This window comes from Aquimarina sp. MMG015 (assembly GCF_018100855.1).
Lineage (GTDB): Bacteria > Bacteroidota > Bacteroidia > Flavobacteriales > Flavobacteriaceae > Aquimarina > Aquimarina latercula.
In genome coordinates this window covers 1-99491 of sequence record NZ_JAGJEB010000016.1, presented here as the reverse complement: position 1 = coordinate 99491, position 99491 = coordinate 1, and the positions used below count along the sequence as shown (strand labels likewise).

Annotated in this window: 78 protein-coding genes; 37 read left to right on the top strand and 41 right to left on the bottom strand. The window is 32.4% G+C overall.

Annotated elements, in window-relative coordinates:
* The coding region (locus J8L88_RS21885; RefSeq protein WP_211061842.1) for an Ig-like domain-containing protein at window positions 1-1627 on the top strand (1627 nt) is incomplete at its 5' end.
* A gap of 354 nt (window positions 1628-1981) precedes the next feature.
* Here J8L88_RS21885 and J8L88_RS21880 read toward each other — a convergent pair.
* Window positions 1982-3235, bottom strand: a complete 1254-nt coding sequence (locus J8L88_RS21880; protein WP_118388918.1) for an ABC transporter permease — start codon at window positions 3233-3235, stop codon at window positions 1982-1984.
* 139 nt (window positions 3236-3374) lie between these two features.
* Between J8L88_RS21880 and purH the strand changes: the two genes are divergently transcribed.
* The 6 genes from purH to rodA all read left to right on the top strand — a co-directional run bounded on the left by purH (window position 3375) and on the right by rodA (window position 10560).
* The gene (purH, locus tag J8L88_RS21875; protein ID WP_027393893.1) at window positions 3375-4907 is read left to right on the top strand and encodes a bifunctional phosphoribosylaminoimidazolecarboxamide formyltransferase/IMP cyclohydrolase; all 1533 of its coding nucleotides are present in this window, start codon (window positions 3375-3377) and stop codon (window positions 4905-4907) included.
* A 43-nt stretch (window positions 4908-4950) separates the two neighbouring features.
* Entirely contained in the window at window positions 4951-5979 is a 1029-nt protein-coding gene (locus J8L88_RS21870) for a rod shape-determining protein (RefSeq protein ID WP_027393894.1), read from the top strand.
* Between the two features lie 136 nt (window positions 5980-6115).
* Window positions 6116-6943: a rod shape-determining protein MreC gene (gene mreC / locus J8L88_RS21865; RefSeq protein ID WP_211061841.1), complete on the top strand. Its 828-nt coding sequence runs from the start codon at window positions 6116-6118 to the stop codon at window positions 6941-6943.
* Window positions 6936-7442, top strand: coding sequence for a hypothetical protein (locus tag J8L88_RS21860; RefSeq protein WP_027393896.1), 507 nt, complete (start codon window positions 6936-6938; stop codon window positions 7440-7442). The genes mreC and J8L88_RS21860 overlap by 8 nt, the downstream gene beginning before the upstream one ends.
* The gene (gene mrdA, locus J8L88_RS21855; RefSeq protein ID WP_118388915.1) at window positions 7439-9307 is read left to right on the top strand and encodes a penicillin-binding protein 2; all 1869 of its coding nucleotides are present in this window, start codon (window positions 7439-7441) and stop codon (window positions 9305-9307) included. The genes J8L88_RS21860 and mrdA overlap by 4 nt, the downstream gene beginning before the upstream one ends.
* Complete coding sequence (gene rodA / locus J8L88_RS21850; RefSeq protein ID WP_027393898.1) at window positions 9307-10560, top strand: rod shape-determining protein RodA; 1254 nt, start codon at window positions 9307-9309, stop codon at window positions 10558-10560. Before mrdA ends, rodA begins: the two co-directional genes overlap by 1 nt.
* 33 nt (window positions 10561-10593) lie before the next feature.
* On the opposite strand, the gene J8L88_RS21845 is transcribed toward rodA, so the two are convergent.
* Window positions 10594-11394 carry a DNA/RNA non-specific endonuclease gene (locus J8L88_RS21845; protein ID WP_247666530.1) on the bottom strand — a complete coding sequence of 267 codons (801 nt, stop codon included), beginning with the start codon at window positions 11392-11394 and terminating at the stop codon, window positions 10594-10596.
* 457 nt (window positions 11395-11851) lie between these two features.
* On the opposite strand from J8L88_RS21845, the gene J8L88_RS21840 reads away from it, so the two are divergent.
* Together J8L88_RS21840 and J8L88_RS21835 are read left to right on the top strand one after the other, a co-directional pair.
* Window positions 11852-13447: a vitamin K epoxide reductase family protein gene (locus J8L88_RS21840; protein ID WP_211061840.1), complete on the top strand. Its 1596-nt coding sequence runs from the start codon at window positions 11852-11854 to the stop codon at window positions 13445-13447.
* A gap of 178 nt (window positions 13448-13625) precedes the next feature.
* Window positions 13626-13805, top strand: coding sequence for a hypothetical protein (locus J8L88_RS21835; RefSeq protein WP_027393901.1), 180 nt, complete (start codon window positions 13626-13628; stop codon window positions 13803-13805).
* 122 nt (window positions 13806-13927) lie between these two features.
* On the opposite strand, the gene J8L88_RS21830 is transcribed toward J8L88_RS21835, so the two are convergent.
* Window positions 13928-15040 carry an ABC transporter permease gene (locus tag J8L88_RS21830; protein ID WP_118388911.1) on the bottom strand — a complete coding sequence of 371 codons (1113 nt, stop codon included), beginning with the start codon at window positions 15038-15040 and terminating at the stop codon, window positions 13928-13930.
* A 9-nt stretch (window positions 15041-15049) separates the two neighbouring features.
* A complete protein-coding gene (locus J8L88_RS21825; protein ID WP_027393904.1) occupies window positions 15050-17185 on the bottom strand; it encodes a carboxy terminal-processing peptidase in 2136 nt (711 codons plus the stop codon).
* A gap of 170 nt (window positions 17186-17355) precedes the next feature.
* On the opposite strand from J8L88_RS21825, the gene surE reads away from it, so the two are divergent.
* From surE to J8L88_RS21795, 6 genes are all read left to right on the top strand, one after another.
* The gene (surE, locus tag J8L88_RS21820) at window positions 17356-18138 is read left to right on the top strand and encodes a 5'/3'-nucleotidase SurE (RefSeq protein WP_027393905.1); all 783 of its coding nucleotides are present in this window, start codon (window positions 17356-17358) and stop codon (window positions 18136-18138) included.
* Complete coding sequence (locus tag J8L88_RS21815) at window positions 18131-18412, top strand: hypothetical protein (RefSeq protein WP_118388910.1); 282 nt, start codon at window positions 18131-18133, stop codon at window positions 18410-18412. Before surE ends, J8L88_RS21815 begins: the two co-directional genes overlap by 8 nt.
* 22 nt (window positions 18413-18434) lie before the next feature.
* Window positions 18435-19544 carry a lipid-A-disaccharide synthase gene (gene lpxB / locus J8L88_RS21810; RefSeq protein ID WP_211061839.1) on the top strand — a complete coding sequence of 370 codons (1110 nt, stop codon included), beginning with the start codon at window positions 18435-18437 and terminating at the stop codon, window positions 19542-19544.
* An 11-nt stretch (window positions 19545-19555) separates the two neighbouring features.
* Entirely contained in the window at window positions 19556-20071 is a 516-nt protein-coding gene (locus tag J8L88_RS21805) for a C40 family peptidase (protein WP_027393908.1), read from the top strand.
* A gap of 92 nt (window positions 20072-20163) precedes the next feature.
* On the top strand, window positions 20164-20721 hold the full coding sequence (locus J8L88_RS21800; RefSeq protein ID WP_027393909.1) for a hypothetical protein: 558 nt from the start codon (window positions 20164-20166) through the stop codon (window positions 20719-20721).
* A 170-nt stretch (window positions 20722-20891) separates the two neighbouring features.
* A complete protein-coding gene (locus tag J8L88_RS21795; protein ID WP_118388909.1) occupies window positions 20892-22934 on the top strand; it encodes a ComEC/Rec2 family competence protein in 2043 nt (680 codons plus the stop codon).
* A 16-nt stretch (window positions 22935-22950) separates the two neighbouring features.
* Here the strand turns inward: J8L88_RS21795 and J8L88_RS21790 are convergent, their stop codons facing one another.
* From J8L88_RS21790 to J8L88_RS21760, 7 genes are all read right to left on the bottom strand, one after another.
* Entirely contained in the window at window positions 22951-24234 is a 1284-nt protein-coding gene (locus J8L88_RS21790) for a serine hydrolase (protein ID WP_118388908.1), read from the bottom strand.
* A 233-nt stretch (window positions 24235-24467) separates the two neighbouring features.
* On the bottom strand, window positions 24468-24806 hold the full coding sequence (locus J8L88_RS21785) for a hypothetical protein (protein WP_027393912.1): 339 nt from the start codon (window positions 24804-24806) through the stop codon (window positions 24468-24470).
* Window positions 24807-25077: 271 nt separating this feature from the next.
* Window positions 25078-25734 carry a hypothetical protein gene (locus tag J8L88_RS21780; protein WP_035085780.1) on the bottom strand — a complete coding sequence of 219 codons (657 nt, stop codon included), beginning with the start codon at window positions 25732-25734 and terminating at the stop codon, window positions 25078-25080.
* Between the two features lie 174 nt (window positions 25735-25908).
* Window positions 25909-26448 carry a thioredoxin family protein gene (locus J8L88_RS21775; RefSeq protein WP_027393914.1) on the bottom strand — a complete coding sequence of 180 codons (540 nt, stop codon included), beginning with the start codon at window positions 26446-26448 and terminating at the stop codon, window positions 25909-25911.
* A 98-nt stretch (window positions 26449-26546) separates the two neighbouring features.
* Window positions 26547-28295, bottom strand: coding sequence for a peptide MFS transporter (locus J8L88_RS21770; RefSeq protein ID WP_211061838.1), 1749 nt, complete (start codon window positions 28293-28295; stop codon window positions 26547-26549).
* 15 nt (window positions 28296-28310) lie between these two features.
* Window positions 28311-29699 (bottom strand): peptide MFS transporter, encoded by a 1389-nt coding sequence (locus J8L88_RS21765; RefSeq protein WP_211061837.1) that lies wholly within the window; start codon window positions 29697-29699, stop codon window positions 28311-28313.
* 34 nt (window positions 29700-29733) lie between these two features.
* On the bottom strand, window positions 29734-31905 hold the full coding sequence (locus J8L88_RS21760; protein WP_118388907.1) for a S9 family peptidase: 2172 nt from the start codon (window positions 31903-31905) through the stop codon (window positions 29734-29736).
* Window positions 31906-32157: 252 nt separating this feature from the next.
* Here J8L88_RS21760 and J8L88_RS21755 point away from each other — a divergent pair, with 252 nt between their 5' ends.
* The 4 genes from J8L88_RS21755 (at window position 32158) to J8L88_RS21740 (ending at window position 38662) form a co-directional block, all read left to right on the top strand.
* Window positions 32158-33474, top strand: a complete 1317-nt coding sequence (locus tag J8L88_RS21755) for a hydroxymethylglutaryl-CoA reductase, degradative (protein WP_118388906.1) — start codon at window positions 32158-32160, stop codon at window positions 33472-33474.
* A gap of 456 nt (window positions 33475-33930) precedes the next feature.
* Window positions 33931-34584: an ATP-binding cassette domain-containing protein gene (locus J8L88_RS21750; protein WP_211061836.1), complete on the top strand. Its 654-nt coding sequence runs from the start codon at window positions 33931-33933 to the stop codon at window positions 34582-34584.
* A gap of 121 nt (window positions 34585-34705) precedes the next feature.
* Window positions 34706-35650, top strand: a complete 945-nt coding sequence (locus J8L88_RS21745; RefSeq protein ID WP_211061835.1) for a GYDIA family GHMP kinase — start codon at window positions 34706-34708, stop codon at window positions 35648-35650.
* Between the two features lie 483 nt (window positions 35651-36133).
* Entirely contained in the window at window positions 36134-38662 is a 2529-nt protein-coding gene (locus J8L88_RS21740) for a glycoside hydrolase family 9 protein (RefSeq protein WP_211061834.1), read from the top strand.
* 95 nt (window positions 38663-38757) lie between these two features.
* On the opposite strand, the gene odhB is transcribed toward J8L88_RS21740, so the two are convergent.
* Window positions 38758-39984, bottom strand: coding sequence for a 2-oxoglutarate dehydrogenase complex dihydrolipoyllysine-residue succinyltransferase (odhB, locus tag J8L88_RS21735; RefSeq protein ID WP_211061833.1), 1227 nt, complete (start codon window positions 39982-39984; stop codon window positions 38758-38760).
* A 60-nt stretch (window positions 39985-40044) separates the two neighbouring features.
* Window positions 40045-42831 carry a 2-oxoglutarate dehydrogenase E1 component gene (locus tag J8L88_RS21730; RefSeq protein WP_211061832.1) on the bottom strand — a complete coding sequence of 929 codons (2787 nt, stop codon included), beginning with the start codon at window positions 42829-42831 and terminating at the stop codon, window positions 40045-40047.
* A gap of 114 nt (window positions 42832-42945) precedes the next feature.
* Between J8L88_RS21730 and J8L88_RS21725 the strand changes: the two genes are divergently transcribed.
* Window positions 42946-43467: a hypothetical protein gene (locus J8L88_RS21725; RefSeq protein WP_035085784.1), complete on the top strand. Its 522-nt coding sequence runs from the start codon at window positions 42946-42948 to the stop codon at window positions 43465-43467.
* Window positions 43468-43605: 138 nt separating this feature from the next.
* Window positions 43606-43977 carry a hypothetical protein gene (locus J8L88_RS21720; protein WP_027393924.1) on the top strand — a complete coding sequence of 124 codons (372 nt, stop codon included), beginning with the start codon at window positions 43606-43608 and terminating at the stop codon, window positions 43975-43977.
* Window positions 43978-43993: 16 nt separating this feature from the next.
* Here J8L88_RS21720 and J8L88_RS21715 read toward each other — a convergent pair whose 3' ends face one another.
* Complete coding sequence (locus J8L88_RS21715) at window positions 43994-44620, bottom strand: hypothetical protein (protein ID WP_211061831.1); 627 nt, start codon at window positions 44618-44620, stop codon at window positions 43994-43996.
* A 171-nt stretch (window positions 44621-44791) separates the two neighbouring features.
* On the opposite strand from J8L88_RS21715, the gene J8L88_RS21710 reads away from it, so the two are divergent.
* Window positions 44792-45136, top strand: a complete 345-nt coding sequence (locus tag J8L88_RS21710; RefSeq protein ID WP_211061830.1) for a hypothetical protein — start codon at window positions 44792-44794, stop codon at window positions 45134-45136.
* Between the two features lie 95 nt (window positions 45137-45231).
* Here the strand turns inward: J8L88_RS21710 and J8L88_RS21705 are convergent, their stop codons facing one another.
* Complete coding sequence (locus tag J8L88_RS21705; protein ID WP_211061829.1) at window positions 45232-46206, bottom strand: polyprenyl synthetase family protein; 975 nt, start codon at window positions 46204-46206, stop codon at window positions 45232-45234.
* Window positions 46207-46745: 539 nt separating this feature from the next.
* Between J8L88_RS21705 and J8L88_RS21700 the strand changes: the two genes are divergently transcribed.
* From J8L88_RS21700 to J8L88_RS21685, 4 genes are read left to right on the top strand one after another with little or no spacing between them, the layout of a single operon-like run.
* The gene (locus J8L88_RS21700; RefSeq protein WP_118388900.1) at window positions 46746-47345 is read left to right on the top strand and encodes a TetR/AcrR family transcriptional regulator; all 600 of its coding nucleotides are present in this window, start codon (window positions 46746-46748) and stop codon (window positions 47343-47345) included.
* A gap of 3 nt (window positions 47346-47348) precedes the next feature.
* Window positions 47349-48770: a TolC family protein gene (locus J8L88_RS21695; RefSeq protein ID WP_027393929.1), complete on the top strand. Its 1422-nt coding sequence runs from the start codon at window positions 47349-47351 to the stop codon at window positions 48768-48770.
* 8 nt (window positions 48771-48778) lie between these two features.
* Window positions 48779-49945: an efflux RND transporter periplasmic adaptor subunit gene (locus J8L88_RS21690; RefSeq protein WP_118388898.1), complete on the top strand. Its 1167-nt coding sequence runs from the start codon at window positions 48779-48781 to the stop codon at window positions 49943-49945.
* Between the two features lie 6 nt (window positions 49946-49951).
* Window positions 49952-53494, top strand: a complete 3543-nt coding sequence (locus tag J8L88_RS21685) for an efflux RND transporter permease subunit (RefSeq protein WP_211061828.1) — start codon at window positions 49952-49954, stop codon at window positions 53492-53494.
* Window positions 53495-53563: 69 nt separating this feature from the next.
* On the opposite strand, the gene J8L88_RS21680 is transcribed toward J8L88_RS21685, so the two are convergent.
* Together J8L88_RS21680 and J8L88_RS21675 are read right to left on the bottom strand one after the other, a co-directional pair.
* A complete protein-coding gene (locus J8L88_RS21680) occupies window positions 53564-54937 on the bottom strand; it encodes a RagB/SusD family nutrient uptake outer membrane protein (RefSeq protein WP_247666529.1) in 1374 nt (457 codons plus the stop codon).
* A gap of 29 nt (window positions 54938-54966) precedes the next feature.
* On the bottom strand, window positions 54967-57969 hold the full coding sequence (locus J8L88_RS21675; RefSeq protein ID WP_211061826.1) for a SusC/RagA family TonB-linked outer membrane protein: 3003 nt from the start codon (window positions 57967-57969) through the stop codon (window positions 54967-54969).
* 245 nt (window positions 57970-58214) lie between these two features.
* On the opposite strand from J8L88_RS21675, the gene aspS reads away from it, so the two are divergent.
* Together aspS and J8L88_RS21665 are read left to right on the top strand one after the other, a co-directional pair.
* Window positions 58215-59963, top strand: coding sequence for an aspartate--tRNA ligase (aspS, locus tag J8L88_RS21670; RefSeq protein WP_211061825.1), 1749 nt, complete (start codon window positions 58215-58217; stop codon window positions 59961-59963).
* A gap of 65 nt (window positions 59964-60028) precedes the next feature.
* Window positions 60029-61813 carry a chloride channel protein gene (locus tag J8L88_RS21665; RefSeq protein ID WP_027393934.1) on the top strand — a complete coding sequence of 595 codons (1785 nt, stop codon included), beginning with the start codon at window positions 60029-60031 and terminating at the stop codon, window positions 61811-61813.
* Between the two features lie 86 nt (window positions 61814-61899).
* Here J8L88_RS21665 and J8L88_RS21660 read toward each other — a convergent pair whose 3' ends face one another.
* Window positions 61900-63849 (bottom strand): alpha-amylase family glycosyl hydrolase, encoded by a 1950-nt coding sequence (locus J8L88_RS21660; protein WP_211061824.1) that lies wholly within the window; start codon window positions 63847-63849, stop codon window positions 61900-61902.
* Between the two features lie 193 nt (window positions 63850-64042).
* Here J8L88_RS21660 and J8L88_RS21655 point away from each other — a divergent pair, with 193 nt between their 5' ends.
* The gene (locus J8L88_RS21655) at window positions 64043-64300 is read left to right on the top strand and encodes a hypothetical protein (RefSeq protein WP_027393935.1); all 258 of its coding nucleotides are present in this window, start codon (window positions 64043-64045) and stop codon (window positions 64298-64300) included.
* Window positions 64301-64383: 83 nt separating this feature from the next.
* Window positions 64384-64581, top strand: a complete 198-nt coding sequence (locus J8L88_RS21650; RefSeq protein ID WP_027393936.1) for a cold-shock protein — start codon at window positions 64384-64386, stop codon at window positions 64579-64581.
* Window positions 64582-64627: 46 nt separating this feature from the next.
* On the opposite strand, the gene J8L88_RS21645 is transcribed toward J8L88_RS21650, so the two are convergent.
* The 5 genes from J8L88_RS21645 to J8L88_RS21625 all read right to left on the bottom strand — a co-directional run bounded on the left by J8L88_RS21645 (window position 64628) and on the right by J8L88_RS21625 (window position 69336).
* A complete protein-coding gene (locus J8L88_RS21645; protein WP_211061823.1) occupies window positions 64628-65407 on the bottom strand; it encodes a hypothetical protein in 780 nt (259 codons plus the stop codon).
* Between the two features lie 28 nt (window positions 65408-65435).
* The gene (locus tag J8L88_RS21640) at window positions 65436-66215 is read right to left on the bottom strand and encodes a hypothetical protein (protein WP_027393938.1); all 780 of its coding nucleotides are present in this window, start codon (window positions 66213-66215) and stop codon (window positions 65436-65438) included.
* Window positions 66216-66285: 70 nt separating this feature from the next.
* Window positions 66286-66948 carry a PolC-type DNA polymerase III gene (locus J8L88_RS21635; RefSeq protein WP_211061822.1) on the bottom strand — a complete coding sequence of 221 codons (663 nt, stop codon included), beginning with the start codon at window positions 66946-66948 and terminating at the stop codon, window positions 66286-66288.
* 2 nt (window positions 66949-66950) lie between these two features.
* Window positions 66951-68870: a DUF294 nucleotidyltransferase-like domain-containing protein gene (locus J8L88_RS21630; RefSeq protein WP_211061821.1), complete on the bottom strand. Its 1920-nt coding sequence runs from the start codon at window positions 68868-68870 to the stop codon at window positions 66951-66953.
* A 16-nt stretch (window positions 68871-68886) separates the two neighbouring features.
* A complete protein-coding gene (locus J8L88_RS21625) occupies window positions 68887-69336 on the bottom strand; it encodes a nucleoside deaminase (RefSeq protein ID WP_108803452.1) in 450 nt (149 codons plus the stop codon).
* Window positions 69337-69495: 159 nt separating this feature from the next.
* Here J8L88_RS21625 and J8L88_RS21620 point away from each other — a divergent pair, with 159 nt between their 5' ends.
* Complete coding sequence (locus J8L88_RS21620) at window positions 69496-71265, top strand: 1-deoxy-D-xylulose-5-phosphate synthase (RefSeq protein WP_211061820.1); 1770 nt, start codon at window positions 69496-69498, stop codon at window positions 71263-71265.
* Between the two features lies 1 nt (window position 71266).
* Here the strand turns inward: J8L88_RS21620 and J8L88_RS21615 are convergent, their stop codons facing one another.
* From J8L88_RS21615 to J8L88_RS21580, 8 genes are all read right to left on the bottom strand, one after another.
* Window positions 71267-73921: a T9SS-dependent M36 family metallopeptidase gene (locus J8L88_RS21615; RefSeq protein WP_211061819.1), complete on the bottom strand. Its 2655-nt coding sequence runs from the start codon at window positions 73919-73921 to the stop codon at window positions 71267-71269.
* An 86-nt stretch (window positions 73922-74007) separates the two neighbouring features.
* A complete protein-coding gene (dgt, locus tag J8L88_RS21610) occupies window positions 74008-75351 on the bottom strand; it encodes a dGTP triphosphohydrolase (protein ID WP_211061843.1) in 1344 nt (447 codons plus the stop codon).
* Window positions 75352-75358: 7 nt separating this feature from the next.
* Window positions 75359-76105: a CPBP family intramembrane glutamic endopeptidase gene (locus J8L88_RS21605; protein ID WP_211061818.1), complete on the bottom strand. Its 747-nt coding sequence runs from the start codon at window positions 76103-76105 to the stop codon at window positions 75359-75361.
* A gap of 10 nt (window positions 76106-76115) precedes the next feature.
* Complete coding sequence (locus J8L88_RS21600) at window positions 76116-76613, bottom strand: zinc ribbon domain-containing protein (protein WP_211061817.1); 498 nt, start codon at window positions 76611-76613, stop codon at window positions 76116-76118.
* Between the two features lie 205 nt (window positions 76614-76818).
* Window positions 76819-79290: a ribonucleoside-diphosphate reductase subunit alpha gene (locus J8L88_RS21595; RefSeq protein WP_211061816.1), complete on the bottom strand. Its 2472-nt coding sequence runs from the start codon at window positions 79288-79290 to the stop codon at window positions 76819-76821.
* Window positions 79291-79606: 316 nt separating this feature from the next.
* Window positions 79607-80584 carry a ribonucleotide-diphosphate reductase subunit beta gene (locus J8L88_RS21590; RefSeq protein ID WP_027393949.1) on the bottom strand — a complete coding sequence of 326 codons (978 nt, stop codon included), beginning with the start codon at window positions 80582-80584 and terminating at the stop codon, window positions 79607-79609.
* Window positions 80585-81021: 437 nt separating this feature from the next.
* The gene (locus J8L88_RS21585) at window positions 81022-81756 is read right to left on the bottom strand and encodes a hypothetical protein (RefSeq protein ID WP_027393950.1); all 735 of its coding nucleotides are present in this window, start codon (window positions 81754-81756) and stop codon (window positions 81022-81024) included.
* A gap of 91 nt (window positions 81757-81847) precedes the next feature.
* Window positions 81848-83206: an OmpA family protein gene (locus tag J8L88_RS21580; protein WP_118388878.1), complete on the bottom strand. Its 1359-nt coding sequence runs from the start codon at window positions 83204-83206 to the stop codon at window positions 81848-81850.
* A 107-nt stretch (window positions 83207-83313) separates the two neighbouring features.
* Here J8L88_RS21580 and J8L88_RS21575 point away from each other — a divergent pair, with 107 nt between their 5' ends.
* Window positions 83314-83856 (top strand): RNA polymerase sigma factor, encoded by a 543-nt coding sequence (locus tag J8L88_RS21575; RefSeq protein WP_035085789.1) that lies wholly within the window; start codon window positions 83314-83316, stop codon window positions 83854-83856.
* Window positions 83857-84591 (top strand): hypothetical protein, encoded by a 735-nt coding sequence (locus tag J8L88_RS21570; RefSeq protein ID WP_027393952.1) that lies wholly within the window; start codon window positions 83857-83859, stop codon window positions 84589-84591.
* Window positions 84592-84602: 11 nt separating this feature from the next.
* On the opposite strand, the gene J8L88_RS21565 is transcribed toward J8L88_RS21570, so the two are convergent.
* From J8L88_RS21565 to J8L88_RS21555, 3 genes are all read right to left on the bottom strand, one after another.
* The gene (locus J8L88_RS21565) at window positions 84603-87437 is read right to left on the bottom strand and encodes a CHAT domain-containing tetratricopeptide repeat protein (RefSeq protein ID WP_211061815.1); all 2835 of its coding nucleotides are present in this window, start codon (window positions 87435-87437) and stop codon (window positions 84603-84605) included.
* A 54-nt stretch (window positions 87438-87491) separates the two neighbouring features.
* Window positions 87492-88145 carry a hypothetical protein gene (locus tag J8L88_RS21560; protein WP_035085791.1) on the bottom strand — a complete coding sequence of 218 codons (654 nt, stop codon included), beginning with the start codon at window positions 88143-88145 and terminating at the stop codon, window positions 87492-87494.
* Between the two features lie 79 nt (window positions 88146-88224).
* Entirely contained in the window at window positions 88225-88794 is a 570-nt protein-coding gene (locus tag J8L88_RS21555) for a DUF3109 family protein (RefSeq protein WP_027393955.1), read from the bottom strand.
* A 114-nt stretch (window positions 88795-88908) separates the two neighbouring features.
* Between J8L88_RS21555 and J8L88_RS21550 the strand changes: the two genes are divergently transcribed.
* Both J8L88_RS21550 and J8L88_RS21545 read left to right on the top strand, forming a co-directional pair.
* Window positions 88909-89481, top strand: a complete 573-nt coding sequence (locus J8L88_RS21550) for a MarC family protein (RefSeq protein WP_027393956.1) — start codon at window positions 88909-88911, stop codon at window positions 89479-89481.
* The gene (locus J8L88_RS21545) at window positions 89482-89682 is read left to right on the top strand and encodes a hypothetical protein (RefSeq protein WP_027393957.1); all 201 of its coding nucleotides are present in this window, start codon (window positions 89482-89484) and stop codon (window positions 89680-89682) included.
* Window positions 89683-89685: 3 nt separating this feature from the next.
* On the opposite strand, the gene J8L88_RS21540 is transcribed toward J8L88_RS21545, so the two are convergent.
* The 5 genes from J8L88_RS21540 to J8L88_RS21520 form a co-directional block, all read right to left on the bottom strand.
* Window positions 89686-90000, bottom strand: a complete 315-nt coding sequence (locus J8L88_RS21540) for a hypothetical protein (protein WP_108803438.1) — start codon at window positions 89998-90000, stop codon at window positions 89686-89688.
* A 49-nt stretch (window positions 90001-90049) separates the two neighbouring features.
* On the bottom strand, window positions 90050-90337 hold the full coding sequence (locus J8L88_RS21535) for a hypothetical protein (RefSeq protein ID WP_211061814.1): 288 nt from the start codon (window positions 90335-90337) through the stop codon (window positions 90050-90052).
* 21 nt (window positions 90338-90358) lie between these two features.
* Window positions 90359-91936: a S41 family peptidase gene (locus J8L88_RS21530; protein WP_027393960.1), complete on the bottom strand. Its 1578-nt coding sequence runs from the start codon at window positions 91934-91936 to the stop codon at window positions 90359-90361.
* The gene (locus J8L88_RS21525; RefSeq protein WP_027393961.1) at window positions 91936-92367 is read right to left on the bottom strand and encodes a dCMP deaminase family protein; all 432 of its coding nucleotides are present in this window, start codon (window positions 92365-92367) and stop codon (window positions 91936-91938) included. Before J8L88_RS21525 ends, J8L88_RS21530 begins: the two co-directional genes overlap by 1 nt.
* A gap of 85 nt (window positions 92368-92452) precedes the next feature.
* Window positions 92453-93037, bottom strand: coding sequence for a HupE/UreJ family protein (locus tag J8L88_RS21520; RefSeq protein ID WP_211061813.1), 585 nt, complete (start codon window positions 93035-93037; stop codon window positions 92453-92455).
* A 216-nt stretch (window positions 93038-93253) separates the two neighbouring features.
* Here J8L88_RS21520 and J8L88_RS21515 point away from each other — a divergent pair, with 216 nt between their 5' ends.
* Both J8L88_RS21515 and uxaC read left to right on the top strand, forming a co-directional pair.
* Window positions 93254-94069, top strand: coding sequence for a mechanosensitive ion channel family protein (locus tag J8L88_RS21515; protein WP_211061812.1), 816 nt, complete (start codon window positions 93254-93256; stop codon window positions 94067-94069).
* A gap of 217 nt (window positions 94070-94286) precedes the next feature.
* Window positions 94287-95696 (top strand): glucuronate isomerase, encoded by a 1410-nt coding sequence (uxaC, locus tag J8L88_RS21510; RefSeq protein WP_118388866.1) that lies wholly within the window; start codon window positions 94287-94289, stop codon window positions 95694-95696.
* An 84-nt stretch (window positions 95697-95780) separates the two neighbouring features.
* Here uxaC and J8L88_RS21505 read toward each other — a convergent pair whose 3' ends face one another.
* The gene (locus tag J8L88_RS21505) at window positions 95781-98195 is read right to left on the bottom strand and encodes a glycoside hydrolase family 2 TIM barrel-domain containing protein (RefSeq protein WP_211061811.1); all 2415 of its coding nucleotides are present in this window, start codon (window positions 98193-98195) and stop codon (window positions 95781-95783) included.
* A 14-nt stretch (window positions 98196-98209) separates the two neighbouring features.
* Window positions 98210-99412 (bottom strand): glycoside hydrolase family 88 protein, encoded by a 1203-nt coding sequence (locus J8L88_RS21500; protein WP_211061810.1) that lies wholly within the window; start codon window positions 99410-99412, stop codon window positions 98210-98212.
* Window positions 99413-99491 lie beyond the last annotated feature (79 nt).

Sequence of the window (99491 nt, the reverse complement as noted above, 5' to 3'; positions counted from 1 at the left end):
AACTGCAGGAACGTGTCCGAACAGTTCTACAGCTAGTGTAACCATCAACGCACTGGATGATGCGTCTTTTAGTTATGCTGCAAGTTCTTATTGTGTAGATGCTTCGGATCCAACGCCAACCATTACAGGACTAACAGGAGGAACATTTTCCGCTATTCCTGCTGGATTAAGTATCGCTAGTAACGGAACTATTGATGTATCAGTATCTACTCCTAACACATACACTGTTACCTACTTAACTGCAGGAACGTGCCCGAACAGTTCTACAGCCAGTGTAACAATTAACGCGTTGGATGATGCGTCTTTTAGTTATGGTGCATCGGCTTATTGCGTAGACGCTTCGGATCCTTCACCAACTATTACAGGACTTACTGGTGGATCATTTTCTGCTATTCCTGCTGGATTAAGTATTGCTAGTAACGGAACTATTGACGTTTCAGCATCAGCTCCAAACACTTACACAGTAACGTATACAACAGCTGGAATTTGCCCGAATAGTTCTACAACTAATATAACAATCAATGCGTTGGATGATGCGTCGTTCTCGTATAGTTCGACTTCTTATTCGACATCTGATCCAGATCCAACACCGACAATCACTGGATTAACAGGAGGAACATTCTCTTCTACTTCAGGGCTGAGTATTGCTAGTAATGGAACCATTGATCTATCCACATCAACACCGAATACATACACAGTAACTTATACAACTGCAGGAACGTGCCCTAATTCCTCTAGTGTGCAGGTAGTTATATTAGAATCGGATACGACACCCCCAACGGTTGATATTACCAGCACCGAAAGTTCTCCAACCGCAGCTAACCCTATTCCTGTAACAATTACTTTTTCTGAACCTATAGATAATTTGGATATTGCTGATATTATAGTAGGAAATGGTACAGCAAGTGATTTATTTCCTCTAGTAAGTAATACCAGCTATAGCGTAAATATTAACCCAACTTCCTCAGGTATGGTGACAGTAGACATTAATGCTAATGTCTCTTTTGATGCTGCTGGCAACGGAAATACAGCAGCTACTCAATTTAATATCCAATCGGATATATCAAGGCCAAGTGTTGTTATTTCTTCAACAGAAAGTTCTCCAACCAATGCCAATCCAATTCCTATAACAATCACTTTTGATGAAGATATCATTGATTTTGATCTCAGTGATATATCTGTAACAAATGGAACCGCTGGCAATCTTTCCGGTTCAGGAGCTTCTTTTACCGCTGAGATAACTCCAGCAACAACAGGAAATAGTAATATTACTGTGATTATTGATGAAAATAGAGTAAGCGACCCAGTATTCAATGGAAATACTATTTCAAATATTTTTGTTATTGAATTTGACAGTACATTAAGCATAGACGATGAAATATTATCAAATGGTCTTACTGTTTACCCTATACCATCTAACAGTACCATTAACATAACTGGAGAAATTAGTTTAGCTATAAAGCGTGCTGATATTTTTGATATTCAAGGAAAATTAGTGCTTTCTCAGAAATTGAACACAAGCAGTGTTATCAATACGATTGATATTTCTTCAATTCGTTCAGGTTTCTACTTAATGACTATTCATTCTGAAACAGGATCTGCAACTAAAAGAATAATTAAGCAGTAAAGGTACTTTTAATTTAATATTTAAAAAGTCGAGGTTTCACCTCGACTTTTTTTATACTCAAGAATTTATAGAGCAAAAAAAACAGCTATCAAATGACTTATGAGTAATAACAAAAACATCAAGACTGGATCAAACAAGAATTCATTTTCATAAACGAGTATTTCTACCTATTTCCTTAAGCTCTGATTCATAGTATCTTTGAACTATGACAACAGTTATAATGGCCCCAAACAAAAAAAGAAATATTATGATGAAAGTAATTCCGATTGCCGTTTTGGTAATTATATTAATCGCCCTAGGGATGAATATTTACCTGTTGCTTCGATTCGTGTAGTATAAAAACATAATCACCTTCTACATTCCAGTTCTAATTGCTTCTACTGGATCTAATCTAGCAGCCATCCAAGCAGGAAAAATACCTGCGATCAAGCCTATTAAGGTTGACCAAAACATTCCCCAAAACATATTTGAAGTAGAAAGTATAAATTCGAAATCACCAGTCATACTAGAAGCTCCTTTTGAGATTAACCAAACCAAAATTAATCCGATTAATCCTCCAAAAACTGCAAGTATTACCGCTTCAAATAAAAACTGAAGTAAAATAAATTTTCTTTTAGCTCCCAATGCTTTTTGGATCCCTATAAGATTAGTTCGTTCTTTTACACTAACAAACATAATATTAGCAATACCAAAACCTCCTACTAACAGAGAAAACATACCTATAAAACCTCCTATTTGAGACATCGTCCCTGTTATATTATCTATAAAATCGGTAAAACCTTGTAATTGATTTACGAAAAAATCATCTATTTCATCTGGCTTTAAACCTCGGTAAGAACGAACCTTTTGAGTCAAAGAAGCTACAAACTCCGGCACGTCACTACCAGATTCTGGCTTTATTATAATCATTGGAAATGTAAACTTATTATTATCTCCATAAAGTCTTCTCACTATATTAACAGGTAATATTGCAGCAGTATCTTTAGAACCGCCAAAAAGACCACTCCCCTCTTTCTTTAAAACACCAATTACCGTAAATTTTCTACCATAAACACGAATCTTTTTACCAATTGGATCACTTGATCCAAAAAGACTATTGGCTATTTCATCACCAATTACAATTACTGGAGCTCCTCCTACCGATTCTTGTTCATTATAAAATCTTCCTTGGACTACTTGCAACTCTTCAATATCATAATAATCATTAGTAACGGGTACCATATCGACATTACTAATACTCTTATCATTATATTTTAGAGTCTCTTGTCCAACATTTAATAAAAAACTTGCTGCTTTTAAATCAGGCATAGTTCTTTTCACATGCTGATACTCTTCAAAAGTTACATCCGGAAACTGTTCTCTTTTCCAATCAGGAACTTGAGTAGGACCAAAAGAAATCCTAGTAAGATATATAGTACTATTATCTAAAGAACTTATACTTCCTTTTATTTCTTTCTCTAAAGAATCTACAGCGGCAAGAACCCCAATAATGGAGAATATACCAATAGTAACTCCTAACAAAGAAAGAAAGGTTCTTAATTTATTGTTTCTAAGAGCGTTAACCGCAAAATTAAAACTCTCTTTTAGTACTCTAAGATATATAAGCATGTGCTATTTTTTGGACAATATAAAGATAGGACGTTTTCCTTGCAATTTTGTTACAAAATATCTAAAACAATTACGCGCAATGGGTTGTCTAATTGATAACTAAATTGCTACTTTTGCGTTTTACTAACTAAAAATTGTCATGAGCAACACAAAAACCGCTAAATCTGCCTTAATTTCTGTATTCAGTAAAGACGGGTTAGCACCTATCGTTAAAAAATTAGATGAACTTGGTATTACTATTTATTCTACTGGTGGTACTGAAAAATTTATAAAAGATCAGGGAGTGGACGTTATTCCAGTAGAAGATGTTACTTCTTACCCTTCTATTCTTGGCGGAAGAGTTAAAACATTACATCCAAAAGTATTTGGTGGAATCCTAAATCGCCAGAATAACGATAGCGATGTTGCAGAACTTGAACAGTATGAAATTCCACAAATTGACATCGTGATTGTTGATTTATATCCATTTGAAAAAACAGTTGCATCAGGTGCGCCTGAACAAGATATTATTGAAAAAATTGATATCGGAGGAATTTCGTTAATTAGAGCTGCTGCTAAGAATTTTGCAGATGTAACTTGTGTAGCATCTGTAGAAGATTATGCTGAATTTTTGGAAATTATTTCAGAAGGCAATGGTAACATATCTTTAAAAGATCGTAAGCGTTTTGCTGCAAAAGCTTTTAATGTTTCTTCTCACTACGATAGTGCAATTTTTAATTATTTCAATACTGATCAAGAGATTGCGTCACTTAAGATTAGTGAAACCAAAGGAAAAGTATTACGCTATGGAGAAAATCCTCATCAAAAAGGGTTTTTCTTTGGAGATTTTGATGCTATGTTTGATAAATTACACGGTAAAGAATTATCATATAACAATCTTCTTGATGTAGATGCTGCGGTAAATTTAATGAGTGAATTTAAAAAAGAAGCTCCTACTTTTGCTATTCTTAAACATAATAATGCGTGTGGTTTAGCGCAACGTTCTACGGTTCATCAAGCATATGTAGACGCATTAGCTGGTGATCCTGTTTCTGCTTTTGGAGGCATATTAATCAGCAACTCTGAAATAGATGCTGCTACTGCAGAAGAAATTCATAAATTATTCTGTGAGGTAGTAATCGCTCCTTCATATAGTGATGAAGCATTAGAAATTTTAAAAGGGAAGAAAAATAGAATTATTTTAATTCAAAAAAATATAGCGTTACCAAAAACGCAAGTTCGTTCTTGTCTTAATGGTTCTTTAGTACAGGATAAGGATTTAAAAACGGATACTGAATCTGATTTAAATATTGCCACCAAAATTGGTCCAACAGAAGAACAGATTGAAGATCTACTATTTGCTTCAAAAATCTGTAAGCACACTAAATCTAATACCATAGTATTTACCAAAGGAAAACAATTGTTAGCTAGCGGGACTGGACAAACATCTAGAGTAGATGCTTTAAAGCAATCTGTAGAAAAAGCAAAGTCATTTAATTTTGATCTTAATGGAGCCGTTATGGCAAGTGATGCATTCTTCCCATTCCCTGATTGTGTGGAACTTGCGGACAACGCGGGTATCAAAGCAGTTATACAACCTGGAGGTTCTATAAAGGATCAATTAAGTATCGATTACTGTGATGCAAACGGAATTGCTATGGTAATGACCGGAACACGTCATTTTAAACATTAATTTTAGTACATTTACTCAATTCTAACCCTTTTTATCGTTTTATATGGGATTTTTCGACTTCTTTACTGAAGAAATTGCTATAGATTTAGGTACGGCAAATACCTTAGTTATTCATAATGACAAAGTGGTGGTGGACAGTCCATCCATTGTTGCCAGAGATATTATGTCTGGAAAAATAATTGCAGCTGGTAAAGAAGCTGCAATGATGCAAGGAAAAACACACGAAAATATAAAAACCATTAGACCATTAAAGGATGGAGTAATTGCAGATTTTGATGCTAGTGAAAAAATGATAAGCATGTTTATCAAAGATATTCCTGCTTTAAAGAAAAAAATATTTACTCCGGCGTTACGTATGGTTATTTGTATTCCTTCCGGGATCACAGAGGTAGAAATGCGTGCGGTAAAAGAAAGTGCAGAACGCGTTAACGGAAAAGAAGTATATCTTATTCACGAACCAATGGCCGCAGCTATTGGTATCGGAGTAGATATTATGCAACCTAAAGGAAATATGATAGTAGATATCGGTGGAGGTACCACAGAAATTGCTGTAATTGCCTTAGGAGGAATTGTATGTGACAAATCTGTAAAAATTGCGGGTGATGTTTTTACTAACGATATCATATATTATATGCGTACGCAGCATAACTTATATGTCGGTGAACGAACTGCAGAAAAAATAAAGATCCAGATTGGAGCTGCTACCGAAGATCTAGAGTTGCCACCAGAAGAAATGAATGTACAGGGACGTGATCTTCTTACCGGAAAACCTAAACAGGTTCAGATATCATTCCGAGAAATTGCAAAAGCTTTAGATAAATCTATTCTTAGAATTGAAGATGCTGTAATGGAAACATTGTCTCAAACACCACCAGAACTAGCAGCAGATATTTACAATACAGGTATTTACCTTGCTGGTGGAGGTTCTATGCTAAGAGGTCTTGACAAAAGACTTTCTCAAAAAACTGATTTACCAGTTTACATAGCGGAAGATCCTTTAAGAGCTGTTGTAAGAGGAACAGGAATTACTCTTAAAAATATTAATAGATACAAAAGTGTATTGATTAAATAATAGTTTTTCAGAAAAATTGTAAGTAGAATATACCTAAAATTAATTTTTAACGTTATTGTGCTTTAATTGTTTTTAAACAAGTGAAAAACACACTATAAAAACATAATATTATTAGAATTTAGTACCCCCATAAGACATGCAGCAGATTATTAATTTTTTAATACGGAACAAAAACTTCCTATTATTCTTGCTGCTTTTATTTTTCTCATTAATCCTTACCATTCAATCTCATAGCTATCACAAAAGCAAATTTATAAGTTCTACTAACTTTCTTTCCGGAGGTGTATACGGATGGAGATATTCCATAACTAATTATTTTGGCCTAAAAAACAAAAATGAACGTTTACTTGAAGAAAATGAATCACTTAGAAATCAACTTAGCTTATTAACTAAGGATACAATAGCAACAACATTTACCGACACTACTTCTTTTGGTAAACCCTATACCTTTATAAAAGGGAATGTTTACAAAAATGATTATAGCAAAGCTGATAATTATATTTTGATTAATAAAGGAGAGAAAGATGGTATTAAAGCTGATATGGGTATTATTACAGACAAGGGAATTGTTGGTATTGTAGAAAACACGTCTAAAAACTATAGCAGGGTGATTTCTATACTAAATACTAATTCTAGAATTAATGCAGGATTAAAAAAATCTAACCAATATGGATCCTTAGTTTGGAATGGAAAAGACCCGAATATAATACAACTTGAAACAGTTCCGAGGCAAGCCATCTTAAAAAAAGGAGACACTATTATCACTAATGGACGTTCTACTATATTTCCGCGTGGAATAGGAATTGGAACTATCCTAAATTATGAATTAGATCAAAATCAAAGTTATTTTTTAATTGATGTACAATTATTTAATGATATGACTGATATAGGTTTTGTTTATGCAATAAAAAGTAATGACGCCAAAGAAATTAAGTTATTAGAAAACCCTAAAATAGATGAATAACAATGTTCTTTTATACATAGGTAGATTCTTAAGTCTGATTTTGGTTCAGGTTTTTATTCTTAATCATATAAATTTTTTAGGATACCTAAACCCATATATATACATTATTTTCATTCTACTTGCTCCGATAAATATAAATAAAAGTTTATTTCTTTTTTTAAGTTTTGTTTTAGGGTTAACCCTAGATTTATTTGGTGATTCTGGCGGTATTCACGCTACAGCCTGTATATGTATTGCATATTTACGTCCTGTAATTTTAAGATCTGTTTTTGGGTTGAGTTATGAGTTCCAAACAGTAAAATTAAGTAAAGTAGGTTTTGGGCAACGTTTAGCATACGTAACTTTAATAGTTTTCATACATCATATTATACTTTTTTCATTAGAAATATTTAACTTTTCTCATACACTATTAATTGCTAAAAAAACGTTATTTTCTAGTCTATTTTCAATTGTAGTAATTATGATTGTTTTAGTATTGTTTAGAAGGAAAGATTCATGAGAAAATTATTACTATATCTTATTATCATAAGCACTGGTGTTGTATTTACAGCAAGACTCTTTTATCTACAAATTTACAATACATCCTTTGCCGCATTATCAGAAGATAATGCCATTAAAGTATTGTATGATTACCCGCAACGAGGAGCGATCTACGACCGAAATGGTAAACTTTTGGTTACTAACCAACCCTCTTATGATGTTATGGTAATACCAAGAGAACTAAAGCCATTTGATACTTTAGAGTTTTGTTCGATACTTAAAATAACGAAAGAAAAACTCGTAAAGCAATTAAAAAAAGCGAGAGTGTATTCTCCGCGTGTCCCTTCTGTAGTCATACCGCAATTAACTAAAGATGAATATGCATACCTACAGGAAAAAATGCGGAAATTTGATGGGTTTTACATACAAAAACGTTCTCTAAGAGATTATCATACGGTAAACGCATCGAATGTACTTGGATATATTGCCGAAGTAAATGACGGATTAATAAGGAAAGATCCATACTACCTTTCTGGTGATTTAATCGGAATGCAAGGAGTAGAAAAACAGTATGAAAATCAACTTCGCGGAATAAAAGGAATAAAAAGAATCCAGAAAGATAGGTTTAACCGTGATATTGGTCCGTATAAAAATGGTAAATATGATACACTTCCTGTTAATGGTAAAGATCTTACGATAACTATTGACGAAGAATTACAGGCATACGGTCAAAAGTTAATGGAAAATAAACGAGGAGGTATCGTGGCATTAGACCCAGCTACAGGAGAAATTCTAACTTTAATAACCGCCCCAAGTTATAAGCCAGAATTATTAGTCGGAAGAAAAAGATCTCCTAATTACACTAGATTACATTATGATTCTATTTCTAGACCCTTATTTGATCGTGGTGTAAAAGGTGAATATCCTCCTGGATCTCCTTTTAAAGCAATTACTGCCTTGATTGGATTGCAAGAAGGAGTTGTTGACACAAAAGAAAGTTTTTCTTGTAATCATGGATTTCGATATGGCAAAAAGGCTAAACTTGGTTGTCACTCCCATCGAAGTCCCTTGAGTATGATTCCTGGAATTGCTCAATCTTGCAACGCATATTTTGCCAACGTATACCTAAGAAGTATTAATAAGTATGACACTCCACAAGAAGGTATCGACAATTGGGAAAAACACGTAGAAAGTTTTGGACTAGGAAACTATCTAGGTAATGATTTGTCAAGCGGAAGTAAAGGTTTAATTCCAAATTCTAAATTCTACAACAGACAATATAATTACCCTAAATATAAGTGGTATCCAACCGCAACAATATCTAATGCTATTGGACAAGGAGAAGTGTTGGCTACGCCCATACAATTAGCTAATATGACCGCCGCTATAGCTAATAGAGGTTATTTCTATACACCTCATATTATCAAAGCTATTGACGGACAACCTATAGAGATTGAAAACTTTACCAAACCAAAATACACTACAATTGATAAGGAACATTTTGAGCCGGTAATCGAAGGAATGCACCAAGTATATGTACAAGGTACTGCAGCATCATTACAAGTAAAAGATATAGAAATTTGCGGTAAAACAGGTACTGCGGAGAACTACACTGTAATTGATGGAGAACGCATGCAATTAACTGACCATTCAGTTTTTGTCGCATTCGCTCCAAAAGATAATCCGAAAATTGCGCTAACTGTATTCATTGAAAATGGTTATTGGGGAGCTAGATATGCTGGTAAAATTGCTAGTTTAATGATAGAAAAATATATTAACCAATCTATCTCTAGAACCGATCTTGAAGATTGGGTGTTAACACACAGTCTTGAAGAAGAATATGCAAAACCATATAGTGGAGAACCTTTTAAAATCAATCAATAATGGCTAGATCGGCGGTAGGAGCAATAGATTGGCTAACTGTACTTTTATTTTTATTATTGATAGGTTTTGGTTGGGTTAATATATACTCTGCTTCTTATGGTGATGAAGTTTTCTCTATAACTGATTTTACCCAACCCTATATCAAACAATTGTATTGGATTGTACTAAGCATTGTTATCATAGTTATAACACAAGCAATAGAAACTAAATTTTATGAACGATTTGCTGGCTTGATCTATGTAATATCGTTAGTATCTTTATTAGGACTTTTTTTATTTGGAAAAAATGTAAATGGAGCCACTTCTTGGTACGCATTTGGCCCCGTAGGATTGCAGCCATCAGAATTTGCAAAAGCCGCAACTGCATTAGCACTTGCCAAATTCTTAAGTGATATGCAAACCAATATTAATTTAGTTAATCACCAACTAAGAGCATTTTTAATTATAACATTACCTGCATTAATAATCATACCTCAACCCGATCCTGGGAGCGCATTAGTTTATGCAGCTTTTTTCTTTCCTTTATACAGAGAAGGACTAGCAGCAACATATCTAATTATTGGAGCTTCTGCCGCAGCTTTGTTTATTCTGACTTTGTTGTTTACTCCTTTATGGGTTGTTCTCGGTATCGCAACTATAATGCTGCTAATTCTTATTAGAAATAGAAAACACAAACCAAAATACGCTAGATACCTATTAACAATTATTGTAATTACTGGATTTTGTTTCTCTGTAAACTATATTTTTAATAATGTTTTTGAACAAAGACATCGTGACCGTTTTAATATCGTTTTAGGAAAGGAAGTAGATGCTAAAGGTATTGGATATAATACCAATCAGAGTCAAATAGCTATAGGTAGTGGAGGCTGGACAGGAAAGGGCTGGAAAGAAGGAACCCAAACCAAAGGTGGTTTTGTGCCAGAACAACATACGGATTATATATTTACAACCGTTGGAGAAGAATGGGGTTTTCTTGGTGCCACTGCAGTAATTATACTTTTTATTGGACTTCTTATAAGACTTTTATATCTAGCAGAAAGACAGAAATCACAATTTAGCAGAGTTTATGGATATAGTGTTGCAGGGATATTATTCATCCATTTTGTTGTTAATGTAGGAATGGTAACAGGCTTACTGCCTACCGTTGGAATCCCATTACCGTTCTTTAGTTATGGTGGATCGGGATTATGGGGCTTTACGTTGTTACTTTTTATTTTCATTAAACTTGACTCTAACAGAGTAAATGAATGGTAAAACCAGCATAAATCAATAGTTCTAATTAAACCATTAAAACCTCCAACCATTTGTAGCAGAAGATGCCTCTAGCTTATTCTCCAAATCATCAGATAATTCTGGGAAAAAATCAATTCCCGACAATTTCTCAATACTATCGGTGGTAACAACAAAACTAGATAATCGCTTATTCGTATCTTTATTAGGAATTAAAAATGCAACCATTTTTGGTTTTTTAGAACTGTAATCCAAAATTACCTTGTAGAAATATTTCGGTACAGAAACTGCTTCATATCCAATTGTCTTAAGATCATCTGTCAAAATCCCTCCGGTTATTACATAAACCCCATTATATATTTTTGCCCAATACCTCGTTTTTTGTTCTAATTGGTTCCAAATCCCAGCATTAAACTCATGATTTTGAGGAGAAATGTTTGATGTTAGAAATGTTTCTTCAAATGCATCATAGGTAAATCTTCTATCCGCTGCAGGGCAAAGGTGACCTTTATCATATCCAGTATTTTTATAATTTCTCCAATCTGCAGATGAAGACCTAACCTTATCATCAACTTCAAAAAAAGGTCTTTTAAATTCATTTTTAGAGAGATGCTCTTTTTTTAACTCATAAGCCACCCACTCTGGTTGTTCGTGTTTTTCAGAATAGGACAATATATAATTATCGTGAGAGATTATTGCATTCGTTGTAGATGTTGGAAGATAGAAAAAACCCAATTCTTTATCTTCAATCTTTCCATTAGTATAATCACCTTTCGTTTCGTCTAGGTATTTTTCGGTATAATAGAAACTAACCGTAACAATCAAAACCATCAACGGATATATATACTTTCTTTTCAAATTTATCTTTTTTAATTATTCACAGATTGATTGCAAAAGTATCAAATTCGAATAACTATAAAATATCATATAGTACAAAGAACAGAAATTGATAAAAAATAGATCATTCATTGCTTCGAACCCGCTATTTAATATGACAAATTAAACTTTAACATAAATTAATGAACACCTCTTTTGAATACCCCAAAAACACCTAAACCATTAAAAATTAATACTTTAAATCTTTAAATTAACATAAATAAATTATAAAATTACGGTTATTCCACTTCTATTTTATGTAATATCCTCGTCCGGAAAATGTTTTAAAATATCTAATTTAGGAAGCTTTTAATTCTGAATTGAAATTTCATTTTTTTTATTATTAATGAAAAATTATAGATTTAAGTAGATATAGGGGAATCAACTTATATTATCTTTATCAGAAGAAAGCACGCAAAACAAACATCTTAAAGGATTCATGAAAAATAGTATTGAAAAAATAGTTGAAACAGTTCTAATCCAAAACAGGATTAGTAATTATGATAAAAAAGATTTAGAACTACAATTACAAATACATCCCAACTATCCAAGTTTTCAATCAATTACTGATACTCTAGATTATTTTGATATAGATAACATAGCAGTAGAAGTTCCAATTGACGCTTTAGATCAATTACCAAAAAGCTTTGTTTCTCTAGTAAAAAAAGAAAATTCTGAAGAAATTGTTTCGATAATTAATAAGAATGGGAATATTGAACTTAAACACACGGATCTCGACACTAAGAAGTTTACGCATGAAGAATTTAAAAAAATATGGGTTCCTAAAGTAATCGCAGTAGAACATAATACCGGAAACAGTGCTCTTTTTTCAAAAGAAACACTTGTACAAAATATTCTTTTTGGAGGTCTTCTAATAGGTGCTTTGACAACTCTTGTTTTTAGACCTTTTGATCTTTACCAAATCCTATTTTTGTTATTATCTATTTCGGGTATAATTTTCAGCTTATTTGCAGTTAGAGAAAGTCTTGGTATTCAATCCAACACAATGCATCAATTTTGCACTACTGTTGGAAATTCCAACTGTGGTGATGTAATAAATAACAACACTGGTAAATTATTTAAAGATTTCTCCTTAGCAGATGCTAGTATTGCTTTTTTTGGGATTCTTATAATATATCAGCTATTTTACGGATATAATAGCACGCTATTGCTACCGACACTTATAGGAATTCCTTTTATTATTTACTCTATCTATTCACAAGCTTTTGTAATCAAAAAATGGTGTGCTATATGCATTGCTATAAGCGCTATATCCTCTGGTTTAATCGCTATAGCCTTATACAGTTTGCCTTTTAGCTTTTCCCTAGTATCCATAGCCTCTTTTATTATGATTTCTGCTCTAGGAACACTTGCTTATATGCACGTAAAACAAAGCATGGTAGAAAATAAAGATTATAAAAATGAAAACATAAAACTCAATCAATTTAAAAGAGATCGACAAATATTTGAACATTTATTAAGCTTATCAGAAAAAGTAACTGACAATAGTACAATTACCAATGAAATTATATTAGGTAATCCGAATTCAAAATTTAAAATCATCAGCTTAACCAATCCTATGTGTGGTTATTGCAAAGGTGCTTTTGAAGCGTATGCAAGAGTATTAAGAACAATGAGTGATCAACTTCAGATAATCATACGATTAAAAGTTTCCTTAGACGATCTTAATAATCAAGCTACACAGATTAGTTTGCGCTTAATGGAAATATACCATACCGATGGATCGAGTAAGTTTATAGAAGCTTACAGCGAATGGTTTAATGATAGAACACACAGTAATTGGATAAAAAAATATGGCGCACCGAAAAACAATATGCAACATGTAGAAACCTTAAAAACACAATCTAAATGGGCGGAAAGCAATAATTTGTTTTATACTCCTGCTTCCTTAATGAACACATCTATTTACCCTAAAAAGTATAGCTATGATGAGTTCTTCCATTTCACTAGTATGATGATTGAAAACCAGCAAGAACCTGATTATAACGTGGAACAAAAACCAGTTGAGGCTTAATCAATCACATAAAGATTCTTTTAAAATAGAATCAAGACAACCTTTTCTAAATAGAAAAGTTATTTAATAGTAAAAAGACGTATTAAAAACTCTTTTTCTTCACACACTCACTCAGACATTCCCCGAATGTCTTTAAACTTTCGGGGAATATTTTTTTAACTCTTAAAACCTAAATATTATGAAACAAATTAAAAAATTAAAAGGAGCAAAAACTCTTTCTAAAAAACAACAACAAGATGTTAATGGAGGTATTTATGTATTAACTAACCAAAGTAACAGAAGAAGACGTTGTGATCCGGCACTAAGTTGCTGTTATCACAATGGATATACTTGGGTACAAGGACCTCCTTGTTTCTAAAAAAAATAGAGTATTTTTAAACTTTTATAAAAGGATTAAATCAATGATTTGGTCCTTTTTTATTGGCAATTAAATAAGGTACATCCTAAATATATACAAAAAAACAGATTTAGAATACTACTCTATCCTTTCACATCTAAGGCATCTCGCAATGCATTACCAATTAACATAAATGCCATTACAAGGCTCATTATTCCCAAGCCAGGAATAATAGCCAAATATGCTTTGCCTAAAATAATATATGAATAATGATCTTTAATCATTGCTCCCCAACTAGCCATTGGAGGTTGTGCTCCAATCCCTAAAAAGCTTAACCCACTTTCTATTAAAATTGCTGCAGCAAAGTTAGCCGCAGAAATCACTATTACTGGCGCTAAGCTATTTGGTAAAACATGTTTTGTAATTATTCTAAAATCATTAAAACCTAAAGCCTTTGCCGCAGTAACATATTGCATTTGTTTTATACTTAAAACTTGCCCTCTAACGACTCTTGCTACCTCTACCCACATTGTAAGACCAACAGCAATAAAAACCTGCCAAAAACCTTTCCCTAAGGCTAATGTGATAGCAATAACAAGAAGTAAAGTTGGTATCGACCAGGTTACATTAATCAACCACATAATGAGCACATCAACTTTCCCACCAAAATACCCAGCAATAGCTCCTAAAGATATTCCTAATATTAAAGATATAAGCACAGCAACAAAACCTATTGAAAAAGAAATACGAATACCAATTAGCATCCTACTAAGCATATCTCTACCATATTTATCAGTACCTAAAATAAAAGTGCGATCACTAATAAAATTTTGCTCTATTTCTTTATTGTTATGCTCCTCAGGAAAGCTTTTAAGTTCAATACTTTTAGAAATTCCGATAAGTTCTCCTTCTGTGTAAGGAATAACTTTAATAATATCTTTATCAAAACTAAAAGATTCTATAGGAATCTCTGTATCCATATTTTTTGTACCAAAAAACATCTCACTAAAATAAGATTGATCAGATACACTGCCAGACGGTATGGTTAACATTTTTACAGAAAAACCTGGGCCTTTTGAATGAATGGATAAATGCATTTGATTTGCATTCTTAGAACTATCAGGCGCTAGCACATACGCTAAAATTGCGATAAGTGCACAAATCAAAATAAACCAAAAACTCAAAACGCCCCAAAAATTTTTCTTAAATCTTTGGAGCGCTAACTTTGTCAGTGAATTTGATGTAGTCTGTTGCATTAAAGCAAATTAGTTCTTCAACGTAAGTGGATTTTTAGATCTACGAATATTATTAATTTTCATATCCTCTAAAACACTCAACGCTTCTTCTACATATACATCTTTACTTAAGCTTTTGTGCCATCTGTTTCTTTTTTCTTCAAGAATTGAATCTTTCTTCATTAAGTCCTTTTCGTATGGTAAAGATTCAAAAGTCAAGTTCGTCTTATAATCATTAAGACGATCAAAACGTTCTGCTTGTTTTTCGTTCAATTCTATATTCGCTTTGTACTTACTATAATTTAAAGAGTACTCATTTACATCTCTCTTCTCACGCACCCATTTTGCATTTTCTTCTATCAATTTTAATTGATCATTAGTTGCCATACGAGCTTTACTCTTATTGATAGTTTGATCAAAATCTATATATCCATCCCATAAAGTATAATCAGCTGCTGGAATCTTATCCCAAGGCAATGGGTTTTCTTGATCTTTTTCTCCTATATCAATATAGCTGTAACGATCTGGAACAACAACATCACTTTTTACACCTTCTAATTGAGTAGATCCACCATTTACTCTATAGAATTTTTGTGTAGTTAGTTTTAACGCACCTAAATCTCCAAAGTCATTACTTCTCATCCATCGATTTAGATCCATCACATTCTGTACAGTTCCTTTTCCATAGGTTTGTTTACTCCCGATAATAATTGCCCTTTTATAATCCTGCATAGCAGCTGCTAAAATCTCGGACGCAGAAGCAGAAAGTTCGTTTACTAAAATAACCAATGGACCATCCCATAAAACATTTCTGTCTTTATCACTTAAAACTTCAGGAGATTCCCCTTTTGTTCTTACCTGAACAATTGGTCCTTTATCAATAAATAATCCAGCAATATCAACCACAGTCTGCAAAGATCCTCCTCCATTATCTCTTAAATCAATTACAAGACCTTCCATCTCTTCTTGTTTAAGACGTATAATTTCTTGTTTTACATCTTTTGCAGCATTACGTTGATTATAGTCCTGCATATTAAAATAGAATTTCGGTAAATTTATTATTCCAAAATTCTTTCCGTTTTTCTTAACCACAGAAGATTTAGCATAGGTTTCTTCTAATTCAACAACATCTCTAACGATTTCAACATTTTCTATAGTTCCATCTACTTTCTTTACGGTAAGAACTACCTTAGTTCCTTTAGGTCCTTTAATAAGACTTACCGCATCATCTAACCTCATTCCTACGATACTAACAGGCTCAACTTCGTCTTCTTGTTTTACCTTCATAATGAAATCTCCAACTTCTACTTTATTTCCTCTCCAAGCTGGACCTCCAGAAATAATTTCAATGATTTTTACATTATCATTTTTCTTTTGTAGTCTTGCTCCTATTCCTTCTAACTTACCAGACATAGCAATATCAAAACGATCTTTATCTTGAGGAGCAAAATAGTATGTATGAGGATCAAATTCTTCTACAATTGAGTTTATATAAATAGAAAACCAATCTTTTCTTTCTAAGTCATCAGCAAATTCGAAATATTCTTTTAATGATGTTGTAGTTATATCACGAGATTCCTCTTCTAAAACAACCGCAGACTTTCTCTTAAACTCTTTGTTTTTTGTAATGGAATCTATTTGCTCATCTACTTTATCATAGTAACTAGATAAAGCATTAAACTTAAGTTGTAGCCTCCAACGATCTCTCATTTCATCTTTATCACGAGCATAAGAAAGTTTTTCATAATCCGTATTAATCGACTCTTCTTTTTCAAAGTTAAAAGGATGTTCTAAGATTTCTTTATACAAAGATCTTGCTTCAGTCATTCTATGCTGCAATCTTTCGTACGTTAAATTGAAAAAATCAATCTCCTTATCTCTGATCTGATCGTCGATTAAGGTTTCAAATTTTCTAAATTCTTCAATATCGCTCTCATAAAAATATCGCTTCAATGGATCTAAAGCATCAATATAATCAACAAAAACATTCTTTGAGAAATCATCATTAATATCCTTTGCATCGTAATGCCCCTTACTTAGCACATAACTAATAAGGTCGATTAGTATTCGATCCTTATCAGGGTCATTATCAATTTTTGTTGTAAAGCTACAAGACGCAGCTGATACAATTACGGTAAGCATCAATACCAAAAAACTCTTTTTCATACGCTCATTTTTAATTTAGGGGTGTTCAGGCAAAATACATTAAAAATCGTGCCAATAATAGGTAATATTACTAAATTTTTCTTAAAAGAACTAATAATGTACACTACTGATTACTAATAATATATTTAGAATAAAAAAAATGTATTTTTACCAGTGAAAAAAATAATCCTATGCCGCAAAGAAAACCCTTGATTTTAGTCACCAATGATGATGGCATAACAGCTCCTGGAATTCGGACTTTAATTAGCATAATGAATGAAATTGGCGATGTATTTGTTGTTGCTCCTGATAGCCCTCAGAGTGCTATGGGTCATGCTATTACAATAAACAACACCTTGTATTGCGATCCTATTACCATTGACAAAGATGGACCGCAGAGGGAATATAGTTGTTCTGGAACACCTGTAGACTGTGTCAAAATGGCAACAAGACAAATTCTAGATAGAAAACCGGACTTATGTGTAAGTGGAATTAATCACGGTTCTAACTCTGCTATCAATGTTATCTATTCTGGTACAATGAGTGCTGCCGTAGAAGCTGGAATTGAAGGAATTCCTGCTATTGGATTTTCATTACTTGATTATAGTATGAATGCTAATTTCGAACCTTCTAAAAAATTTATAAAAAATATTGTAAATAATGTGCTTAAGAATGGATTGCCAAAAGGTATTGTCCTCAACGTTAATATCCCAAAATTAGAAGAAGAAAACATTAAAGGCATTAAAATATGTCGGCAAGCTAATGCGCATTGGGTAGAAGAGTTTGACAAAAGAACAAATCCTATGGGTAGAGACTACTATTGGCTTTCTGGGAAATTTATTAATGAAGATAAAGGAGAAGATACTGATGAGTGGGCTCTGCACAATGGTTACATCTCTATTGTTCCCACAAAATTTGATCTTACCGCACATCATTTTATACAAGAATTAAACAACTGGTCGTTACATGATTAAAAAAGAAATTCTATTCGGTTTTGTTACTGGAATACTTGCCAATGCAATTGGAATAATTTTATACATATTGTTATTTTCTGAATTAAGTATTAAAGAAACTTTAAAAGCAGCCCAGCAAAATAATTTTTTAGGAAGTTTGATTGCTTTAGGAGCCATTCTAAATCTTATTATTTTCTTCCTATTTTTAAAACAAAACAAACCATATAGAGCGCGTGGCGTACTTCTTGCTACTTTAATTGCTGCAGTAAGTATTGCGATTAGTAAGTTTAGTTAACACACGACGAAAGTATATAGAGATGAAATATTATCTTATTGTAGGAGAAGCATCTGGTGATTTACACGGTGCAAACCTTATGAAATCTATTCTTAAAGAAGATCCCGAAGCAGAATTTAGGTTTTGGGGAGGAGATTTAATGCAATCAGTGGGAGGTACCATGGTTCTGCATTATAAAGAAAGAGCCTTTATGGGATTTTTTGAAGTTATTCTAAATCTATTTAAGATTTTAGGTTTTATAAAAAAATGTAAAAAAGACATTGAGCAATATAATCCAGATGCATTAATTCTAATCGACAATTCAGGTTTTAATCTTCGTATTGCCGAATGGGCAAAACCAAAAGGCTATCTAACACATTATTACATAAGCCCCCAAGTATGGGCATCAAGAGCTGGAAGAGTCAAGACCATTAAAGCCAATGTTGATCATATGTATGTAATATTACCTTTTGTCTCAGATTTTTATAAAAAATATGATTATGAGGTTAATTTTGTTGGACACCCACTTATCGATGCTATTGCGGATCATACTCAAGTAATGCCAGATAATTTCAAAAAACAATATCATTTAGATGAGCGCCCGATAATTGCAATATTACCAGGAAGTAGAAAGCAAGAAATCAGAAAAATGCTTGAAGTAATGCTCAGTGTGGTGGATGATTTTCCTTCTTACCAATTTGTTATTGCTGGAGCTCCTAGTCAAGACGAAAAATTTTATGAGCCATTTATAAAAAAGGAAGGGGTACATTTAATTATGAATCGTACCTATGATGTTTTAAGTTTGAGCAATGCTGCTTTAGTAACTTCTGGAACAGCAACATTAGAAACAGCTTTATTTAAAGTTCCACAGGTGGTATGCTATAAAGGAAATACAATATCATACCATATTGCCAAAAGAATTATCAATCTAGAATATATTTCTTTGGTAAACTTAATAATGGACAAACCTGTGGTTAAAGAGTTAATTCAAGGTGATTTTAATAAAAAACAATTAAAAGAAGAGCTTACGAAAATATTAGATGATTATAAGAGAGCCGTAATGTTCTTAGAATACTATGATTTAGAAAAGAAACTTGGTGGTAAAGGAGCTAGTGATAAAACTGCCAATTTAATTGTAGAAACTATAAAATAAAAAGCCCCAAAATGAATAATAAGTTATTTTATTTTTTACTTGTAGCATCTATTACGCTCACCTCTTGTGGAGGTGCTAAAAAGAGAAGTACTGTTTCAAGAAAAACCGAAAACACATCTAAAACTAAAAGAGTAACACCCAAAAACAAAAAGATCAATAGTATTATTGATTATGCCAAGACATTTGAGGGTACTCGATATAAATATGGTGGCACTACCAAAAAAGGAATGGATTGCTCTGGGTTAATTTACACATCTTTTAAAAAGGAAGAGGTTGTCTTACCGAGAACCTCTAGAGCTATGTCTGTTCAAGGAAAAAAAATATCTCTAAAAAATGTTACTGTTGGAGATCTTTTGTTTTTTAGAACAAACAAAAATAAAAACGCAATAAATCATGTTGGCCTAGTAGTAAAAACTGGAAAACGAATAGAGTTTATTCATGCCTCTACATCTAAGGGAGTTACTATATCAAGTTTAGATGAAAGATATTGGAACAATTGTTTTGCCGGAATTAGGAGAATCTTATAAAATTATTTTCTGCTTTCTTACTTTTTTACTTTATTGACCTTAAATTCCCCATAATTATTTTAAATTAGTGTATTAAAAATCATTCATTTATCATGGAATACTCATTAGATCCCTTAGAAGTAAAAAAAGTTATTGATGCTAAAGTAAATGGGCAAGAATTTGATGAGAATCAGTTCATCTATTATCATCTTAATAGAAATCTTTTTAATGTAAAAAAAGAGGTTACTACATTAACTCATTATATGGGTAATAAGTTTCGAGATAATAAAGGATATATATGGGAAGAAGCTCCTAGGTTTAAGAACTGGTATCACACACCTAAATCTAATTATTTTGGAAGCTTAGTCGGTATGAAACCATATAGTCGAAAATTTTTGCGCCCAGATAAAGAGACTGGTATTGGAGGTGAATTTGAAATGATTATTCGTCATGACGGAAAACGAATAGATGCACTAACACACGAAGGATATCAGGAAACATATAATTTTGGACCTACAAATAATTCAAAATTACATATTCTCCTTGATGTAGATCCACATGGACCACATCCCGATTACACAGTAAAAATAGACACTGGTAAAGTCACTATAAAAGACAAGAAGAGAGAACTTTCCGGAGCCATTAGAAGAAGAAACCGAATAAGAAAATAATTCTTTTCAATTTTACCTTTAGCAATTTCTTTACAAAACCTATCAATTCTTAAGGGAATCATGTTTTAGGTTAGCTTAAAATACCAAGAAAACAAAAATCTACAGGTAACATATTTAGTTTATACGACACGATTAGTTATAGGTCCTAAAAGCCTATTAATTATCAATAGGTGTATAAATTACGTAACATTCCATTTTTATTCTTAACCCTTTCCTTGATTACAGGAATTATTATCGGTCAATACACTACTATTGGATTGAGATTTATTCTTATATGTCAAATAATTGCAATACTAGGACTACTAAGTTCCTGGTGGTATGCAAAAAAAATATTCAGAAGCTCTATTAGTTTCAGTTTTTTGGTAGTTATTACTTTTACAATGTTTGGGATTACTATGGTTAAAATTAATAATCCAAAAAATAACTCTGAACATTACACCCATCTAATTGAACAAGACAACAATCCGACGGTATTAAATTTTCACATAAAGGAAAGACTAAAACCAAGTACATATTATGAAAAATATATTGTAAGTCTTTCATCAATAAATAAAGAGAACGTTAATGGAGAATTTCTATTACAAATAGTAAAAGATAGTGTAAATCATAAATTGATAACAGGTGACTCCTATATTACATTTAACACTTTGGAGTCAATACCTACTGCTTTAAATCCGAATCAATTTGATTATGCTAACTATTTAAAGCAACAATATATTTTTCATAAAATAAGTTTAGAGCACAAAGAATTAATCCCCACAAACTCTCCTGTATTTTCAATTTACCGAATTGCACATATCATTAGAACGGATATATATCAAAAACTCGCATTGTATAATTTTAGTAATAAACAATTATCTATTCTTAACGCACTCCTTTTAGGTCAAAGACAAGATATAGATTCTGCCACTTTTAAAGATTATCGTGATGCCGGAGCCATTCATATATTAGCTATTTCTGGATTACATATTGGAATCTTATTAATTATTCTAAGTTCGATACTAAAACCTCTTGATTACTTTACTAAAAATGGTAAAGTGGTTAAAACCATATTCATTATTTTACTTTTATGGTGTTTTGCTATTATCGCAGGTTTATCTCCCTCAGTACTTAGAGCAGTAACCATGTTCTCTTTTGTAGCTATAGGAATGCATATTAGATCAAAAACAAGCATTTACAATTCTTTAATTGTTTCCATGTTTATTCTATTATGCTTACGTCCGTTATTATTATTCTCAATTGGATTTCAATTAAGTTATTTAGCAGTATTTTCAATAGTTTGGATACAACCATCATTGGTTAAATTATATACTCCTAGATTCTTTATTGATAAAAAACTATGGGAAACTCTTACAGTTACAATAGCAGCACAACTTGGTTTATTACCGCTATTATTATTCTATTTTCATCAATTTCCTTTACTATTTTTTATTTCTAACCTTATAATCATCCCTTTTTTAGGAATTATTCTCGGATTAGGAATAATAGTAATATTCTTAGCAGAAATGCAATTGTTAACAGATTGGATAGCCCTTACATTTGGAAACTTTATTAACCTAATGAATTTTATTGTTCATAAAGTTTCTGAACAAGAAAAGTTTATAATAACAAATATTTATTTTTCATCCAAAATGCTGATTACAGCATATGGTTGTATTATTTCTTTAATATTCTTACTCAAGAAAAGATATACCATAAGAGTTTTGACTGTATTAATAAGTAGTCTTCTTTTTTTATCAACTGTAATTTATGAAAGACATCTAAATCTAGGTAAAGAAGAACTCATTATCTTCCATAATTATCGGAACTCTACATTAGGCGTTTTACAAAATCAATATCTAAGATTATTCTCTAAAGATTCTATTTCCATTAGCACTAAAACGTACTTACTAAAAAACTATCTAATTGAAAATGATTCCAAACTTCTCAGTACCGAAAAGCTAAATAACATCTATTATTATAAGACTAAAATAATATTAGTAATTGATAACTCTGGAATCTATAAACTCGAAAAATTACACCCTGATATAATTGTTCTAACTAATTCTCCAAAACTTCATATTGAGAGAATGATTCAAACCTTACAACCAACACTAATCGTTGCAGATGGTAGTAATTATAAAAGTTATCTCGATCAGTGGGAAAAGAGTTGTTTAAAACAAAACATCCCTTTTCATCGCACAGACAAAAAGGGAGCTTTTATATTGAACTAAAATTTTATAAATTATTCTAGAAATCGGATACCTCTGCAAGTAATTCTTCTACTGGAATATCCATTACTTCTTTTACAATTTTATGGATATCTGGGACAACAGTCCTTGCTAATTTTGTTGGACTATTAAAAAGAATAGTTATTCCGAGATCCTCTTGTGGAAAAATAGCTATTTCACTTCTAAAACTATTTACATGACCACCGTGATGAATCATTCTGCTTGATTCCCCTGTTTTTCTATTTTTAAAATCATGAATACGCCATCCATGTGCATATTGAGATTCTTTATGACCCGCCCATTTCTGGTAATATTTACTTTTTCCTGGTAGATTAATTATTGGATTAAAAACTTTATTTAATCCATCCGAATTCATTACACTAGGATTATGTCCTAATAAAAATCGCATCCATTTCGCCATATCAGTTACACTGGCATTTACGCCTCCAGCCGGAATTGCGTTGTAGTATTTTTGATTAAGTTTTAGAGATTTCCAGCGTCTACCATATTTTCTATGTGGCATTGCTACATTAGAAGCGGTTTTTAAAGAATTATGATCTGTAGATGCATTATACATGTTTAGTGGTTCAAAAATCTTTTCTGCAATCGCTTCTCCATAGGACTTCCCACTCACCTGCTCTATCATTGCTCCACTCAGAGCAAATACTGCATTTTGATAACTATAAATATTGCCTGGTTTAGCTATAGTTCTGATACTTTTAAACTGACCCGCTATGGTATTTAAATCAATCCCATCTTCTACCAAATTTGTAAAACTATGATATGGTAAGCCAGAAGAATGTGATAAAATATGTGATAAGGTTACACTGTCTGTCCATTTCTTATTAGCCAACTCAAAATTAGAAACATAATCATGTACCTTATCTTCCCAACTAAGCAAACCTTCTTCTACATATATCCCAGATAGTACTCCAGCAAAACCTTTAGAAACAGAACCTATTCTAAAAATGGTTTCTTCGTCTATCGTTTCTTTTCGTGAAGCATTTCTTTTTCCAAAACCACCTAAATAAATAACAGAATCACATTTTACGATACTAACTCCTGCTCCTACAATTTTGTGTTGTTTTAATGCTTTATCAAAATATTTCTCTACGGCTTCAACTAAAAGCTCTTTCTGTCTATCAGATATCGGATTTTTAAAAAAGTCTACCGAAGCTTGTACTTTTACTGGTTTTAATTCTTTAGTCGTTTTGGTCTTCTCTATTTTATTAGCAGAGATAAGAGGGAAAAGCAATGCAATTAACAGCAACATTGAAGGGGCAATGATGAAACGTTTTTTCATATCAGGTTAAGCTCTAGTAAAATATTAAAGTCAAAAAAATGGGGAGACTCTTAATACTTTTATGTAACGATTTGGTTTATTAATTATTTCAATTTTGATCAAATATAACGATTATATGCAAATATCATCGTTGAAATACATTTTTTTATAAATTTTAACACTTTTTAACCGCTATGTGGATTTATAAGGGTTTCATATGAAGGAAGAAACTTTCAAAAAAAAGAATTATAATATTAAGACAGCTTAATATCTTCTTTAAAAAGCATATGTATATACTCTGCATGAATATCTGCATTGTGCTTACTCTCTAAACAATGAAATAACAAATGAATCAAACCGTAATCGCCTAGACAATCTCTATACTCATCTTGCTCTTTATTCTTCACCCAAAGAATAAAACTACACAAATGCCCTATTTCACCTAACTTATCAGGTCTTTTTAGACATTTTTTAAACTCTTTTAACTCCATCATAGCGTACTCATTATACTTTTGCTTACAAAAGTTATAATCAAATGTGTGCTTATATGATCTAAGCTTCCTGTTCTGTATTTCATACTTAATACCACTCATAAGGTAAATTTCTTCAATTAGGTATTGGTGTTACGCATATAGTATATTTTATTATATAATAACAAAACACACTCCAAGATTGCTTTTTTAAGATTCTTTTAATGAAGTTTAACGAATCTATAAATAGGAATTATTCCTAAACAAAGATACAAAATTAGGAATTATTCCTAGTTAATTTAAAATATTATTTTTAGTATATAACTAAAAAAATTCCCTCTCATCAATAAGACAAAAGAGAATTTAAAATTAATAACCGGTAAGATACTATCTGTTATATTGTTTTGATAATGGAAACAGAAATTTCAACCCCAGAAGTATTTAATGTTCGTAAATGAGAAGGTAACGCGTCTATGGTATTCGGTCCAAATGATTTTGCTTCTAACTCTAATTGCCTATATCTAATACCTGGCTCTAGAAAAATCACATCTGACAATTTCAATCTTAGTTTGGCATCTATATGAAAACCTAAATTCGTCTCATATTCAATCGGATCTGCAGAAAAATCATTTTCAGTAATTCTTAATTTTCCAGGAATACTATAATTACCCCCAACACCTATTACAATCCCGTGTAACGTATTTTCCGAAAATTTGAAAAACTTATTTATTCCCAAAGTAAAAAAGGCTCTGCCAAAAGTAACAGAGCTTTTATTAGATCCGTTTGTACCACTCTGCAATTGAAGGGCTAAATTATACTGATATCCTAATGTTCCGTAACCTGATAACCCGTTAAAAAACCTATATTCTGCACCAACTTCAAGTCCCATTCCACCTCCTGGACTATAAGCCAAACTTCCTCCATTATAATCAATCGATTCATAATTAAATCCGATACTTCCATTTAACCTACCAATTAAATTTAATTCCTGTGCTGTTCCACTAGTAAACAATGTACAAAAGAGTACAAGACTCCATATAATTTTCTTCATTTTATGATGTTTAGTTTTATTCGTCCTTATAAGTGTCTAAAAACAATAAAATGTTACCTCTGTTATCATATAAACTTCAAACAAATCCATATCATTCACAAAGCCAAACAACTATAATCAAAAAACCCTCTTATCAGATAGACAAGAGGGTTTTCTATAATTAAAATATATTCTTTAATTACTAAATGTACTCACAAATGATTGTTCATACTGCTGCCAAGCCTCTGCACTTGTTAATTTCTTATAATCATTAGTATGAATCATCTTTAAGTAAATTTCCAATTGCTGTGGTGTTTTATACCCCACCACTGGAGCAATCAAATTGCCTGATTCATCAAAAAAAACAATACTAGGATATCCACTTATTTTTAAGGCATTAGCAAAAAAATGTTGACTATTTCTACCTTTTCTATCAGGATTGTGATTAGGATTGGTATAGGTAAAATCGTTATACTTTATCTCTTCAGTACCTTCTCCATTAAATTTTACAGCATAATAATTAGAATTAACGTATTCTACTACGTCTTTATTATGAAAAGTTTTTTTGTCTAACAATTTACACGGCCCACACCAATCGGTATATACATCCATAAAAATCTTCTTTGGCTTTTTCTTTTGCGCCTCCAATGCTTCATTCATCGACATCCAATTGATCTCTTGCGCCTGGGATTGCAAAACAAGTAGAAATCCAAATAGTAAAAGTAGGTTTTTCATCTGTTCAAAATTTGTATTTACATATTAGTCGAAACAAAAACTGTTCCTTATTAAAAACTTCACCCGTTTTGGGTAACGGGTAAAGTAGTGTTTTAGTATTAACGAATTCCGTGCATTAACTTCTTAAGCAATGGATTTAAAATCATTATTAAAGCTCCAGCGGCGATAGGAACTATAGTAAATATGAGAAAAAAAGTTGATAAATTATAGTTAGCCGTAACCTCATCAATCATTCCTCCCAAAGTCCCTGCAGCTTTTTGGCCAATTGCAATGGCCAAATACCAAATTCCGAACATAAAAGCAATCATTCTACCAGGAACTAATTTACTCAAATATGATAAACCAACCGGGGACAAACATAACTCTCCTAATGTATGGAAAAGATATGCCATAATCAACCAAATCATACTAACTGAAGCTGTCTTAGCTCCTTGAGGAATTCCCGAGGACCCATAAGCTAGTAACGCAAAACCAAAACCTAATAGTCCAAGCCCGAAACCATATTTAAAAGCTGCACTAGGATTGTATTTACTTTCCCACCATTTTGAAAACAATGGTGCTAGTGCAATAATAAAGAATGAGTTTAAAATTCCGAACCAAGTAGCACCAACTTCCGTGGTATCCTTGCTAAATTCATTATTTAATTTCCAAATTACTATACCCCAGATAATAATAAAAGATATCGATAATACAACATTAGATATACCTATCTTAGAAAATGTTTTCTTAAATAACAAATATAGAACCCAAGAAATTATAGCTAACGGAACAACTGTTAAAACAGCATCTATAACTTTAAATATCAACGCAGTAGAACCAGACAGATCTCTTGCTGTGTAATCCCGAGCAAAAATATTCAAAGATCCTGCTGCTTGCTCAAATGCAGCCCAAAAGAACACTGTAAAAAATGCAAAAATCGCAACGGCTATCATTCTATCTCTTACGGTGGAACTATATCTAATAATTCTCGAAATAATCAAAAACACAAACAATAAAACCCCAATAATGATTACTATAGTTGGACCTTCATAATTCCCTAAAGTAAAATCAAATAAATTAATGTCTCCAATTTTAGACATAGGATCATTAATAAGCCAAGTAAACCCTATAGTTGCACTAATTGCAATTAAAATTTTATCTAGAACAGTAAAAGGATTAAGCTTATCTCCTTCACTTAAAACAACTTCTTTTTTAACTTCTTTATTTGGCTTTGCTCCTATTTCTCCAAATAATGGACTTGCTAACCAGAATTGAATCATTCCCAGAAACATAAAAATTCCAGCTAATCCAAAACCCCATGCCCAACTAAAATTTTCTCCTAAATATCCACAAAGCATAATGCCAAAAAACGCACCTGCATTAACACCCATATAAAATATAGTATAAGCTCCATCCTTCTTTGCATCATTCCCTTTATACATTTCAGAAATAATAGAAGTAATATTTGGTTTAAATAATCCTGTTCCTATAACTAGTAATCCCAATCCAATATATAAAGTAGTTTCAGTTTCAAACGCCATGGAAATATGGCCCAATGTCATAATTAAACAACCAATAGTAACTGCCCATTTATATCCTGTAATCTTATCCGCTATATATCCTCCTAAAATTGGCGTTAAATATAATAGAGATGCATAAGTACCAAATAATGCTAAAGCATGTTCTCGCGGCCAATTGGCCCAACCTGGATTTTCTCCAAACAAAGGTTGAGTAAGAAATATAACTAGAAGAATTCTCATCCCATAAAATGAAAAACGTTCCCACATTTCCGTAAAGAAAAGAACAAAAAGTCCAGCTGGATGACCTAAAACCTTATCTCTAAATAAATTTTCTATATCTGTATTCATACGTAGATAGGATTTTTAATTATCGGCCAACTCATAACCTTCAGCTTCTTCATGAATAGTTCCTTCTTTATCTTCAACACCATGAGTCAATACCTCTAATTTTTTTCTAAATAGCATTACTAAAAGACCAAATACTACACAAAAAACTGCAATACCAGTGAATATCTTAAATTCTCCTAAACTTTCTGCAGACTCACCTAATAAACCTGCTAATTTGTTACCGAAACCAGTCATCGCAAAATAAACACCCATCATCAATGCTCCATATTTAACTGGTGCTAATTTTGTAATAAATGACAATGCTACCGGAGAAATACAAAGCTCTCCAATTGTATGAAACAAATATGCCAATACTAACCAATACATAGCAGAAGATCCATTTGACTCAAACTCCATAGAAGCTGCTGTCATAAAGAAAAAACCGGTTCCCATAATAATTAGTCCAACGATCATTTTAAATAAAGAACTAGATACTTTTCCTTTTAATTTTCTATTTGCCCAATACCACGCAACCAAAGTACCTAAAAAGATGATAAACATTGCATTTAAAGACTGGAACCAAGATGCAGGAACTTCGTATCCCATAAACATTCTATCAGTTTTTCCACTTGCGTAAAGATTCATTAAACCACCTGCTTGTTCAAAAGCTCCCCAAAAAACAATAACCAATAAAAAAGAAATAAGAAGTACAACAATCCTATCCTTTTCAATACTAGTAAGTGGTTTTTTCATTGTTTCTTTATCTTTTGCATTTTCAGAAGAACCTAAGAAATTACCAACATTTTTAAGATATTTTTGACCTAAAAGATATTGTAATAACCCTAAAGCCATTCCAATTCCTGCTAGCCCAAATCCATAATGCCACCCATGTACTTCCCCGACATATCCTACAATGATACTAGACAAAAATGCTCCTAAGTTAATCCCAATATAAAAAATTGTAAAACCCTTATCTCTTCTTATGTCTCCTTGTTTATAAAGCCCTCCAACCATAGTAGAAATATTTGGTTTTAACATTCCAACTCCAGCTACAATTAAACTTAACCCAGAATACCAAGCCCACATCTCTTCTATTGCCAAAATACTATGTCCAGCAACTAACAAAATTCCACCGATTAAAACAGATTTTTTTTGACCTAAAAACTTATCCGCAATCCATCCTCCAGGAATTGAAGCTACATATACTGCCATTGTATACCATCCATATAGCGCTAATGCTTCTCCAGATGACCAACCTAAACCTGCATTTTCATCAATTGTTTTAGCTGTAAGATATAATACGAAGATTGCTCTCATTCCATAATAAGAGAAACGCTCCCACATTTCTGTAAAAAATAAAATGTATAATCCTACTGGATGCCCAAAAAGCTCTTTTTGATGAGCTGCTTTTACTGTATTTGTCATTATGTTAGTTTAATTAAAATGAGTTGTTTAATGATTATAAGTTCGCTTTAATAAAATTAGTCATCTTATTATACAGATGTAATCGTGTATTACCTCCATAAATTGCATGATTCTTATCCGGGTATATTGCCCAATCAAAATCTTTATTTTTCTGCACCAATGCTTCGATCAAACGCATTGTGTTTTGAACATGTACATTATCATCTGCACTACCGTGCACTAGTAAAAATTTTCCTTTTAATCCATCAACAAAATTGATTGGAGAATTATCGTCATACCCTTTCGCATTCTCCTGTGGAGTCATCAAATATCGTTCCGTATAGATTGTATCATAAAATCTCCAACTTGTAACAGGAGCAACTGCAATACCCATCTTAAAAGTATCAGGCGCTTTAAACAAACAATTACTAGACATGAAACCACCATAACTCCATCCCCAAATACCAATTCTGGATGCATCAATATAATCTAAAGCTCCTAGTTGTTTTGCTGCTGCGATCTGATCCTGAACTTCTAGATTACCTAAATCATTTTGTGTAACTTTCTTAAATTTAGCTCCTTTAAACCCTGTTCCTCTTCCATCTACACAAACAACAATATATCCTTGTTGTGCTAACATCATATACCAATAATCATTACTCCTATTCCAAGAATTACTAACTGATTGAGATCCTGGTCCAGAGTATTGATACATAAACAGTGGATACTTCTTAGCAGGATCAAAATCCTTTGGCTTGATTGTCCACATATTTAATGTTTCGCCGTTAATATCTATCGTAGAAAATTCTTTTGGTCTTACATCATATTCTGCAAGTTTATCTTTTAATGCTTGATTGTTTTTAATCTCACGAATTACTGCTCCATCTGCAGCATTATTTAAAGTAAACTCAAAAGGAGTAGATGTATTTGAGAAATAATTGATGTATTGACTAAAATCTGCGCTAAAATCTGCTTCATTAGTCCCTTCTTTAGTACTTAATCTCTTCTTGTTTTTTCCATCTAAACCAATTGAATAGATATCTCTATTGATATTCTTGTTTTCTACACTTTGATAAAAAATACTTTTATTTTTTGCATCGTATCCATAATAATCTGTTACTTCCCAAGAACCACTAGTAATTTGATTAATCAATTCTCCTGATTCTTTATAATGGTAAATATGATTGTACCCATCCTTTTCGCTAGTCCAAATAAAACTATTATCTTCTAAAAAGGTAAGATTATCGGTAACATCAATATACGCTTCATCCTTCTCGTTAAGCACAATTTTTGGAGTTTTCGTTTTAGCATCTACAAAAATTAAATCCAGATTATTTTGATGCCTGTTTAATACTTGTACACTCAAAATATCTGGATTTGTAGACCATTTAATTCTTGGTATATAAAAATCTTTATACTCTCCTAATTTCACTTTATCTAAAGACATACTTCCTAAATCGGCTATGTGTAATGAAACTTTAGCATTTTTCTCTCCAGCTTTAGGGTATTTAAATACATCTTGTTTTTGATATAATTGTGCACCGTATACATCCATTGAAAATTCTGGAACCTCTTTTTCGTCAAATCTTATAAAAGCTACCTTATTACTATCAGAACTCCAATCAAATGCTCTTACAAATGCAAATTCCTCTTCATATACCCAATCGGTAATACCATTGATAACTTCATTCTTTTTTCCATCATCTGTTAACTGAATCTCTTCTCCGGTAACAAAATTTAAGACATATATATTATTATCTAATACATATGCTATCTTATTTCCATCAGGCGATAACGCGGGTGATTGTATTTTACTGTCACTAATCTTAAAACTACTATTGGAAGCCACATCAAACAAATGATAAATTCCTCTTGACGAACGACGATAGATTTGTTCTAACTCACTTGCAAGTAAAACTCTCTTCTCATCTTTACTAAATTCATACCCTTGAAAAAACTTCAGGTCGTCTATAAAAGAGGATTTGATTAATGTATTTGCCTTTTCTCCAGTGGCATAGTCATAAACTTCGATAGAAGTTTCACCAGAAGTATTATCTCTTTCTAAAACCGAATATTGCGTACCATTATTCATGGAATGCAAGGATTGTAACCTTTCAGTTGTAAATGCTCCTCCCCATATTTCTTCTAATATAAATGCTTTGTCTTGCGCTATAGTAACAAAACTTATAAAAAATGCTATTCCAAAAAACAATCGGGTAATCTTCATATCTTAATTTCAATAAAAAAAATGTTAGCGCCAAGAATACTAAAAAATCCGTGAAAAATACAACAATTGACGTTAAATACCATAAAATGGAATGCGAGAAACGAATATTTATTAGCATATCATTAATAAAACCTTGTGAATAGATAGAATAATATACTTTTAAAATAACGGGATATTGCATTTATGAATTCATAAAAATCGTTTGAAACAAAACAGAATAGTATCTTTGACCCCTTATAGTAAAAAAACAATATGGCTCCAGTAGTTTCTGGCTTCTCTAAGCTTTCTAAAGACGAAAAAATAAATTGGTTGGTTAAACATCATTTTAATAATGACACAAACACCATCGATATTATTAAAACTTATTGGAATTCTGATGAAAAACTTCAGCAGTTGCACGATGAGTTTACGGAGAATACTATATCCAATTATTATTTACCTTTTTCTGTAGCTCCAAATTTTTTAATTAATAATGAACGTTTTACTATTCCAATGGCTATAGAAGAAAGTTCTGTAGTTGCTGCAGCAAGCAAAGCAGCTAAATTTTGGCAAAGTAGAGGTGGTTTTAATGCCGAAGTATTATCTACTACAAAAGTCGGACAGGTACATTTTACATTTTCTGGAGACAATGAAAAGTTAAGAAGATTCTTTAAAAATATCAAGTCTGATCTTATTTCCTCAGCTTCCCATATTACTAAAAACATGGAAAAACGAGGTGGCGGAATTATAGATATTGAGCTTAGAGATAAATCATCAGAACTAGAAAACTACTATCAACTTCATTGTACTTTTAGTACTGTTGATGCCATGGGAGCAAATTTTATAAACTCTTGTTTAGAGCAGTTTGCTGATTTCCTAACCAATGCAGCGACTACCTATAACGAATTTTCTGAAGCTGAAAAAAAGATAGAAATTATCATGAGCATACTTTCTAATTATGTTCCAGAATGCATAGTTAAAGCTTCTGTTTCTTGCTCCATTGATGATTTACCAAGTATAAACAACTTAACCTCTTTACAGTATGCTCAGAAATTTGTAAGAGCTGTACAAATTGCAAAAATAGAACCATACAGGGCTGTTACTCATAACAAAGGGATCATGAATGGTATTGATGCGGTTGTATTAGCAACAGGAAATGATTTTAGAGCTATTGAAGCGGGAGCTCATGCATATGCTTCTAAAGATGGTAAATATTCTAGTCTAACAGCGGCTAAAATTGAAAATAATGTATTTCATTTTTCAATACAAATCCCTTTAGCTCTTGGTACAGTTGGAGGTTTAACTACATTGCATCCACTAGTAAAACTCGCCTTAAGTTTACTTGGAAGTCCCAATGCAAAAAAACTTATGGAAATTACCGCAGTAGCAGGACTTGCTCAAAATTTTGCTGCCATCAATTCCCTTATTACTACCGGGATCCAACAAGGCCATATGAAAATGCATTTAATGAATATCCTCAATCAGTTTCAAGCCACTAATGATGAAAAAGAAAAATTAGTTGAGCACTTTAAAACTAATACCGTAACACATAGTGAGGTAGTACTACAAATCGAAAAACTACGAAATTAAACCTACTTCTACTTTTCTTATTTTAGAATAATTTGTCATACTAGGGTAATTATACCGTTTATTATTAAAACTCGTATTTGGATTTTGGTTTGGTCAACAACTAAAGTCATTCATCTAAATTGCATTTCTGATTTTAACTATGCAGACAAAACTATATCTACTTTTCTCATTCTATAAAAGGCATTTTTACGTCCTCACCTTTGTTACACTTTTACTTTTATTTAAAGAAAAAAACACAACGCTCGCTTTTATAATTTTAATAAAGTTTGTGTATTTCTTAGGACTAAAAATTTGGCATAAATTAGTCTCTTATACAAATATGGAGGTTTCGTTTACTGATCGTTTCTTCTTTTATGAAAACCTAGGACTACATAATTTACATCTTTTTTTGTTTGGATTTTTATTTGATAGTATAGCTTCTGTTATGACTTTTTACTCATTTCAATATTTCATAAGATGATCCTAGAAATTGACAACGTAGAATTATCATATAACAATAAATTCATTCTAAATGGAGTATATGTTAAAGCTGAAAAAGGAAGAGTTACAGGAATACTTGGAAGAAATGGCTCAGGAAAGAGTAGCTTGCTAAAGATAATATTTGGGCATCTAAAACCTCAAAACAAATTGATTCGTATTAACAAAAAGAACAAAGCCAGACCTCTCTATCTTTCAGGAAAAGTAAAATATTTATCCCAAAAAGATACAATTCCAAAAAATATTTCTCTCGAAAAAGTTTTTAGTTTATTTAACCTCAGCTGGGAATCTTTTACGATCATATTCGAACCATTTCAAAAGTATCAAAACCCAAAAATATATGATCTTTCGGGAGGTGAAAAAAGAGTTATAGAAACATATCTTATGTTAATGAGTCCAGGAGAAATAGCGTTATTAGATGAACCTTTTTCAAATATTGCGCCTCTATATATAGAGACCTTTATAGAACTTATTAAGAAAGAAAAGAAAAATAAAATTATCATCCTAACAGATCATATGTATCGTCATATTCTTGACATATCAGATGATATATATCTATTAAACAATAGCACTTCTACACGTATTAAAAATCCTACCGAACTGGTTGGCTATGGTTACTTAAGTAGTTTTTAGGTTTTCTCTTCAATTACGAAAAGCTGTATTCAACATAAGTTAATAACTAATATATTTAGAGTATTCTTATTTATTAAATGCAGTAATAAAGTAAATTTGTTTCTGGTTAAGACAAAATTATATGTTGAAAAAATCATTTTATAGTCACGGCAAACTTCTCCTAACTTCAGAATATCTTGTTCTTGATGGCATCAAAGCACTAGCATTACCTACAAAACCTGGACAATGGTTAAAAGTTGAAGAAAATGATTCTGATCATATTTCTTGGAAAAGCTTTGATAAAGATGGTGATTGCTGGTTCGAAACGATTATTAAACTCCCTTTAGCAATTTCAGAAGCTAATTCATCTAACACACGTTTCTTAACAGATGAAGAAGGTTTAGGAATTTCCGAAACACTTTTAGAAATACTGAAAGTAGCTCAGGAACTAAATCCTGATTTTCTTTCTGGCGAAAAAGGATGTTACGTAGAAACTCACTTAGAGTTTAATCGAAAATGGGGATTAGGCTCTTCTTCAACACTTATAAATAATATTGCTCAATGGGCAGATGTCAATGCTTTTACATTGCTAAAAAAAAGTTTTGGAGGAAGCGGTTATGATATTGCTAGTGCACAACACACTACACCAATTTTTTATATACGAAAAGAAGATACTCCTGTAATCAGTATTGCCCAATTTGATCCTATTTTTAAAGATCATTTGTTTTTTGTCTATCTTAATCAAAAACAAGATAGTAAACAATCCATCAAGCACTATCAATCTTTACCTCTTAAGGATTTTGATGTAGCTTCGGAAAAAATTAAAGAAATTACCAATTCACTAATAGAATGTTCTTCATTAGAAGAGTTTTGTAAACTTATTGATCTACACGAACAAACAATATCTAAAATTATCAAAACGCCTACCATAAAATCTACCTTATTTTCGGATTATTCAGGAAGCATAAAAAGCCTTGGTGGATGGGGAGGAGATTTTGTCCTAGCCACTGGAACTATTTCTGACATAAATTATTTTTCTAATAAAGGTTATGAAACTATTATACCTTATTCTGAAATGGTTCTGTAATATTTTTTTTGAAAAATGGATAGTTTGCATTTTTTTACTAGTAAATAACATTCATTCCTCTATATAAAATATCTATAATACAGGTTTTTTACACCTTTAATATTTTTCAAAACATTACCTATAAACTAGGTATTTAAAAGAGTTTTTATATCTTAATCATCATTCAAAACATCATGTTCATAAAATGTAAAGATTGCGATATAAATACAATACTACTATTCTGCGTTATCTTTAATAATTGACTCGAGAATAATGATGAATTAAATAATTAAATGAAGCTTTAATTAGGCTGGTAACACATATCACAAACTTTATAGAAAGAAAAAAGTTACTTAAAATTAAGCACAAAGTTTTCGTGACTTTTTAAATTTTATCTTTTAAACAATTCCACAATAACTTAACTTCTTTTAAATACAATATCTCATTAATTTTTAAAGTTAAAACGTAAAAACAACCCTTGAAATTCAAAAAAAAATTGTCCCAATGAAACAAAGAATTCTGTATACTATCGCCCTTTCATTCTTAATTGCTTTTGTAGGCAACAGTCAAATTATCTACAGTGATAATTTTGACGAAAACATATTAAGTGTAGAACCTACTTCTGCTTATGCCGTGTCATTATCTAATGATAATTTATTAATCAATGCTAATGGTACTGCAGGAGCTTTTAGCCCATTTAAATATACACTACACAACAATGGTTCTGATATATCAATAAACATATCAAACCAAACCAAACTATATATTAAAGTAAAGGGTAGCTCCAACCCGGATTTAAGAATTGACATCCAAGATGAAGATGGTTTTGTATCTAATCTAAGCCCGTTGTCTATTAGAATAGACAATGAGTTTACTATTTACGAACTAGATTATTCTTCTAATTTACAAGATGGAGGTTATGGAGGTTCTGATTGTACACAAGCTACAGCTCCTTGCCCTGTAGATCCTTCTAAAATAGCTTTTGTTCAATTTTTTGTAAATGCTGCAGAAGGAGGATACTCGGGAACTATTGAAATTGATTGGATTTCCTTTGGAGAACCTTTAGAAACACCTCCTCCACCATCCGCATATGAGGTTCGCTACAATCAAGTATCATATTTAACAGGTAGAAATAAAACCATTAGTGTTGTAGCTCAAAGTAGTTTTAGCAATCAAGCATACACCATACTAGATAACTCTAACAATACAGTATTATCTGGAACTACAGGAGCATCTTCTTTATGGAGTGATTCTGGAGAACATATTGTGAATGTAGATATTTCTGAAGTGGACACCGAAGGAACATATCGTTTTCTAATAGATACTGAAGAAATCACCTTTAACGTAAGTACAGATGGGTATGCAGAACTTAGAGAAGAAGCTTTTAAGTACTATTATTACAACCGTTCTTCTACGGCATTAGAGTCAACCCACGCAGGTATTTATGCAAGACCAGCAGGAACTCCAGATGATGTCGTTCGTGTGCATTCATCAGCAGCGACATCTGCACGACCAGAGGGAACAGTAATATCTGCACCAAAAGGATGGTATGACGCAGGAGATTACAACAAATACGTAGTAAATAGTGGAATTAGTACATATACCTTATTAGCTGCATATGAACATTATAAAACGGAATGGCAAAGCTTACAATATAATATTCCTGAACAAGGTGGAGATTTACCTGATATCTTAGATGAAGTTTTATGGAATTTAGATTGGATGTTAGACATGCAAGACCCGAATGATGGTGGAGTATACCATAAATTAACTGCTAAAAACTTCTCTGGAAGAGTTATGCCTGCCGCATATAATTTAGAAAGATTTGTTGTACAAAAATCAACTGCAGCAGCTTTAAATTTTGCTGCTGTAACCGCAGTGGCATCAAGAATATTTTCTGATTACGAAAGCGTAAGACCTGGATTTAGTGCACAATTAGAACAAGCAGCAAAAGATGCCTATTCTTGGGCAAAAGCTAATCCTGCTATTTATTATAGCCAAGGAAACGGAACACCTGTTTCCGATATTTCTACCGGAGAATACGGAGATACGAATGTTACCGATGAATTTCAATGGGCAGCAGTAGAACTATTTATTACAACTAGAGAAAATACCTATCGAGATGACATTGATGTAAGTTCTATTGGAGGGGGAACTCCAAGCTGGCCATATAGTGATCCTCTTGCACTAATTTCAATCGCTCAATACACTACCAGTTTAGCAAGTTCAATTAACGTTACTGCAGCCAATAGCACTTTAATAAGCACAGCTGATCAGTTAAAGAATCAGGTTAATACTTCTCCAATGAAAACTACAATGTCTACTAACGACTATTCTTGGGGTAGTAATGGAGCAGTAGGAAATCAATTAATCTTACTGATCAGAGCATATGAGTTGACTCAAGATGAGTCTTATTTAGACGCTGCTTATACAGCGATGGACTATATTTTTGGTAGAAACGGAACTGGATACTCTTATGTAACTGGATTTGGAGATACACAAGTATTCGAACCTCACCACAGAATATCTGATGCTGACGGTATTTCTGCTCCTATTCCTGGGATGATTGTAGGAGGACCGCAAAATGAAAACAACCCAGACACAGGTGATTGCACAGGTTCTGGAATTAATTTCCCTTCTAATTTGCCAGCTTCAAAATATGTAGACCACTGGTGTTCATATTCTACCAATGAAATTACTATTAATTGGAACGCCCCTCTAGTCTATGCAATGCACGCTTTAGATTTCTATCAAAAAGAATCAGCTACATTATCTATAAATGAGCTAGAAGAGAACATAAGTTCTGTCAAGATCTTCCCAAATCCTTCAAGTAGCATTTTAAATATAAAATTCCCAACAGACATAGCATCCTCGAATATCGAAATCTACTCGCTTCGAGGTAAAAATGTCTTGTCAAAAAAAATAAACACTACTTCTTCCAGCATAGATATAAGTAACCTTACTACAGGACTCTATTTAGTTAAAGTAACTACTAAAAACCAAAGTTATACAACTAAAATTGCAAAGAAGTAAAACAATTTTAATACAAACTCTAACTAAAAAATCACCCTATTTAATTTTAATAATTAAATAGGGTGATTTTATCTTTTTAGTAAGAAAACCTTCGACTAAAGTTCGAGGACTTTATTTATATTATTATCCATTAATAATTCTTCAGGATTTTCTAATGCCTCCTTAACAGCTACCAAAAACCCAACAGATTCTTTACCATCAATAATTCTATGATCGTAAGACAATGCCACATACATAATCGGTGCTACAACTATTTGTCCGTCTCTTACAATTGGTCTTTCTACAATATTGTGCATTCCTAAAATAGCACTCTGCGGTGGGTTTATGATCGGAGTAGATAACATACTACCAAAAACTCCTCCATTAGTAATTGTAAAAGTTCCTCCTGTCATCTCATCTACCGTTATCTGACCTTCACGAGCTCTAATTGCCAACCTTTTAACCTCAGACTCAACTCCTCTAAAGCTTAAGTTTTCAGCATTTCTAATTACCGGAACCATCAATCCTTTTGGTCCAGAAACGGCAATACTGATATCTTGGAAATCATACGAAATCATCTCTTTACCTTCGATCATCGAATTAACGGCTGGATACATTTTTAGAGCTCTTACACAAGCTAATGTAAAAAATGACATAAATCCAAGACTAACTCCATGCTTGCTTTTGAATGTTTCTTTATATTGTTTTCTTAAATCAAATATCGGCTGCATATCCACTTCGTTAAAAGTAGTCAACATCGCAGTTTCATTCTTCACAGAAACTAATCTCTCCGCTACCTTACGACGTAGCATAGATAATTTTTTACGTGATTCTCCTCTACTTCCAGGTCCTGGAGTACCCATTGATGGTTTTGCATCAACTGCATCTGCTTTGGTAATACGTCCATCGCGCCCAGTTCCTTTTACTTGAGAAGCATCAATTCCTTTTTCAGCTAACACCTTTTTAGCAGCTGGCGAAGCAGTTCCAGTTGCATATGTTTCTGTTTTAGCTGGAGCTTCTGTTTTCGCAGGTACTGGTGCCTCTTCCTTTTTTTCTTCCGTTTTTGAAGTTTCTTTAGATGCAGAAGAACCTCCTTCTGGTTTAGCTGCATCTGTGTCAATAAGACACACAACTTCACCAACAGCTACAGCGTCTCCTTCTTCTGCTTTTAGTGTAATAATACCACTAGCTTCTGCAGGAAGCTCTAACGTTGCTTTATCACTATCTACCTCTGCTATTGCTTGATCTTTTTCCACATAATCACCATCTTCTACAAGCCATTGAGCTATTTCTACTTCTGTAATGGATTCTCCCGGAGAAGGGACTTTCATTTCTAAAGCCATAATTCTAAATTTATACTTTATATCGCTTTCGCGAAAATATTTCTATTTATAGTTACTTTACTATTTTCTTTTTCTTCTTTGATTATCCTTTGTTTTATCAAAAACAAAATCGATTACTTCTTGATGTCTTCTTTTAGATCTAGTAGCACTACCCGCCGCAGGTGCCCCATAAGGCCTTCTACTTGCAAATCTAAATGAACTGGCATCATCATAATGCATTAAAATATGACTTAGCGCACCCATATTACGTGGTTCTTCTTGAGCCCAAACAACATCGGTAGCCTTGTATTTTTTAATTAATGTATCCATTTCCTTTGCTGGAAGTGGAAATAACTGCTCTAATCTCACCAAAGCAACATCATTCCTATCCAATTTTTCTTTTTCTTCTAATAAGTCATAATAAAACTTACCTGTACAGAAAACCAATGTTTTAGTGTCTTTTGCCTTAGCTACAGGATCATCTATTACAGTTTGAAAACTTCCATTAGCAAATTCTTCCACAGAAGAAACTACTTTAGGATGACGCAATAAACTTTTTGGAGTAAAAATGATCAAAGGTTTTCGATATGTAGCTTTCATTTGCCTTCTTAACAAATGAAACATATTGGCTGGTGTAGTAACATCTGCTACAAACATATTATCTTTAGCACATAATTGAAGGTAACGTTCCATTCTCGCAGAAGAATGTTCTGCTCCTTGTCCTTCATATCCATGTGGTAATAACATTACTAATCCATTCTGAAGCTTCCATTTATCCTCTGCAGAAGAAATATACTGATCAATCATAATCTGCGCTCCATTACTAAAATCTCCAAATTGAGCTTCCCAAATTGCCAAGGATTTTGGACTAGCCATAGCGTATCCGTAATCAAACCCAACAACGCCATATTCTGAAAGCAAAGAATTATAGATATAAAAATCTCCTTGTTCTCCTTTTAGGTTATTCAATAACAATACTTCCTCTTCACTATCCTCAACCTTTACAACAGCATGTCTGTGAGAAAAAGTTCCTCTCTCGACATCTTGTCCACTCATTCTAACATCATACCCTTCTTTGAGCAGTGATCCATATGCTAGTAATTCTCCCATAGCCCAATCCAACTGATCTTTCTCAAAAAACATTTTATGTCGTTGATCAATTAAACGCTCTATTTTACGAAGGAATTTCTTATCCGACGGTAATTTAGTAATAACCTCTGCAATCTCAGTTAGTGCTTCTTTAGAATATGTGGTATCCACAACTTCCATCATCTCATCCTCTTGAACTCTTGTAAATCCAGCCCACTCATCTTGCATAAAAGGAGTGATTACTGTCTTTTCTTGTTTTCGAGAATCTTCTAGCTCTTCTTCTAGAGATGCTTTATATTCTTTTTCAAGATCCGAAACATGATCGTGATTTATAATTCCTTCAGAAATTAATTTCGCTGCATAAATATCTCTAGGGTTTTTATGTTTAGCTATTGCCTTATACAACTTGGGTTGTGTAAAACGTGGCTCATCACCCTCGTTATGACCGTATTTTCTATAGCCTAGTAAATCTATAAATACATCGCGTCCAAAATTCATTCTAAAATCAAGCGCAAAATTTGTTGCATGCACAACAGCCTCGGCATCATCTGCATTTACGTGAAGTACAGGAGACAAGGTTACTTTACCAACATCTGTACAATACGTAGATGAACGTGCATCTAAATAATTCGTAGTAAAACCTATTTGGTTGTTTACGACAATATGAATAGTTCCACCTGTCTTATAACCATCTAATTGTGCCATTTGGACAATTTCATACACCAAACCTTGTCCAGCAATAGCTGCATCTCCATGAACAACAATTGGTAAAACCTGTGATATATTATCTTTATAATACTTATCCTGTTTAGCTCTAGTAATTCCTTCTACTACCGCTCCTACAGTTTCTAAGTGAGATGGATTAGGGGCAATATTCATGTTAATTGCCTTACCCGAATCTGTTTTTCGTTTAGAAGTCCATCCTAAATGATACTTTACATCTCCATCAAAAACAGCCTCTTCATAATCTTTACCATCAAACTCGCTAAATATATCTTTTGGGCTTTTTCCAAAAATATTGGTCAATGTACTAAGACGACCACGATGTGCCATCCCCATAACAAACTCTTTTACTCCCATACCAGCCGCTTTTTCTACTAAAGCATCTAATGCAGGTATTAAAGACTCTCCTCCTTCTAGAGAAAAACGCTTTTGACCTACATATTTAGTATGTAAAAAGCTCTCAAAAGATACTGCTTGATTTAGTTTCTTAAGAATATGTTTTTTCTGATCAGTAGAAAATTTAGTCCTATTGGTATTAAAATTTACACGATCTTGTATCCACTGCCTCTCTTCAGGATTTCTAATATACATGTATTCGATACCTATAGCATCACAATATATTTGCTCTAAATGAACAATTATATTACTTAATGTATTAGGTCCAACTCCAATAATCTCTCCGGCATTGAACACTGTATTAAGATCCCCTTGACTTAAACCAAAATTCTCTAGAGCAAGAGAAGGATGATACTTTCTTCTTTCTCTTACTGGATTTGTTTTGGTAAACAAATGACCTCTGGTTCTGTAGGCATCGATAAGACGCACAACCTGAAATTCTTTTTGAAGATTTTCGGGAACAGCTACAGCAGTATCTCCCGAATCTTTTTCTATATAAATTGTTTCCCCAGAGCCATCTGCACTTTCTAATCCAAAATCAAATCCTTGAAAAAATGCTCTCCAACTAGGTTCTACACTATCTGGGCTTTGCAAATATTGATCGTATAAATCTGCAAAAAATGCGGTATTAGCCGCATTCAAAAATGAATATTTATCCATATGTAAGTATTCAACCGTCTTTTTATTATAAAACATCACAAAAATACAATAATTACAGTATATTGAGTATGGAATTATATATATTTATTGTAACATTTTTTTACCATTTTAACAATGAAAGTGTTTCTTATTCATAAAATCAAAATCATACTCTTAGTATCCGCAATGTTATTTTCCTTACAACAATGTTATTCTCAGGAAGACAATTTTTGGTCTCGAGTGAGGATTGGAGGTAACATAGGTATTGGGTTTACAAACGATACTTTTAACGGAATCCTAGCTCCTTCTGCTGTCTATGATTTTAATAATCAATTCAGTATGGGTTTTGGTCTTAATTTTGGATATACTGATTCTCGTAATTTTACGGCAACAAATTATGGTGCTAGCATTATTACTCTTTACAATCCTTTTCCTTCATTACAATTATCTGCTGAGTTTGAACAAATGGGAGTAAGTAGAAGTTTTGAAATTGAAGGACCCAATATAAATGATAATTATTGGTATCCCGCTTTATTTATAGGTGCAGGCTATAGAGTAGGATTTGTTAGTGTTGGTTTACGATATGATGTTTTATACGATGACAACAAAAGTATTTATGCCAGCGCTTATGCTCCTTTCGTGAGAGTATTTTTCTAAAAACCACAATACTACAGAAAAAAATACGTTTTTTATCTAGAAAAAAATACCGGTTATCTAATATATAGCGGAAGCGCCATAGTTTTCTTGTATTTTTTCTACTTTTAATATCAATTACGATTAAAACCCCAAAATAAAATGAAAAACTACTTACTAATGCTATCCATTGCGATAGCAGTATCTTCGTGTTCTAGCAACAAAAAAACGGTAACGACAAAATTCGATCCTAACAACAATCCTTATTACGTAAAAAAAGAAAAAAAAGGAGTAACCGAAGTAAACGATCCTAAAATACAAGGAAAAATTAATACAATTATCGAGAAACATCTCGGGATTTCAATATCTTCTATTGCCATATCACCAATTACTCTTACTAATTCTGGATATCACTGGAAATTTATGAATGTAAGAAACGGTAAAAGTTTTATAGGATCTACTGATCTTAAATTTGAGTCTGTTAAAATAACAAAGAACAAGAAGAAACCTAATACTCAAGTATCTGATTTTTAAAAGATATTATTGTATTCTACCAGATATGAAAAATACATTGTCGTTTTCTGTTTGAATAACTCTGTAGTTTCTGTTCTGCTTTTCTTAAAAGTTTATATTTATAGCTTACTTCAGCGGTATCTTCAATACAAGTACCTTTTTTAAATACGAGGGTATTAAAGTATTCATGATCCCAATCAACAAGTTTTTCGCTATGCTTTCTTTCGAAACAACCTGAATTCTCTTTATTTTCAAAGTACATCCTTTGTTCTGTAACTTCAATTACTTTTTCTGCAGTTGTAGAGGACACTCCCTGACTACTTTCTTTATAAAGTGTATTCATATACATGATTTCAGAAATTGAAGTCTTCAACTTTAATTTATCTTCATCTATAAAATAATTTTCTAAAAACGTATCATTACCAAAACCTTGCTTATAAATATGAGTCATCAATCTCAATTTATCATCCAAATAATAAAGCTCTATTCTTCCTGATAAATCCTCCGAACATTTATAATATTTTGTTCTATTTTTTATTAAAGTATCCTTTGCTGTAATTCTTTTTAAAAAGGTTTCATAGGAATCATTAACATCATCAAAACTTTCCTGTCCGTGTGAAACACTTAGGAAAAACAATAATAATACAAGTGGAAATATTTTCATAACAATAACTACTTACTTACAATTAGGTTACAATAGATAAGCTTTTTTTCTTAATAACTGTTTTTAATCGAAAAAATCAACAAATCAACCAATATCACATTTTAATTTTATGCTTAAAACATAATCTTGATGTGTTTAACCAGTAATTTTGAATTATTAAACAAACTCATTATGAAAACAAAATTACTCATTGCTCTTTTAGGGTTTTCCATTATTAGTTGCTCTAGTTCTAAAGAAACATTAAAAGAAACAAATACCGTAACATCCGCACCAGAAAAAGCTCGTAAAAACGAAGCTAGCATAAATTATGCATCTAAAGAAATTAACCGTAAAATTAATAGTATAATTCAGAATTATTTAGGCGTACCAATTTCTTCTATAGCCAGGTCAGATGTAAAAGAGACCGAACAAGGATATCAATGGAAATTCATGAATGTAAAAACGGGAGAAAACTTTATCGCTAATACTGATTTTAATTTTAACTCAGTAAAAATTACAAAAAACAAAAGAAGTTAATATCGTAGTAACCTACAACTACTTTTATTAATATTAATACGCAGTTTTTTTGCCTCAACTAAGCGTAACCTGATTTAATTATAAATCAGGTTTTTTTATACATTTCTATTCATCAATTGTTCTCCAAAAATTTGTAAAATTTTCTTTTTATCCTGTGAAATCGATAAATTATTTAAAACCTCAAAAGCTTTTTCTGTATACTTCTCTATTTCTATTCTTGTTTTTTCTTTTGCTCCAGTAGTTTCAAAAATACTTTTAACGGTTTGTATTTTCTCCGATGAATCTTCTGGGTTTAAAGAAAAAAGTCCTTCTAACTGCTTTTTCACATTATCATCTGCATTCTCCATTGCTTTAAGGAACAAAAAGGTTTTTTTATTCTCGATAATATCTCCACCTACTTGCTTTCCAAAAGTAGCAGGATCACCAAAAGCGTCTAAATAATCATCTTGCAACTGAAAAGCCAAACCAAGCAACCTCCCAAAATCATAAATAGCAGATTTACAAGCACCTGAGGCATCTGCTATAATTGCACCCATTTGCATCGCTGCAGCAACCAGTACCGCAGTTTTATACTCAATCATTTTTAGATATTCTGGAATTGTAACATCATCTCTTGTTTCAAAATCAATGTCGTACTGCTGCCCTTCACAAACTTCAATTGCAGTTTTAGTAAACAATTGTGCTAATTGCTTAAAAGTATCTCCTTCATAATTTTCAAAAAGTTGATAGGCATTAATCAACATAGCATCTCCCGAAAGAATCCCTGTATTAATATCCCATTTTTCATGAACAGTCTCTTTCCCTCTTCTTAGCGGGGCATCATCCATAATATCATCATGGACTAAAGAAAAATTATGAAAAACTTCAATGGCTAGTGCCGCATCAAGGGCTTTTTCGTAGGATCCACCAAAAATTTCAGATGTCATCAACACCAAAACTGGTCTTAATCTTTTCCCTCCAAGTGTAAGGATATAGGAAATAGGCTCATATAGATTTTTGGGTTCCTTGTCTATAGTATTCTTTGATAAATAATCTAAAAAATATTCTTGATAATCTGAAATGCTATTCACCACTCTTTTTTTGCGCTAAGGTAAAATAAAAATTAAAAATCTGTTTAGTTAAAAACCTTATCTCTAGTCAAAATAAACATATACTATTTTATTGAAACTAAAAGTCTTCGGACACCTATAAAATCCATGATAGTAATTCTTTAAAATTAACCTAAAACAGTCTTAATCATAAAAAAAATAATTCTAAAACCTTTGTCTACACCATAATATTAACAATATCTAATACTTGTAAAAGCACAAAACCTAATAATAGCTTCGGAGCATATGAAAGATCCCCCTAAAAACTATAAAATAAACACTACTATACATCAACTAAATCTAAAGTAATAAATTAAGATTTTGTAATTTATAAGATAGACTGTCCAAATTAGACAGCCTTTTTCGTTTTATTCAAAAAAGAAAAGCATAATTAAAACAGTTCAACCCTGCATTGTGACGGTTCAAGTTATTTCATTGTTAAAAAATTGTGAAACTTAGGAAACTTTTAATGTTTTTAAAGTTTCCTCATGTACATTTGCACAAAATAATCTAAACCCTAGATGAAGGAAAAAATAATTGAAAAAGCAAATGACATGTTCTTAAACCTTGGTTTTAAGAGTGTTACAATGGATGACCTTGCTTCGGAAATGGGAATCTCTAAGAAAACGATTTACGCACATTTTCAGAATAAAACAAAGCTAGTCGAGGCTACTACAGATCATTTATTCTGTAATGTTAGCGATGGAATCGACGCTATTTTAGAAGAAAACAAAGAACCCATAGAAGAATTATACGCCATTAAGGCATTTGTAATGCATCACCTTAAAGGTGAAAAGACATCCCCTCAATATCAGCTTCAAAAATATTATCCAAAAATTCACAGTAGTCTAAAAATTAGACAATTTGACACAATGCAAGAATGCGTTATAGAAAATTTGGAAAGAGGTATAAAAACAGGAGTTTTTAGAGAAAATATCGATACTGAAACTATTTCAAGATTATACTTTATGGGAATGACAGGAATAAAGGATCAAGAAATGTTTCCTATCCAACGATTTCCAATATCAAAATTAATGACAGATTATTTAGAATATCATGTACGTGGTATCGCCACAGAAAAAGGATTAAAAATTTTAGACAACCTATTAAAACAACCATAAATTATGAGAAACAACCTTTGGTCGATATGTTTCTTTAGCTTATTTACAACAATTTCTTTTGCACAAGAAACACCCGTTTCTTCACAATATTCATTTACATTGGATGAAGCAATTGAATTTGCATTAGAAAATAGTTATCAGTCTATCAATGCTAGACGAGATGTAGCTAAAGCTTTAAAGCAAAAATGGGAAACCACAGCAACCGGTTTACCACAAATTAATGCTGCGATTGATTATCAAAATCAATTAAAGCAACCAGTTTCTTTGTTACCAGCATCAGCTTTTGACAGTAGAGAAAGTACTATTAATACCGTTGAAGAATTCTTTGACTTAACCGCTAATGGTTCTCCCGACCCACTTGAAGGTTTTATACCAGTAGTTTTTGGAACTAAACAACAACTAACTGCAAGTGCTACATTATCTCAACTACTTTTTGATGGATCTTATCTTGTTGGTTTAGAAGCTGCTAAAAGTTTCTTACAGTACACTAATGATTCTCAAGAAAAAACACAACTTAATGTTCGCGAAAGTGTTATTAATGCCTACGGTAGTGTTTTGGTATCAAATGAAAGTGTAAAAATACTTGAGAATAATAAAACTGCTTTAGAAAAGAATTATGAAGAACGAAAAAAGATTTTCGAAAATGGTTTAGCAGAAGAAGAAGATGTAGAACAATTGCAAATCACGTTACTGCAGATTACTAATCAACTAAATAATGCACAACGATTATCTAAAATAGCATTACAAATGTTCAACCTCACTATTGGAGTAGATGTTGATTCTAATACTGTTTTGTCCGACAACCTTGATACTTTAACTATTAAAAATGTAGATACATCTGTTGGATTAAAACCTTTTGTCATAGAAAATAATGTTGATTATAGATTAGGATATTTATTAACAGAGCAAAGAAGATTAGAACTAAAATTAGAAAAAAGTAAAGCCTTGCCTACATTATCCGCTTTTGTAAATTATGGAACCCAAGCCAATAGTAATTCTTTTACATTCTTAGAGAACGAACAACGCTGGTTTCAATCCTCAATATTAGGAGTAAGCCTTAATATTCCAATTTTCAGTTCTTTAGGAAGAAGTGCAAGAACACAACAAGCAAGAATCGCTTTTGAACAAGCAAATACATCTTTTACAGAAGTACAACAGCAAATTCAATTACAATACAATTCTACAGTAAGTGATTATCAACTTTCTCTAGAAACATATGAAACCTCTAAGCAAAATCTTGCCTTAGCAGAAAGAATAGAAAACAAAAACCAAATCAAATATACCGAAGGATTGGCATCCAGTTTTGAGTTAAGACAAGCACAATTACAATTGTACAGTGTACAACAAGAAGTGTTACAAGCAATGCTTACTATTATAAACAATAAAGCCAAACTAGAATCAATTCAAAATACACCTAATAATTAGACATACTCATGAAAAAAATACTTACCATATTCTCTGTATTTCTTCTTTTTGCTTCTTGTGGTCAAAAAGATGGAAAATCTATTGAAAAAGTAATAGAAAATGGCGACCTAACTGCGATTAGAGCTAAAAGAAGTGAAATTGTAGCTGAACAACAAACTATTGCAGACAAACTTAAGCAATTAGACGAAGCTATAGCATCATTAGACAGTATCAAAAAACTTCCTCTGGTTACTACAATACAAGCAAAAGATACTTTATTTAATCACTATTTAGAATTACAAGGAAGTGTAGAAACAAAAAAGAATATTGTTCTATATCCAGAAACTTCTGGGACACTTCTAAAAGTATTTGTGAAAGAAGGACAACGTGTTTCTAAAGGTCAGACATTGGCTAGAATTGATGATGGTGGTCTTAGTCAACAAGTGGCTCAAATGGAAGTGCAGGCAGAATTAGCTAAAACTACTTATGAGCGCCAGAAAAAATTATGGGAACAAAAAATAGGTTCCGAAATTCAATACTTACAAGCAAAAACAACTTATGAGTCTTCTAAAAACGGAGTTGATCAGATGAAACGACAATTGGCTAGATCCGTAGTGACCGCTCCATTTTCTGGAATCGTTGATGATGTTATCGCAGAACAAGGAAGTGTTGTTGCTCCTGGACAAACAGAATTAATTCGTATCGTTAACTTAAACGATATGTATATTGAGATCGAAGTTCCAGAAACATATATTTCTAGTATTGTGAAAGGAAAAGAAGCAAAAGTTCATTTTCCAATATTGGGAACAACTATAGATACAAAAATCAGACAAGTGGGTAATTATATAAATCCTAATAATCGTTCATTTACTGTAGAAGTATCAGTACCAAATAAGGACGGCATTATTAAACCCAACCTTACCGCTAAAGTAAAAATCAACGATTATACTAGCGAAAAGGCAATCTTGATACCCCAAAGTATTATTTCAGAAAATTCTGAAGGTGATCAGTATGCATATGTAACTTCCGGAAAAGATGCTAAAAATATAGCAGAAGCAAAACGTACAATCGTAAAAACTGGGAAAACTCAAGGAGACTATATAGAAATCCTAGAAGGAATCACTAATGGAGATGATATCATAAGTGAAGGAGCTAGAAGTGTTAAAGATGGTCAGAAAGTAGAAATTATAAACTAATATCTTATGGAAGTAAATAAGAAAAAAGTAGATAAAGAATTTAGATTATCGTCTTGGGCCATAGACAACCCAACAACCATTTATGTAATGATGGCGATTTTCTTCATTCTTGGATTATCGGCATATTTTTCTATGCCAAGAGAGAATTTCCCAGAAATTAATGAAACCAAAATTTACATTAGCGTTCCATACCCAGGAAATACCTCTGAAGATATAGAAAGACTTATCGTTGATCCTTTAGAAGATAAATTAAAGAACCTTGGTGGAGTTGTAGAGATAGTATCTACATCTCAGGAGGATTATGGAATTATAACAGTAGAGTTCGAAGAAAAATTTACTGTTGCAGAAGCAAAACAAAAGGTAAAAGATGAGGTAGACTCTGAAAAATCTAACGAAGACTGGCCCACTTTTAATGGAGCCAAGGTAGAACCAAATGTTTTTGATTTGAGTATCTCAGAAGAAACTCCAATCATGAATATCAATATAACTGGTGATTATCCAGTAGATAAGTTAAAACAATTTGGAGAATATCTAGAGGATGAAATTGAAGATCTAAAAGAGATCAAAGGTGTTGACATAAGAGGCGCCCAAGAAAAGGAAGTAGAAGTAGCTGTTGATATTTATAAAATGATGGCTGCTAAAGTAAGTTTTGATGATGTCATTAATACCATTAGAAACGGAAATGTCACTATGTCTGCCGGAAATATGATCACTAGCGGACAACGAAGAACAATCAGAATTCTAGGTGAGATAGATCAACCTTCAGAACTGGATAATTTTGTAGTAAAATCTCAAGACGGAGCTGTATATCTTAGAGATATTGCAAAAGTTACTTTTAAAGAAGAAGACAAAACTACCTATGCTAGAGAATTTGGAGATAATGTAGTAATGCTAGAAGTTAAAAAACGTTCTGGAAAGAATATGGTAGAAGCTGCAGACCAAATTAAAGTAATCGTTGCAGAGGCCGAAGAAAATGTATTCCCTACAGATCTAAATATTAGTATAGCTAATGATCAATCAACAAAAACGATCAATCAAGTAGATGATCTGGTAAACAATATCATCTTTGGAATAATTCTCGTAGTTGGTGTATTGATGTTTTTCTTGGGATTTAGAAATGCTTTGTTCGTTGGGTTTGCAATACCTATGTCTATGTTCATATCATTTATGATTTTATCTCTATTAGGGTACACAATGAATACTATGATCCTTTTTGCATTGATTATGGGCTTAGGAATGCTCGTAGATAACGGTATTGTAGTAGTAGAAAATGTATACCGTTTAATGGAAGAAGAAGGCATGTCTCGTATCGAAGCAGCCAAAAAAGGAATTGGCGAGATTGCATTTCCTATTATTGTTTCTACACTAACAACAGTTGCTGCCTTTGTTCCTCTAGGTATGTGGCCAGGTGTCATGGGACAGTTTATGATATATTTTCCAATTACATTATCGGTCGTATTAGGTTCGTCATTATTTGTAGCTATCTTTTTTAACTCCATGTTAGTTTCTAGATTCATGGACATTGGTGAAAAAGAATTAACAGTAAAACAATTGATACGCCTAAGTTTAATTCTTGGTGGGTTTGGAATATTTATAATGATTGTTGGCGGTCCAGCAAGAGGACTTGGTACTTTAATGATATTTACCGCGATCATGTTCTGGATTTATAAGTACCTTTTAAAAAGAATGGCTACTTTTTTCCAAACCAAAATTTTAACTTGGTTAGAAAACACTTATCAACGCTTTCTTTCATTTGCGTTAAGAGGATGGAGAACTTATGCTTTTATAATTGGAACATTCTTACTACTTTTTGTAGTATTTGGTGCATTTGGTGCTTCGATTGGAAGTCAACGAACTAAAGTAGAATTCTTCCCTGATAACACCCCAAATCAAATCATTGTATACATCGAATATCCACAAGGAACGGATATCGAAAAAACAAATAAAATCACTAAAGAAATTGAAAATCGTGTATACGCCATCATAAATGATCAAGAATATATCGAAGGTGAAGATCACAACTTTTTGGTAGAAGCTGCGGTGTCCCAAGTAGGGGAAGGTGCCGGAAATCCTCAAACAGATGGTGGTAGTAGTGCAGAAATGCCGCATCGTGGTAAGATCATTGCCGCTATGAGAGAGTTTAAATTCAGAAAAGGAAAAGATTCTGAAGAATTACGATTTAAAGTACAAAAAGCATTAAAAGGAATTTATCCTGGTATTGCTATTTCTGTTGAAAAAGATGCAGTAGGCCCCCCCGCTGGATATCCAATCAATATCGAAATCGAAGGAAAAAATTATGATGAGTTGATTAACGTTGCAGAACGTATGAGAAACTTTATCAATGAAAAAAATATTCCTGGTATCGAAGAATTAAAAATAGATGTTAATAAAGGGAAACCGGCTATGCAAGTAGCTGTTGATAGACAAAAAGCTGGTGAATTAGGTGTAGCAGCTGGTCAGGTTGGTAATCAATTGCGTCGTTCTATTTTTGGTGAAAAAGCTGGTGTTTACAAAAAAGAAGGAGAAGATTATGATATCTATGTACGCTTTGATAAAAATGATCGCTATAATACCAGCGCTCTATTTAATCAAAATATTACGTTTAGAGATCAAGCAACTGGTAGACTCAAAGAAATTCCTGTTTCTGCAGTAGCTTCTAAGAAGAATACTTCTTCTTTTAGTGCTATAAAACATCGTGATACTAAGAGAGTGGTTACTGTATATTCTGGATTACAACCTGGTTATACTGATGCCGGTGCTATCGTAGCACAAATAGAAACTGAGATGGCAAGTTTTACAGGTAAACCAAACAGTGTTAAAATTAACTATACGGGTCAGATTGAAGAACAGAATAAACAAATGGAGTTTTTAATGGGTGCCTTTTTTGCAGGATTAGGACTTATTATGTTAATCCTTATTTTCCAATTTAGCTCTATTTCAAAACCTACAATTATTATGATTGCAATTTTCTTAAGCTTTATTGGAGTATTTGGAGGGATTCTAATCACTGGGGCAGCATTCGTAATTATGATGACCATGATGGGAATCATATCTCTGGCAGGGATTGTAGTAAATAATGGGGTGGTACTTCTTGATTATACCCAATTATTGATTGATCGTAAGAAAGTAGAACTCAATATTCCGGAAAATGAGCATCTTGATAATGATGAGGTAATGAAACTGATCGTAAAGGGAGGAAGAGCTCGTCTGAGACCTGTAATTCTTACTGCGATAACAACGGTATTAGGTCTGATTCCTTTAGCAGTTGGATTTAATATTGATTTCTTCTCATTATTTGCCAATTTTGATCCTAAAATTTATATTGGTGGTGATAATGTGATTTTCTGGGGACCTTTAGCTTGGGCTGTTATTTACGGATTAATTATAGCTACCTTCCTTACTCTAATTATAGTACCTTGTTTGTTCTTTATGGTACACAAGATAAAGGTTTGGTTTAGTAAAAAAAGAGATGCTAAAACAATAATCACTGAAGAACCAGATCTTGAAGATGATGAGGGTGGTGAAATTCCTATACCATCTACAACATAAGTGAAACTTAATTATACAAAAAACGCCGCAGATTTGCGGCGTTTCTAATTTCAAAATAATATAAAATGATTATTGATTTTCTGACAAAGGTATTGGTAAAACATTAAATACTTGATCTCCTGCTCTATCAATAGGTAACGTATTAGACAATCCATATCTTTTTAAATCAAACATTCTATGATTCTCTGCCCATAAAGAATAACGTCTTTGATTTAAAAGTTCCGTTGTTAGATCTCCTGATGTTTGAGCACCAGCATAATCTACTAAACCGGCTGCATTACGAATTACATTCAATGCGTCCTCTGCATCTTGTAAATTACTTGCTAATATACTCGCTTCTGCATATATTAAAATTAGTTCTTCATTTCTAAGAATGTCAATTGGTGTTACATTCGATGCATATAATCTCGTTTCATGTGTTCCATTGAGTCCATCCTGAGCACTTGGCGTTGGCCTAACCGCTGCTTTAGATGCTACTCGTGTATCACCTGCTTCAGCATCATTTATCCAACTATCGTGAACAATAATCTGATCCGCATTATTTGGTTCCTCAGCGGATGTTGAAGGTGAACGAAAAACACCATTAGGTAGATCTCCAGCTCCTAATCCAAAAACATATTTAGGCCCATTGGTTAAACTTCCCATAAGATCGAAATAAGAGTTTGACAATTCTGAAAGAGCACTAGTTCCATCTCCTGCATATACTGCAGCAAGGGCGGCAACAGCTCTATTAAATAAAATGAATTCATCAATAGTAATTTGACTATTATCATCACGTACATCATCTCCCATCTCACCCGATGTATCTATTAAATTACCAAAACCTGAAATAGGGAATAAGAATTGATCTAAAGAAGTAAATCCACTTAAATCATTTTCAGCTTCGTCTAACAAGTTTCTAATTTCTACAAGTGCGGCATCAAATTCTAAAAAAGGACCAGGATTATCCGGATCTGCTACATCAATTCTTGCCGTACCATAGGATTTCAAAATCTGAATAAGCTCATATGCAATATAAGTTTTAGCAAAACCTCGGTATCCATTTTTATCCATTTCCTCTATAACCTGTGTGTTATCCAATGCTTCTAATAAGACATTTGCATTTTTGATACATCTATAACTTCCAACAAACTGAGCGGTACTATAAAAAGAATTATTATCCAATTGAATTCCATTTTTCCCTAATAAATCACCCGTATTTCTAGGATCTGCATCAAATAAATATAGCTCTCTTGCTAACGTACCACTAGTCGTTGTTTCTATACCAAGACCTTCTCTCGAACTAGCTTGAACTCCAATTATTAATTCATTAAGTTGTCGTAAAGAAGCATTAGATTCTACACCTTCAAGACTTGGCCCATTAGGATCTATATCCTCATCAAAAGAACACGATGCTGCTACCAAAACCAGTAAAACAAGCATCATATGATATTTCGTTTTCATTATTAATCTATTTTTCATTATCGCTTATTTTAAAAATTAACATTTAAATGGAAGTAAAATTGTTGCGAACTAGGGAAAGGAGTTACCTCTATACCACTAGATAAACCTGCTCCTCCATTTACGGAAACCTCAGGGTCATAACTACTATAATCAGTAATTGTAAATAAGTTTCTACCTGATACTCCTAGTTTTATACCTTCCACTACTTCTCCAAAAAGTCCTTCTATAATATTTGAAGGGAATCTATAATAAATCGATGCTTCTCTTAGTCTTACATATCCCGCATCTTCTATAAAACGTTCAGCATTGGCAGCAGTTCCCAATCTAGCTTGTCCTTCTGGAGTTTCTAAATCCGGCGAGGTCTGTCCTAAATCGGTAAGGAATCTAGATAAATTTAGGTTTTCTCCACCTTCTTTCCATTGTAATAAGAATGAAACATCTATTTGTTTGAATAATGTAAACTGGTTATTAAATGCCATCTGGAAGTCTGGCTCCACATTTCCTACTTGTTTTAAACTTGCTTCTAATGGGCCATCTCCATCTGGATCTATATTACCAACAATCTGTGTTACAGGTTGTCCTTCTTCAATAAAAAAGGTACCTAAACCAGTTCCAAAACCAGCACCAGGTTGTGCAAATGCAGGAACGTCTAAACGGGTAACTTCCGATCTATTAAAGTAAAACTGAATTCCAGTATTCCAAAAGAAATTATCACTTCTATAAACATCTCCTCTTACCGCTAATTCTAAACCTTGATTTACCAAATCTGCTAAATTTGTTGTTTCAGTAGTAAAACCAGATGAAGCTGGTACATTTCTAGATAATATCAAATCGCTAACTTTTCTATTATAATAAGAAGCTTCAAAAGAAATTCTACTATCCAATAGTCCTAGATCTAAACCTACCTCAAATTCGGATGAAGTTTCTGGTTCTATATCTTCATCTCCTCTAAATTCGACACCAAGACCTCCATTACCTCCAATATTACTTGGCTCCAATCTTGTGTATATAGAACCAAAAGCAGCAGATGATCCCGTTTCTCCATAAGCACTTCTTATTTTTAATTGATTAATTGCTTCAATATTCCAAAATCCAAAATTTGCTACATTTACAGCAAGAGAAGCTTTAGGAAAGCCATAGAACTTGTTTTGATCTCCATTTAATGTAGACTTATCGAAACGGTATCCTAACGTAGCTATAATTTGATCCTTATAATTACCTTCGACTTGAGCAAAATAACCAAAATCTTTCTGATTTGATCTTTCTTGTTCAATAACCTGATTTACAGATTGATCAACACTAGTCTGTCCTCCAAATAAATTAGACCCTCTACTATTTACTAAATTTGCTTGTTGTTCTAAATAACTAACTCCTCCTTGTGTGGTAAGATTAAAATCCCCTTCTAATGCGGTATGATCCCATACGGCCAGTGCTAATAGGTTAAACTGAGTAAAATTATTTCTTCCTTCTGCAACAAAACCTTCTTGATTCCCCACCTGAGCCTGATGTGTTTCAGGAACATATACGTAAGTCTCATTTGCTAAATAATCAACTCCTCCATTCACTACAAATTTTACTCTATCATTTTCTTTAGTTAGTAATTTAGTGGTGAATTTGACCCCTTGAATAAATCTATTATTAGAATCTTCATTTTTCGCTTGATCTCTAACAAAAATTGGATTTCCAGGATAATTTGGATTGTTAGGGTAATTACCATCTGCATCTGGAAATAAATTATTCCAAGGTCTAGTAAATGCTAAAGTATAACCAAAACTTAATCCCCCTTCATTTTCATTTCCTGTAAAACTTCTACTAGAATTACTTCTTACATAGTTAGAGGATAAAGAAACATCGAAAATGTCCGAGATTTTATGATCTATATTACTTCGAATAGAAAATCTATCAAAACCTGTCCTTTGGATAATCCCTTCTTCATCACGGTAAGAACCACCTATATAAAACCGAGTCTTATCATTACCTCCGCTAGCACTTAATTTTGTTTCTGAGATAAAACCTACATTTCCATAGATTTCATCTTCATAATCAATCAATCCACCGTTCTGAATAGCATTGTTAAAAGCAGCAACTTCTGCTTCTGCCGCAGCTCTTGATCTTGCTTCAGCCTCCGGATCATCTGGATTAGGTGTAAAAAATGCATCAAATACACTTGTAGCTGTCCAAGGACGCAATCCTAGTCTATTTTGTATAACATTGATCCCTGTATCCTGACTAAATCTAATTTTAGTTTTTCCACCTTTTCCTTTTTTAGTAGTAATAATTACTACCCCAGCATTTGCTCTCGTTCCATAAATTGCCGCAGCAGAAGCCCCTTTTAATATTTCAATATTTTCTATATCATTGGGATCTATATCCGCCAGTCGGTTTCCAGCATTTTCTTCATTCTCTCTATTAGCTCCCGATGCAAAACGAAGCCCCGAAGGTACCTCTACATTATTAATATATACTCCATCTACTATAAATAGTGGTTGATTATTTCCATTAATCGATGATATACCTCTTAACCTTAATGCAGTACCTCCTCCTGGCGCTCCGGAAGAAGCGGTAATATTAACACCTGTTACCTTACCATATAATGCACCGTCTACAGTTGTTTGTCCAGTATTACCAACTAACTCTTCGGAAGATACGGTAGAAACAGCATTAGCGAGATTAGCCCTTTTTATAGATGAACCTAATCCAGTAACCACAACTTCTTCTAATGATTCTGTAGATTCACTAATTTGAATCGTGATATTATCAATTTGAGAAACATCTATTATTTTAGTCGAAAAACCAAGAGCAAATACTCTTAATCGAGCCGGTAATGAATTTACGGTAATAGAAAAATTACCATCAATATCGCTGGCAGTACCGTTATTCGTACCATTCTCTACAATATTTACGAAAGGTGCTCCTTCACCGGTACTTTCAATAACTACTTTTCCGGTAATAGTTTCCTGAGCAAAAAGCATGACAGGAAAGAAAAACAAGAATAGCAAAAGCCCCTTGCTAGTTTGTGTTTGTTTTTTCATAATGATTTGTTTATAAGTTTGGTTAAATCTATTAAAACATTCTTATAAAAAAAAGTTAAAACTAACATATGTTAGTTTAGAAAACAGTGATTATCAGTAAGTTATAAGTTAAAACCGTAAATATTATACAGTAAATACGTAGTCTTTTTTAAGATAAATTATTACTAATTATACTATTCATTTTCAAAGAAACTCAATTACAATTAATATTAAACTTCTTATTTTTGCAGCCTTAACAAACAACTATGTATAGAAGTCATTCTTGTGGTGAATTACGCACCTCCGATATCAATAAAGAAGTAACCTTATCTGGATGGGTCCAAAAAGTAAGAGACAAAGGATTCATGATATGGGTAGATCTAAGAGATCGTTATGGAATAACCCAATTGATCTTTGATGAAGAACGCACTCCTTCTGATGTTATGGAAAATGCAAAAACTCTTGGTAGAGAATTTGTAATACAAGTCAAAGGAACTGTAATAGAACGAGAATCTAAAAATCCAAATATTCCTACTGGTGATATCGAGATTTTAGTGCAAGAATTGCAAATTTTAAATGAAGCATTAGTTCCACCTTTTACCATTGAAGATGAAACTGATGGAGGTGAAGATATCAGAATGAAGTATAGATATCTTGATATAAGAAGAAACCCTGTAAAAAATAGCCTGATGTTTCGTCATCAAGTTGCTATGAAAGTTCGTAACTATTTATCAGAAGATGGTTTTATAGAGGTAGAAACGCCTTATTTGATAAAATCAACCCCAGAAGGAGCTAGAGATTTTGTTGTTCCATCTCGTATGAATGAAGGTCAATTTTATGCTTTACCTCAATCTCCGCAGACTTTTAAGCAACTATTGATGGTTGGGGGAATGGATAAATATTTTCAGATTGTAAAATGTTTTAGAGATGAAGATTTAAGAGCGGATAGACAACCAGAGTTTACTCAGATTGACTGCGAAATGGCATTTGTTGAACAAGAGGATATTCTTACTATTTTTGAAGGACTTACTCGTCATTTAATTAAAGACATTAAAGGTCAGGACATTACTGATTTTCCAAGAATGACTTATGACGAAGCCATGAGAACGTATGGTAATGATAAGCCAGATATCCGTTTTGGAATGAAATTCGGAGAACTAAATAAAGTAGCTCAACATAAAGAATTCAAAGTTTTTAATGATGCCGAATTAGTAGTTGCAATTGCTGTACCCGGAGGAGCTTCTTATACTAGAAAAGAAATTGACAAACTAATAGATTGGGTAAAACGTCCACAAGTAGGAGCACTAGGAATGGTGTATGTAAAATGTAATGAAGATGGAAGTTACAAATCATCCGTGGATAAATTTTATGACCAATCTGATTTATCCAAGTGGGCAGAAACTACTGGTGCAAAACCTGGAGATCTTATTTGTGTACTATCAGGGCAAGCAACTAAAGTACGAGGAGAGTTAAGTGCATTAAGAATGGAACTGGCAGAAAGATTAGGATTAAGAAATCCTGAGGAATTTGCTCCATTATGGGTAGTTGATTTCCCTCTTTTAGAATGGGATGAAGATACAGAACGATATCATGCAATGCATCACCCCTTTACATCTCCAAAACCAGAAGACATACCTCTTTTAGATACTAAACCAGGTGATGTTAGAGCAAATGCTTATGATCTGGTATTAAATGGTAACGAAATTGGTGGTGGATCTATCCGTATTCATGATAAAGAAACGCAAGCATTAATGTTTGACCATCTAGGTTTTACTCCCGAAGAAGCAAAAGAACAATTTGGTTTCTTAATGGATGCCTTTCAATATGGAGCTCCTCCACACGGAGGAATAGCTTTTGGATTTGATAGATTGGTAGCGATACTTGGAGGTCAGGAAACCATTAGAGATTTTATTGCTTTCCCTAAAAATAATAGTGGTCGAGACGTAATGATAGACGCTCCTGCTAATATTGATCAAGAACAACTCAAGGAATTAAACATAAAACTAGATTTATAAAATAAAACATCCCGCCGAAAGCGGGATTTTTTATTACCTTTAATCTAAACCTTGAATATCCATAGATGCCAGCTAAAAAAAAGACGCTACTACATAGGTTTTTGATTTGGCGATATCGTCATATCTCCAATAAAAACTTTGTTCTTATTTTAAGTGTTTTTGTTGGTTTTTGTGCTGGTCTCATTTCTCTTTTACTTAAGAACATTACACACCTAATACAGGTAGTTTTGGAAAGTGATATTATCTCATGGCAAACATCTTTTTATTTTATTATTCCAATGATTGGGCTCCTGATCGTTTACATTATTACAAAATTTATAGTCAAAAAGAGTGTAAAATCTGCTATTCCAATGATTTTATATTCTCTTTCTAAAAAAGATGGAAAAATAAAACCATTAAGTGGTTACTTACCACTCCTTCTATCTCCTATTACTGTAGGTTTTGGAGGTTCTGTAGGATTACTTGGCCCAGCTGTGGGCTCGGGTTCTACATTAAGTTCAAATCTTAGCTCATTATTTAAGTTAGACACCAAAACGCGTTTTTTATTAATTGGATGTGCTGCTGCAGGAGCGATTTCCGCTGTTTTTAAATCTCCTCTTGCCGGTTTAGTATTTGCCGTAGAAGTATTTAGTCTTGACCTTACCTTAACTTCATTATTACCATTATTATTTGCTTCCGTTTCATCGATTATCACTTCTTATTTCTTTTTAGGAGATGAAGTATTGTTCAGTTTTGATGTTCTAGAAAAATTTGATATTTACGATACTCCTTTTTACATTATTCTCGGAATTGGAACAGCAGTTGCTTCTATTTATTTTACTAAAATGTACTTCGGAATTCTTCATTTTTTCGATCGTTTTCCTAAAAAAATTCATCGTTTACTTATTGGTGGTTTTGCTATTGGTATCATGCTATATTTTATTCCACCACTTTATGGTGAAGGATTAAGTTTTATTAATGATCTTTTAAATGGAAATCACCTTGCAGCTATTGGAAATACTCCTTTTGATACCATGACAGACAACATCTGGATGATCATTGCTTTGCTTACAGGTATAACAATTTTTAAAGCAATTGCGATGACGGCAACATTTGGTGCTGGTGGTTCTGGAGGGATTATAATCCCCACTATGGTAATGGGCAGCGCATTAGGCAATGTAGTCTCCAAAATAATCAATAATCTCGGTATTGGTATTCAAGTATCCGAAGCCAATTTTACTTTATTAGGAATGGCTGGCCTTATAGCCGGTGTATTACACGCTCCTCTTACTTCTATTTTTCTTATAGCTGAAATTACTTCTAGTTATGAATTATTTGTACCATTGATGATTACAACAGCTATATCATTCATTATTTCAAAAAATAGTATCGAGCATAATATTTATACAAGAGAGCTTGCAGAACAAGGGTTATTACTTACACATGATAAAGATCAAACCGTTCTTACGCTTATGAAATTAGATGATTGTATCGAAACTAACTTCATTCCTGTTAATCCTGAACATACTTTAAAACATCTACTCAGTGAAGCTGTTGCTAAATCCAATAGAAATTTATTTCCTGTTGTTGATGAATCTAATACTTTATTAGGGATTGTAAAATTAGATAATATCAGAGATATTATGTTTGATATTTCTCTTTACCATAAAACTACCGTTGCTATGTTGATGACCCAACTAGAAACTATGATTGTTTATGAAGAGGACGATGCAAAAACTGCAATGCGGAAATTTCAAGACACTGGGGCTTGGAATCTTCCTGTAGTTAAAAACGGAAGGTATTATGGTTTTATTTCCAAATCAAAATTATTAACAGCTTATCGAAGAAAACTTATTAATTTCACTAGATAAATACCTTTTCAAAGAATTTAGATAATAAAAATAAATCCCACTAAGATAAATTCTTAGTGGGATTTAAACATCAAAAAAAAGAGATGTTATTTTTTGATTAATTGAACAATTTCATTCCGTCCATCCAAAATTATTTTTATCAAATACATTCCTTGAACCAGATTAGGCGTTTCTATACTAATAATATTCTCTTGAACCTCTACTCCATCATTACTCATTACCTTTTTTCCTAGAATATTATATATTTCTACTTGCACATCTTTTAATCTTACATTAGTCATTGGAAAAGAAATTTTTACAGAGTTTGTAAAAGGATTTGGCCAAACTTTTGCAAAAGCTAGATTTGGTAAATCAATCGTATCTACTCCTAAAGTTTGAGAAATAGGCTCGCTAATTAATACCAATCCAAAACTTGTTCCAAAACTAACAGTGCCATTGGTAACTGTTCCTAACGATCCAGAAAAGTAATCTTGTAATTCTGTTCCATCTTCCCACATCCCAAATACATCCAAAACTCCAGCAAAGTCATTATCATTACCCGTGTAGACAAGAGCTTTATCCTGAAAGCCATTTTTATCATATTCTCTCTTAAAAGTATAAGGAGTGTCTTGTAGTTTTGTATGTTTTCCTGCTCCTACAGAAATATGTTCTCTTCTAAACTTACCAATTTTCTGATAATGTGTTAATGTTAGCGAAGCAACAGAATTCGGATTAGTAAGTTCATCAAAATTCATATTAGAGCGTAATGTAGCATCTCCTGTAGCACCACCACCTGGAGTAAGTGTTCTAGCAGTTTCATCTCCATAATATATCTGTGCTGGCCCTGGTGTTAATAATAATTTGGTACCAGCTTCAAAAGTCTTTTGTCTATTCCTATCAAACACTTCTTCAGTATCATGATTGGTTAAAAAATTCATTGCACTTTTTCCTTCTCCTAATTGATTTTGTAATAGATTATCATATCTACTAAAAATACTTTCCAAACCTTCATCCGCATTAAACCTAAACTCGAAATTGATTAAGTTTGCAAACCCATTGTTATAATAATCTACATTAAAACCATCTCCTGTAAAATTTCTTCCCATTGTGGGAGCATTATAATTAAAGACTTCTCCAGTCATCCAAAAATCAAGATCGTCTAACTTTTTGCTAGGGTTGTTAGTTTTCCATTCTCTTAAGGCAATGATACCTTCTGCCTCCAACTCTTTCCATACAGCTTCTTCTACGTGTTTTACAGTATCTACTCTAAAACCATCTACTCCATATTTTCTAACATAATCTGTGAGCCATTTAATGATATAACTTCTTGGAGATCTAGATTTACCTGTTCTATTAAAAAAATCATTCAGTTCATTTTCTTCTCGTTCTCTTCTCCCTTCTTGATTCCATTTCTCTAATAACCAATTTGGCAAGCTTACATTATCATTAGAATCAGTTCTAATGTCTGGTAAGTTATCTACTAGCTCACAAGGTATTGTACCATTAGGACCTTGAAAATTACAATCAGGATCTCTTCGCACCCACTCATCCGGCCATGATTGATTTTGATCTGTACTTGTGTCAGGGCCAACATGATTCAATACAACATCTAACAACACTCTAATTCCATGCTCGTGCGCAGTATCTACAAAAGTTCCAAAAAGAGCATTGGTTCCTAAGTTTGCATCTATATTGGTCCAGTCTTTTGCCCAATATCCATGAAAACCGTATCCGGCTCCTGGAACAGATCCATAAATATTTTCAATTGGCGGTGTAATCCATAGAGCATTTACGCCAAGGTCATCAAAATATCCTTCTTCTATTTTATTAATTAAGCCTAATAAGTCTCCTCCTTCGTAATTTCTTAGTGGCGGTCCATCTTGTGGTCGACTATAAGAAATATCATTAGAAGGATCACCATTTTCAAAACGATCCGTAAGAACAAAATATACTGTTGCGTTTTCCCATACAAATGGCAAATCCCTTTCTGATTGTGCATAACTAGCGCTGTAGAAATACAGCATTAAAGTTACTGCAATTAGTAAACTCTTTTTCATTGTGTGATTTTTTAAGTTTTGTTTGTGTTTGATATACGTATAAGTTTAATTTGTTGAGGTCTAAAAGCTTTTAGAGCGCATTTAAACCTTAGATCTTAGAAAACGTATGTTTTATAAAACTATTAGATGATTTTTTTACGAAAACCTTTGATTGTTAATAAATTGTACTTAAATCACCAAAAAAAACTCTTAGATGAAATATGTTATTAGAATATTATTCATTGCAGTAGTCGCCCTAGTCGCTATTGGTTATTATCATAAAAACTCTGGAGATCATCTTACAGGAGACAAATGGGTTGGTCTCGGAATCTTAGGTGCTTCCTTTATATTAATGCCTTTATTCATATATCACAGATGGAAAGATAAAAAGGTTAAAGATTATATGTTAACTGAAGAAAACCTTCAAAAAATGAGAGATCACGGTAAAGAGGAAAAAACTGACAAAAACTAAAATTATGCAAATATTTACATTTTAATAACAAATCTTTTTGCATTAAAAGTTACCTTTATGTTTCATAATATTATCTTATTACAATGGAAGGAACAGTAAAATTTTTCAATGAATCTAAAGGTTACGGGTTCATTACCAACGATGAAACAGGAAAGGACATCTTTGTACACGCTTCAGGATTAAATGGTGAAGCGCTTAATGAAGGTGACAAAGTAGAGTATGAAGAAGAAGAAGGAAGAAAAGGAATTATTGCAGCTCAGGTTCGCGTAATTCATGGTTAAGATAAAAAACTTCTAAGTTTCATAGGCGCTAATCATAGCGCCTTTTTTATTCTTTTACATTATACTTTTTCTTAAACAATTCTACTTGCATTATTAAAAATTCTAAAACTTTTAAATCATCATTTGTTTTAAGAACAGTTTTTAAACTTTTCTCTTCATTTAAAAAATCCAAAAAATTATAAAATTCTGTTTCGGGTATTTCCAATTCTTTTATAAAAAACTCTTCTTTATAAAAATCTGTTATTTGGGCTTTAGATTCAATCTGTTTCGATTTATTTCTAAAAGCTCCGGATATTAGATTAATTAATATTCCAATATCAATCGATAGCGAAGCTTGGCTACTTCCCTGTCCTAAAGCGATATTTTTTACTGGTGATTGGGCATCATCTTGCCAAACAATCCTCATTTTCTTGATCTGAGCTGCATTCCACAATGGTAATCTATCCTCGTATGTTGGTATTTCTTGGATGTCCTTTTGTATATCTCCAGATAAAATATACTCTGATATTCTTACTTCATCTAATTCATTAACCTCTGGTTCTAAGAAAACCGTAAAATTATCCGATTGTAAATCTTCTTTAGTAATTACAAGCTTTTCTAATTGGAATTGAATTGATGAAAACACAACTTGATCTCCTGGTTCTGCCTCTATTTTAAAATATCCTAATGCATTACTAATAGTACCTATCTCTTTGGTAAGATTGACAATATTAACTGCTTCTAATTCTAATGTTTTTACAACAATTCTTCCTTCTAACCAAGAGTTATTCTGGCCAAAACTTAATAAAGAGATCAAAAAAAAGAGGTGGAAAATATTTTTTTGCATTTGTTTCTTCAAATAGTGTAATACATTTTCAGTTTTTCTCTTTTCGTAGAATTTTAGTATTAAAATCTTTACTTTGATTAATTAGGTATTCTAATATCCTTAACTCATCTCTTGTTTTTAGCACCTCTTTTGTTTCTACTTTTTGATTTAGATAATCTATAAAATTATACACTTCAACTTCAGGTATTTCTAATTCATTCACTAAAAAATCACCATTATAAAAATCTGACACTTTTGGAATACGAACTACTTTTTTAGGTCTCTTTTTCTTAAAAAGACTAGCAATCATCCTACCTGTAGCTATAAAATTAAAAGCGGTAGCATTTTTTCTATGATCAATAGTTGTATTTCTAACAGTTGCAGCACCTTTTTCATGTACAAAAGGAGTAGTATCCAATAGTTTTGCATTAAACATTGGTAATTTATCCTCAATTGTTTCAATTTTCTTTATATCCTCCTTAGGCTCTCCTGAAAGATTATACCGAGAAATAGTGACTTCGTCTAATTCATTTACTTTAACCTCTAATTGTATAGTTAGATTCGCTTTTTTTAGATCTTGTTTAGTAACTATATGTGATTTTTGGTAATGTTGGACTGATGAAAAAATGATCGTATCCCCTTTATTGGCTTTTATTTCAAAAAAACCAACTTTATCATTTATTGTTCCTATACCTTGGCTAATATTTATAATATTTACCGACTTCTGATGAATCGTATCTGTGAGTATTTTACCTCTTAAAATCTCATTATCTTGAGAAAAGCCAACAGAGCTCACTAAAGAAATAATAACATATAGTTCTTTTCGCATTTTGATTGATTCTATAAAAAAGACTGAGATCTATAAAAACAGTTGCAAGTATTGTTTAAACACCTTAATCTTAAAACAGATTAGACAGCTTATCCGTTTTAAGAATTTTTAATCTTGCTATCGTTTTAAGGAAAGCTATTGCAGTAATAAAAGCATCTCCAGAGGCTGTATGTCGATCGCTTTTGGATATTTTTAAGTCATCACATAATTCATCTAAACTATAATGAAGATGCTTTCTATGGGTATGATATACGATATGTTTAGTTTTCCGAAAAAGTACTCCAGTATCCAAAAACCTATTCTTTAATGTCCCTAACCCATGCCTCTTTAAGGCACTATTTATCATTCTGCGATCAAAATCTGCATGATGTGCAATTAATATAGCGTTTCCTATATATTTTATGAATAACTCAATTGCTCTGTATTCTAATATCGTATCAAAATTATTATTCTTTCGAATCCCATGAATCTCTACTGTATCAGAATTGAAAACATCTTGTTCTAGATATAATTCCAATTGATCTGCCACGTCAATTGCAACATTATTAATTGCAACACATCCAATAGATAGAATCCTATCATCCTTATAATCAAAGCCAGTAGTTTCTGTATCAAATGCAACAAACCTAACCTCATCAATAGTTTTTCTCTGAAAACGATTTTCAAAAAGTGAAAGATAATTATCCCAGAAATCTGGAAGCTCTTTATTTCTATTTAGAGACCATAAACTCATCACTACATTAATGTTTTTAACTGAAAACGTACTCTTAACACCTCTTGAATATCCCGTATGGGCTTAAAACATCTTTTAAGCTTTAGTTTATCACTTTTACTCAATGTATTTAATTTAATAAATCTCCCAGAGTCTTTATGAATTAACCCCTGACGTGTTCTAAACTTAAGTAGCACTCTAAAGGCCTTTGCACAACTCTCAAAAAGCTCCTTGTTATTTGGTTCTAGTATTGCAAGTTTTTCATACCGAAGTAATGTATTATTAACTCCTTTTAAATTATGATATAGTGATAAAATTCTTGCTCCATCGATCAATACCATCATAGCTCTTGTTTTGATATCAAAAGTATCCTTATGTTCTCCATTTTGTTCAACCAAAAACTGCTTAAAAAAACCTAAAGGCGATGGTTTTTGTAATGCACTAACTCCCAACAATCCTAAAAACCTTTTACTTTTATTAACTCCATCAAAAACCACATCAGATAGCTGATTTACCATATATGGATCTCCATATACTAACTGAAAATCAAAGAATATTGATGACAATAAGGTACTTTCTTCCGTTGGGGTTGTCATCCAATTTCTAAACTGCATTTCCCATTCCATAGCAGACATGCACCATCTTGGGTTACTTGCCATCATTTCTGCTGGACAATACTCAAAACCAATTGTGTGTAAGCTTTTAGTAATTATTCGCGCTAATTCTAAAAAGTAGCGTTGAGTTGATTCATATATACCTTCGCTAACATCTTCGAATACAATGGCATTATCTTGATCAGTTAACAACAACTGTTCTCTTCTTCCTTGACTACCTAAAACTAAAAAACTAAACTTCACTGGTGGTTTTTCTGGCATTTCTTTTAATGATAATTCGATTGCTCTAATTACCAATGCATCATTAACTTCTGAAATAAGATTTAAGATATGTAATGTTGGAATATCTTGTTCTAAATATGTTTTTAACAATCTTTCTAACTGCTTCCTAATATATCTAAGTCGTTGTATTTTTTTAGCTCTCTTAATCTCCTTAATCAATACGGAAGGATTATTTCCAAAAGACACTAACAAATCATGATTAGAAAAAACGCCAACTAGCTTTGAACTGCGAGTTCCATCCTTAGTTATACAAAGATGACTAATATTATTTTTGATTAACGCAATTTGTGCTTCGGCTACGGTCAACTTTTTAGCATATGTTTTAACTGGAGTATTCATAATCTCTGTAACCATTGCAGTAGCCGGAAACAAACCTGTAGCTACTTTTGCTCTAAGATCACTATCAGTTACGATACCTATTGGGTATTTATTTTCATCCGCAACGACTACTGCATCTACTTTACGTTTGTTCATTTCTAAAGCAATATCCTTTACAATAGTAGATGAATTACATGTTAGTGGTTTTTTGCGATAAGAAATTGTCCGCAAAGTAGAAAGATCATTTGCCGTATCAATGGATATCGTATTATCTATTCTTTTCCCCTTTTCTGTCTCCGTATAATAGTTTCTCGCATGGGTTGCAAATGTTTCTAGCAGAAACGTATTTACGTCTTTATTCTGATCAATAAAGGGTTTGAAAACTGATGATGGAATTGCATACACTATAGACTCTTCATTGGCTAAAGAGGCCATTCTATAATTCTTTTTAATAATCATGATACGAAGCCCAAAAAGATCTCCGGTATCACATATATCTACTAAATCCTTTTCGTTTCCAATGTTTCTGTATAATCCAATTGCTCCCTCTCTTACTATATAAAATTCATCGTGGCACTTTTCACCTTGATTAAACACATACTCTCCCTTCTCTAAATACAATACTCGAATCTGACCAGAAATCATTAATAATTCTTCCTTTCTCAACATATTGAAAGGTGGAAACTGTTTCAAAAAATCCTGAATTCGTTCTGCAATTGTATTTTTCATGAAGATATCATTAGTATCAATTTAAATTACGTTTTTCAATAAAAAAGCGTTTAAGTATTTCACTACACTCTTCTTCTAATACACCCCCTGTCATTTTGGTTTTAGGATGTAATTTTGTCCCCATGTTTATACACCCGCGTTGTTCATCCCTTGCTCCGTATACTATTTTACCGATCTGACTCCAAAACAAGGCACCGGCGCACATTTGACATGGTTCTATTGTCACATACAACGTACATTCTTTTAAATACTTCCCACCTAAAAAATTTGCAGCTGCCGTAATAGCTTGCATTTCGGCATGAGCCGTTACATCATTTAATAGCTCTGTTAAGTTATGTGCTCTAGCAATAATTCTATCAGAAACTACTATCACAGCTCCTATAGGTATTTCTCCTTTTTCATAGGCTACTTCGGCTTCCTGAAGTGCCTTTCTCATAAAATGTGAGTCATCGTATGGATCAAACATAAACTTATTTTAATTTAAAGTAAAACTAATAAATATAATCCTTCTTATTTTCAATGTATTCAGCTTTATAAGAAACTGTCTTAATTAATTTTACGGGATCTCATTAGAATTACCGATTAGAGACTGTTACAGCTCATTTCAAAATAGTACTTTTACTGAATGAAAGACACACTACTTTCACATATTAATTATCCAGAAGATCTCCGTAAACTATCAACTAATCAATTACCAGATTTAGCGAAAGAGTTACGAAACTTTGTGATTAACATTGTAGCCAGTAAAGAAGGACATTTAGGCGCTAGTTTAGGTGTTATAGAACTTACGATTGCTTTACATTACATTTTTGATACTCCAAATGATTTATTAGTCTGGGATGTTGGACATCAAGCATATCCTCATAAGATACTTACAGGAAGGAAAAGTTTATTTCATACCAATCGACAATTAAACGGTATTAGTGGATTTCCTAAACGAAGTGAAAGTGAATATGATACTTTTGGTGTTGGACATTCTTCTACTTCTATTTCTGCTACTTTGGGAATGGCTATTGCCTCAAAACTGAAAGGCAATAGTGTCAAACAACATATTGCGGTAATTGGAGATGCTTCTATCGCCAGTGGAATGGCTTTTGAAGGGTTAAATCATGCTGGAGTAACAGATGCCAATATGCTAATTATTTTAAACGATAATTCAATTGGAATTGATCCAAGTGTAGGAGCTTTGAAAGAATACTTAACCAAAGCTAGAGTTGGTTACAAACCTAAAACCGATAATATTATTGAAGCCTTGAATTTTAAATACTTTGGCCCAATAGATGGACATGATTTACCAACTTTATTAAAAACACTCGAAAAATTAAAGACTATAAAAGGTCCAAAACTCTTACACATTATAACTACTAAGGGAAAAGGGCTTAAACAAGCAGAAGAAAACCAGGTTACTTATCACGCACCCGGAAAATTTGATGCGCATACAGGAGAATTAATTCCTAAAAAAGATATTCAACAACCTCCTAAATTTCAAGATGTATTTGGGTATACTATTCTAGAACTGGCTAGAAAAAACGAAAAGATCATTGGGATAACACCCGCAATGCCAACCGGTAGTTCTTTAAAATATATGATGCAAGAAATGCCAGATAGAGCATTTGATGTTGGTATTGCCGAACAACATGCAATCACGTTAGCTGCTGGAATGGCAACGCAAGGATTAATACCTTTCTGTACCATCTATTCTACATTTTTACAGCGTGCTTATGATCAATTAATCCATGATGTAGCATTACAGAATCTACCTGTAATTTTCTGTATTGATCGCGCTGGGTTAGTTGGAGCAGATGGTGCAACACACCATGGTGTTTTTGACATTGCATATCTGAACTGTATTCCTAATATGATTATAGCAGCACCGGCGAATGAAATTGAGTTAAGAAACCTTATTTATACGAGTACATTAGGGTTAAAAAATCCAATAGCAATTAGATATCCTAGAGGTAGAGGAAAAATAATAGATTGGAAAGTTCCTATGACAGAAATTTCAATAGGAAAAGGAAAGTGTTTAAGAAATGAAATTTCGAAAATAGCTATCTTATCGACAGGAACAATAGCGAATAACATTATAGATGCGTTAAAACACATCGACAAAACAATAAGTCACTACCATTTTTGCTTTATAAAACCTTTAGATTCTGAATTATTAAAAGAAATACTACGAAAACATACTACTATTATAACGGCAGAAGATGGTGTTATCAAAGGAGGTTTTGGAAGTACTATTATAGATTTTGCGAATCATCATAATTTTCAAAATAGGATAATCACCCTTGGAGTACCGGATCACTTTATACATCAAGGAACTACAGAAGAATTACAAGAAATTTGTGGTATTTCTGTAGAAAAGATAAAAGAGACTATTATCAATCTGAATTAAACTATTGTATTACGATCTTAGTAGCGAATCTATCGCCTTCACCAGTTACTATTTGTAATATATAAATTCCTGTACCTAAATTTGGTGCGTTAATACTGTAGGAATTATTAAGGAGAATATCTTGCTCAAAAACCACTCTTCCATCAATATCAAAAATCCTTACATTACTCTCTCCATAACCCTTGGATACATTAATAACAAAATTGCCACTTGACGGGTTTGGTGTGATTCTGAAAATATTTTCGTCAAAATCTTCTACACTAAGAAAACAAGAAATTTCTGAAGAAGGTGGAATATCGAATGCTTCAATTTGATCCGTTCTACTAAGCGAATCACCTTGAGTAGCACTCCAACCTAAACCTCTTCTTGCAAAAACTTCCCAGATTAAACATACATTGGCTCCAGAATTTGCCATTTCATCTGCCATAAGAATAGCATCACGACCATCGACAAAACCAGGATTACAGGATTGAAGTTTTAATCCATCTACAATCAACTGCATCGCCAGATTATTTCCACCTGTACCATTATATAAATCTGGATCAAACCCATCTCTCTCGATCAATGCCCACGTAAGATCCCAAATCATGGATGCCCAAATAGATCCAACTCCGTGGGGTGCCGAAAAATTATTTATATCATTTGTATCCTCATACGTTACTGGATTAATCGTCATATTTGTGCTATAAGGAAAAGGTCTAATACCGTCTCCAGTAGTTGGTTGACCCACAGCATAGGTTCCTATTCCTCTACTATCTTCTGCTGCATCTCCAGATTCGATAGTCATCATCAATGCAAACCAATCCGACCATCCTTCACCCATCTGTTCCGTAGCTTGTGTACAGTTTCCATCTGGATCAAATTGAACACAGGAAGTTAAACAACCAGAGTTATTAGCTCCACCTGTTAAACGGTTAGAAATACCGTGTCCGTATTCGTGAATCACTATACCATTATCAAAACTACTATCCTCAGCAAAAAAGTTTCTTCCAACATCAGAAAGTGTAACATTTATTGTATTAGAAGTCATTTCTGTAATCAGAGCTTCTCCATCATCTCTTCCGATCATAACTGCAGGAATAGTAATGCTACCATCATCTCCTCCCATGGCAATTGGATCTCCTGCTACATTATTCACTACTAAAACCGCAACAGCTCCTGCAACTTGACATCTAGCCACTTTATCGTCAAAATTACAATTCCCTCTTCGTACAACTGCAATCCTTCCGTTAAGTGAAGATACGTTTATAATATCAGAACAAATATCATTAGCATCTACAGACGAATCATCGTCAATAGCAAGTACTAAATTCGCTGTAAGTCCGCTAGGAAACTCAGGCGCATCAACATGACCCGGATTAAACGAATTATCGACGGTAACATAAGACCCTGATAACGTCCCTCCGTTAACCACGAAAGTATTTACCGCTGGATCAGGTGTTGGGTTCCATAAAAACATTTGCATTCTTGGATTTAAACCATCTGGCGGTGTTCCAAAATTTGCATTATTAAATCCAGATCCATCTTGGGCATCTGCAAACACCTCATCACTGCCAGATCCTCCTTTTCCATAATTATTAAACTGAAAATTTCCTGCTGTTTCGTCAAAACCATATTGATACCAAACATCGTGTGCAACATTATTGGCGTAAAAAAGATTTGTAATTGATGCTTCTTCAAAATTTTCAACTAACGCATCTTCATCAAAAGGAAAATCAAATATCAAGTTTGCACCACCCTCTGCAAGATTTCCAATACCATTATTAGCATTTACATCTTCTGAGGCTATTACATTATTTCCTCTTGTAGTTGTAAACTCTACCCCATCTATTCCATTAGTATCATGCCAACCAAAAGGAGATGCTGTAGCTTCTGCAGGATTTGTAACAAGGACTCTATTTCCATGATTTGGACTCTCTATAGCAGGTATAGGATATACATTATAACTTCCTTCCATCAAAAAATTATATTCTTGCTTTAGTCCAAAAGTATTCTCAGAAACATGACTTCTATGTCCTTTATAATTTTCGTTATATTCAAAAGAACATTCTGTTATCCAGTCTGTTTTATCCAACACCTCTCCCGTGGTAGCATCTACTCTAATGCTATACCAATGTTCTCCGCTGATCATAAATATACTCACATCCCAGGAGAGTACTAATTCATCATTTTTAAAAACATACATAGACCGAACAGGTATCTCCTCTTGAGAAATATTTTCATCTTTATAAACAAAACTACCTTTCTTATTATTAATACTTTTTAGGTTAATTGGAGTGTTAATTCCTATATTAGAAGCAACTTGTCGTACGGCATCAGGTGGTAAAATACTGGGAGTTATTGTGTTTATCTTTTTAGAAAGATTATTATATAACTTCCCATTGAATACATGTACTTTTCCATTTTTAATAACAAAACTTCCAATGGCATTATAAATCGGAATTTCTTTGTATTCCTGAATAACATAAACATTGGTAGCTTTTAAGCTTTTAGAAAACGATTCTCTCTGAACCCGAAGTTCAGAAACATCATCTGAAGACATCCCTTCTTCTATCAAGTAATCTTTAATAAGCTGAAGATTTGATAATTGTCCGTAAATTGTAAACGAACTGAAAAATAATATAGAAAATAAAATACTATAGTAAAATCGTTTCATCCTTATAATTATTTGAAAGAGAATTATATTTTTAATTCATTATGTTGCCTAAAAGTAAGGAAAAAACAAATTCTAAAGGTTAAAAATTAAATCCCTAACCCTTTGATCTTCTGAAATTTTAACAATGCATTACCATCGGTTAGGCTTGCCACATAATTACTTATGCTTATTAACCTAGTATATAAGTCATCATTAGCATAGTCGAAATTATTTCCTTCAGCTTTCAAAATTAATTTATCATAATTAGAAGCCTGTTGATTAATAAAATGATTTGTTGCTGTACAGTACCTATCTAAAAGAGTAGCGAGAATCTCGTATCCTGCAATTTCTTTTTCTACTACTTCTGAACTTTGATAAATTTTAGCAACGCTAATTTTAATAATATCATCGATTTGTGCCTCATACTTACTCTTATCAATAAGTGCCTCATCAAAATCTCCTTTTAGTATCTCTTCTTCGTGTTCTAAAAAGATATTTGAAGCTTCTTGTATCAAGGTATTAATTGCTAATGCTCTTAAATAACTTAGGCGATCAGCTGTAGTGATCAGACTATTATATTTTGATGTATTGATTGTATCCTTTACTAACTTGATAAGATATTCTAGCGCATACTCTTCTTGTATCAATCCTAAATTAATACCATCTTCAAAATCAATAATGGTATAACAAATATCATCAGCAGCTTCTACCAAAAAAGTTAATGGATGGCGGCTATAGGTGATTTCATCTCCTATTTTTTGAGAAAGTAACCCCATTTCTTCTGCTACTTCTTTAAAAAAGCTTGTTTCGTTTTGAAAATAGCCGAATTTCTTATGTGCAATATGTGAGGTTGGTTTTTTAGGCAACGATTCTTTAGGATATTTCATAAAGGCTCCTAACGTAGCATATGATAGTCGTAAACCTCCTTCTATACCTTGTCTAGATTCTGTTAAAATCTTGAAACCATTTGCATTTCCTTCAAAATCTATAAGATCTTGATATTGTTTTGGAGTCAAATATTCTTTATACATTTTACCTTTTCCGGTAGCAAAATATTCTCCTATCGCTTTTTCTCCCGAATGTCCAAACGGAGGATTCCCGATATCATGAGATAAAGAAGCAGCCGCCACAATAGCTCCAAAATCATTAAATTGATATCCGTGAATGGTAGAAAGATGCGGATGTTTTTCTAAAATTTTTTTTCCTACTACTCTGCCTAGAGAACGACCTACTACGGACACCTCTAAACTATGGGTTAATCTAGTATGAACAAAACTAGTTTTAGATAAAGGGATTACCTGAGTTTTATCCTGTAAACTCCTAAATGCCGAAGAAAATATAATTCTATCATAATCTACCTCAAAACCTAATCTAGTTTCATCTTGTTCTTTACGTAATCTTTTATTCGTATCTCCCTGTCTTTTTAAGGATAGGAGCTGTTCCCAGTTCATCATACAATCAGAATTCTAACAATGTGCTATTGTAATAATAATAGTCCAAATATAACACTATGAAGTTATGTATGAAATGAATTATCATCCCTATCCATAAAGTATTGTATTTATGCCTTAAATAACCTAACAAAAGCCCAAATGGAAAAATCCATAATAATGATATTATAGAAAAATGAATCAATGCAAAAATAAAGGATGTAAGAATTATGGCAACTCTGGTACTAGTTATTTGATTTAATTGATTGTATAAAAAACCTCTAAACCCTAACTCCTCAAAAACTGGTGGAAAGATCGCAACAAAAAGAATTGCCCAAAACATAGGATTAGGATAATCAATATATCCTAAATAGTAATTATATGATTCATCAGATAATTGGACATTAATAAACTCTACAGCATAATACACCACAAAACCACTGGCTACAGGTACTAATAGATATCCTAAAAGAGCTAAGGGTTGAATTTTGGGAAACCTATATAATTTTATAATATTCTTAAAATCGAAAAAAGCAAAACCAATCATCAATAGTGCAAAAACACTTTCGACTGCGATCTCTTGAATCAAAGAAGTATCATCTTGATATACAAAATAATTAATCACAAGAAAAAGAAGCATCACTATATAAAAAGCAATCACTAAATTAAGCTGCTGACTTTTTTCTTTTTGTACTATTTTTTTTATTGAAGCTCCACAATTTGGACAAAAATTCCTCACATTATCCAAAGATGTATTACACGTTTTACAAATCATATTATTTAACTTACTTCTTGGAGTATTGAGAAGCAGAATATACTCCCTTTGCTAAAAAAGCGATTATAACAATTTTGAATATAATACCTTTAAAAATTGTCGTAGGTTCTGCAATAGTTATGATTGCCAAAATGGTAAGATAAAGTAACAATCCTGATAAAATTGCTGCAAAAGGTTTTTTTTGTGACCAATATGCGAGCACCAAATATATAGCAGCTATTACCATTTGTGCTATTAACTCTCCAGTATCTTGAGTTCTAAAAAAATAAATTAAACCAACTACAAAACTAATTCCGGCCATCCAATACAATGTTTTTCTAGCAGAATTAATCCTTTTATGATCATCCATTATTTGATTTTTCTTCATCGCCTTTCGAGCGTGATAAATGGCTTTTTCTTTTTCATCACCATTTTCTGGAAAACCACATTCTGTACAAAATTTAGATTCTAAATTGATTTCGGTATTACATTGTGAACATAATGGTCGTTGGATAGTTATTTCTTCCATAATCGTAAGTTATATAAATCTAAGGGTATTAATCACAAGATACTTTTTAATTTTATATATAAATTAAAGAAGCTCTTCTCTTACGTAAGTGTCATTATCAATGGATTTGTTACTGCGCTATTTTAGAAATAAAAATTACAATTAAACAAAAAAGGGAAGCTTCTATACAGAAAACTTCCCTTTTGCCCTATTTAAATGGTCTTAATTAAGACCCACACATTAAACAATCATCCCCTTCAGCTTCTTTTGATTGCGCTATTAACGCTTTCAATTCTTCTGGAGTTAAGGAGGTACCTTCTGCAGAAACCTGCACAGCTTCTGGCTGCTCTTCTGTTTTAGAAGCTGATTGCGCTTCCATTACTTGAGCCGCTGCCACTGCTACTTGCTCCGCTTGTGGTTGTTCTTTCTTTTCAGTCTTAAGCGTAAACTTAATTGCATCTACTGCAGATTTTGTTCTCAGGTAATACATACCTGTTTTTAATCCACTCTTCCAAGCATAGAAATGCATTGAAGTAAGTTTTGCCATCGTAGCACCTTCCATAAATAAGTTTAGCGACTGCGATTGATCTATAAAATATCCTCTATGACGAGACATATCTATAATATCCTTCATACTCAATTCCCAAACTGTTTTATACAACTCTTTAAGGTCTTGAGGAATGATATCTATATTCTGGATAGATCCATTGGCACGCATAATAGCATCCTTAAGATCATCGCTCCATAAATTTAATTTTACTAAATCTTCTAATAAATGTTTATTTACTACAATAAATTCACCAGATAACACACGTCTTGTATAGATATTACTTGTGTAAGGCTCAAACGCTTCGTTATTTCCTAAAATCTGAGAAGTTGATGCTGTTGGCATTGGAGCAACTAATAATGAGTTACGAACTCCATTCTCCAGCACTTCTTTTCTAAGACTAGCCCAATCCCAACGTCCACTTAATTCTTCATCTTTAATTCCCCATAAATTATGTTGGAATTCTCCTTTAGATATTGGTGATCCTTCATAAGATTGATATGGACCATCTGCAGTAGCTTCTTCCATAGACGCTGTTACTGCAGCAAAATATAAAGTTTCAAAAATTTCTTGATTCAGTTTCTTAGCCTCATCACTAGTAAAAGGCATACGCAATTGAATAAAAGTATCCGCAAGTCCTTGTACTCCTAATCCAATAGGACGATGACGCATATTAGAATTCTCAGCTTCTTTTACAGGATAATAATTACGATCTATTACTTTATTTAAGTTTTTTGTTACTCGTTTTGTAATTCTAAAAAGCTCTTCGTGATCAAATGCTCCATTTTTTACAAACATTGGTAACGCAATAGATGCCAAATTACATACTGCTACCTCATCAGGACTAGTGTACTCCATAATTTCTGTACACAAGTTAGAAGAACGAATAGTTCCCAAATTCTGCTGATTAGATTTACGATTTGCCGCATCTTTATACAACATGTATGGAGTTCCAGTTTCAATCTGAGATTCTAGAATTTTCTCCCAAAGCTCACGAGCTTTTATAGTTCTACGCCCTTTTCCTTCTGCTTCGAAACGTAAATATTCTTTTTCGAATTCATCACTATGAATATCAAATAATCCTGGACATTCATTAGGACACATTAATGTCCATTCTGCATCTTCTTGTACACGTTTCATAAATAGATCCGGAATCCACATTGCATAGAATAAATCACGAGCACGCATTTCTTCTTTACCATGGTTTTTCTTAAGATCTAAGAAATCAAATATATCTGCATGCCATGGTTCTACATAAATAGCAAAAGAACCTTTACGCTTTCCTCCACCTTGATCTACATAACGCGCGGTATCATTAAATACACGTAACATAGGAACTATACCATTCGATGTCCCATTAGTACCTGCAATATAAGATCCTGTAGCTCTAACATTATGTATAGACAATCCAATTCCTCCAGCAGATTGTGAAATCTTCGCTGTTTGTTTCAACGTGTCATAGATTCCATCAATACTATCATCTTTTGTTGCCAATAAGAAACAAGATGACATTTGTGGTTTTGGAGTTCCGGAATTAAATAACGTAGGTGTAGCGTGTGTAAAGTATTTTTTAGACATTAATTCATAGGTCTCAATTGCTGCATCTAAATCATTTAGATGAATTCCAATTGAAACTCTCATTAACATATGTTGTGGACGTTCTGCAATCTGACCATTAATTTTTAATAAGTAAGAACGCTCTAATGTTTTAAAACCAAAATAATCGTAACCAAAATCTCTATTATAAATAATTGTAGAGTCTAACTTTTCTTTATTTGCCATGATCACATCATATACTTCATCCGAGATCAGTGGTGCTTTTTTCTCAGTTCTTGGATTCACATATTCATATAAATCTGTAACAACTTCAGAAAATGTCTTCTTTGTATTTTTATGTAAATTAGAAACTGATATACGTGCAGCCAACTTAGCATAGTCTGGATGTGCTATTGTCATAGTCGCAGCAATCTCTGCAGCAAGATTATCCAGTTCACTAGTAGTTACCCCATCATACAAGCCTTCTATTACCCGCATCGCTACCTTTACTGGATCAACGAGAGCGTTTAACCCATAACACAACTTCCTTACCCTTGCGGTAATTTTGTCAAACATAATTGGCTCCTTGTGACCGTCTCTTTTTACTACATACATACGTTTTTGGTTTTTATAAAATTCTTCTTCTGAAGAACTATGGTGTTAATTTGTGTTTATATTCCTCTATTTTCTTGAAAGCTATAATTATAATTGATCTCCCCCGAAATCAGATACTAAAATGAAGCCTCTGTATTATGATAATCAGAGTTATTCTCATTAATTAAAATATAACTATATGACTTTCGCCTTCTTTTGTTTCTTTGTAAGCTTTTAGAAAGCTTTATCAAACTGAGCTAATCGCTATTTAAATAGAAGTACTATTCTTAATTAGCTCAGAATGAATATATCCTTAATTTGAAATGATTTCTAAAGATTAAAAATCAGCATCAAAACTTATTTTATTTTCTTCTGTATCTTTATTAAGAACTCCTGCCTTTTGATATTCTGACACTCGTTTTTCAAAGAAATTTGTTTTCCCTTGCAATGAAATCATATCCATAAAATCAAATGGATTTGCAGTTCCATATTCTTTTTCACATTCTAATTCGGACAACAATCTATCGGTAACAAACTCTAAATATTGAGTCATTAGGTTTGCATTCATACCAATCAAACTTACCGGAAGAGATTCTGTAACAAACTCTCTTTCTATATTAAGAGCATCTACAATAATTTCTCTAATTCTATCTTTTGGTACTTTATTAACTAAATGTTTATTGTGTAGGTGTACTGCAAAATCACAATGTACTCCTTCGTCTCTAGAAATTAGTTCATTAGAAAAAGTAAGACCTGGCATTAAACCACGTTTCTTTAACCAAAAAATAGAACAAAATGCTCCAGAGAAGAAAATACCTTCTACCGCTGCAAAAGCTATTAATCGCTCAGCAAAAGAATCCGACTCGATCCATTTTAATGCCCAATCCGCTTTTTTCTTAATTGCAGGAAAATTATCTATTGCTTTAAATAAAATATCTTTCTCCTTTTCATCCTTTACATACGTATCGATTAGTAACGAATATGTTTCTGAATGAATATTCTCCATCATGATCTGAAAACCATAAAAGAATTTTGCTTCGCTATACTGAACTTCATTTACGAAATTCTCTGCTAAATTTTCATTCACAATTCCGTCTGAAGCTGCAAAAAATGCTAAAATGTGTTTAATAAAATATCTTTCGTCATTTGTTAACTTAGTTGCCCAGTCAGTAATATCCTGATGTAAGTCAATTTCTTCAGCTGTCCAGAAACTAGCTTCTGATTTTTTATACCAATCCCAAATATCATGATGTTTGATAGGAAAAATAACAAATCTGTCTTTATTTTCTTGTAAAATTGGCTCTACTGCATTCATCTTTTTTTCTTTAAGCTAGTTCTATGTTTTTTTGTTTCCGCTACGGACTAACAAAGATCAAAAAATGCTCTAGAAGTTTCACAAAAAATTAGGAAACGTTTTCAACAAAGTTTTCAACACGAAGGGAATTAACCTATAAAAATCAACAATTCATATGTTTTATTTAAAATATTGACAATCAATTATTTAATCGTTAAAAAAAAGATATAAACATCGTTGTTAGTAACCTCAAAAACTACTTATTTTTCACCTGTTACCGAGGTTTTTTTACACTAAAAAAACAAAACCAAAAAACAAGCAATTTTACGGCAAAACCACATCTTAATAATTGTAAATAAAAATCAATTTTTATTGTTTTAAACAATAAAAAAAAGAAAAATCATATGCGTTATTCACATATGATTTTTCCAAAACAGTATTTTATTATTTTATTTCTTCTATGGCCAAGAAAAAGTTTCTCCAGTAGCATGATTTGTATATGTACCTGTCCCATCAGATAACCAAACAAAACTTTCAGTCAATACTCCTAACTCAAATGCTTTTATAGATCCTGATTGATCTACTTCATTGTACACAAGCTCTATCCCATTATCACTCTGATCTTTTATGCTAAAGTTGATAATGCTTCCTGTTTTACTAAATGTCATTAATACGAAGTCTCCTCCTTCTCCATTGAATCTTACATCATAGAAATTACCATCTTTACTTATTTTACCTTCATAGAAGGTTCTACGGACACCAGATTCCTCTATATCGTATGTAAAATAATCATAAGTAGCATCTGATGTTACCGTGTAATACAATGTAACCCCACCATAACTCCAAACCCAAGTACGAGTATTTCTTCCATTTTTTCCTATAATACTTTGTTGTTCTGCATCACCTGGAATTGAAAGAAAAACCGACGAATATGCCAATGCTTGTACTTGTAAAGTCGACAACGTAAATACTGCACTGGAAGCATACGTATTCTGTTGAGCATATTGTTCCATATCATCAGGTGCCTCAATATTCTCAATAGATTCTTGATACTGTTCTATACGACCTTGAATATTCTCTAATTGATCTTCATTTTCAATAATTACTCCATCATCCTCACTGCTACAGGATTGAAACATTATTGCAATTGCCATCATCACTATTACACTTATACTTTTAAATTTTGTTTTCATTATTTTTTCTTTTAATTGTTAGATAATTTACTTCTTAGTATTCATCGAACCACTTAGGTAAACATTTCGAATACTTTTTTTTTCAAAAAAATTAAAGTTTTTTAAACTCCACCCTTCTATTTTTAGCTTTAGCTTCGAGTGTATTTTCTTTAGAAATAGGATCACTTTCTCCTTTACCATTGGTTTCTAACCTAGATCCATCAATCCCAAATTCATCCACAAGAACATTTTTTACAGAAACAGCTCTTTTTTTAGATAGTTTTTGATTAAAAACTTCATCTCCATCTTTATCTGTATGACCAGTTATTGACACTTTGATAGTAGGATTATCTGAAAGAATCTTTGCAATTTTTTTAATTGTACCATATGATGCAGATTTCACAGATGCTTTTCCTGTATCGAATGTAATTCCGTAAGTGACTAATTTCCCTTCTGTAATTAATTTATTACGCATATCAGGTTTTCCCACTGCATATCTTATATTACCAACATAATAGAATGTGTTTTCTGGTTTTGTTTGAGAAAAGAATTTTACATTTTTAAGCACAGTAGTTTTCTCAAATGCTCTTGGAATATCAAACACTTTTTTCTCATCAATATATATTCTCATTCGTTGCTTTTGTTTCCAAATAGAGATGTGCATTTTTTCTCCTCTACTATTATTCTTTTTATCCAACTGAGCTATCTGTTTATCTGAACTTAAGTTTAGTTTACTATCAGAACAATATTTGTGCACATCTACTTTTCCGCCATAGCTGTTTCCTCCACGAATAGCAAAAGCAAATCCATTTTTACCTGGAGTATGGTCTTGTAATTCATACCCTGGATTTTCTACATCAGAAAACACCACCATTAAATCACGTTGATACGCATACTCAGACACATCATAATCAAACACTACATCATATTCTAAAGTAAAATTCTCAGGAAACTCTTCTATAAATTCAGGAACATAAGACCCCTTTCCGGCACCTATTTGTATAAAACGTCCTTCTGTATTATTTAAAGTTACAACCTCTGCTGAGTTCGAAGAATTCCAACGTGCAGGCAAATCTCCTATTTCGTCTTGGCTAAAATCTTCGAATGCTATTACATTTTCGCCAGCTACAAAATCAAACTTGGAATATGCTGCAAAAGAAGGTTTGGTATCTGTTTCGCCTATTTCATGTTCTACTTCATTATCAGAAGAAATAACAGCACCCTTTTTCTTTTTAGTTTTCTTGCTCTTGTTCTTCTTTTTCTTCTTTTTAGGTTTTCCATCAACAGTATCATCTATCGTTTTACTTGTTTTTTTGGATACTTTTTCTTCTGTCTTCTTTAAAACAGTTTTTTCTGCCGCCCTTTCTGCAGTTTTTGCTACTTTTTTCCAAAACTGTGCTTCTATATTCTGAGGTATACACATCATAAAAAACAACACTGCTATTCCTATTATTTGTTTTGTAGTTTTCATAATACTAATTGTTTGGTTTTGTCTCTTTGTGTACGTTTTAGAAAAAAGGTTAACTTTATCTTCGGAAAATAAGATGAACCTATTACCCTATTGTCAGGTCACAAAGTATGAAGGAAGAACTCTTAACGTTAAAAAAAGGACATAATCAAGCCTTAGAAAAAATATACACAGAGTATCGCAACGCTTTTTTGCAGTTTGCAAAAAAATATGATCTAGATCATGATTCTCTTGTAGATATATATCAAGAAGCTTTTATAGCCTTACGCGAACATGCTATTAATGGTAAACTAGACACTATCAAAAGTTCTATTAAGACCTATTTGTTTAGCATTGGAAAATATATGATCTATGATCAACTCAAAAAACAGAAAAAAACAGTTTCTTATGAAAATAGTGTAGATTATAAAGAAACATCTGATGTTCAAGAGGTTTTTGAGGAGCCTCAATTAACTCCACAACAAGAATTATTACGACAACATTTCAAAAATTTAGGAAAACGTTGTCAAGAAATGTTAACCTTATTCTATTATCGGGGACTAACCATTGACGAGATTACTGAAAGCTTAGGCTATGAGAACAAAAACGTAGTAAAAAGCCAAAAATCCCGTTGTTTAAAATCCCTAAAAGAATCAATTAAAACCCCCGCATAAATGGAACGAGAAGAGTTAATAGACAAGTATTTACAATCAGAACTGACTCCTGTGGAAAAAGATCAGTTCGACAATCTTTTAGAAAACGACACTACTTTTAGAAAAGATGTTGAGTTTCTTAAAGATCTTAATCTAGTTGCTGGAGTTGAAGACAGAGATGGATTAAGAAATAGCCTAGCAGGTTTTGAAGCTAAAATTGAAGCTAAGGAAACCAAAGTAATACCGCTATTTAATTATAAAAAATTATTAGTAGCTGCATCTATATTATTGGTAGTTGCTATTGGCGGCATTACATTTCTAAAACCTTTTGGTGTGGATACCAATCAATTGTATGCGGAAAATTTTGAACCCTATAAAAATGTAGTTACTCCTATTGTTCGTGGAGATGAAGCTACCAATGAAGAGACTATTGCATTTACCTCATATGAAAGTAAAAATTATGAATTAGCTGCAGAGCAATTTGGAAATCTATTTAAAACAACAAAAAGTGCTTACTTCTTATTATACCAAGCAAATTCATTATTGGCGTCTAATAAAACCCAAGAGGCAATTCCATTATTAGAGCAACACATTTCTTTAGGAGATCAATTATCTGAAAGAGGAAAGTGGTATTTATCACTAGCCTATCTAAAAGAGAATAGAAAAAAAGAAGCTATTAATTTATTAGAAGAAATGTCTAAAACTGGAAGTTTTAAGAAAAGTGATGTCGACAAACTTTTAAGTCAATTAAAATAAGTCTACACGATCTATTTTTTTATTTTTCTTATTACTACGATTAAAATTGGAATACCAAGCAATAACAGCCACCAAAGGTATGAGGTCTTTTTTTGGAGCGGAGTTGTATCACCAGAAATCATAAATCCAGACCAATAATATGGATGTTTTAATAATTCATCATCAGCATTATTAAGATAGGTTAACTTAGCTTCTCTTAGTGCTTGATCCTTCGATAACGATTTATTCAAGTTTTTATAAAACTCCTGCATCAACTCTGATGTGGTTTGGTCATTGATCTTCCATAATGTAGTAACCAAAGATTTAGCACCTGCATAACTAAAACCCCTCGCCAAACTAAGCATACCCTCTCCTTTTTGAAGTTTCCCTAAACCTGTTTGACAAGCGCTTAATGCCACTAAATCAGCATTAATACTATAACCATATAAATCTTTAACAAACAACAAACTAGTCTCTCCTTTATCATCTGGAGCAAACGCTAAATAAGAGTAGTCTGGATATTCATCATTGGTAGCCGCGTGTGTAGCAAAATGAAGCATATTATATGCCTTAGAATCTTCCGAAAATGATACTAGCGATGCATCATCACCTGTAATAGCTTTTCCTTCAAAGAATTTTGTTATTTGATCCACTTCATCTTTATTATATAGCAACGGTCCAAAATCAGATCTGTTTTGTGAAATATTTTTATCCACTATTTCAAAACTTGGAGCATATGCTAACAACTTATTTTTATCACTCTTTAATTTATTTTGTTGCTCTCTAAGTAATGTTGAAGAATTAGTATAAGAGATTTGGTACTCTTGGATTAAGTAATTTGCTACATCCTTTGATGCGGATAAAGCTTCAAACGGCAAATAATTCAGAACTCCATCAGGAATAATTACAAGCTCCTTAGCCTCTATCTCTTCTAAAGACCTTCTTAAAATCTGATTATAAATTAAATTTCCTGTTTTATAAATCTCGGATACATCTTTAATATTAACCTTTGACAATAGAGAATAAAAACGCGTAATTCTATCTTGATCTTCAGAGCCTAAAGGTATTTTATAGATGTTTTTCTTATTCTTTTCTACTGTAATCAAATACAAATCTGTGTTTGTAGAAAAATAACTTAATAGTGCTTTGTTTTTTATTAACTGGTTGGCTGTTTCTTCTAAACTCACTACATCCGCATTATACTTTAAATCATAATATTTAGGGTATTTTTGTTCTATATCAGAAATGAAATTATAATATTTATTCTTAAGCTGAAACAAGGAATCAAAAACCACCATATTAGATTTTTGATTAAAGAACTTTTTCTCTAAATGAATGATATTTGCTCTGAACTGCTGCTCTTTATCCACAATATCTTCTGGAACTCCACCATAAGAACTAGCTTGTGTACTTCTTGCTGCTTCTAACAGTAATACACTTTTACTTTTTTCAAAGAAATAAAAAGCATTATCAATATATATAGGTTCTTTAGTAGCCTGATAAAGATCATATGCAACGGCCACCATACTATGAAAAGCTGGATACATCTCCGATATCAGAAACTGCTTATCCACCTTACTTTCGAACTCAGGTTTTAATAAATCTAGTGTTTTGATAATTTCCTGAGAAGTGGAAAAGGCTATCTTAAGATCTTCAATTTTATTACTTTTTTGATACAATAATCGTAGTGCTTCTAACTTTTCTTTCAACACTTTTACCAGCTCTAGTTTAGACAGTACTTTTTTAGGATCAGGATTATTTTTGATATCCTTATCGTTAAAGTTTGGTGCTATCTGCATCAAAGATTCTTGATAAAATGCTAATGCCCTATTCGGATTATCTTTAGATACATATAGTTGCCCTAATTTAGAAAAAGCCTCTGCTATATCTTGATGTTTTTCATTCTGTCTATAAGATTTTGTTTTTATTAGATATGATTGGTAAAAAGCTTCGGCCTCATCAAATTGCTTATTTTCTAAATAAACATCACCATACAGCATATCAGCAGATCTTTTAAAAGGATCATTTTCAGAATAGTACACTTCGCTTTCTTTAAGCACATCTATTGCTTTTGTTATACTATCCTGCAATAAATAATTCCTTGATAAGCGCTGATACGTAGAAAGAATGTTATTCTTAAATCTTGGGTTTTCCTTTTGTGAAATGTAAACCGGTAGTACTTCATTTAATAGCCCATTTGCACTTAAATAATCACTTTCATTTTCATAAACTCTAGCCAATCTCATTCTAGTATTAAGAATATGTCTGCTCCAATTTATTTCAGGATATGCTTCGGTAATGGATAAGGTTTTATTATGATATTCCTTTGATAAACTATATTTTCCGGTTTTTTCATACACAGCTGCTATAAAAGAATATGCAGAATAGAGTTCATTTAATTCATTCATTAAATCATCTCCGTTAGACTTTGAATCAGTTAAATCATTAACTAGTTTATTAAAATATCTTAAAGCTGTCTGGTAATTATTAATTTTATAAAAGTATTGTCCCTTTTCTAATAAAAATCTTCTTTGATAAATTGCTCCATACTCTAGGGTATCAACCGACTCTTCATCTTTTAACACCTCTTCAAAAGTTTTTAAATTCTGATTTAATTTTTTTAAATCAAAATGGTATCCATTTGCTTGGACTAAGTAAGTTAACGTATTTAACTTACCATCTAGATAATTACTTTCATCAGCAACTTTATAACTTTCTGATAAATATACATAAGCACTATCTTTATTTGCGTACAAAAAAGTACCTCCTTTATTTAAGAAATACTCATAATCTGCTAATTGTTCTTCTGTTTGAGAATAACATGATAATCCAGTAAAAATGGCTGCTAAAACAAGAATATATTTCATAAAAAAAGCTCTCAAGTGATTGAGAGCTAATTTAATTATTATTTATGAAGGTAACTAAAGGTTAATACTCCCTTCTATAGAATAGGTAGTTATATCACCAATTGGTTCAAAGAACTTAGAAATTTGAACTGTCACATTTCCTTGAAAATCTATGGCTTCATTCAAAGAAATTACCTGCAATCCTGTATCTTCAAAATCTGTAAGATTACCAAATTCTGCTATTACTTCTTGATTTTCTGTAAAAACTGTTACTGCAAACCCTTCTGCATTTCCTGCCAATAAAATTTGTTCTAACCTACTAAATTCTACATCCGTAAAACACGTACAAGGAAGCGGTGGTGGCGGAACTGGCGGAAGTCTAGGTACTCTTGGTCGTACCGCAAGATCACCTACAACCTCTTCTATTTGTTCATTCAGAAAATCGATCTGCTCTGTATTAGCCTCTCTTCTTCCTTCTAATTCTTCTAACTGCCCTTGTAAATCCAGATTATTAGGATCGTTAGCTAGCTCTTCTTCAACTGATGCAATTTCTTCTGCAATCAAATCATCTTGCCTACTTAAATGCAATAGATGAAGATCTTGCTCTAAGAATGTTCCTGTTTCTTCTGCATCCGGAACAACGATGTCATCTACTATATCATCATCACTGCATCCAAAAGGAACAACAGCGAGCATAAATAGTCCGATACATACTTGAATTGTTTTCATAAAATTATTGTTTTGGTTTTAATGTTAGTATTCCTTTTCCCTAATAGGTAAACATTAATAACAATAAAAATAAGAAAATTTATTTTCTAAGATCCTCTGCTACTTTTTCTAGCTCCATATACCAGTCCTCTCCAAACTTACGTATCAATGCTTGTTTTACAAATTTGTACACAGGTACCTGAAGTTCTTTTCCTAGTGTACACGCATCATCACATATTTCCCATTTGTGATAATTAACAGCAGAAAACTCTGTGTAATCTTGCACTCTCACTGGATATAAATGACATGATATTGGTTTTTTCCAATCTACTTCTCCTTGATTATAAGCTTCTTCTATTGCGCATAAAGCTGTGCCTTTTTTATCAAAAATAACATACGCACAATCTGCTCCCTCTATTAACGGAGTTTCTAAATCACCTTGTTCAGTCTTTATAAAAGCTCCTTGGTTTTCAACTGCTTCAATACCTTCTTTTCTTAAATAAGGCTTAACAATAGGATAAATTTCTTCTAATTTTTGGGTTTCCCATTCTTCTAATGGAGCACCTGCTTCGCCATCAATACAACAAGCACCTTTGCAAGCAGAAAGATTGCACACAAAATCTTTTTCGATGATTTCTTCTGAAACGATGGTTTTGCCTAACTGAAACATATTGCGAAGATAGTTTTTATGAAAGATAAATTTTACTGATTATTTATCTTTTTATGCTACTTTTATACTGCTAAGTCCATGCACTTTGGCACTAACCATAAAAAATCAACTAAAATGAACTTTGACTTAAAGGAAATATTGACTGCTAGTATGATACTTTTTGCGGTAATCGATATCGTAGGTAGCATTCCTATTATTATTGACCTTCGTAAAAAAGTAGGTCACATACAAAGTGAAAAAGCGTCTCTAGTAGCAGCAATTTTGATGATATTATTTTTATTTGTTGGTAAAGAGATTCTAAATCTTATTGGGATTGATGTTAATTCTTTTGCTGTGGCGGGTGCTTTTATCATATTCTTTTTAGCATTAGAAATGATTTTAGGAATTCAGTTATACAAAGATGATGAACCTGAAACTGCGGCAGTAGTTCCTTTAGCATTTCCACTTATTGCTGGAGCTGGAACGATGACATCTATATTATCCCTTAGAGCAGAGTATCAACCTATAAACATAGTAATCGCTATTGTTGTCAACATTATTTTTGTTTATATTGTATTAAAGGCTTCTGGAAGAATAGAAAAAGTACTAGGTAAACAAGGAATTAATGTTATTAGAAAAATATTTGGTGTAATTTTGCTTGCAATTGCAGTAAAGTTATTTGCAACTAATATAAAAGGACTATTTTAAATGAAGTACTTTATTTACGCTTTAATCGTGATAGCCATTTCTTTGATTATTTATAATGCTACAGTTTTAGACTTTAGCAATATTCTGCAAGGAGATAGCAAAACAGCATTAATCAGTATTCTTGGTTCGGCATGTGTGGTTGTATTGCTTACGATACTTTTGGTCTCCAGAGCTATACAACAAAAACACAAAAACGGATAAATTTTAGGCTATAAAGGTTACAAGAAAACAAGCAATGATTACTGGTGGTAATGAAATTACCGCCAGAATCATAAAAAGATTGTGCAGTTTTCTAAATATCAATGCTTTCTTTAGTGATTTTTTTAATTTCATATCTTCTGTACTCTCGATATGTTCTCTAATTAAATCACCTGATACGTAAGAAGAATCTACCAAAATCTCATTATCTAAAAATAATGATGCACTATTATCTAACAACCGAAACCCTACTGCCACGATAAAGAAAAAAAGTGGAGAGCAAAGCGCAATTGCTAATAAATATTCTTTTAATTCAGGCATATTTGGGGTCGAGATAAGATTCTTAGGTCTTTTTCTGTTTTTAAAAATATCATTTAAATGTTAATATTACCAGAAAAACTCCAGATATTAATGAAAACATTATAAATAGTTGGTGTAATTTTCTTAACACTAAAGCTTTCTTCAGTGATTTCTTAAACCTAATATCTGATGTACTTTTTATATGTCTTTTTAGCAATGAAGTGGCTGGATAAGATGATTGTACAAAAATCCCATGACTTAATAAAATAGCTGCACTGTTATTGATCAATGTAATTATAGCTGCTACTAAGAAAAAACAGAAACAAGAAATCGCTAAAAAACCAGGTAATGATTCCATTTCTATATTGGATTTAAGTTTTTAATCAGAAATAGATAAAACTTTTTGAATCATTTTATCATCTTCATTAATAATTTTTTCAAATTCACTAGTCCCAAATAGTTGTTGGGCCATAATAGCTTTTAAATATTTCTTTAATTGTTCTCGATAATTTTTTAAATTAATATCTATTCCATTTTTTCTTGTATACACAAGAAATCCATCTGCAAAATCATCGTCTATTCTTATTTCTTCTTTGAATTGCTCTTCTGTCAATTCATTATAAAATGGTCTCTTTTTATCCAATTCCTCGAAAATATACCCTCCCATTCTTCCAGATCTAAGCATATAATCTAGGGTTTCTCCTACTCTTGTCGTATCCTTACTAACAAAAATATCAGGTATAATTCCTCCACCCCCATATACCGTTTTACCACCTGGAGTTTTAAATTTCAAAGAATCTGCAACCTGTATACTATCTGCATTCTGCAATTCTCCGTTTTTATATCTTTCTAAATATTCATTAAAATACTCTTTATTACCATTCTCATAAGGCTTCTGAATTGATCGCCCAGTTGGTGTGTAATATCTAGAAATTGTCAATCGAATCGCGCTACCGTCTCCTAACGCCATTTCTCTCTGCACCAAACCTTTTCCATAAGAACGCCGTCCTACAATAGTTCCTCTATCATTGTCTTGTATTGCACCAGCAAAAATCTCACTAGCAGAAGCGGAATTTTCATTAATCAACACATAGACGTTTCCTTTCTCAAAACTTCCATTACGTGTGGCATAATTATTTTCTATGGCTCCTTTTTTATTCTTAGTAAACATGATCAATTCATCATTTTTCAAAAACTCATCAGCCATTTTTAACGCAGGGGCAATAAAACCTCCTCCATTGTCTCTAAGGTCCACAACTAAATTCTCTGCACCAAGATCTTGTAAAGAATCTAATGCTTTTTTAAACTCTTTATAGGTAGTCTCTGCAAAACGATTCACCTTTATATACCCTAACTTATCTTTTAGCATATAACTAGCATCCACACTTCTCAATGGTACTCGACCACGTTTTACCACTACATCAAATATCCCCGTACCTTTTCTATATACTTTTAACTGTACTTGACTATTTAGCTCTCCTTTTAATTTATCTGCTAATCCATCTCTTCTTAAGCGCTCTCCATACAACGTATCCTGATCCGCCATGAGGATTCTATCTCCAGCTAAAATTCCTGATCGCTCACTAGGACCGCCTTTAATTGTATTAATAACAGAAATAGTATCTCTATAAGGGTAATAACTTACACCTATTCCAATGAAATCTCCCTGCATACTTTCTGTAATACCTTCTAACTCTTCTGGAGGAATATAAACCGAATGAGGGTCAAGGTTTTCTAGAATTCTATTTACTGTCACATCAACAATACTATCTGTGTTGATTTCATCAACATATTCATAATCTATATAATCGATAAGCCTATTTAGTTTTTCCTTTTTAGCATTATAGGAAAATAGCTTAGCTGATGGATTGCTAAAATTGAGTTTACTTCCTAAAAAAACTCCCGCTCCCATCGCCAAACCAATAAATAATGGCAAGTATTTTTTTGAATAACCCATTAATCGTCTAAATCAGTAATCTTTTCTATTTCTACACCAGCCTTTTCTAAAAACAAAAGCCCAGAATTATCTTTATAGGCATTTTGATAAACAATTCTTTTTATTCCTGCTTGATGAATTAACTTGCTACATTCTTTGCAAGGAGAAAGTGTAATATATAACGTAGCTCCTTTACAAGATTGTGTTGAAGAAGCAACTTTTAAAATTGCATTTGCTTCTGCATGTAACACATACCATTTCGTATATCCCTCTTCATCCTCACAAGGATTTTCGAAACCAGTTGGAGTTCCATTAAATCCATCAGAAATAATCATTCTATCCTTTACAATAACCGCACCAACTTTTTTTCTCTCACAATGAGATAACTTCCCCCATTCTCTCGCTATTCTTAGATAGGCCTTATCATATTTTAATTGCTTATTTTGGGGCATATATATAAATTGGATAGTACTTATTATTAATAAAGTACGAATATATTATGACTATGTGTCAAATACAACCCTAATTGATAATTAATTACCATATTTTGCTTGAAATTATCATAGGGATTACCATCCCAATTACTATAGAAGAGACTACTAATATCCAATCTCGTTTAGAAAATCTAAAAATTGTTTGAACAAGGAAACTAATAATCAGAACTATTAGTACTACAATAATTTGAGAAACTTCAATACCAAGAGCGAATTCTAAAATTGACAGAGCTTTATAATCACTAGCACTACTAATCATATCAAAATAACTTGAAAAACCTAGTCCATGAATAAGCCCAAAAAACGCAGTGGTTGCATATAACACACCTATTTTATCTTGTTTGGTTGTATTTTTTGCCGTAAACACATTAAATAAAGCGGTTATCAATATGGTTATTGGAATCAAAAATTCTACCAGTTTTGAATTTACAGTAACTATATCATAAACAGCTAAAAATAAAGAAACGGTATGACCTAAAGTAAATAAAGTAACTAAGGTTAATATTCTTTTCCAATCGTCAAAAGTATAAGAAATAATAAGAACTATAAAAAATAGGACATGATCATATGCTTGCCAATCTAAAACGTGAAAGAAACCTTCTTTAAAAAAGTATAAAAACTCTGACATAAATTTGTTTTTTTGAGGTTGCCTAATGTACAATTAAAATGAAGAATGCAGAAGTTTTGTAGGAACTCTTATAAAAACTTTAGGATTATCAACCTTTTAAAGGAATTGAATTACTCTTTGTCGAATTTTTAGCATTCTTACATATTGTATTAAGCTATAAAAAGCATAAATCATTAATTTTAAGATTTACAAATCATAAATTTAAAAAACTTGTATATGGATATTCAAAAATGGTTAGATAAAGGTATTGAATTTATCGTTGATTTTGGACCAAAGGTAATAGGAGCTATTCTGATCTGGATCATTGGTTCTTGGGTCATAAAAAAACTAATGAAAGGTATTTCTAAAGTTATGGAGGTTAGACAATATGATGAAAGCCTTCAAAAATTTCTGACTAATCTTTTAGGTTGGATTCTAAAAATCATATTAATACTTGCAGTGCTTGGTACGGTTGGAGTAGAAACTACTTCTTTTGCTGCAATACTGGCCGCAGCTGGTTTGGCAGTTGGTTTAGCTTTACAAGGGTCTTTAGCTAATTTTGCTGGTGGTGTACTTATTATGATCTTTAAACCATTTAAAATTGGAGACTTAATAGAAGCCCAAGGTGTAATAGGTGTAGTAAAAGAAATAGAAATTTTTACAACAAAATTATCAACCCCAGATAATAAAGAAGCAATCATTCCTAACGGAACTTTATCAAATGGAAATATTATTAATTACACTTCTCAAGGAACACTTAGAGTAGATCTTAACATTGGTATTGGATATGGAGATGATATCAAAAAAGCCAAAGATGTTATTATGAAAGTTCTTATTGATAATCCAAAAGTTTTGAAAGATCCAGCTCCTACTGTTGCCGTTAGCGAACTTGGAGATAATGCTATTAATCTTGTAGTAAGACCAAATGCTAATGTTGCAGATTATTGGGATGTTTACTTCAGTGCGTTAGAGGATTCTAAAAATGCATTAGATGCAGCAGGGATATCAATTCCATACCCTCAAAGAGATGTACATATTCATAATGTAAAATAATATTTATATAAATAACATAACAAGGTCTCATAATTTGAGGCCTTTTTTTTATTAAATAAAAAAAAAGAAATCCAACCTAACATTTTATAAGCTTTACTTTTTTGTCGAGACAAAAAATATAACAGAGATTGAACAATTCATTACCCAAAAAAAAATCTTTGAATACCATATGGTAGCTATATTGCAATTATGTTTTAATTCAAACTAGCTAGGGAATATGAAAGCAACTTCTACCTTTATTCATAATGACTTTTTATTACAGAATGAATTTTCAAGAATTCTTTATCATTCTTATGCCAAAGATCTACCCATTATAGACTATCATAATCATCTATCTCCAAAAGACATTTGTGAAAACAAAAAATTCAAGACTATTGGTGAAGTTTGGTTAGAAGGTGATCATTATAAGTGGCGTGCTATGCGAACATTAGGCATTGAAGAAATGTATATTACGGGTAGAGCTAATGATAAAGACAAATTTCTGAAGTGGTCAGAGACAGTTCCTTACAGCATTAGAAACCCATTGTTTCACTGGACACACATGGAGCTTAAGAAGCATTTTTCTATCTCTGAATTATTATCTCCAGAAACAGCTGAGAAAATTTACTCATCAGCCAATGAACAATTACAACGTTCCAGCCACTCCGTACAAGGATTATTAAAGATGAATAATGTGGAGGTAGTTTGTACCACAGATGACCCTATAGATACGTTAATACATCATACTACGTATGCAGGTAAGGAAAAAATAATGAAGTTACTACCAACTTTTAGACCGGATAAGTCCTATGCGGTAGAAAATATCGAAAGTTATTTAAAGTATCTAAATAAGTTAGAGATCAAATCCAATATCCAAATTAAAAACTTTGAAGATCTCTTAGCTGCACTCGAAAATAGAATTGATTACTTCCATAAAACAGGTTGTAGATTATCAGATCATGGTTTAGAGAACCTATATCACTTTAAAAAAGGAACCTATAATATCGAACAGATTTTCAAAAAAATTAAAAATCAAAAATCCATAAGCACTTCGGAAATTAATTATTTTAAGTTTGAAGTTCTATATTTTTTAAGCACCTGTTATCATAAACGAGGATGGGTTCAACAATATCATCTAGGTGCAATTAGAAATAATAATAGGAGGCTTCTAAAAAAACTTGGTCCTGATACGGGATTTGATTCTATTGGTGATTATTCCCAAGCCAAAAATTTAAGTGGATTTTTAAATTCTTTAGATACAACAGATCAACTTGCAAAAACTATTCTATATAACTTAAATCCATCAAACAATGAGGTTTTTGCTTCTATGGTTGGTAATTTTAATGATGGTACTATTAAAGGAAAAGTTCAATATGGTGCAGCATGGTGGTTCCTAGATCAAAAAGATGGTATGGAAAAACATTTAAATACATTGTCTAGTCTAGGTATGCTTAGTTGTTTTGTTGGGATGTTAACCGATTCAAGAAGTTTTTTATCTTTTCCGCGACACGATTATTTTCGTCGTATCCTCTGTAATTTGATTGGAGGTGATGTAAAAAATGGAATATTACCTAAGGATGAAAAATGGTTAGGTAAAATTGTTTCTGACATTTGTTACCATAATGCTAAAGCCTTTTTTCCTTTTTAAAAAACAATAGAGGAGGCATCACAAAACACCTCCCCTAAAAACAATTCAAAAACTAACAAAATGTAAACTCTAACTATTAAACTATTATTTTGATATGGTTAAATAAGTTCCTTTAAAACTTTGATTTAACACCATCATTTCGACAGTAGAGTTTTCTTTATTTGGCACAACTTCAATTTGTGCCTTCCCATTAGACATTTTAATGGATTCACTGCCCATTGGTGTGCCTAGGTATTTCTTATTAACTCCTCCAGATAAGCATTGAAAATAAACTCGCTCTTCATAGTCTAAACATATCAATCCTTCTTTATCTTTTGCAACAGCAGTAATTAAATAATTACCATTTTTTAATTCTTTATAGGAAAGTGATAAAGACTTAGCCACATCATTTTTCTTATACCTATAGTCTACTTTAAGACTATCTGTGACTTTTTCACCATCTCTATATCCAATTGCTTTTAGCTGGTTAGTACCTTCTTTAAAAAGTAGGTCCCAGGTTAATCCAGAAGCTGGAAATTTATTAATATCTTTTTTCTTTCGCCCTAGAGATTTTCCTTCAAAAAATAGTTCTACTGTATCACAGTTACTAAATACATTAATGGTTCGTGAGGTATCTTTAGGTCCTTGTCTTTCTGTCCAGGTATGAGATTCTATATATACAAATGGATCCTTTGCCCAATAACTTTTAAAAACGTAGTATGCATCTTTAGGGTTCCCTTCTCGATCCATAATCCCTTTTTGATTAACATATGGAATATCATTTTCTGGTCTTAACGGTGTTCCAAAATCTTTAAACGCCCATTGTACATTCCCTACAAAAGATGGATTAGTTTCTGCTATCTTTAAATGCCAATCAAAAAGATCTACAATATAATTCTCGCTCCAATCACCTATTTTGGCAATATTAGTAACAGAAGTTTGTGTAATAGCTTCTGTCCATCCATCCGGATCCATAGCTCCACTACCGTCTATTGGATTTTCTGTATGTCTCCCATAATGACTAGACCCTCCATACTCAGCGTGGAGAAAATGATCATATTCTTTTATATATTTTTTTAAAGCTTTTTCGTAGGTAGTATAACTACCAGAATACCAACCAGACCAGATAGATGGTGAAAATACATCTACAATATCTGATCCTGAATAATATTTACGGATAGCAGTTTTTCTTGTTGGATCTAATGTATGTGATAGTGTATTTAATTCTTCTAAAAAATCATTTAATTTCTTCTCATTATCCCCATCCTTAAAATCTGGCAACCAATAAATTTCATTTCCTAAAGACCATATGATAACACTTGGATGATTATAGTTTTGATTGATAATTTCGGATAACATGTTTTTGGTATTGGTCTTCCAATTTTCATTTCCAATTCCTCCTCTACACCAAGGTAATTCATCCCAAACTAAAATTCCTAACTCATCGCACATTTTATAAACTTCTGGGTCCTGAGGATAATGTGCTAACCTAATAAAATTAGCACCCATCTCTTTTATAGCTTTAATATCATTGCGATGCAATTCATTAGGCATTGCTGCTCCATATCCTGCATGTTCTTCGTGACGATGTGTTCCTCGTAACAATACTCTTTTCCCATTAAGATAAAATGGTCCATTTTTTTTAAACTCGAACCAGCGGAAGCCTACTTTTTCTGACAATTTATCGATGTGTTTCCCAGATTTTAATAATGCAATATCAACGCTATATAAGTAGGGAGTGTCGATACCCCAAAGCAATGGTTTAATAGTATCCTTAAAATCTAGTATCAATTGATTCGTTGATACCTTTTCCCTAACCACTTGTATTTCATTTCCATTTGGATCAAAAAGCCTAGCCTCTACTTCGTATTTTTCATTTTCTTTAAGATCTGCAATGTTTACATCCAGTTTTAGCGAAGCTTTCTCAGGAGAAACGAATGGAGTATTTACTTTTAGATTCGAAATATTAGTTTTATGTTTTTGAAGTAACCATACGTCTCTGGTTATTCCCCCATATATAAAAAAGTCACTTTTTTGTGAAGGTATTATTTCGGGATCATAACTATTATCAACCCTAACAAGTATCTCATTATTTCCTGTTTTTAGCTCTTTAGAAATATCAAAAGAAAACCCTATATAGCCTCCTTTATGGTCTCCAACTAGTTTACCATTTACATATACGTGGGTAGTAATATTTGCACCTTCAAAATACAAGACATAAGCAACATCCTGATTTATTGTTTCGAACTTAAGTTTTTTTCTATACCAACTTGCACTTCTTCGATAACCTGGATCAAGATCCATAGTATCATAATTATTCCAAGTGTGCGGCAAGTTAATAGAGACCCAATCTGTATGTTTATAAACTTGATCAATATTCTCGATACTCAACTCTAAATATTCCCAATTATCATTTATATTTTCTTTTAATCTACTTATTTGCGCTAAGCAATAAGAGGATAAAAAAAGTAACACTATAAACTGTGCCAATTTTAAAAAAGAAAAAATAGTATTATTCATAGGACTTATAGGCTTTACTTAAGATTCTTTCTCCTTAAAATTGCTTCTAAAAAATAGTAATCGGCGTAATTAATTGGTCCATTAATTTCATCATTTTTAGGCCAATTTCCCGTGCTATGATTTAGAATAAAGGGTACATTAGTTTCTTTTTGGATTACATATTTTTTTGATGATAAACTTGTTATAATTTCATCTGCAAATTCCAGATATTTTTTGTCTTTGGTGTATTCATATAATTCTATCATTCCTGAAGCAATAACTGCCGCAGCCGAAGCATCTCTTGGTTCACTAGGAATATTAGGAGCATCAAAATCCCAATATGGTACAGCATCTTCTGGGAGGTTTTTATGTTCCATAAAAAAAGAAGCAATCTTTTTAGATTGTTCTAAAAACTCTACATCTTCAGTATATCTATATGCCATCGTATAACCATAAAGTCCCCAAGCTTGGCCTCTTGCCCAAGACGATTCATTTCTAAAACCTTGATGAGTTACCTTTGTTCTAATATTACCAGTTATGGTATCATAATCTATTACGTGATAACTACTATTATTCTCCCTAAAATGGTTTTTTAAAGTCGTGTTAGCGTGTTGTTGGGCTATATTATAATATTTAGGGTCTTCTGAGTAATTAGATGCTTCAAAAAGCAATTCTAAATTCATCATATTATCAATAATCACAGGAAACTGCCATTCTTCCTTATTAAAATCCCAAGAACGAATCGATCCGACAATACTGTTATATCTAGTCGATAAAGTTTCTGCGCTTTCTAAAATAATGACTCTATAAGATTCATCATTCGTCATTCTGTATCCATTTCCAAAACTACAGAACACTTTAAATCCCATATCATGGGTTCTATCATTATACTTTTCTTTTTCAATAAAAGTTGTCCATTCTTTAGCCTTTGCTTTATATCTAGCATCACCAGTTAATTGATAAATTTTCCAAAGAGTACCTGGAAAAAAACCACTGGTCCAATCCTTTGAAGGGACTTTTTTAATAATCCCATTATCATCAGCACTTCTTGGAAAAGCTAAAGAATCTACTGGATACTCTAATAAATATGAAAGCCTATCTGAATATTGAATAATCTTATCCTCTTCAGCTATTGTATCTTCTTGTTTATTATCCGAAGAAATATCCTTACACGCGGTAAAACATATTAGTAAAGTGATAATTAATCCGAAAAGTATTTTTCTTTTTTCTTTTATCATAGATATCATCAATTAATACCCTGGGTTTTGCGGTTCTAAGTTTGGATTTCTAGCTAATTCTTCTGCTGGTAATGGGAAT

Coding starts and splice junctions, on each gene's coding strand:
- J8L88_RS21595 (WP_211061816.1), bottom strand. CDS start 79,290: ATGTATGTAGTAAAAAGAGACGGTCACAAGGAGCCAATTATGTTTGAC.
- J8L88_RS21565 (WP_211061815.1), bottom strand. CDS start 87,437: ATGAAATATATTCTTGTTTTAGCAGCCATTTTTACTGGATTATCATGT.
- J8L88_RS21650 (WP_027393936.1), top strand. CDS start 64,384: ATGGAAGGAACAGTAAAATTTTTCAATGAATCTAAAGGTTACGGGTTC.
- J8L88_RS21500 (WP_211061810.1), bottom strand. CDS start 99,412: ATGATAAAAGAAAAAAGAAAAATACTTTTCGGATTAATTATCACTTTA.
- J8L88_RS21740 (WP_211061834.1), top strand. CDS start 36,134: ATGAAACAAAGAATTCTGTATACTATCGCCCTTTCATTCTTAATTGCT.
- rodA (WP_027393898.1), top strand. CDS start 9,307: ATGGCTAGATCGGCGGTAGGAGCAATAGATTGGCTAACTGTACTTTTA.
- mreC (WP_211061841.1), top strand. CDS start 6,116: ATGCAGCAGATTATTAATTTTTTAATACGGAACAAAAACTTCCTATTA.
- J8L88_RS21570 (WP_027393952.1), top strand. CDS start 83,857: ATGGAACGAGAAGAGTTAATAGACAAGTATTTACAATCAGAACTGACT.
- uxaC (WP_118388866.1), top strand. CDS start 94,287: ATGAAAGCAACTTCTACCTTTATTCATAATGACTTTTTATTACAGAAT.
- J8L88_RS21525 (WP_027393961.1), bottom strand. CDS start 92,367: ATGCCCCAAAATAAGCAATTAAAATATGATAAGGCCTATCTAAGAATA.
- J8L88_RS21550 (WP_027393956.1), top strand. CDS start 88,909: ATGAACTTTGACTTAAAGGAAATATTGACTGCTAGTATGATACTTTTT.
- mrdA (WP_118388915.1), top strand. CDS start 7,439: ATGAGAAAATTATTACTATATCTTATTATCATAAGCACTGGTGTTGTA.
- J8L88_RS21750 (WP_211061836.1), top strand. CDS start 33,931: ATGATCCTAGAAATTGACAACGTAGAATTATCATATAACAATAAATTC.
- J8L88_RS21660 (WP_211061824.1), bottom strand. CDS start 63,849: ATGAAAAAGAGTTTACTAATTGCAGTAACTTTAATGCTGTATTTCTAC.
- lpxB (WP_211061839.1), top strand. CDS start 18,435: ATGAAATATTATCTTATTGTAGGAGAAGCATCTGGTGATTTACACGGT.
- J8L88_RS21625 (WP_108803452.1), bottom strand. CDS start 69,336: ATGTTTGATCCATACGATGACTCACATTTTATGAGAAAGGCACTTCAG.
- J8L88_RS21560 (WP_035085791.1), bottom strand. CDS start 88,145: ATGAAAACAATTCAAGTATGTATCGGACTATTTATGCTCGCTGTTGTT.
- J8L88_RS21635 (WP_211061822.1), bottom strand. CDS start 66,948: ATGAGTTTATGGTCTCTAAATAGAAATAAAGAGCTTCCAGATTTCTGG.
- J8L88_RS21665 (WP_027393934.1), top strand. CDS start 60,029: ATGCCAGCTAAAAAAAAGACGCTACTACATAGGTTTTTGATTTGGCGA.
- J8L88_RS21505 (WP_211061811.1), bottom strand. CDS start 98,195: ATGAATAATACTATTTTTTCTTTTTTAAAATTGGCACAGTTTATAGTG.
- J8L88_RS21765 (WP_211061837.1), bottom strand. CDS start 29,699: ATGACAAATACAGTAAAAGCAGCTCATCAAAAAGAGCTTTTTGGGCAT.
- J8L88_RS21840 (WP_211061840.1), top strand. CDS start 11,852: ATGAAAAATAGTATTGAAAAAATAGTTGAAACAGTTCTAATCCAAAAC.
- J8L88_RS21770 (WP_211061838.1), bottom strand. CDS start 28,295: ATGAATACAGATATAGAAAATTTATTTAGAGATAAGGTTTTAGGTCAT.
- J8L88_RS21835 (WP_027393901.1), top strand. CDS start 13,626: ATGAAACAAATTAAAAAATTAAAAGGAGCAAAAACTCTTTCTAAAAAA.
- J8L88_RS21605 (WP_211061818.1), bottom strand. CDS start 76,105: ATGATTTGTAAAACGTGTAATACATCTTTGGATAATGTGAGGAATTTT.
- J8L88_RS21615 (WP_211061819.1), bottom strand. CDS start 73,921: ATGAAACGATTTTACTATAGTATTTTATTTTCTATATTATTTTTCAGT.
- J8L88_RS21555 (WP_027393955.1), bottom strand. CDS start 88,794: ATGTTTCAGTTAGGCAAAACCATCGTTTCAGAAGAAATCATCGAAAAA.
- J8L88_RS21530 (WP_027393960.1), bottom strand. CDS start 91,936: ATGGGTTATTCAAAAAAATACTTGCCATTATTTATTGGTTTGGCGATG.
- J8L88_RS21680 (WP_247666529.1), bottom strand. CDS start 54,937: ATGAAAACGAAATATCATATGATGCTTGTTTTACTGGTTTTGGTAGCA.
- J8L88_RS21715 (WP_211061831.1), bottom strand. CDS start 44,620: ATGAAAATATTTCCACTTGTATTATTATTGTTTTTCCTAAGTGTTTCA.
- J8L88_RS21575 (WP_035085789.1), top strand. CDS start 83,314: ATGAAGGAAGAACTCTTAACGTTAAAAAAAGGACATAATCAAGCCTTA.
- J8L88_RS21540 (WP_108803438.1), bottom strand. CDS start 90,000: ATGCCTGAATTAAAAGAATATTTATTAGCAATTGCGCTTTGCTCTCCA.
- J8L88_RS21675 (WP_211061826.1), bottom strand. CDS start 57,969: ATGAAAAAACAAACACAAACTAGCAAGGGGCTTTTGCTATTCTTGTTT.
- J8L88_RS21755 (WP_118388906.1), top strand. CDS start 32,158: ATGGCTCCAGTAGTTTCTGGCTTCTCTAAGCTTTCTAAAGACGAAAAA.
- J8L88_RS21880 (WP_118388918.1), bottom strand. CDS start 3,235: ATGCTTATATATCTTAGAGTACTAAAAGAGAGTTTTAATTTTGCGGTT.
- J8L88_RS21800 (WP_027393909.1), top strand. CDS start 20,164: ATGGAATACTCATTAGATCCCTTAGAAGTAAAAAAAGTTATTGATGCT.
- J8L88_RS21825 (WP_027393904.1), bottom strand. CDS start 17,185: ATGAAAAAGAGTTTTTTGGTATTGATGCTTACCGTAATTGTATCAGCT.
- J8L88_RS21640 (WP_027393938.1), bottom strand. CDS start 66,215: ATGCGAAAAGAACTATATGTTATTATTTCTTTAGTGAGCTCTGTTGGC.
- J8L88_RS21830 (WP_118388911.1), bottom strand. CDS start 15,040: ATGCAACAGACTACATCAAATTCACTGACAAAGTTAGCGCTCCAAAGA.
- J8L88_RS21520 (WP_211061813.1), bottom strand. CDS start 93,037: ATGTCAGAGTTTTTATACTTTTTTAAAGAAGGTTTCTTTCACGTTTTA.
- J8L88_RS21515 (WP_211061812.1), top strand. CDS start 93,254: ATGGATATTCAAAAATGGTTAGATAAAGGTATTGAATTTATCGTTGAT.
- J8L88_RS21600 (WP_211061817.1), bottom strand. CDS start 76,613: ATGGAAGAAATAACTATCCAACGACCATTATGTTCACAATGTAATACC.
- J8L88_RS21860 (WP_027393896.1), top strand. CDS start 6,936: ATGAATAACAATGTTCTTTTATACATAGGTAGATTCTTAAGTCTGATT.
- surE (WP_027393905.1), top strand. CDS start 17,356: ATGCCGCAAAGAAAACCCTTGATTTTAGTCACCAATGATGATGGCATA.
- J8L88_RS21785 (WP_027393912.1), bottom strand. CDS start 24,806: ATGAGTGGTATTAAGTATGAAATACAGAACAGGAAGCTTAGATCATAT.
- J8L88_RS21695 (WP_027393929.1), top strand. CDS start 47,349: ATGAGAAACAACCTTTGGTCGATATGTTTCTTTAGCTTATTTACAACA.
- J8L88_RS21620 (WP_211061820.1), top strand. CDS start 69,496: ATGAAAGACACACTACTTTCACATATTAATTATCCAGAAGATCTCCGT.
- J8L88_RS21630 (WP_211061821.1), bottom strand. CDS start 68,870: ATGAAAAATACAATTGCAGAACGAATTCAGGATTTTTTGAAACAGTTT.
- odhB (WP_211061833.1), bottom strand. CDS start 39,984: ATGGCTTTAGAAATGAAAGTCCCTTCTCCGGGAGAATCCATTACAGAA.
- J8L88_RS21730 (WP_211061832.1), bottom strand. CDS start 42,831: ATGGATAAATATTCATTTTTGAATGCGGCTAATACCGCATTTTTTGCA.
- J8L88_RS21545 (WP_027393957.1), top strand. CDS start 89,482: ATGAAGTACTTTATTTACGCTTTAATCGTGATAGCCATTTCTTTGATT.
- J8L88_RS21590 (WP_027393949.1), bottom strand. CDS start 80,584: ATGAATGCAGTAGAGCCAATTTTACAAGAAAATAAAGACAGATTTGTT.
- purH (WP_027393893.1), top strand. CDS start 3,375: ATGAGCAACACAAAAACCGCTAAATCTGCCTTAATTTCTGTATTCAGT.
- J8L88_RS21720 (WP_027393924.1), top strand. CDS start 43,606: ATGAAAAACTACTTACTAATGCTATCCATTGCGATAGCAGTATCTTCG.
- J8L88_RS21780 (WP_035085780.1), bottom strand. CDS start 25,734: ATGAAGAAAATTATATGGAGTCTTGTACTCTTTTGTACATTGTTTACT.
- J8L88_RS21585 (WP_027393950.1), bottom strand. CDS start 81,756: ATGAAAACAAAATTTAAAAGTATAAGTGTAATAGTGATGATGGCAATT.
- J8L88_RS21870 (WP_027393894.1), top strand. CDS start 4,951: ATGGGATTTTTCGACTTCTTTACTGAAGAAATTGCTATAGATTTAGGT.
- J8L88_RS21775 (WP_027393914.1), bottom strand. CDS start 26,448: ATGAAAAACCTACTTTTACTATTTGGATTTCTACTTGTTTTGCAATCC.
- J8L88_RS21815 (WP_118388910.1), top strand. CDS start 18,131: ATGATTAAAAAAGAAATTCTATTCGGTTTTGTTACTGGAATACTTGCC.
- J8L88_RS21580 (WP_118388878.1), bottom strand. CDS start 83,206: ATGAAAACTACAAAACAAATAATAGGAATAGCAGTGTTGTTTTTTATG.
- J8L88_RS21725 (WP_035085784.1), top strand. CDS start 42,946: ATGAAAGTGTTTCTTATTCATAAAATCAAAATCATACTCTTAGTATCC.
- J8L88_RS21790 (WP_118388908.1), bottom strand. CDS start 24,234: ATGAAAAAACGTTTCATCATTGCCCCTTCAATGTTGCTGTTAATTGCA.
- J8L88_RS21760 (WP_118388907.1), bottom strand. CDS start 31,905: ATGAAGATTACCCGATTGTTTTTTGGAATAGCATTTTTTATAAGTTTT.
- J8L88_RS21655 (WP_027393935.1), top strand. CDS start 64,043: ATGAAATATGTTATTAGAATATTATTCATTGCAGTAGTCGCCCTAGTC.
- J8L88_RS21690 (WP_118388898.1), top strand. CDS start 48,779: ATGAAAAAAATACTTACCATATTCTCTGTATTTCTTCTTTTTGCTTCT.
- aspS (WP_211061825.1), top strand. CDS start 58,215: ATGTATAGAAGTCATTCTTGTGGTGAATTACGCACCTCCGATATCAAT.
- J8L88_RS21710 (WP_211061830.1), top strand. CDS start 44,792: ATGAAAACAAAATTACTCATTGCTCTTTTAGGGTTTTCCATTATTAGT.
- J8L88_RS21645 (WP_211061823.1), bottom strand. CDS start 65,407: ATGCAAAAAAATATTTTCCACCTCTTTTTTTTGATCTCTTTATTAAGT.
- J8L88_RS21745 (WP_211061835.1), top strand. CDS start 34,706: ATGTTGAAAAAATCATTTTATAGTCACGGCAAACTTCTCCTAACTTCA.
- J8L88_RS21805 (WP_027393908.1), top strand. CDS start 19,556: ATGAATAATAAGTTATTTTATTTTTTACTTGTAGCATCTATTACGCTC.
- dgt (WP_211061843.1), bottom strand. CDS start 75,351: ATGAACTGGGAACAGCTCCTATCCTTAAAAAGACAGGGAGATACGAAT.
- J8L88_RS21700 (WP_118388900.1), top strand. CDS start 46,746: ATGAAGGAAAAAATAATTGAAAAAGCAAATGACATGTTCTTAAACCTT.
- J8L88_RS21535 (WP_211061814.1), bottom strand. CDS start 90,337: ATGGAATCATTACCTGGTTTTTTAGCGATTTCTTGTTTCTGTTTTTTC.
- J8L88_RS21685 (WP_211061828.1), top strand. CDS start 49,952: ATGGAAGTAAATAAGAAAAAAGTAGATAAAGAATTTAGATTATCGTCT.